The organism is Streptomyces ortus (genome assembly GCF_026341275.1).
GTDB lineage: Bacteria > Actinomycetota > Actinomycetes > Streptomycetales > Streptomycetaceae > Streptomyces > Streptomyces ortus.
Genome location: NZ_JAIFZO010000002.1, coordinates 7,401,951 through 7,514,292, shown reverse-complemented (window position 1 = coordinate 7,514,292; position 112,342 = coordinate 7,401,951). Strand labels below are relative to the sequence as shown.

At 71.4% G+C, this 112,342-nt stretch carries 106 protein-coding genes and 3 pseudogenes (2 of these 109 only partly in view); 54 read left to right on the top strand and 55 right to left on the bottom strand.

Features of this window, described 5'->3' with window-relative positions; all coding sequences use genetic code 11:
* The 4 genes in view from K3769_RS35885 to K3769_RS35870 are tightly spaced (at most 59 nt apart) and all read left to right on the top strand, a layout consistent with a single transcriptional unit that may run on beyond the window.
* A protein-coding gene (locus K3769_RS35885) for an ABC transporter substrate-binding protein (RefSeq protein ID WP_267030394.1) crosses the window boundary here: on the top strand, positions 1 to 843 show its 3' portion. It extends 474 nt beyond the left edge of the window; only the last 843 of its 1,317 coding nucleotides appear in the window; its start codon lies beyond the left edge, outside the window; its stop codon occupies positions 841 to 843.
* Between the two features lie 7 nt (positions 844 to 850).
* On the top strand, positions 851 to 1,840 hold the full coding sequence (locus K3769_RS35880) for a carbohydrate ABC transporter permease (RefSeq protein ID WP_267030393.1): 990 nt from the start codon (positions 851 to 853) through the stop codon (positions 1,838 to 1,840).
* 28 nt (positions 1,841 to 1,868) lie between these two features.
* Positions 1,869 to 2,708: a carbohydrate ABC transporter permease gene (locus K3769_RS35875; protein ID WP_267031687.1), complete on the top strand. Its 840-nt coding sequence runs from the start codon at positions 1,869 to 1,871 to the stop codon at positions 2,706 to 2,708.
* Between the two features lie 59 nt (positions 2,709 to 2,767).
* Positions 2,768 to 4,126, top strand: coding sequence for a GH1 family beta-glucosidase (locus K3769_RS35870; RefSeq protein ID WP_267030392.1), 1,359 nt, complete (start codon positions 2,768 to 2,770; stop codon positions 4,124 to 4,126).
* A 15-nt stretch (positions 4,127 to 4,141) separates the two neighbouring features.
* Here K3769_RS35870 and K3769_RS35865 read toward each other — a convergent pair whose 3' ends face one another.
* Positions 4,142 to 5,131: a phosphotransferase family protein gene (locus K3769_RS35865; protein ID WP_267030391.1), complete on the bottom strand. Its 990-nt coding sequence runs from the start codon at positions 5,129 to 5,131 to the stop codon at positions 4,142 to 4,144.
* Positions 5,132 to 5,281: 150 nt separating this feature from the next.
* Here K3769_RS35865 and K3769_RS35860 point away from each other — a divergent pair, with 150 nt between their 5' ends.
* From K3769_RS35860 to K3769_RS35845, 4 genes are all read left to right on the top strand, one after another.
* Complete coding sequence (locus K3769_RS35860; RefSeq protein ID WP_267030390.1) at positions 5,282 to 5,668, top strand: hypothetical protein; 387 nt, start codon at positions 5,282 to 5,284, stop codon at positions 5,666 to 5,668.
* A gap of 140 nt (positions 5,669 to 5,808) precedes the next feature.
* The gene (locus K3769_RS35855) at positions 5,809 to 6,303 is read left to right on the top strand and encodes an FBP domain-containing protein (RefSeq protein ID WP_267030389.1); all 495 of its coding nucleotides are present in this window, start codon (positions 5,809 to 5,811) and stop codon (positions 6,301 to 6,303) included.
* A 114-nt stretch (positions 6,304 to 6,417) separates the two neighbouring features.
* The gene (locus K3769_RS35850) at positions 6,418 to 7,674 is read left to right on the top strand and encodes an FUSC family protein (RefSeq protein ID WP_267030388.1); all 1,257 of its coding nucleotides are present in this window, start codon (positions 6,418 to 6,420) and stop codon (positions 7,672 to 7,674) included.
* A gap of 87 nt (positions 7,675 to 7,761) precedes the next feature.
* Positions 7,762 to 8,841, top strand: coding sequence for a hypothetical protein (locus tag K3769_RS35845; protein WP_267030387.1), 1,080 nt, complete (start codon positions 7,762 to 7,764; stop codon positions 8,839 to 8,841).
* 54 nt (positions 8,842 to 8,895) lie between these two features.
* On the opposite strand, the gene K3769_RS35840 is transcribed toward K3769_RS35845, so the two are convergent.
* The gene (locus tag K3769_RS35840) at positions 8,896 to 9,621 is read right to left on the bottom strand and encodes a DUF2470 domain-containing protein (RefSeq protein ID WP_267030386.1); all 726 of its coding nucleotides are present in this window, start codon (positions 9,619 to 9,621) and stop codon (positions 8,896 to 8,898) included.
* 98 nt (positions 9,622 to 9,719) lie between these two features.
* Positions 9,720 to 10,328 (bottom strand): TetR/AcrR family transcriptional regulator, encoded by a 609-nt coding sequence (locus K3769_RS35835; protein WP_267030385.1) that lies wholly within the window; start codon positions 10,326 to 10,328, stop codon positions 9,720 to 9,722.
* Between the two features lie 148 nt (positions 10,329 to 10,476).
* Here K3769_RS35835 and K3769_RS35830 point away from each other — a divergent pair, with 148 nt between their 5' ends.
* Positions 10,477 to 12,003: a cytochrome P450 gene (locus K3769_RS35830; RefSeq protein ID WP_267030384.1), complete on the top strand. Its 1,527-nt coding sequence runs from the start codon at positions 10,477 to 10,479 to the stop codon at positions 12,001 to 12,003.
* On the opposite strand, the gene K3769_RS35825 is transcribed toward K3769_RS35830, so the two are convergent.
* From K3769_RS35825 to K3769_RS35780, 10 genes are all read right to left on the bottom strand, one after another.
* Positions 11,971 to 12,810 carry a pentapeptide repeat-containing protein gene (locus tag K3769_RS35825; protein ID WP_267030383.1) on the bottom strand — a complete coding sequence of 280 codons (840 nt, stop codon included), beginning with the start codon at positions 12,808 to 12,810 and terminating at the stop codon, positions 11,971 to 11,973. The genes K3769_RS35830 and K3769_RS35825 overlap by 33 nt on opposite strands.
* 67 nt (positions 12,811 to 12,877) lie before the next feature.
* A complete protein-coding gene (locus tag K3769_RS35820; protein WP_267030382.1) occupies positions 12,878 to 13,654 on the bottom strand; it encodes an SDR family NAD(P)-dependent oxidoreductase in 777 nt (258 codons plus the stop codon).
* 80 nt (positions 13,655 to 13,734) lie between these two features.
* The gene (locus tag K3769_RS35815; RefSeq protein WP_267030381.1) at positions 13,735 to 15,036 is read right to left on the bottom strand and encodes an alpha/beta fold hydrolase; all 1,302 of its coding nucleotides are present in this window, start codon (positions 15,034 to 15,036) and stop codon (positions 13,735 to 13,737) included.
* A 135-nt stretch (positions 15,037 to 15,171) separates the two neighbouring features.
* A complete protein-coding gene (locus K3769_RS35810; protein ID WP_267030380.1) occupies positions 15,172 to 16,197 on the bottom strand; it encodes a LacI family DNA-binding transcriptional regulator in 1,026 nt (341 codons plus the stop codon).
* Positions 16,198 to 16,276: 79 nt separating this feature from the next.
* Positions 16,277 to 17,698, bottom strand: coding sequence for a BNR repeat-containing protein (locus K3769_RS35805; protein ID WP_267030379.1), 1,422 nt, complete (start codon positions 17,696 to 17,698; stop codon positions 16,277 to 16,279).
* Between the two features lie 94 nt (positions 17,699 to 17,792).
* Positions 17,793 to 18,113, bottom strand: coding sequence for an L-rhamnose mutarotase (locus tag K3769_RS35800; protein ID WP_267030378.1), 321 nt, complete (start codon positions 18,111 to 18,113; stop codon positions 17,793 to 17,795).
* 95 nt (positions 18,114 to 18,208) lie between these two features.
* The gene (gene rhaS, locus K3769_RS35795; protein WP_267030377.1) at positions 18,209 to 19,294 is read right to left on the bottom strand and encodes a rhamnose ABC transporter substrate-binding protein; all 1,086 of its coding nucleotides are present in this window, start codon (positions 19,292 to 19,294) and stop codon (positions 18,209 to 18,211) included.
* 58 nt (positions 19,295 to 19,352) lie between these two features.
* Positions 19,353 to 20,342, bottom strand: coding sequence for an ABC transporter permease (locus tag K3769_RS35790; protein ID WP_267030376.1), 990 nt, complete (start codon positions 20,340 to 20,342; stop codon positions 19,353 to 19,355).
* Positions 20,335 to 21,375: an ABC transporter permease gene (locus K3769_RS35785; protein WP_267030375.1), complete on the bottom strand. Its 1,041-nt coding sequence runs from the start codon at positions 21,373 to 21,375 to the stop codon at positions 20,335 to 20,337. Before K3769_RS35785 ends, K3769_RS35790 begins: the two co-directional genes overlap by 8 nt.
* Positions 21,372 to 22,889: a sugar ABC transporter ATP-binding protein gene (locus K3769_RS35780; protein ID WP_267030374.1), complete on the bottom strand. Its 1,518-nt coding sequence runs from the start codon at positions 22,887 to 22,889 to the stop codon at positions 21,372 to 21,374. Before K3769_RS35780 ends, K3769_RS35785 begins: the two co-directional genes overlap by 4 nt.
* 283 nt (positions 22,890 to 23,172) lie before the next feature.
* Here K3769_RS35780 and rhaI point away from each other — a divergent pair, with 283 nt between their 5' ends.
* The 7 genes from rhaI (at position 23,173) to K3769_RS35745 (ending at position 32,219) form a co-directional block, all read left to right on the top strand.
* Entirely contained in the window at positions 23,173 to 24,333 is a 1,161-nt protein-coding gene (rhaI, locus tag K3769_RS35775; protein WP_267030373.1) for an L-rhamnose isomerase, read from the top strand.
* Positions 24,334 to 24,520: 187 nt separating this feature from the next.
* Positions 24,521 to 26,572 carry a bifunctional aldolase/short-chain dehydrogenase gene (locus K3769_RS35770; RefSeq protein WP_267030372.1) on the top strand — a complete coding sequence of 684 codons (2,052 nt, stop codon included), beginning with the start codon at positions 24,521 to 24,523 and terminating at the stop codon, positions 26,570 to 26,572.
* 23 nt (positions 26,573 to 26,595) lie between these two features.
* Positions 26,596 to 28,032 carry a rhamnulokinase gene (locus K3769_RS35765; protein ID WP_267030371.1) on the top strand — a complete coding sequence of 479 codons (1,437 nt, stop codon included), beginning with the start codon at positions 26,596 to 26,598 and terminating at the stop codon, positions 28,030 to 28,032.
* 116 nt (positions 28,033 to 28,148) lie between these two features.
* A complete protein-coding gene (locus K3769_RS35760) occupies positions 28,149 to 28,901 on the top strand; it encodes a (Fe-S)-binding protein (protein WP_267030370.1) in 753 nt (250 codons plus the stop codon).
* Positions 28,902 to 28,921: 20 nt separating this feature from the next.
* Positions 28,922 to 30,397, top strand: coding sequence for a LutB/LldF family L-lactate oxidation iron-sulfur protein (locus K3769_RS35755; RefSeq protein WP_267031686.1), 1,476 nt, complete (start codon positions 28,922 to 28,924; stop codon positions 30,395 to 30,397).
* Positions 30,394 to 31,041: a LutC/YkgG family protein gene (locus K3769_RS35750; protein ID WP_267030369.1), complete on the top strand. Its 648-nt coding sequence runs from the start codon at positions 30,394 to 30,396 to the stop codon at positions 31,039 to 31,041. Before K3769_RS35755 ends, K3769_RS35750 begins: the two co-directional genes overlap by 4 nt.
* Positions 31,042 to 31,064: 23 nt before the next feature.
* Positions 31,065 to 32,219 (top strand): ABC transporter ATP-binding protein, encoded by a 1,155-nt coding sequence (locus tag K3769_RS35745; protein WP_267030368.1) that lies wholly within the window; start codon positions 31,065 to 31,067, stop codon positions 32,217 to 32,219.
* On the opposite strand, the gene K3769_RS35740 is transcribed toward K3769_RS35745, so the two are convergent.
* From K3769_RS35740 to K3769_RS35725, 4 genes are all read right to left on the bottom strand, one after another.
* Positions 32,186 to 33,250: a hypothetical protein gene (locus tag K3769_RS35740; RefSeq protein ID WP_267030367.1), complete on the bottom strand. Its 1,065-nt coding sequence runs from the start codon at positions 33,248 to 33,250 to the stop codon at positions 32,186 to 32,188. The genes K3769_RS35745 and K3769_RS35740 overlap by 34 nt on opposite strands.
* A gap of 78 nt (positions 33,251 to 33,328) precedes the next feature.
* Positions 33,329 to 34,288, bottom strand: coding sequence for an ABC transporter substrate-binding protein (locus K3769_RS35735; protein WP_372515106.1), 960 nt, complete (start codon positions 34,286 to 34,288; stop codon positions 33,329 to 33,331).
* On the bottom strand, positions 34,285 to 34,950 hold the full coding sequence (locus K3769_RS35730; RefSeq protein ID WP_267031684.1) for an ABC transporter permease: 666 nt from the start codon (positions 34,948 to 34,950) through the stop codon (positions 34,285 to 34,287). The genes K3769_RS35735 and K3769_RS35730 overlap by 4 nt, the downstream gene beginning before the upstream one ends.
* The gene (locus K3769_RS35725; protein WP_267030366.1) at positions 34,947 to 35,627 is read right to left on the bottom strand and encodes an ABC transporter permease; all 681 of its coding nucleotides are present in this window, start codon (positions 35,625 to 35,627) and stop codon (positions 34,947 to 34,949) included. The genes K3769_RS35730 and K3769_RS35725 overlap by 4 nt, the downstream gene beginning before the upstream one ends.
* A gap of 202 nt (positions 35,628 to 35,829) precedes the next feature.
* Between K3769_RS35725 and K3769_RS35720 the strand changes: the two genes are divergently transcribed.
* Positions 35,830 to 36,771 (top strand): lytic polysaccharide monooxygenase, encoded by a 942-nt coding sequence (locus K3769_RS35720; protein ID WP_267030365.1) that lies wholly within the window; start codon positions 35,830 to 35,832, stop codon positions 36,769 to 36,771.
* A gap of 112 nt (positions 36,772 to 36,883) precedes the next feature.
* Entirely contained in the window at positions 36,884 to 37,792 is a 909-nt protein-coding gene (locus tag K3769_RS35715) for a squalene/phytoene synthase family protein (protein ID WP_267030364.1), read from the top strand.
* A 75-nt stretch (positions 37,793 to 37,867) separates the two neighbouring features.
* Here the strand turns inward: K3769_RS35715 and K3769_RS35710 are convergent, their stop codons facing one another.
* A complete protein-coding gene (locus K3769_RS35710; protein ID WP_267031683.1) occupies positions 37,868 to 38,590 on the bottom strand; it encodes a dienelactone hydrolase family protein in 723 nt (240 codons plus the stop codon).
* A 249-nt stretch (positions 38,591 to 38,839) separates the two neighbouring features.
* Positions 38,840 to 41,152, bottom strand: coding sequence for a 2Fe-2S iron-sulfur cluster-binding protein (locus K3769_RS35705; protein WP_267030363.1), 2,313 nt, complete (start codon positions 41,150 to 41,152; stop codon positions 38,840 to 38,842).
* 66 nt (positions 41,153 to 41,218) lie between these two features.
* Here K3769_RS35705 and K3769_RS35700 point away from each other — a divergent pair, with 66 nt between their 5' ends.
* Positions 41,219 to 41,839 (top strand): TetR/AcrR family transcriptional regulator, encoded by a 621-nt coding sequence (locus K3769_RS35700; RefSeq protein ID WP_267030362.1) that lies wholly within the window; start codon positions 41,219 to 41,221, stop codon positions 41,837 to 41,839.
* 130 nt (positions 41,840 to 41,969) lie between these two features.
* Here the strand turns inward: K3769_RS35700 and K3769_RS35695 are convergent.
* Both K3769_RS35695 and K3769_RS35690 read right to left on the bottom strand, forming a co-directional pair.
* Positions 41,970 to 42,338, bottom strand: a pseudogene (locus K3769_RS35695) (GntR family transcriptional regulator); the annotation flags it as partial.
* Entirely contained in the window at positions 42,331 to 43,125 is a 795-nt protein-coding gene (locus K3769_RS35690) for a hypothetical protein (RefSeq protein ID WP_267030361.1), read from the bottom strand. The pseudogene K3769_RS35695 and the gene K3769_RS35690, both read right to left, overlap by 8 nt.
* A 266-nt stretch (positions 43,126 to 43,391) precedes the next feature.
* On the opposite strand from K3769_RS35690, the pseudogene K3769_RS35685 reads away from it, so the two are divergent.
* The 3 genes and pseudogenes from K3769_RS35685 to K3769_RS35675 form a co-directional block, all read left to right on the top strand.
* Positions 43,392 to 43,514, top strand: a pseudogene (locus K3769_RS35685) (response regulator transcription factor); the annotation flags it as partial.
* Positions 43,515 to 43,568: 54 nt separating this feature from the next.
* Positions 43,569 to 43,928 (top strand): annotated as a pseudogene (locus K3769_RS35680) (ATP-binding protein); the annotation flags it as partial.
* Positions 43,929 to 43,975: 47 nt separating this feature from the next.
* A complete protein-coding gene (locus K3769_RS35675) occupies positions 43,976 to 44,710 on the top strand; it encodes a DUF3159 domain-containing protein (RefSeq protein ID WP_372515105.1) in 735 nt (244 codons plus the stop codon).
* Between the two features lie 51 nt (positions 44,711 to 44,761).
* On the opposite strand, the gene K3769_RS35670 is transcribed toward K3769_RS35675, so the two are convergent.
* Positions 44,762 to 45,436 (bottom strand): TetR/AcrR family transcriptional regulator, encoded by a 675-nt coding sequence (locus K3769_RS35670; RefSeq protein WP_267030360.1) that lies wholly within the window; start codon positions 45,434 to 45,436, stop codon positions 44,762 to 44,764.
* A gap of 233 nt (positions 45,437 to 45,669) precedes the next feature.
* On the opposite strand from K3769_RS35670, the gene K3769_RS35665 reads away from it, so the two are divergent.
* Complete coding sequence (locus K3769_RS35665; RefSeq protein WP_267030359.1) at positions 45,670 to 46,635, top strand: S9 family peptidase; 966 nt, start codon at positions 45,670 to 45,672, stop codon at positions 46,633 to 46,635.
* 445 nt (positions 46,636 to 47,080) lie between these two features.
* Here the strand turns inward: K3769_RS35665 and K3769_RS35660 are convergent, their stop codons facing one another.
* Both K3769_RS35660 and K3769_RS35655 read right to left on the bottom strand, forming a co-directional pair.
* Positions 47,081 to 47,572: a hypothetical protein gene (locus K3769_RS35660; RefSeq protein WP_267030358.1), complete on the bottom strand. Its 492-nt coding sequence runs from the start codon at positions 47,570 to 47,572 to the stop codon at positions 47,081 to 47,083.
* A gap of 197 nt (positions 47,573 to 47,769) precedes the next feature.
* On the bottom strand, positions 47,770 to 48,813 hold the full coding sequence (locus K3769_RS35655) for a LacI family DNA-binding transcriptional regulator (protein ID WP_267030357.1): 1,044 nt from the start codon (positions 48,811 to 48,813) through the stop codon (positions 47,770 to 47,772).
* Positions 48,814 to 49,065: 252 nt separating this feature from the next.
* Here K3769_RS35655 and K3769_RS35650 point away from each other — a divergent pair, with 252 nt between their 5' ends.
* The 5 genes from K3769_RS35650 to K3769_RS35630 all read left to right on the top strand — a co-directional run bounded on the left by K3769_RS35650 (position 49,066) and on the right by K3769_RS35630 (position 54,540).
* Entirely contained in the window at positions 49,066 to 50,445 is a 1,380-nt protein-coding gene (locus tag K3769_RS35650; RefSeq protein ID WP_267030356.1) for an ABC transporter substrate-binding protein, read from the top strand.
* Positions 50,445 to 51,446: a carbohydrate ABC transporter permease gene (locus tag K3769_RS35645; RefSeq protein WP_267030355.1), complete on the top strand. Its 1,002-nt coding sequence runs from the start codon at positions 50,445 to 50,447 to the stop codon at positions 51,444 to 51,446. The genes K3769_RS35650 and K3769_RS35645 overlap by 1 nt, the downstream gene beginning before the upstream one ends.
* The gene (locus K3769_RS35640; RefSeq protein WP_267030354.1) at positions 51,446 to 52,270 is read left to right on the top strand and encodes a carbohydrate ABC transporter permease; all 825 of its coding nucleotides are present in this window, start codon (positions 51,446 to 51,448) and stop codon (positions 52,268 to 52,270) included. Before K3769_RS35645 ends, K3769_RS35640 begins: the two co-directional genes overlap by 1 nt.
* Positions 52,271 to 52,348: 78 nt before the next feature.
* Positions 52,349 to 53,329 (top strand): glycoside hydrolase family 68 protein, encoded by a 981-nt coding sequence (locus K3769_RS35635; RefSeq protein WP_267030353.1) that lies wholly within the window; start codon positions 52,349 to 52,351, stop codon positions 53,327 to 53,329.
* Entirely contained in the window at positions 53,326 to 54,540 is a 1,215-nt protein-coding gene (locus K3769_RS35630; protein ID WP_267030352.1) for a serine hydrolase domain-containing protein, read from the top strand. The genes K3769_RS35635 and K3769_RS35630 overlap by 4 nt, the downstream gene beginning before the upstream one ends.
* Before the next feature lie 20 nt (positions 54,541 to 54,560).
* Here K3769_RS35630 and K3769_RS35625 read toward each other — a convergent pair whose 3' ends face one another.
* Positions 54,561 to 55,526: a pirin family protein gene (locus tag K3769_RS35625; protein WP_267030351.1), complete on the bottom strand. Its 966-nt coding sequence runs from the start codon at positions 55,524 to 55,526 to the stop codon at positions 54,561 to 54,563.
* Positions 55,527 to 55,680: 154 nt separating this feature from the next.
* On the opposite strand from K3769_RS35625, the gene K3769_RS35620 reads away from it, so the two are divergent.
* On the top strand, positions 55,681 to 56,028 hold the full coding sequence (locus tag K3769_RS35620; protein WP_267030350.1) for a tetratricopeptide repeat protein: 348 nt from the start codon (positions 55,681 to 55,683) through the stop codon (positions 56,026 to 56,028).
* 54 nt (positions 56,029 to 56,082) lie between these two features.
* On the opposite strand, the gene K3769_RS35615 is transcribed toward K3769_RS35620, so the two are convergent.
* The gene (locus tag K3769_RS35615; protein WP_267030349.1) at positions 56,083 to 57,495 is read right to left on the bottom strand and encodes a PepSY-associated TM helix domain-containing protein; all 1,413 of its coding nucleotides are present in this window, start codon (positions 57,493 to 57,495) and stop codon (positions 56,083 to 56,085) included.
* A gap of 176 nt (positions 57,496 to 57,671) precedes the next feature.
* On the opposite strand from K3769_RS35615, the gene K3769_RS35610 reads away from it, so the two are divergent.
* Complete coding sequence (locus K3769_RS35610) at positions 57,672 to 58,313, top strand: peptide deformylase (protein ID WP_267030348.1); 642 nt, start codon at positions 57,672 to 57,674, stop codon at positions 58,311 to 58,313.
* A gap of 103 nt (positions 58,314 to 58,416) precedes the next feature.
* Here K3769_RS35610 and K3769_RS35605 read toward each other — a convergent pair whose 3' ends face one another.
* A complete protein-coding gene (locus K3769_RS35605) occupies positions 58,417 to 59,853 on the bottom strand; it encodes a dihydrolipoyl dehydrogenase family protein (RefSeq protein ID WP_267030347.1) in 1,437 nt (478 codons plus the stop codon).
* A 122-nt stretch (positions 59,854 to 59,975) separates the two neighbouring features.
* On the opposite strand from K3769_RS35605, the gene trxA reads away from it, so the two are divergent.
* Positions 59,976 to 60,362, top strand: a complete 387-nt coding sequence (gene trxA / locus K3769_RS35600) for a thioredoxin (protein ID WP_267030346.1) — start codon at positions 59,976 to 59,978, stop codon at positions 60,360 to 60,362.
* Between the two features lie 80 nt (positions 60,363 to 60,442).
* Here the strand turns inward: trxA and K3769_RS35595 are convergent, their stop codons facing one another.
* Both K3769_RS35595 and K3769_RS35590 read right to left on the bottom strand, forming a co-directional pair.
* Positions 60,443 to 61,477, bottom strand: coding sequence for a LacI family DNA-binding transcriptional regulator (locus K3769_RS35595; RefSeq protein WP_372515104.1), 1,035 nt, complete (start codon positions 61,475 to 61,477; stop codon positions 60,443 to 60,445).
* A gap of 156 nt (positions 61,478 to 61,633) precedes the next feature.
* Positions 61,634 to 62,296, bottom strand: a complete 663-nt coding sequence (locus K3769_RS35590) for a TetR/AcrR family transcriptional regulator (protein WP_267030344.1) — start codon at positions 62,294 to 62,296, stop codon at positions 61,634 to 61,636.
* Between the two features lie 118 nt (positions 62,297 to 62,414).
* On the opposite strand from K3769_RS35590, the gene K3769_RS35585 reads away from it, so the two are divergent.
* The 4 genes from K3769_RS35585 to K3769_RS35570 all read left to right on the top strand — a co-directional run bounded on the left by K3769_RS35585 (position 62,415) and on the right by K3769_RS35570 (position 65,645).
* Positions 62,415 to 62,978, top strand: a complete 564-nt coding sequence (locus K3769_RS35585; protein ID WP_267030343.1) for an NAD(P)H-dependent oxidoreductase — start codon at positions 62,415 to 62,417, stop codon at positions 62,976 to 62,978.
* Positions 62,979 to 63,111: 133 nt separating this feature from the next.
* The gene (locus K3769_RS35580) at positions 63,112 to 63,330 is read left to right on the top strand and encodes an NfeD C-terminal domain-containing protein (protein ID WP_267030342.1); all 219 of its coding nucleotides are present in this window, start codon (positions 63,112 to 63,114) and stop codon (positions 63,328 to 63,330) included.
* A 145-nt stretch (positions 63,331 to 63,475) separates the two neighbouring features.
* Positions 63,476 to 64,972: a flotillin family protein gene (locus K3769_RS35575; protein WP_267030341.1), complete on the top strand. Its 1,497-nt coding sequence runs from the start codon at positions 63,476 to 63,478 to the stop codon at positions 64,970 to 64,972.
* A gap of 226 nt (positions 64,973 to 65,198) precedes the next feature.
* The gene (locus K3769_RS35570; protein WP_267030340.1) at positions 65,199 to 65,645 is read left to right on the top strand and encodes a type II toxin-antitoxin system PemK/MazF family toxin; all 447 of its coding nucleotides are present in this window, start codon (positions 65,199 to 65,201) and stop codon (positions 65,643 to 65,645) included.
* Here K3769_RS35570 and K3769_RS35565 read toward each other — a convergent pair.
* Positions 65,630 to 66,466 carry a TIGR02452 family protein gene (locus K3769_RS35565; RefSeq protein WP_267030339.1) on the bottom strand — a complete coding sequence of 279 codons (837 nt, stop codon included), beginning with the start codon at positions 66,464 to 66,466 and terminating at the stop codon, positions 65,630 to 65,632. The genes K3769_RS35570 and K3769_RS35565 overlap by 16 nt on opposite strands.
* A gap of 256 nt (positions 66,467 to 66,722) precedes the next feature.
* Between K3769_RS35565 and egtA the strand changes: the two genes are divergently transcribed.
* From egtA to K3769_RS35540, 5 genes are all read left to right on the top strand, one after another.
* Positions 66,723 to 68,045 (top strand): ergothioneine biosynthesis glutamate--cysteine ligase EgtA, encoded by a 1,323-nt coding sequence (egtA, locus tag K3769_RS35560; protein WP_267030338.1) that lies wholly within the window; start codon positions 66,723 to 66,725, stop codon positions 68,043 to 68,045.
* A complete protein-coding gene (gene egtB / locus K3769_RS35555) occupies positions 68,042 to 69,388 on the top strand; it encodes an ergothioneine biosynthesis protein EgtB (protein ID WP_267030337.1) in 1,347 nt (448 codons plus the stop codon). The genes egtA and egtB overlap by 4 nt, the downstream gene beginning before the upstream one ends.
* Positions 69,388 to 70,224, top strand: coding sequence for an ergothioneine biosynthesis protein EgtC (egtC, locus tag K3769_RS35550; RefSeq protein WP_267030336.1), 837 nt, complete (start codon positions 69,388 to 69,390; stop codon positions 70,222 to 70,224). Before egtB ends, egtC begins: the two co-directional genes overlap by 1 nt.
* Complete coding sequence (gene egtD / locus K3769_RS35545; RefSeq protein WP_267030335.1) at positions 70,221 to 71,183, top strand: L-histidine N(alpha)-methyltransferase; 963 nt, start codon at positions 70,221 to 70,223, stop codon at positions 71,181 to 71,183. Before egtC ends, egtD begins: the two co-directional genes overlap by 4 nt.
* Positions 71,184 to 71,307: 124 nt before the next feature.
* Positions 71,308 to 71,523 (top strand): dodecin, encoded by a 216-nt coding sequence (locus K3769_RS35540; protein ID WP_107019416.1) that lies wholly within the window; start codon positions 71,308 to 71,310, stop codon positions 71,521 to 71,523.
* Positions 71,524 to 71,611: 88 nt separating this feature from the next.
* Here the strand turns inward: K3769_RS35540 and K3769_RS35535 are convergent, their stop codons facing one another.
* From K3769_RS35535 to K3769_RS35525, 3 genes are read right to left on the bottom strand one after another with little or no spacing between them, the layout of a single operon-like run.
* Complete coding sequence (locus K3769_RS35535) at positions 71,612 to 72,100, bottom strand: phosphatase domain-containing protein (protein WP_267030334.1); 489 nt, start codon at positions 72,098 to 72,100, stop codon at positions 71,612 to 71,614.
* 32 nt (positions 72,101 to 72,132) lie between these two features.
* On the bottom strand, positions 72,133 to 72,288 hold the full coding sequence (locus tag K3769_RS35530) for a hypothetical protein (RefSeq protein ID WP_267030333.1): 156 nt from the start codon (positions 72,286 to 72,288) through the stop codon (positions 72,133 to 72,135).
* Between the two features lie 58 nt (positions 72,289 to 72,346).
* Positions 72,347 to 73,423 carry a LacI family DNA-binding transcriptional regulator gene (locus K3769_RS35525; protein WP_267030332.1) on the bottom strand — a complete coding sequence of 359 codons (1,077 nt, stop codon included), beginning with the start codon at positions 73,421 to 73,423 and terminating at the stop codon, positions 72,347 to 72,349.
* Between the two features lie 141 nt (positions 73,424 to 73,564).
* Here K3769_RS35525 and K3769_RS35520 point away from each other — a divergent pair, with 141 nt between their 5' ends.
* The 3 genes from K3769_RS35520 to K3769_RS35510 are packed head-to-tail and all read left to right on the top strand — an operon-like array spanning position 73,565 to position 76,436.
* Positions 73,565 to 74,326 carry an SDR family oxidoreductase gene (locus K3769_RS35520; RefSeq protein ID WP_267030331.1) on the top strand — a complete coding sequence of 254 codons (762 nt, stop codon included), beginning with the start codon at positions 73,565 to 73,567 and terminating at the stop codon, positions 74,324 to 74,326.
* A 50-nt stretch (positions 74,327 to 74,376) separates the two neighbouring features.
* Positions 74,377 to 75,381: a Gfo/Idh/MocA family protein gene (locus K3769_RS35515; protein ID WP_267030330.1), complete on the top strand. Its 1,005-nt coding sequence runs from the start codon at positions 74,377 to 74,379 to the stop codon at positions 75,379 to 75,381.
* Positions 75,378 to 76,436, top strand: a complete 1,059-nt coding sequence (locus K3769_RS35510) for a Gfo/Idh/MocA family protein (protein WP_267030329.1) — start codon at positions 75,378 to 75,380, stop codon at positions 76,434 to 76,436. Before K3769_RS35515 ends, K3769_RS35510 begins: the two co-directional genes overlap by 4 nt.
* Before the next feature lie 22 nt (positions 76,437 to 76,458).
* Here the strand turns inward: K3769_RS35510 and K3769_RS35505 are convergent, their stop codons facing one another.
* On the bottom strand, positions 76,459 to 77,346 hold the full coding sequence (locus K3769_RS35505) for a sugar phosphate isomerase/epimerase family protein (RefSeq protein WP_267030328.1): 888 nt from the start codon (positions 77,344 to 77,346) through the stop codon (positions 76,459 to 76,461).
* Positions 77,347 to 77,534: 188 nt separating this feature from the next.
* Between K3769_RS35505 and K3769_RS35500 the strand changes: the two genes are divergently transcribed.
* Positions 77,535 to 78,551: an LLM class flavin-dependent oxidoreductase gene (locus K3769_RS35500; protein ID WP_267030327.1), complete on the top strand. Its 1,017-nt coding sequence runs from the start codon at positions 77,535 to 77,537 to the stop codon at positions 78,549 to 78,551.
* 57 nt (positions 78,552 to 78,608) lie between these two features.
* Positions 78,609 to 80,987 (top strand): excinuclease ABC subunit UvrA, encoded by a 2,379-nt coding sequence (locus K3769_RS35495; protein WP_267030326.1) that lies wholly within the window; start codon positions 78,609 to 78,611, stop codon positions 80,985 to 80,987.
* Here K3769_RS35495 and K3769_RS35490 read toward each other — a convergent pair.
* The 6 genes from K3769_RS35490 to K3769_RS35465 form a co-directional block, all read right to left on the bottom strand.
* Positions 80,975 to 82,495 carry an acyl-CoA synthetase gene (locus tag K3769_RS35490; RefSeq protein WP_267030325.1) on the bottom strand — a complete coding sequence of 507 codons (1,521 nt, stop codon included), beginning with the start codon at positions 82,493 to 82,495 and terminating at the stop codon, positions 80,975 to 80,977. The two genes, K3769_RS35495 and K3769_RS35490, sit on opposite strands and share 13 nt — an antisense overlap.
* A 33-nt stretch (positions 82,496 to 82,528) precedes the next feature.
* Positions 82,529 to 83,401 carry a lysophospholipid acyltransferase family protein gene (locus K3769_RS35485; protein WP_267031681.1) on the bottom strand — a complete coding sequence of 291 codons (873 nt, stop codon included), beginning with the start codon at positions 83,399 to 83,401 and terminating at the stop codon, positions 82,529 to 82,531.
* Positions 83,402 to 83,487: 86 nt separating this feature from the next.
* On the bottom strand, positions 83,488 to 84,258 hold the full coding sequence (locus K3769_RS35480; protein ID WP_267030324.1) for a GNAT family N-acetyltransferase: 771 nt from the start codon (positions 84,256 to 84,258) through the stop codon (positions 83,488 to 83,490).
* 176 nt (positions 84,259 to 84,434) lie between these two features.
* On the bottom strand, positions 84,435 to 85,184 hold the full coding sequence (locus tag K3769_RS35475) for a succinate dehydrogenase/fumarate reductase iron-sulfur subunit (protein ID WP_267030323.1): 750 nt from the start codon (positions 85,182 to 85,184) through the stop codon (positions 84,435 to 84,437).
* Positions 85,181 to 87,169: a fumarate reductase/succinate dehydrogenase flavoprotein subunit gene (locus tag K3769_RS35470; protein WP_267030322.1), complete on the bottom strand. Its 1,989-nt coding sequence runs from the start codon at positions 87,167 to 87,169 to the stop codon at positions 85,181 to 85,183. The genes K3769_RS35475 and K3769_RS35470 overlap by 4 nt, the downstream gene beginning before the upstream one ends.
* A 1-nt stretch (position 87,170) precedes the next feature.
* Positions 87,171 to 87,878: a succinate dehydrogenase gene (locus K3769_RS35465; RefSeq protein ID WP_267030321.1), complete on the bottom strand. Its 708-nt coding sequence runs from the start codon at positions 87,876 to 87,878 to the stop codon at positions 87,171 to 87,173.
* A gap of 94 nt (positions 87,879 to 87,972) precedes the next feature.
* On the opposite strand from K3769_RS35465, the gene K3769_RS35460 reads away from it, so the two are divergent.
* Positions 87,973 to 88,857: a LysR family transcriptional regulator gene (locus K3769_RS35460; protein WP_267030320.1), complete on the top strand. Its 885-nt coding sequence runs from the start codon at positions 87,973 to 87,975 to the stop codon at positions 88,855 to 88,857.
* A 398-nt stretch (positions 88,858 to 89,255) separates the two neighbouring features.
* On the opposite strand, the gene K3769_RS35455 is transcribed toward K3769_RS35460, so the two are convergent.
* From K3769_RS35455 to K3769_RS35445, 3 genes are all read right to left on the bottom strand, one after another.
* Positions 89,256 to 91,391 (bottom strand): putative bifunctional diguanylate cyclase/phosphodiesterase, encoded by a 2,136-nt coding sequence (locus tag K3769_RS35455; protein ID WP_267030319.1) that lies wholly within the window; start codon positions 91,389 to 91,391, stop codon positions 89,256 to 89,258.
* A complete protein-coding gene (locus tag K3769_RS35450) occupies positions 91,388 to 92,200 on the bottom strand; it encodes an SAM-dependent methyltransferase (RefSeq protein WP_267030318.1) in 813 nt (270 codons plus the stop codon). The genes K3769_RS35455 and K3769_RS35450 overlap by 4 nt, the downstream gene beginning before the upstream one ends.
* Before the next feature lie 303 nt (positions 92,201 to 92,503).
* A complete protein-coding gene (locus K3769_RS35445) occupies positions 92,504 to 93,481 on the bottom strand; it encodes an SCO0930 family lipoprotein (protein ID WP_267030317.1) in 978 nt (325 codons plus the stop codon).
* 738 nt (positions 93,482 to 94,219) lie between these two features.
* Here K3769_RS35445 and K3769_RS35440 point away from each other — a divergent pair.
* From K3769_RS35440 to K3769_RS35430, 3 genes are all read left to right on the top strand, one after another.
* Positions 94,220 to 94,348, top strand: a complete 129-nt coding sequence (locus tag K3769_RS35440) for a hypothetical protein (RefSeq protein WP_267030316.1) — start codon at positions 94,220 to 94,222, stop codon at positions 94,346 to 94,348.
* A gap of 31 nt (positions 94,349 to 94,379) precedes the next feature.
* Positions 94,380 to 95,144: a bestrophin-like domain gene (locus K3769_RS35435; protein ID WP_267030315.1), complete on the top strand. Its 765-nt coding sequence runs from the start codon at positions 94,380 to 94,382 to the stop codon at positions 95,142 to 95,144.
* 248 nt (positions 95,145 to 95,392) lie between these two features.
* Entirely contained in the window at positions 95,393 to 95,926 is a 534-nt protein-coding gene (locus K3769_RS35430; RefSeq protein WP_267030314.1) for a hypothetical protein, read from the top strand.
* Between the two features lie 108 nt (positions 95,927 to 96,034).
* Here K3769_RS35430 and K3769_RS35425 read toward each other — a convergent pair whose 3' ends face one another.
* On the bottom strand, positions 96,035 to 96,523 hold the full coding sequence (locus K3769_RS35425; RefSeq protein ID WP_267030313.1) for a hypothetical protein: 489 nt from the start codon (positions 96,521 to 96,523) through the stop codon (positions 96,035 to 96,037).
* Between the two features lie 333 nt (positions 96,524 to 96,856).
* On the opposite strand from K3769_RS35425, the gene K3769_RS35420 reads away from it, so the two are divergent.
* On the top strand, positions 96,857 to 97,519 hold the full coding sequence (locus tag K3769_RS35420) for a class F sortase (protein ID WP_267030312.1): 663 nt from the start codon (positions 96,857 to 96,859) through the stop codon (positions 97,517 to 97,519).
* A gap of 55 nt (positions 97,520 to 97,574) precedes the next feature.
* Here K3769_RS35420 and K3769_RS35415 read toward each other — a convergent pair whose 3' ends face one another.
* A complete protein-coding gene (locus K3769_RS35415) occupies positions 97,575 to 98,432 on the bottom strand; it encodes a polysaccharide deacetylase family protein (protein WP_267030311.1) in 858 nt (285 codons plus the stop codon).
* Positions 98,433 to 98,588: 156 nt separating this feature from the next.
* Between K3769_RS35415 and K3769_RS35410 the strand changes: the two genes are divergently transcribed.
* From K3769_RS35410 to K3769_RS35395, 4 genes are all read left to right on the top strand, one after another.
* Positions 98,589 to 99,050 carry a universal stress protein gene (locus tag K3769_RS35410; RefSeq protein WP_267030310.1) on the top strand — a complete coding sequence of 154 codons (462 nt, stop codon included), beginning with the start codon at positions 98,589 to 98,591 and terminating at the stop codon, positions 99,048 to 99,050.
* A 238-nt stretch (positions 99,051 to 99,288) separates the two neighbouring features.
* A complete protein-coding gene (locus tag K3769_RS35405; RefSeq protein WP_267030309.1) occupies positions 99,289 to 99,834 on the top strand; it encodes a sigma-70 family RNA polymerase sigma factor in 546 nt (181 codons plus the stop codon).
* 135 nt (positions 99,835 to 99,969) lie between these two features.
* On the top strand, positions 99,970 to 100,485 hold the full coding sequence (locus tag K3769_RS35400; RefSeq protein WP_267030308.1) for a hypothetical protein: 516 nt from the start codon (positions 99,970 to 99,972) through the stop codon (positions 100,483 to 100,485).
* Positions 100,486 to 100,763: 278 nt separating this feature from the next.
* Positions 100,764 to 101,420, top strand: a complete 657-nt coding sequence (locus K3769_RS35395; protein WP_267030307.1) for an anti-sigma factor family protein — start codon at positions 100,764 to 100,766, stop codon at positions 101,418 to 101,420.
* A 46-nt stretch (positions 101,421 to 101,466) separates the two neighbouring features.
* Here the strand turns inward: K3769_RS35395 and K3769_RS35390 are convergent, their stop codons facing one another.
* The 10 genes from K3769_RS35390 to K3769_RS35345 all read right to left on the bottom strand — a co-directional run.
* Positions 101,467 to 102,330, bottom strand: a complete 864-nt coding sequence (locus K3769_RS35390; RefSeq protein ID WP_267030306.1) for an Fpg/Nei family DNA glycosylase — start codon at positions 102,328 to 102,330, stop codon at positions 101,467 to 101,469.
* Positions 102,331 to 102,389: 59 nt separating this feature from the next.
* The gene (locus K3769_RS35385; RefSeq protein ID WP_267030305.1) at positions 102,390 to 104,471 is read right to left on the bottom strand and encodes a SpoIIE family protein phosphatase; all 2,082 of its coding nucleotides are present in this window, start codon (positions 104,469 to 104,471) and stop codon (positions 102,390 to 102,392) included.
* Between the two features lie 62 nt (positions 104,472 to 104,533).
* Positions 104,534 to 105,388 (bottom strand): amidohydrolase family protein, encoded by an 855-nt coding sequence (locus tag K3769_RS35380; RefSeq protein WP_267030304.1) that lies wholly within the window; start codon positions 105,386 to 105,388, stop codon positions 104,534 to 104,536.
* Positions 105,385 to 105,699, bottom strand: coding sequence for an L-rhamnose mutarotase (locus K3769_RS35375; protein ID WP_267030303.1), 315 nt, complete (start codon positions 105,697 to 105,699; stop codon positions 105,385 to 105,387). The genes K3769_RS35380 and K3769_RS35375 overlap by 4 nt, the downstream gene beginning before the upstream one ends.
* Positions 105,696 to 106,712: an aldo/keto reductase gene (locus K3769_RS35370; protein ID WP_267030302.1), complete on the bottom strand. Its 1,017-nt coding sequence runs from the start codon at positions 106,710 to 106,712 to the stop codon at positions 105,696 to 105,698. The genes K3769_RS35375 and K3769_RS35370 overlap by 4 nt, the downstream gene beginning before the upstream one ends.
* 5 nt (positions 106,713 to 106,717) lie before the next feature.
* Positions 106,718 to 107,473, bottom strand: a complete 756-nt coding sequence (locus K3769_RS35365; RefSeq protein ID WP_267030301.1) for an SDR family NAD(P)-dependent oxidoreductase — start codon at positions 107,471 to 107,473, stop codon at positions 106,718 to 106,720.
* Complete coding sequence (locus K3769_RS35360) at positions 107,470 to 108,867, bottom strand: L-fuconate dehydratase (protein WP_267030300.1); 1,398 nt, start codon at positions 108,865 to 108,867, stop codon at positions 107,470 to 107,472. Before K3769_RS35360 ends, K3769_RS35365 begins: the two co-directional genes overlap by 4 nt.
* A 66-nt stretch (positions 108,868 to 108,933) precedes the next feature.
* Positions 108,934 to 109,971, bottom strand: a complete 1,038-nt coding sequence (locus K3769_RS35355) for an ABC transporter permease (RefSeq protein WP_267030299.1) — start codon at positions 109,969 to 109,971, stop codon at positions 108,934 to 108,936.
* Positions 109,964 to 111,478: a sugar ABC transporter ATP-binding protein gene (locus K3769_RS35350; protein ID WP_267030298.1), complete on the bottom strand. Its 1,515-nt coding sequence runs from the start codon at positions 111,476 to 111,478 to the stop codon at positions 109,964 to 109,966. The genes K3769_RS35355 and K3769_RS35350 overlap by 8 nt, the downstream gene beginning before the upstream one ends.
* Positions 111,475 to 112,342 carry the 3' portion of a sugar ABC transporter substrate-binding protein gene (locus K3769_RS35345; protein ID WP_267030297.1) on the bottom strand. Its footprint extends 215 nt past the window's final position, so 868 of the gene's 1,083 nt are visible here — the last part of the coding sequence; its start codon lies off the right edge, out of view — the gene reads right to left on this strand; the stop codon is at positions 111,475 to 111,477. Before K3769_RS35345 ends, K3769_RS35350 begins: the two co-directional genes overlap by 4 nt.

The window sequence follows — 112,342 nt, the reverse complement described above, 5'->3', positions numbered from 1 at the left end:
GCGCTCTACTACAACAAGAAGATGTTCGAGGACGCGGGGATCTCCGGACCGCCCGCCACCTGGGACGACCTGGTCGCCGACGGGAAGAAGATCTCCAAGGACGACAAGTGGGCGCTGGGCGCCGAGGGCGCGAACCTCTCGGAGAACATCCATCACGTCTTCGTCCTCGCCAAGCAGCACGGCGCCGACTTCTTCGACGCCGACGGCAAGCCCGACTTCACCTCCGACGGGGCCGTGGCGGCGGTCAAGCAGTACGTCGACCTGATGGGCAAGGACAAGGTCGTCGCGCCCGGCAACGCCGAGTACGCGCAGAACCAGTCCCTCCAGGACTTCGCCAAGGACAAGACGGCGATGGTGCTGTGGCAGACGGCGGCTGCCACGCTCAAGGCCCACGGCATGAGCGACGACGAGTGGGGCGTCGCTCCGGTACCGGTCCAGTCCGGCACCCCGGGCGCCGGCAAGGACGTCAACTCGATGGTGGCGGGCATCAACATGGCCGTCTTCAAGAACACCGACAACATCGACGGCGCCCTGAAGTTCGTGAACTTCATGACGAGCGTGGACGAGCAGACGATCCTCAACAAGACCTACGGGTCCATCCCGCCGGTCAAGGCGGCCCAGCAGGACCCCGCGTTCAACACGCCCGCCCTGAAGGTCATCCGGGACACGCTCGCCACGAGCGCCGCCCCGCTGCCGCAGGTCGCGAACGAGTCGCAGTTCGAGACCGCGGTCGGCACGGCGGTCAAGGAGCTCTTCGCGGACGCGGCGGCCGGCCGGCCGGTGACCACGGCCTCGGTCAAGGAGAAGCTCGACGAGGCCCAGCAGCAGATGCCGAAGAAGTGAGCGCTCGATGACCGTGACCGCCGAGCCCGCGGTCGGTAAGGAAGCACCGCCCGGTGCGACGGGGCCCGCCCCGCGCCGCCGCACCGGGCGGGTACGCCGGATCGCCCTGCCGTATCTGCTCCTGCTGCCCGCCCTGCTGCTCGAACTCCTCGTCCATCTGGTGCCGATGGTGATCGGCATCGTCATGAGCTTCAAGGAGCTCACACAGTTCTACATCCGCGACTGGGGCTCCGCGCCCTGGGCGGGCTTCGACAACTACAGCCTGTCCGTGGACTTCGACGCGCCCATCGGCAAGGCGCTGCTCCACTCGTTCTTCGTCACCTGCGCGTTCACCGTGCTCTCCGTCGGCCTGTGCTGGCTGCTCGGCACGACGGCCGCGGTGTACATGCAGGAGAACTTCCGCGGCCGGGGCTTCCTGCGGGCCGTCTTCCTCGTCCCGTACGCGCTTCCGGTGTACGCGGCCGTCATCACCTGGGCCTTCATGTTCCAGCGGGACAACGGCCTGGTGAACCACGTGCTGCACGACCAGCTGGGCCTCACCGACAGCCCGTCCTTCTGGCTGATCGGCGACAACAGCTTCGTCGCGCTGCTCGTCGTGTCGGTGTGGAAGGGCTGGCCGTTCGCCTTCCTGATCGTGATGGCGGGCCTGCAGAACATTCCCAAGGAGCTGTACGAGGCGGCCTCGATCGACGGGGCCGGGATGCTCCAGCAGCTGCGCCGCATCACGCTGCCGTCGCTGCGCCCGGTCAACCAGGTGCTGGTCCTCGTGCTCTTCCTGTGGACGTTCAACGACTTCAACACGCCGTACGTGCTGTTCGGCAAGGCGGCCCCGGAGGCCGCCGATCTGATCTCGATCCACATCTACCAGTCGTCGTTCGTGACGTGGAACTTCGGGACGGGATCCGCGATGTCCGTGCTGCTTCTGCTGTTCCTGCTGGTCGTGACGGGCGTCTACCTCGTCCTGACCTCGCGCGGACGGAGGGCCGCCGATGTCTAGGACGTACCGGACCGCGCGGCGCTCACCGATGGCCGCGCCGCGGTCGTTCGTCTGGTCGCGCCGGATCTTCCTCACGCTGCTCACCGGGTTCGTCCTGCTGCCGGTGTACGTGATGCTGTCCAGCTCGCTGAAGCCGCTCCAGGACGTGTCGGGCGAGTTCCGCTGGCTGCCCAGCGGGCTGACGATCCGCCCGTACATCGACATCTGGTCGACGGTCCCGCTGGCGAAGTACTTCGTCAACTCGCTGATCGTGGCGGGCGCGGCGACGGTCCTCTCGGTGGCGATCGCGATCTTCGCCGCGTACGGGGTGAGCCGCTACCGCTTCCGCGGCAAGCGCCTGTTCACCGTGACCGTGCTGTCGACGCAGATGTTCCCCGGGATCCTGTTCCTGCTCCCGCTGTTCCTGATCTACGTGAACATCGGCAACGCCACGGGCATCGCGCTCTTCGGCTCGCGGCTCGGATTGATCCTCACCTATCTGACGTTCTCGCTGCCGTTCTCGATCTGGATGCTGATCGGGTACTTCGAGTCGGTGCCGCGCGACCTGGACGAGGCGGCGATGGTGGACGGCAACGGGCCGCTCGGCGCGCTCTTCAGGGTCGTCGTGCCCGCCGCCGTGCCCGGGATCGTCGCCGTCGCGGTGTACGCGTTCATGACGGCGTGGGGCGAGGTGCTGTTCGCGTCGGTGATGACCAACGACACCACCCGCACGCTCGCCGTCGGCCTCCAGGGCTACGCCACCCAGAACGACGTGTACTGGAACCAGGTCATGGCCGCCTCACTCGTGGTGAGCGTGCCGGTGGTCGCCGGGTTCCTGCTGCTGCAGCGCTATCTGGTCGCCGGACTCACCGCCGGGGCCGTCAAGTGACCACCGACCCGCCCGCCACTCGGCTCCCCCCGTTCCGAGCGCCTTCCGAGAGGACTTCTGTGACCATCGATCTCGCCGCACTCCCCCAGGACTTCGTGTGGGGCACGGCCACCTCGGCGTACCAGATCGAAGGTGCCGTGGCCGAGGACGGCCGTTCGCCCTCCATCTGGGACACCTTCTCGCACACACCGGGGAAGGTGGACGGCGACGACCACGGGGATGTCGCCTGCGACCACTACCACCGGTGGCGCGAGGACATCGCCCTGATGAAGGAGCTGGGCACCAACGCGTACCGGCTGTCGATCGCCTGGCCGCGGGTGGTGCCGGGCGGTGACGGACCGGCGAACGCGAAGGGGCTCGACTTCTACGACGCGCTGATCGACGGTCTGCTGGAGGCCGGCATCACGCCGTCGGTCACCCTGTACCACTGGGACCTTCCGCAGGTGCTCCAGGACCGGGGCGGCTGGACCGAGCGCGACACGGCGCACCATCTGGCGTCGTACGCGTCGGTGGTGGCCGAGCGCCTCGGCGACCGCGTCCAGCACTGGACGACTCTCAACGAGCCGCTGTGCTCGGCGTGGATCGGCCATCTGGAGGGCCGGATGGCCCCGGGCCTGACGGACCTCACCGCGGCGGTCCGGGCCTCCTACCACCTGCTCCTCGGCCACGGCCTCGCCACCCAGGCGATCCGCGCCGCGGCCCCCGGCGCCCAGGTCGGCATCGTCAACAACCTGTCCTACGTCGAGGCCGCCACCGAGCGCCCCGAGGACGTGGCGGCGGCCCGGCGCATGGACGGGCACACCAACCGCTGGTGGCTCGACCCGGTCCACGGCCGCGGCTTCCCGGCGGACATGCGCGAGGTGTACGGAGTCGAACTCCCGGAACGAGAGGGGGACTTGGCGACGATGGCCCAGCCGCTGGACTGGCTGGGGCTCAACTACTACTTCCCGTCCGTCATCGCGGACGACCCGACGGGCCCGGTCCCGTACGCCGCCGCCGTACGCCGTCACGACGTGCCGCGCACGGCCATGGACTGGGAGATCGACGCGGCCGGCATCGAAAGCCTGCTGCTGCGCCTCACGGACGAGTACGGCGCCCGGAAGCTGTACGTCACCGAGAACGGCTCCGCCTACCCGGACGTCGTACGCCCGGACGGCACGGTCGACGATCCCGAGCGCACCCTGTACCTCGAACAGCACCTGGCGGCCTGCGCCTCCGCGGCCCGCAAGGGGGCCCCGCTGGCGGGTTACTTCGCCTGGTCGCTGCTGGACAACTTCGAGTGGGCGTACGGCTACGACAAGCGGTTCGGGCTGGTCCACGTGGACTACCGGACGCAGCGGCGCACGGTGAAGGGGAGCGGGCGCCGGTACGCCGAGATCGTCCGCGAGCACGGGGGCGGGCAGCGCAAGGCCGCCTGACGCCCAGGTCCAGGCCTACCGGGTCAACTCGTCGACGGCCGTGCCGAGTTCCGGGGCCACCGTGTCCCGGAGCCAGGTGCCGTGCTCGTCCCCCATGCCTCGGGGGACCGTCTCGGTGAGCATGATCAGGTAGAGGTAGGAGCGGTAGAGGGCGAGACGGCGGCGGGCCGAGTCGGTGAACTCGGCCTGTACGTCTTCCTCCTGACGGACCGTCCGATAGCCCGCCAGAAAATCCCTGTCCTTCTCGATGTCGTCGAGCAGGGCCAGGGACACGAAGTCCGCCAGCGGGTCGCCCCAGAACATGCGCTCGCCGTCGATCAGCCCGCCGATCCGGGGCTCGCCGCTACCGGCTGGGCGTTCGACCAGGATGTTCCCCCGCCACAGGTCGAAGTGGACCAGCCGTGGCACGGTTACGTCGTCAAGGGCGCCGTACGCGGACGCGGCCGTCCGGGCCACCTCGTCCAGCGGGCGGGGCAGCCAGGCCCCGTACCGGCGGGCGTCGTCCAGGACGGCCGCGTACATGGCGGTGAAGGCGGTGCGCCAGTCGGCGGACAGCGGTCCGAGCGCACCGGACGGATACCCGAACCCGGGACCGGTCACCGCATGCAGCCGGGCCACCAGCTTTCCCAACTCCGCACGCAGAGAGGCCTGTTCGTCTGCCGTGAAACGGTCGTCCCACAGGTCGCCCGGGCAGGCGGTCATCAGCAGATGGCGGCCCGTGGGAGCGGACATGTCGAAGGAGACGCCCACCACGCGCGGCGCGGGCACGCCGACGGTGGCCGCCGCACGGTAGAACTCCGCCTCGGAGACGAGGAGTCCACGCTCGTGGCTCAGGCCGGGGACGTCCGGCGGGGGCGGGGTCTTCAGCACGTACCGGCTGCCGTCGGTGAGCAGCAGCTCCTCGACGGTGTTGTACGTGCCACCACTGAGCACCCGACACCGTTCGAGACGGCTCGCCGAAACCCCGACGGCCTCCAGAACGAGCCCAGCCTGCTCCCCCGACATACCGCTTCCCCTCTCCCCAGGCCAGCTTGTCAGGGGCGCGGGGAACGGCGCGGTCTTTCAGCTTTCTGGGGCGCGGGGAACGGCGCAGTCTTTTTGGGGGCGCGGGGAACGGCGCGACCCCCCAACAGCCGCACCGCATAAGCTCCCCGCATGGAACAGAGCGAGATCATCCTCCGAGCGATCGGCGTCCTGACCGAGACCCAGGAAATGGTGCGCAGGCTCAACGAGGACACCGAGGTCGACATCGACGCCGGCGAGGCCCAGCTCGGCAGGCTCGTGACGGAGGTCTTCCCCTCCGTGGAGGTCCCCGGCGACGCCACCCCCGCCGAGGCCGGCCAGGCGGTCGTCGACGCCCTGATGCCCGCCGCCATCTCCCTGGTCGGCGCCTTCGCCTTCCTGTTCTCGGAACTCGCCGACGTCCACGACACACAGCGCACCGAGATCAAGAGCACCGATCTGCTGCGCGCCCTCGCCCTGCGCCTGTCCAACACGGACCCGGACGCCGGCTCCGACCCGGACCTGGACGACGACGTCTAGGCCCTGTCCCGAGGCACCCCACAAAAACACATTGGCCCTCCCCGGATCGGCTACGTATCATAGGTCATAACCTAGTGATCCTAGGTTCAGCCTTCGCGCCCCACCAGGCCGCACCGCCCCGATCCGCCAGGAGACCCCCCATGAAGCCGCTTACGGAGCAGGACATCCGCAGTTCGTTCGTCAACTGCTCCAAAGGAGAGGCCAAGCGCCTGTTCGTACCGCACGATCTGGCGGACCGGCCGTGGGACCAGCTGGACTTCCTGGGCTGGCGCGACCCCGGGGCACTCGACCGCAGCTATCTGGTGACCGAGCGGTCGGGCGGCCCCGTCGGCGTGACCCTGCGCTTCCCCTCCCAGCAGCGCGGCTTCACGCACCGCAGCATGTGTTCGCTCTGCCTGACCACCCACCCGGGAAACGGCGTCTCGCTGATGACGGCGCGCAAGGTCGGCCCGGCCGGCCGCGAGGGCAACTCCGTCGGCGTCTACATCTGCGCCGACCTCGCCTGCTCCCTCTACGTACGCGGCAAGAAGCTGCCGGGACCCGGGGCGCGCTTCGAGGAGAGCCTCACCGTGGAGGAGCAGGTCGCTCGTATGAACGGCCAGGTGGCGGCCTTCCTGGACCGCCTCCACTCCTGATCCCCGCCGGATCCACCCCGGCGCACTGCTGACCGACCGGACGGTAGGCGGCCTCGGCGGAGCAACCCCCTCCGTTCGCGTTCGACGCGGCCGTCGAACGGGAAGTGGCCAAGGATGCGAGATGTACGTGAAGTGTGGGCCGCCGGCAGCGCCCAGGTGACGAAGTGGCGGCAGCAGCCCGTGATCGTCCAGACGGTCCGGGCGGCGGCGGCCGCGACCGTGGCCTACGTGGTCGCTCTGCGCTTCAGCCCCGAGGCCGCGCCGCTCACCGCTCCCCTGACCGCCCTCCTCGTCGTCCAGGTCACGCTCTACGCCACTCTCACCACCGGCATCCGCCGGGTGAACGCCGTGGTGGCCGGCGTCCTCGTCGCCATCGGTTTCAGCGCCCTGGTGGGGCTGACCTGGTGGAGCCTCGGCCTGCTCATCCTGGCCGCGCTGGCCGTCGGGCACCTGGTGCGGGTCAGCGAGTTCGTCCCCGAGGTGGCGATCAGCGCCATGCTCGTCCTCGGCGTCACCCGGATCGGCGACACGGCCTGGGCCCGGATCCTGGAGACGGTGATCGGTGCCGCGGTCGGCCTCGGCTGCAATCTGCTGTTCGCTCCCCCGGTGTGGGTCGGCGCCGCCGGTGAGTCCATCGAGGATCTGGCCCGCCGGATGCGACGGCTGATGCTGCGCGTCGGCGAGGAGGCGGCCGGCCGGCCGCAGGTGGCCGTCGCGGCCGAGAGCCTGCACGAGGCACGGCAGCTCGACCACGACATCGTCGACGTGGACGCGGCCCTCAAACAGGCCGAGGACAGCCTGCGGCTCAATCCGCGCGTCCGGGAGGGCCTGTTGCACCGGGTCGTCCTGCGCACCGGCCTCGACACGCTGGAGATCTGCACGGTGGTGCTGCGGGTGCTCACCCGTACCCTCACCGACCTCGCCAAGGAACGCACGCCCGAGCCGTCTTTCGAGGCGCACATCGGGGCGGTCTTCGAGCAACTGCTGTCCGAGGTCGGTGACGCCGTGGTCAGCTTCGCCGTGCTGGTCACCACCGACGTCAGCCGCAGCGCCGAGTCGGCGGAGGCCCGGCTCGCCCACGAACTCACCGCCGCGACGGCCACCCGCGACAAACTGGCCCAGCTCCTCCTGGAGGAGGTGCAGCGGGACGCGCACCAGTGGCAGCTGTACGGCGCCGTGGTCACCGAGGTCACCCGCATCCTCGACGAACTCGACATGGAACACCGCTCCCGCCGCCTGCTGGAGGAACTGGACCGCTGCACGCACGAACAGCGCGAGCGCATGCCCCGGCTGGACCGCCTCAACCGCCGCCTGCGCGGACTGCGCCGCTCACGACGGAACCGCAGGGCCCCCGCGGGTCGTACTACGTGACGTGGCGACGCCGCCGCGACAGGGTGATCCGCCCACGCGGCGGCACATGACGACACGTGACGACGAATGACGACAGAAGGAGCGCGGATGGCCGACGGCACCGTCCGGATCGACGGGAACTCACTGCTGCTGGCGGGCGGTGTGCGGGTCCGGTTCATCCGCACCCTGCGCCTGCCCGAGTCGGGCACGCACGCGCTGCCCCCCGGGCTCGGCGAGTTCCCGCTGCGCCGCGTGGAGGACTACCCGGACACGGTCCCCGCCGAGTGGCTGGCCCGCGGCGGAGTGATGCTGCCGGTCTACCTGCGCGAGGCGATGTGGCTGAGCTTCGGCGGTACGACGGAACCGGCGGCCCTCCAGGTGGGCGCGGGCAAGGTGTGTGCGGTGTCCGGCAAGCCGTGGAGCCCCCGGCCGGCCCGGGATCCGCAGAACTACGTCGTACTGCCCCGCCAGCCGTGGCTCGACGGCATCAACTCCGGGAAAGGCACGGTCCGTCAGTTCGTGGCGGTGCCGCTCGGGCTGGGCGCCACGGTCGAGGGCCAGGTGACCGGCGAGGAGGTCTGGGGCGGCGTACAGCTCCAGTCGTTCCCGCTGACCGGGTCCGCGCTGCACGCGTGGCGTGAGGAGCAGCGCAGGCTGGCGGAGGAGACGGCACGCAGGCAGGCCCAGCGGGCGCCGGGCGGCTACGGCGGCCCGGCTCCGATGGCCGCGCCCGCCGCGATGGCCGCACCCGGGGGCATGCCGCCGCAGCCGGGCGGTCCGGTGCCAGCGGCTCCGCCCCGCGCCTCGGGGGCGATGGGGCTCGGCGTGGGCGGTTCGATGCGCCAGGAGGTGTACCAGGACGACCGCCCGCTGTCGGACTGGTCGACCACCGCGTCCGGGCGGGTCTTCGTCCATCTGGTGACGCCGCCGGAGTGGCGGCGCATCACGGGTGAGGCTCCGCCGCCGTCGCCCGTCGACCGCGCGGCCTACACCCGGGCCGGGTTGCCCTGGTTCGACTACTACGACCAGGACGCCACGGATCTCGATCCCACGGACGAACTCGGCGCGGTCAAGCCGGTCGGTGACTGGCTCGGCGACGACCACACTCCGTGGCAGCCGCCGTCGCCGGGTCAGACCAAGCCGCTGGGCGACGCGCCGGGCAAGCCGGTCGGCGACGGGGACTGGTGATCCCGGCCCCGCGACCGGTGAGTCCGGCCCCGGTCGGCCGTGGGCGCCTGTCCGTCACCCCTCGCTCTCCGTGCGCTGCCGCTGCAGCGCACGGGGGCAGTTCGCGCCGCTCGCCTGCGTGAGCAGGACGTGCATGCGCTCGGTGAGCTGCCCGACGTCGTCCGCGGGACGGTGGAAGGGCAGTCGTACGTCGCCGTGGCCGCGGACGCGCTCGACGCGCAGCGTCAGCCCGTGCCGGTCGACGGCGAGCGGCTGCACCCGGACGGCACCGTGCAGACAGTCCGGTTCGACGAGCCGGGTCAGCCGCTCGACGGCGTCCGGGTGCGAGTCGGCGAGGTGGGTGAGCAGCTGCGCCTCCGCGAGGGCCAGCGGGTCGGGCTCGGCGGCGGCGTACTCGTCGAGGTCGACGACGACCGCCCCGCCGGGCTCGCGCAGCACGGCGCGGGTCGGACGGAACGTCAGGTGGTCGTCCTCGGGCGCGAACCAGCCCGCCATCCACAGGCGCGAGCGGATCCGGCTGCGTACCGGGACGGGCGCCACGTCGGCGAACTCCAGCACGGCGGACGGCTCTCCGCGGGGCGCGCAGATCGCGGCCGTGGTGAGCACGCTGTCGTCGGGCAGGTGCAGCAGTACCCGGCCGTCCCGCGCGACGGTGTGTACGCCGATGAACTCCTCCCGGCCGCCTTCCGCGGTCACCGCGCAGGACCATGCCGCGGCGAGCACCGAGCGGGCACGTTGTGCCGTGGCCGGTGCGGCCGTCCAGCTGTGACGGTCACCCATCCCAAACCCTCCCTTAGGTAAGCCTTGCCTAACCTATCGAAGATCGGGGTGTACGCCAACCACGCGGCGCCGTTCCCGGCACCTCGATGACGGCGGGTTCAGGGTCGGACGGCTCCGAGCAGGGCCCGCGCGCAGACGTCGCGCACCTGCTCCCGGGAGAGATCCGGCTCCTTGAGCCACTCCAGGCAGGCGGCGGCCATGAAGGCCAGCCAGCCCCGCACGGCGATCCGCAGGACCGGCAGGTCCTCCTCGGTCCAGGCGGTCTCCGGGTCGGCCGCCAACGCCTCCAGGATCTGACGCTGCTGGGCTGCCAGGGTCTCCCGGTACACCTTCCGGACGGCCTGGTCCCCCGCCGCCTCCGCGCGGTGGAAGGCGCGGAAGCCGTGCGCGTGCTTCTGGACGTACTCCAGGAAGGTGTCGAGCCCGGCGTCGATCTGCGTACGCAGGGGCACCCCGGGCACGGCGGCGGTGACCCGCAGCATGCGCCTGCTCTCCCGCTCCACGACGGCCGCGAAGAAGTCCCGCTTGGTCGGGAAGTAGTGGTAGAGCAACCCCCGTGACACCCCGGCGAGTTCGGCGACCTGCTCGATCCAGACGTCGTCGTACGGACTCTCCGAGAACAGGCGTGCCCCGACCGTGAGCAGTTCCTCCCGGCGCTCCTCGGTGCTGAGCCGACGACGCGTGCGCTCCCCCTCCTTGGCGGCCATGCCCGCACTTTACTCGGCCGGCCGACCTGCCCGAGGTACGCCCGTCGACTTACTTGACGTCGGTTCAACAGCGGGACCAGACTGGCCGACACTATTGAATCCGCGTACAACAGGCGCAACCGGCGGTCGGTACGAAGGAGAGGGCGCGATGGCGGGCACCAGGGAAACGGCTCTGCCGAAGGGGTTCCGCAGCGCGGAGCTGGGCTGGCCCGAGCTGCACCGCATCCCGCACCCGCCCTACCGGGTGCCGCTGATCGGCGACGCCGTCGGGACCAACCTCCGTACGCCGTTGCAGGATTCGCTGCGCGTCGGATGGGAGCTCGGACCGATCTTCCGGCGCAAGGGGTTCGGCAAGGAGATCGTCTTCGTCTGGGGCGCGGGGCTCACGGGCGAGCTGGCGGACGAGTCACGGTTCGCCAAGCACGTCGGCCTGGGGGTCGCCAACCTCCGCCCCGTCGCCGGGGACGGCCTGTTCACGGCGTACAACCACGAGCCCAACTGGCAGCTGGCGCACGACGTGCTGGCGCCCGGCTTCAGCCGCGAGGCCATGGAGGGCTACCACGCGATGATGCTCAGGGTGGCCGCCCGGCTCACCGACCGCTGGGACACCGAACAGGCCGCGGGACGGGCCGTCGACGTGCCCGGCGACATGACGAAGCTGACGCTGGAGACGATCGCCCGCACCGGCTTCGGCCATGACTTCGGCTCCTTCGAGCGCACCCGGCCGCACCCCTTCGTCACGGCCATGGTCGGCGCGCTGTCGTACGCGCAGCGCCTCAATGTCGTCCCCGCCCCGGTGGCGCCGGTGCTGATGCGCACGGCCACCCGCCGCAACCGCACCGACGTGGCGTACCTCAACCGCACGGTCGACGCCGTCGTGGAGAGGCGGCTGCACGGTCCGGCCGGCGACGGCGACCTCCTCGACCGGATGCTGGGGACCGCCCACCATGAGACCGGCGAGCGGCTCACCCCCGAGAACGTCCGCCGCCAGGTCATCACCTTCCTGATCGCCGGCCACGAGACGACCTCGGGCGCGCTCTCCTTCGCCCTGCACCACCTGGCCCAGCACCCGGACATCGCCGCCCGTGCCCGCGCCGAGGTGGACCGCGTCTGGGGAGACACCCCGGAACCGGCCTACGACCAGGTCGCCAGGCTCCGGTACGTGCGGCGCGTACTCGACGAGTCGCTGCGGCTGTGGCCGACGGCGCCCGCGTTCGCGCGCGAGGCCCGTGCGGACACGGTCCTGGGCGGTGTCCATCCGATGCGCCGGGGCGCGTGGGCGCTGGTCCTGATGCCGCTGCTGCACCGCGACCCCGACGCGTGGGGCCCGGACGCGGAGCGGTTCGACCCCGACCGCTTCGCCCCGGCCGCCGTACGGGCCCGGCCCGCCCACACCTTCAAGCCGTTCGGCACCGGCGCGCGGGCGTGCATCGGGCGGCAGTTCGCGCTGCACGAGGCGACTCTCGTCCTGGGTCTGCTCCTGCGCCGGTACGAGCTGCTGCCGGACCCCGCCTACCGGCTGCGGGTGGCGGAGCGGCTCACGCTGATGCCGGAGGGGCTGACGCTGCGGCTCGACCGCCGCTCCCCCGCCGCATCGGCCGCCGGGCCGGAGATTCCCGGGGCCCGGGAAGTCCCGTCGGCGTCACGGTGTCCAGTGACCGGGGCGGGTGAATGACGCCGGAAGCCGGGTGCCCGCGCCGCCCTTGGCTGCGTTGAGCTGCGGCTGGGTGAGGAAGAGGGCGTCGGTCAGGTCGGCGTCCGTGAGGTCCGCGTCGCGCAGGTCGGCGCCGATCAGATCCGCCGAACGCAGATCGGCGCCCGTGAGGTCGGCGGCAATCAGGTACGCGCCGCGGAGGTTGGCGCCCCGCAGATCGGCGCCCCTGAGCCGGGCCCCCATCAGGTCGGCGCCCCGGCGCTCCTTCTTCCTGCCCCGGCCGAGACCGGCGCGGGCCAGCTCGCTGGTGCGCAGCAGCAGGGCGTTGACGTCCTGGCGGACCTCCGTCACGTCCAGCCCGGCCAGTTCCTTCCGCTCCAGGCGGGTGAGCGCCTCGGTGCGGTCGAGCGCGCGGCGCAGTTCGGGGTGGACCGGGCGGGCGGCGGGCAGCTCCAGCGCCTGGGTGAGATACCAGAGCAGTTCCTGCAGTTGCCGCATCGCGTGGAACACGTCGAACATCAGCCGGGAGTGCTCGCGGTCCCCCGAGCGCCAGTCCTCGCCGCCGAAGGTGAGCTGCGAGACCTTCTGGCCCGCGCCGAAGCAGTCGTAGACCGTGCAGCCGTTGAAGCCCCGCTGCCGCAACTGGGTGTGGATGCCGCAGCCGAAGTCCGCCTGCAGATTCCGGCAGGGACTTCCGGCGGCCTTGTCGATCGCGAAGTCCGCCGAGGCGGCGAAGGGCAGCGCGACACAGCACAGCCCGAAGCACTGGGCGCAGTCGGCTGTCAGGTCGGTGCGGGCGGGGGCCGCGCCGCCGGGTTCGTCTCGCATGTCCCCCAGCGTACGCAGCGCACGCCGGTGATGATCACCGCACGGCCTCAGGAGACGGCACTGGCTCTCAGGACATGTCGCGGAGCATCCCCAGGTTGCTCACCAGCAGGCCACCGTCGACCGGCAGCGTCACGCCGGTGATCCAGGACGCGTCCGCCGAGGCCAGGAAGGCGACGGCGGACGCGATGTCGGCGGGCTCGCCGACACGCCCCAACGGGTAGTGGCCTGCGGCACGTTCGAGGACCTCCGCCCGGCCGTCCCAGGCGTGGGTGCGGATGGTGCCGGGCTCGACGAGATTCACCCGGACACCCCGCGGTGCCGATTCGACGGCGACGGTACGGGTCAGCGAGGCCAGTGCGGCCTTCGCCGCGCTGTAGGCGTGCGAGCCGAAGTGCCGCTCGGCGTTGACCGAACCGATGCTGACGATCGCCCCCCGTCCGCCCGCGGCCACCAGATGCGGCAGGGCCGCGCGGATACAGCGGTACGCGCCGTGCAGGGTGATCTCGAAGTCCTCGTACCAGGGGCCGTCCTCCTGCTCCTCGAAGGAGCCGGGGTCGGGGTGGCACGCGTAGGCGTTGTTGACCAGCACGTCCAGGCGGCCGAAGGAGTCCACCGCCGTGCCGACCGCCCCGTCGACGGCGGCGGGATCGGCCACGTCGCACGCGTACGACACGGCCGTACCGCCGCTGTCACGGATCGCGGCGGCGACCCGCTCGGCGCGTGCCTTGTCGCGGTCCGTGACCAGTACGGACGCGCCCTCCTCGGCGAAGCGGTGTGCCGTCGCCTCGCCGATGCCCTGGCCCGCGCCGGTGACCAGGACCGCGTGATCGTCGAATCTCGTCATGGGATCAGACTAGGGACGGGATGTGGGCCGCGGGCCGTACGGGGCCGCGCGCACGGTTCCCCGCGCCGCTCGCGGGACCTTCAGGCCTCGTCCCTCGCCAGGGACAGGAGGCGGTCCAGGACCCGTGGGCCGCCCGCCCGTACGCCGTCGTGCTCGAACTCGTTCGTGACGTACGTGCGCAGGCCGCGGATCGTGCGGGCCGTCTTCAGGGCGTGGTCCGTGTCGACGTACATGTCGTCGTGGTAGACGGCCGCGGCGACGGGGACCTCGTTGGCGGCGAGGCGGGCGGGGTCGTACAGGACGGGCCAGTCGGTGCGCTCGGCCAGCAGGTCCGCGGTCTCGCGCAGCGGGCGCAGGGCGGGATCGCAGTCGAAGGTCCAGGGGTGGACGGACTCGCCGGTGAACAGGACGGGGCCGTCGCCCGCGAGGCTCTTGGCGGCGTCGAACTGGGGGAAGTCGGCGCGCACCCGCTCGGCGGACCAGGCGGTGGGGCGCTCGCCCTGGCCGTAGCAGGCCTCGTGGACCAGCGCGTACAGGGGATGTCCGGCGTAGGAGAGGAGGGGCCTGACCTCTTCCTGGAAGGCGTCGGAGAGGGCCGTGCCCTGGGCGGTGCGGACGAAGGCGTTCTCCAGGAGGTAGTGCAGCCGGTGGCTGCCCTCGCCGCCGCCGAGGAGGATGCCGAGCGACTGGAAGGCCTCGACGGTGAGCCGGTAACCGCCGTCCAGAACGGGCTCGTTGAGCAGGACGTACTCGGCGATCCGCCGGGCCCGCTCGATGTCCTGGGGGTAACGCGCGTAGTGTGCGGCGACCTTGCGCTCGATACGGGGGTACGCGGCCCGGTAGACGTCGTCGGCGTGGCCGTCGAGGGTCGGGAGTCCGCCGGTGATCAGGGCCGTGCTGAGGCCCTCCGGCGCGGTGGAGAGGTAGTGGGTCGCGCAGAAGCCGCCGAAGCTCTGGCCGAGGACGGCCCAGGGGGCGCCGCCGGTGACGGCCGGGCGGATCGCCTCGCAGTCGCGAACGATGGAGTCGGCGCGGAACAGCGCGAGATAGTCGGCCTGTTCCCGGGGGCCGCCGCGCAGCGGGAGCGTCTGCCGGTTGGCGGGCGTGGAGCTGCCGGTGCCGCGCTGGTCGAGCAGCAGGACGCGGTAGTCCTCAAGCGCGCGGCCCAGCCAGGCCTGTCTGCCGATGAAGCGGTTGGCGCCGAAACCGGGCCCTCCCTGGAGATACACCAGCCAGGGCAGGTCCTGGTCCGTCCGGTCGCTCGCGACCACTTCACGGGCGTACAGCTCGATCGTCTCCCCGGTGGGGGCGTCGTGATCGAGGGGCACGGTGAAGCGGCGGTCGCTGAGGACGACACCGGGCTGACGGTAAGTGGCGCTCAAAAGGGGCTCCCGAGACGGACGGATTCCTGACCGCGAACCAGTTGAGCACAAGTTCTCCGGCGAGCCGAGACCGGGGGATCAAGAAATGCGTACTGACCAACCGCTCAGCAGCGTCGCCCGGGCCGGGACGCCCCCTCAGCGCGGTGGGAGGCTGGAGCGCCGCACCACCAGTTCCGGCTGGAGGACCACGCGCCGGTGCTGGTGCGCGCCGGGAGCCGCTTCGGCCTCGGTCTCCTCCAGGAGGAGTTCCGCAGCGAGCGCGCCCATGGTCACGGCGGGCTGGCGCACCGAGGTCAGCGGGACGGCCGCGGCGGCGGCGAACTCGATGTCGTCGTAGCCGACGATCGCGAGGTCGTCCGGGACGCTCACGCCGGCCGCGAACATCGCCTGCAGCACACCGAGGGCGAGCAGGTCGTTGGCGCAGAAGACGGCGGTCGGACGGTCGGCGAGGCCCAGCAGCCTGGCTCCCGCGTCGCGGCCGGCGGCCACGTCCAAGCGCTCGGTGGGCAGCTCGCGCAGGCACTCGGGGCCGAGTCCGGCCTCGGCGAGGGCGTTCAGGGCGCCCGTGCGGCGGTCGGTGACCTGGGTGAGTCCGGGCGGCCCGCTCACATACGCGATGGAGCGGTGGCCCGCGTCGATCAGGTGCCGTACGGCGAGTGCGCCGCCCGCGACGTCGTCGACGGAGACCGAGCACTCGGTGGTGCCCTCGGCCACGCGGTCGACGAGGACGAAGGGGATGCCGTGCCGGCGGAAGGCCTCTATGTTGCGGCCGGTCGCGTCGGCGGGGGTCAACAGGACGCCCCGGACGCGCTGTTCGGCGAAGAGCGACAGATAGTCGGCCTCCTCGCCGGCGCTCTGCGCGCTGTTGCAGACCATCACGCCGAGGCCGGTCTCGCGGGCCGCCCGCTCGGCGCCGCGCGCCACGTCCACGAAGAAGGGGTTGCCCATGTCCAGGACGAGCAGGCCCATGATCCGGCTGCGTCCGGCGCGCAGCTGCCTGGCCGACTCGCTGCGGACGTAGCCGAGCCGGTCGATGGCGGAGAGCACGCGGGCACGGGTCTCGGAGGCGACCGTGTCAGGGCGGTTGATGACGTTCGAGACCGTGCCGACGGAGACTCCGGCGACTCGGGCGACGTCCTTGATACCCACCGACTGGGCCATCAGGCGGTTACCTCCGGGGGAACGGGGAGTGGTGGGCACGCAGTCACATTACCCGCGTCCCCACCCGGAACGGACTCCCTCACGCGGGCAGTCCGAAGTCGACGACGCGCAGCGCCGAAGGCGTCGTGCCACTGGACCTGACCTGGTGAAGGACGGACAGTACGCCGTCCTGGGCGATCCGCGTCTCGTCGACGAGGACCTCACCGAAGGCGTCGAGTCCGGCGCCGTCGAACAGGGTCGTCCAGTCGGTGTGTCCGGAGGCGGCGGACGCGGCGGCGATACGGCCGAAGGGCAGGATCGCGTACGCGTTGTCGTACCTGTCGAGGACCAGCCGGGTGCGCTGGCTGGAGTTCAGGGCGAGGGGTATCTCGGTCTTGCGCCAGGTGCCGGTGGCGGTCCTGCGGACGTGGAAGGCGCGGCCGTTGGCCGTCCGGTCGGCGACATAGTTCGTGGTGCACTGACCGAAGCGGCCGGGGACGTAACTGATGATCGCGTGCGGGCGGCCAGCGGAGTCGGTGGCCTGGCTCTCCTGGTTCATCAGGGAGTGGTCCGGATCGAGGGCGTCGATCACCAGGCCGCCGTCGGTGACGGCGACCGTGTTCGAGGTGCCGGTGGTGCCGACCACCGTGCCGGCGTCGTTGCGCCAGGTACGGCCGCGGTCGTCCGAGTAGACGTATCCCGTGTCGTGGTTGGTGAGGCCGCCGCCGGCGCACATCACCGCGTTGTTCTGCTCGCGCCAGGTGAAGAAGGAGTGCAGCCGCCCGTCGCGGTCGTAGTCGATGCCGTGCAGGTACATGTTGCGGGCGGTGCTGCTGCCGTGCTCGCTGCTGTACGTGCCGGTGGAGGCGCTCCACTCGCCGAGGACCGTCCAGGACGTGCCGTTGTACTCGGCGAGGGCGTTGCGGCCGTTACCGGACACCCCCACGCGGTAGCTGAGCTGGAGCTTCCCCTCGGGCGTGGAGACGAACTGCGGATAGGTGAACTGCGAGGTGAGCGCGAGTCCGTCGAGCGTGGACTGCGGCGCGCCGAAGCGGCTCGCGGTCCAGGTCAGGCCGGCGGGGTTGTCCATGAGCCCGGCCACGGACTTCACGTAGGTGAAGCCGTCGCTGTGGGAGTCCATGTGGAGGTGGAGGCGGCCGTCGGTCCTGGACACACCCATGGAGATGACGTTGTGGGAGTCGTCGTAGCGCAGGGTGTGTCCGACCTTGACGGTCGACCAGGTGCTCGCGCCGAGCACGCGGCGGCCGATGACGGCGTTGCGGTCGGCGGTGTACCAGGCGGCGTACTGGTAGCCCCTGTGGGTGAGCAGGGCGTTCTTCTGGAACGAGTTGTTGTTGACCAGGCCGTCGTAGGAGACGAAGAAGATGGCCTGGCTGTCGAGCGTGCTGGTCCCGGCCCGGGTGAGCGAGGGGCCGGGGGCCGCCGCCCTGGCCGTTCCGGCGAGGGCGGGGGCCGCCGCGGTACCGAGCAGGGCGGTCGCGAGCAGGGTGCGTCTCTTCATGTCCGGGGCTCCGTGGCGTGTGGGGACGGGGAGGGGAACGAGCGGGGGAAGAGCACGGTTGACGGGGTCGGCGGGTCGGTGGGGCGGTGGGTCGTCAGGCGAGGTGGAAGACCTCGGTGAGCGGCTTCATGGCTTCGTCAGGGCGGGCGCCGTCCAGGGCTTCGAAGAACGGCGCCATCTCGGCCTGCCAGCGGGCGTTGACCCCGGTGGCCTCCATGCCCGCCCGCGCCGCCGCGAAGTCCTCGGTCTCCAGGTAGCCGACCAGCAGGCCGTCCTCGCGCAGGAAGAGCGAGTAGTTGTGCCAGCCGGTGGCCGAGAGCGCCTCCCGCATCTCGGGCCACACGGTGGTGTGTCTCTCGCGGTACTCGTCGAGCCGGTCCGCGCGGACCTTGAGCAGGAAACAGACACGCTGCATGACGTACCACTCCAGGTCGTGGGGGGAGAGTGCCGTGGCCGGGCCGCCCGTGACGCGGAGGGCGGCCCTGCTGTCGGCGCCGGTATCGGCCGGGATCAGAAGTCGAACTCGTCGATGTTCTTGGCGTTGAACACGGTCGGCTTGCCGAGGTTGATCACGCCGTCCTTGCCGATGGTGAACTCACCCATGTCGCCGGCCTTGAAGGTCTCGCCCTCCTTGCCGGTGATCTGGCCGGAGACCAGCGCGACGGAGGTACGGGCGGCCAGCTCGCCGAGCTTCGCCGGGTCCCACAGCTCGAACGCCTCGACGGTGCCGTTCTTGACGTACTTGCGCATGTCGTTCGGGGTGCCGAGGCCGGTCAGCTTGACCTTGCCCTTGTACTTGGAGCCCGACAGGTACTGGGCGGCGGCCTTGATGCCGACCGTGGTCGGGGAGATGATCCCCTTCAGCTTCGGGTACTCCTGGAGCAGGCCCTGGGTCTGCTGGAAGGACTGCTGGGCGTCGTCGTTGCCGTAGGCGGTCTTGACGAGCTTGATGTCCTTGTACTTCGGGTCCTTCAGCTCGTCCTTCATGAAGTCGATCCAGGTGTTCTGGTTCGTCGCGGTCTGCGCGGCGGACAGGATCGCGATCTCGCCCTTGTAGCCGATCTGCTCGGCGAGCAGCTGCACCTCGGTGCGGCCCAGGTCCTCGGCGCTGGCCTGCGAGACGAAGGCGTTGCGGCAGTCGGTCTTGGTGTCCGAGTCGTAGGTGACGACCTTGATGTCGTTCTTCATGGCCTGCTTGAGCGAGGTGCAGAGCGCGCCCGGGTCCTGCGCGGAGACGGCGATGGCGTCGACCTGCTGCTGGGTGAGCGTGTTGACGTAGGAGACCTGTCCCGCGGTGTCGGTGCCGCTGTTGGTGCCGACCTCCTTGTACTTCGAGCCCAGCTCGGTGAGGGCCTTCTCACCGCCCTTGTCGGAGGAGGTGAAGTACGGGTTGTTGACCTGCTTGGGCAGGAAGCCGACGGTCAGGCCCTTCTTGGTGGCCGCGTTCGGGTCGGCCTTGCCGGCCGCCGCGTTCGAGCCGCCCTCGTCCTTGACGTCGTCCTTGGAGGTCCCGCCACCGCAGGCGGTGAGGGCCAGGGCGAGGGAGGTGGTGGCCGCGAGAACCGCACAGGCCCGGCGGAGGGATGACTTGCGCATGAGGGGTCCTTTACAAAAGTGGTGAATACGATCGAGGGCGCCCCGAAGGGGGACGGGACTAACCTGTGGAACTCCGGGCCCGGCGCCCCGCCCGCGCGACGGAGACCTGCCGGGCGACCCGCGGCCCGAGCACGGACAGCACGAGCAGCACACCCGTGACGACGATCTGCGACTGCGCGGAGACGTCCTGAAGGCTCATCACGTTCTGCAGGGCGCCCAGCAGGAAGACACCGGCGATCGCGCCACCGAGCGTGCCCTTGCCGCCGTCGAAGTCGATCCCGCCGAGGAGCACGGCCGCGACGACGGAGAGTTCGAGCCCCGTGGCGTTGTCGTACCGCGCGCTGGCGTAGTGCAGCGCCCAGAAGATGCCGGTCAGCGAGGCCATCAGGCCGGTCACGGTGAACAGGATCAGCTTCTGCCGCTTGACGCGGATGCCGGCGAACCGTGCGGCCTCCTCGTTGGCGCCCACCGCGAACAGGGATCGTCCGAACGGGGTGGCGTGCAGCGCGACCACGGCGATCGCGAGCAGCACCAGGAAGGGCAGGAACGCGTACGGGATGAAGGTGTCCCCGAGGCGGCCGGCCGCGAAGTCCAGGTACTGGGTGGGGAAGTCGGTCACCGCGTCGGAGCCGAGCACGATCTGCGCGATGCCCCGGTAGGCGGCGAGCGTGCCGATGGTGACGGCGAGGGACGGCAGTCCCAGGCGGGTCACCAGGAGCCCGTTGATCAGTCCGCACACCACACCGAGGAGCAGACAGACCGGGATGATCGTCTCGATGGTCATGCCCTGGTTCCACAGGGCGCCCATCACGGCGCCGGACAGACCGGCCGTGGAGGCCACCGAGAGGTCGATCTCGCCGGACACCACGAGCATGGTCATCGGCAGGGCGATCAGCGCGATGGGCAGCGTGTTGCCGATGAGGAACGACAGGTTGAGCGCGTTGCCGAAGCCGTCCACGGTGGTGAAGGACAGCAGCAGGACGACGATGAGAAGGGCACCCACCACCGTGTCCCAGCGGACGGCGCGCGTGAGGGCGGAGTCAGCCATGGCGGGCGTTCCTCTTCTTCAGTGCGGTCGCCACGCGCAGGGCGACGATCCGGTCGACCGCGATGGCGAGGATGAGCAGGACGCCGTTGATGGCGAGCACCCAGACGGAGCTGACGCCGAGGGCGGGCAGCACGCTGTTGATGGAGGTGAGGAGCAGCGCGCCGAGGGCCGCCCCGTAGACGCTGCCGGAGCCGCCGGTGAAGACGACGCCGCCGACCACGACCGCGCTGACGACGGTGAGTTCGTAGCCGTTGCCGGTGCCGGAGTCGACGTTGCCGAACCGGGCGAGGTACAGGGCGCCGGCGAGGCCCGCGAGGGCTCCGCAGAAGGTGTACGCGGCGAGGATCCTCTTGCGTACGGGGATGCCGGCGAGGCGGGCGGCCTCCGGGTTGGAGCCGAGCGCGTACAGTTCCCGGCCGCTGCCGAAGTGCTTGAGGTAGTACGCCGTGGTGACCAGCACCGCCAGTGCGATCAGCGCCAGGTACGGCACGGCGGAGATGCCGCCGGAGCCGAAGTCGATGAAGCCGTCCGGCAGGCCGGCCGCGGTGATCTGCCGGGAGCCGACCCAGATGGAGTCGATGCCCCGGATGATGTAGAGCGTGCCGAGGGTGACGACGAGCGCGGGCACCTGACCGAGGCTGACGAGCAGTCCGTTGACCAGGCCGCAGCCGACGCCGAGCAGGACCGCGAGGACGATCGCGACGGCGGAGTTGCCGCCGCCCTCCAGATAGGTGCCGGCGGCGAAGGCACTGATGCCGAGCGTCGAGCCGACGGAGAGGTCGACGTTGCGGGTGATGACGACCAGCGACTGGCCGGTGGCGACCAGCACGAGGATGGTCGCGTTCAGCAGGAGGTCCTTGATGCCCTGCTCGGACAGGAAGTCGCTGTTGCCGATCTGGGTGATGACGATCATCACCAGGAAGACGACCAGGATGGCCAGTTCGCGCATCTTGAAGACGCGGTCCACCAGCCGGGTGCCGCTGGACCTGGGCACCTCGGGGGCGGGGGCGGTTTCGGGAGCGGTGACCGTCACGCGGCTGCCCTCCCGGTGGCTGCGGCCATCACGGTTTCCTCGGTGGCGTCGGTGCGTGCGATCTCGGCGGTGAGCCGGCCCTCGTGCATGACGAGGACCCGGTCGGCCATGCCGAGGATCTCGGGCAGGTCGGAGGAGATCATCAGGACGGCGACCCCGTCGGCGGCCAGTTGGCTGAGCAGCCGGTGGACCTCGGCCTTCGTACCGACGTCGATGCCGCGGGTGGGCTCGTCGACGATCAGCACCTTGGGGCCGGTGGCGAGCCACTTGGCGAGGACGACCTTCTGCTGGTTGCCGCCGGACAGGGTGTTGACGGTGTCGGCGATCCGGGCGTACTTCACCTGGAGCTTGACGGCCCAGTCGAGGGAGCGGCTGCGTTCGGCGCCGCGGTCCATCAGTCCGGCCCTGACGGTCTTGCGCAGTCCGGTGAGGCCGATGTTGCGCTCGATGGACATGTCCATCACCAGGCCCTGGGCGCGGCGGTCCTCGGGGACGAGGGCGAGACCCGCGGCCATGGCCGTGGAGGGCGCGCCGTTCGTCAGCTTCTTCCCGTCGAGCTCGACCTCTCCGGCGTCCCGGCGGTCGACGCCGAAGACGGCCCGGGCGACCTCCGTGCGCCCGGCGCCGACGAGTCCGGCGAGGCCGACGATCTCGCCGCGGCGGACGTCGAAGGAGACGTCGGTGAAGACACCCTCACGGGTCAGGCGGCGCACGCTGAGCGCGACCTCGCCGGCCCGGACGTCCTGCTTGGGGTAGAGCTCGTCGAGGTCGCGGCCGACCATACGGCGGACGAGGTCCTCCTCGGTCATGCCGTCGAGCGGTTCGCTGGAGATCAGCGCGCCGTCGCGCAGGGTCGTGACGCGCCGGCAGATCTGGAAGATCTCTTCCAGCCGGTGCGAGATGAACAGCACGGCCGAGCCCTGCTCCCGCAGTGCGCGGACCACGCCGAAGAGGCGGGCCACCTCGCTGCCGGTGAGGGCGGCGGTCGGCTCGTCCATGATCAGGACGCGGGCGTCGAAGGAGAGCGCCTTGGCGATCTCCACGATCTGCTGGTCCGCGATGGACAGGCCGCGCGCCGGGCGGTCGGGGTCGAGCTCGACGCCGAGCCTCTGCATGAGGGCCAGGGTCGCGGCGTGCGTGGCCTTGTGGTCGATGCGGCCGAGGGCCCGCCGGGGCTGGCGCCCCATGAAGATGTTCTCGGCGATCGACAGGTCGGGAAAGAGAGTGGGCTCCTGGTAGATCACCGCGATACCCGCGTCGCGGGCGTCGGCGGGACCGTGGAAGAGGGTGGGCTCGCCGTCCAGGAGCACCTGACCGGCGTCCGGTCGGTGCACGCCGGCGAGCGTCTTGATGAGGGTCGACTTGCCCGCGCCGTTCTCTCCGGCGAGTGCGTGCACTTCGCCGGGGAAGAGTTCCAGGGACACGTCCCGCAGGGCGCGTACGGCACCGAAGGACTTCGAGATGTCCTTGAGTGCCAGCACGGGGGCCGGATCCGCGTCGGACCGGTGGGTCATGAGGGCTCCTCAACGACGCGGGCGATGCGGCCTCACGACGTCGTGAAAGGTTTCAACTAGGTTGCCGGGACGTTAGACATGTAGCCCAGGTCACGTCAATGGGTACCGGCCGAAATTTTCGATAGCCAAAGGTCACAACCGAGTCACGGCAAGGCGTACGCGCCGGAGGGGTTGACAGCCCTTCAGGGGGCTCATAACTTCTGCCTTCTGAATCGTTTCAGAGCCATGGTGTTCAGAAGCCGTTCGGAACCGATGCCTCAACGGAAGTCACAGGAGCCCCGAAGTGACCGAGCTCGCCGCGGTGAAGGCCGCCCTCAAGACCCAGGCAGTAGAGACGCCGTCGTGGGCGTACGGGAACTCGGGAACCCGCTTCAAGGTGTTCGCGCAGCCAGGGGTCCCCCGCAATCCTTTCGAGAAGCTGGACGACGCGGCGAAGGTGCACGAGTTCACCGGGGCCGCGCCCACCGTGGCGATGCACATCCCCTGGGACCGGGTCGAGGACTACGCGGCGCTGGCGAAGCACGCCGAGGAGCGCGGACTGACCCTCGGCGCGATCAACTCCAACACCTTCCAGGACGACGACTACAAGCTGGGCAGCGTCTGCCACCCGGACGCAGCGGTGCGCCGCAAGGCGGTGGGCCATCTGCTCGAATGCGTGGACATCATGGACGCCACGGGTTCCAAGGACCTGAAGCTGTGGTTCGCGGACGGTACGAACTATCCCGGCCAGGACGACCTCCGGGAGCGCCAGGACCGGCTCTCCGAAGCTCTCGCGCAGGTGTACGAGCGTCTCGGTGACGACCAGCGGATGCTGCTGGAGTACAAGTTCTTCGAGCCGGCCTTCTACGCGACCGACGTGCCGGACTGGGGCACGGCGTACGCCCACTGCCTCAAGCTCGGCCCCAAGGCGCAGGTCGTCGTCGACACGGGCCACCACGCGCCCGGCACCAACATCGAGTTCATCGTCGCCACGCTGCTGCGGGAGGGGAAGCTCGGCGCGTTCGACTTCAACTCGCGCTTCTACGCGGACGACGACCTGATGGTGGGCGCGGCCGACCCCTTCCAGCTGTTCCGGATCATGTACGAGGTCATCCGGGGAGGCGGGTTCACGGCGGACGTGGCGTTCATGCTCGACCAGTGCCACAACATCGAGGCGAAGATCCCGGCGATCATCCGTTCCGTGATGAACGTGCAGGAGGCCACGGCGAAGGCGCTGCTCGTCGACCGGGACGCGCTGGCCACGGCGCAGCGGGCGGGGGACGTGCTCGCGTCCAACGCGGTGCTGATGGACGCGTACAACACGGATGTGCGTCCGCTGGTGGGCGAGGTCCGCGAGGAGTTGGGGCTCGACCCCGACCCGATCGCCGCGTACCACCGGTCCGGGTGGGCGGAGAAGATCGCGTCCGAGCGGGTCGGAGGGCAGCAGGCGGGGTGGGGGGCGTAAGCCTTCCAGCCTGCTGCGTAGGCCCTCCAGCCGTCTGCGCGGTGCGGTCCGCTCGCCGTCGGGCCTGAGGCCCGGGCCCGGCCGCCGGTGCGCTTCGGCCGGTCGCGCCCGGCGGGGCCGCACGTCGACAGCGTCCCGCGCCCCTGACGGGGCTTTCCCCTCTCTCCTCTTCTTAAGGAACCGGAACATGGCAACCCCTTCCCGTCCCCATCCCGAAGCCGCCGCTCTGCTCGGGCGGTCCAATCGGCTCGGGGCCGATCCCCGTAACACCAACTACGCGGGCGGGAACACGTCCGCGAAGGGGACCGAGACCGATCCCGTGACCGGCGGGGACGTCGAGTTGATGTGGGTCAAGGGGTCCGGGGGCGACCTGGGCACCCTGACCGAGGGCGGGCTCGCCGTGCTGCGGCTCGACCGGCTGCTCGCGCTGAAGGACGTGTACCCGGGCGTCGAGCGCGAGGACGAGATGGTCGCCGCCTTCGACTACTGCCTGCACGGGAAGGGCGGGGCGGCGCCGTCGATCGACACCGCCATGCACGGGCTGGTCGACGCGGCCCACGTCGATCATCTGCACCCCGACTCCGGGATCGCGCTCGCCTGCGCCGCCGACGGGGAGAAGCTGACCGCCGAGTGTTTCGGGGACAGTGTGGTGTGGGTGCCGTGGCGGCGGCCCGGTTTCCAGCTGGGGCTGGACATCGCGGCGGTCAAGGAGGCCAACCCGCGGGCCGTCGGCTGCGTCCTGGGCGGGCACGGCATCACCGCCTGGGGCGACACCGCCGAGGAGTGCGAGCGCAACTCCCTGCACATCATCCGTACCGCCGAGAAGTTCCTCGTCGAGCGCGGGAAGGCCGAGCCCTTCGGCCCGGTCCTCGACGGGTACGCCGCACTCGGCGGCGCCGAGCGGCGGGAGCGGGCCGCGGCCCTCGCCCCCGTCATCCGGGCGCTGGCCTCCCAGGACCGGCCCCAGGTCGGGCACTTCACCGACTCCGAGGTCGTCCTCGACTTCCTGGCGAGCGCCGAGCACCCCCGGCTCGCCGCCCTCGGCACCTCCTGCCCCGACCACTTCCTCCGTACGAAGGTCCGGCCGCTCGTCCTCGATCTGCCGCCGACCGCCGCGCTGGACGAGGCGATCGCGCGGCTGCAGGAGCTGCACACCGAGTACCGCGAGGAGTACGCCGCCTACTACCGGCGGCACGCCGACGCCGACTCCCCCGCCATGCGCGGCGCGGACCCGGCGATCGTGCTGATCCCCGGCGTCGGCATGTTCTCCTTCGGCAAGGACAAGCAGACCGCGCGCGTGGCGGGCGAGTTCTACGTCAACGCGATCAACGTGATGCGCGGCGCCGAGGCCGTCTCGACGTACGCGCCGATCGAGGAGTCGGAGAAGTTCCGCATCGAGTACTGGGCCCTGGAAGAGGCCAAGCTCCAGCGGATGCCGAAGGCCAAGCCGCTGGCCACCCGGGTCGCGCTCGTGACCGGCGCGGGCAGCGGGATCGGCAAGGCCATCGCCGAAAGGCTCGTCGCCGAGGGCGCCTGTGTCGTGATCGCGGACCTGAACGCGGAGAACGCGGCCGAGGTCGCCACCGCGCTCGGCGGCCCCGACAAGGCCGTCGCCGTCACCGTGGACGTGACCTCAGAGGAGCAGATCACCGAGGCCTTCAAGGCGGCGGTCCTCGCCTTCGGCGGTGTCGACCTCGTCGTGAACAACGCCGGCATCTCCATCTCCAAGCCGCTCCTGGAGACCACGGCGAAGGACTGGGACCTCCAGCACGACATCATGGCCCGCGGTTCCTTCCTCGTCTCGCGCGAGGCGGCGCGGGTGATGACCGCGCAGAAGCTGGGCGGCGACATCATCTACATCGCCTCCAAGAACGCCGTCTTCGCGGGCCCGAACAACATCGCCTACTCGGCGACCAAGGCGGATCAGGCCCACCAGGTCCGCCTCCTCGCCGCCGAACTGGGCGAGCACGGCATCCGCGTCAACGGCGTGAACCCCGACGGCGTCGTCCGCGGTTCGGGGATCTTCGCCGGCGGCTGGGGCGCCCAGCGCGCGGCCACCTACGGCATCGAGGAGGAGAAGCTCGGCGAGTTCTACGCCCAGCGGACCATCCTCAAGCGCGAGGTCCTGCCCGAGCACGTCGCGAACGCCGTCTTCGCCCTCACGGGCGGCGACCTCACGCACACCACCGGACTGCACGTCCCGGTCGACGCCGGCGTCGCCGCCGCGTTCCTGCGATGACGGACCTCACCCGGGGAGCGGCTGTGACGTCGTACGCCGCGGTCGACCTCGGCGCGTCCAGCGGACGCGTCATGGTCGGCCGCGTCGGCCCCGACTCGCTGGAGCTGACGGAGGCCCACCGCTTCCCGAACCGGCCGGTGCGTACGCCCGAGGGGCTGCGCTGGGACATCCTGTCCCTGTACGCCGGAGTCCTGGACGGGCTGCGCGCGGCGGGGCCCGTCGACTCGGTCGGCATCGACAGCTGGGCCGTGGACTACGGCCTGCTCGACGCCGACGGGGCGCTGCTCGGCAACCCGGTGCACTACCGCGACACCCGCACCCAGGGCGTCGCGGAGAAGGTGTGGGCCACCGTGCCCGCCGCCGAGCTGTACGCGGCCACCGGTCTCCAGTACGCCCCCTTCAACACGCTGTACCAGCTGGTGGCGGCCCGTTCGTCGGCCCAACTGGCTTACGCGAAGCGCCTGTTGCTCATCCCGGATCTGCTGACGTACTGGCTGACGGGCGAGGCCGGCACGGAGCTCACCAACGCCTCCACCACCCAGCTGATCGACCCGCGCACGGGTGACTGGTCGTACGACGTCGCGGCCCGCCTCGGTATCGACCTGGACCTCTTCGCACCGCTGCGGCGGCCCGGGGACCCGGCCGGTCTGCTGCGGCCCGGCGTCCTGGAGGAGACCGGGCTGACGGGTCCCGTCCCGGTGACGACCGTCGGCTCCCACGACACCGCCTCCGCCGTCGCGGCCGTCCCCGCGGTGGGCGAGCGGTTCGCGTACATCTGCACCGGGACCTGGTCGCTGGCGGGCCTGGAGCTGGAAGCGCCCGTCCTCACCGCGGCGAGCCGCGCGGCGAACTTCACCAACGAACTGGGCCTGGACGGCACGGTCCGCTATCTGCGGAACATCATGGGCCTGTGGCTGCTCCAGGAGTGCCTGCGGGAGTGGGGCGAACCCGACCTGGGCGCACTCCTGTCCGCCGCGGCCGAGGTGCCGGCGTTGCGGTCCGTCGTGGACGCGGGCGACGCGGAGTTCCTGGCCCCCGGCCGGATGCCGGCCCGGATCGCCGACGCCTGCCGCGCGTCTCGGCAGCCGGTGCCCCGGTCCCACGCCGAGATCACCCGGTGCATCCTCGACTCGCTCGCGCTCGCCCACCGCCGGGCGGTCTTCCAGGCACGGGAGCTGGCCGACCACCCGGTCGACGCCGTGCACATCGTCGGCGGCGGCGCCCGCAACGCCCTGCTGTGCCGTCTCACGGCCGACGCCTGCGGCCTCCCGGTGGTGGCGGGCCCGCCCGAAGCGGCGGCCCTCGGCAACGTCCTGGTCCAGGCCCGCGCCCACGGCCAGGTCGGCGACCGCACGGAGATGCGCGCGCTACTGGCCCGCACACAGCCCTTGACCCGCTACGAGCCACAGGGCGACACGGCGGCGTGGCAGGCGGCAGAAGCCCGGCTGAGCGGCCTGTGACAGGAAACCCGGCCCGGTCCGGGCGCCCCCGAAACCGCGTCCGGCGCCCCTCATTCCGGCAGGACCCCGCGCCGCGTACCGTGTACCCATCCGATGAATGACCTATAGGAGCCGCGATGCGTGTCGCCCTGTTCCTGACCTGTGTCAACGACACGCTCTATCCGGACACAGGCCGAGCCGTCGTGAAGCTGCTGACCAAACTGGGCGTCGACGTCGACTTCCCGATGGCGCAGACCTGCTGCGGACAGGCGCACTACAACACCGGATACCGCCACGAGGCCGAACCACTCGCGCGGCACTTCTCCGATGTGTTCGGCGGGTACGACGCGATCGTGACCCCCTCCGGTTCGTGCGGCGCGATGGTCCGCGAGCTGTACCCCCGGATGGGCGAGCGGGCCCGCGCGGAGGGCCGCGGCGACGGCCTCGCCACCGCCCTCGCGCCGGTCGTACCGAAGACGTACGAGCTGACCGAGTTCCTGGTGGACGTGCTCAAGGTGACCGACGTGGGCGCGTACTACCCGCACACGGTCACCTACCACCCCACCTGCCACGGCCTGCGCAGTCTCGGTCTGGGCGACCGGCCGCGCCGACTGCTCCAGGCCGTCAGGGGACTTGAGCTCAAGGAGCTGCCGGGCGCCGACGAGTGCTGCGGCTTCGGCGGCACCTTCGCCCTGAAGAACTCCGATGTCTCGGCGGCGATGGGCGCGGACAAGGTCCGCAACGCCGAGTCGACGGGCGCCGACGTACTGTGTGCCGCCGACAACTCCTGTCTCATGCACATCGGCGGCACCATGACCCGGCTCAGGACGGGCATGCGCCCGGTCCACATCGCGGAGATCCTGGCGAGCACGGAGGAGGAACGGGCATGAGCGGTGGCACCTATCTCGGTATGCCGGCCTTTCCCGAGGCCGCGCACGAGGCCGTCCACAACCAGACCCTGCGCGGCAATCTGCGGCACGCGACGCACACCATCCGCGCCAAGCGCGCGAACGCGGTCGCGGAGGTCTCCGACTGGGCCGAGCTGCGCGAGGCCGGCAAGCAGATCAAGGACCACACACTCCGTCATCTCGACCGCTATCTCGTGCAGTTGGAGGAGTCGGTCACGGCGGCGGGCGGCACCGTGCACTGGGCCGCCGACGCGGACGAGGCCAACCGCATCGTCACGTCCCTGGTGAAGGCGACCGGGGAGAGCGAGGTCGTCAAGGTCAAGTCGATGGCCACGCAGGAGATCGGGCTGAACGAAGCGCTCGAAGCCGAGGGCGTCAACGCCTACGAGACCGATCTCGCCGAGCTGATCGTGCAGTTGGGCAAGGACCGGCCCTCGCACATCCTCGTCCCGGCCATCCACCGCAACCGCGGCGAGATCCGCGAGATCTTCGCTAGGGAGATGAGCGAGTGGGGCCGCCCGGCACCCGAAGGCCTGACGGACACGCCCGCCGAACTGGCCGACGCGGCCCGTCTGCACCTGCGCGAGAAGTTCCTGCGCGCCAAGGTCGGCGTCTCCGGCGCCAACTTCATGGTCGCCGAGACCGGCACGCTGGTCGTGGTGGAGTCCGAGGGCAACGGCCGGATGTGCCTGACCCTGCCCGAGACGCTGATCTCGGTCGTCGGCATCGAGAAGATCGTGCCGACCTGGCAGGACCTGGAGGTCTTCCTGCAGACCCTCCCCCGCTCCTCGACGGCCGAGCGCATGAACCCGTACACCTCGATGTGGACCGGCACCACGGACGAGGACGGGCCGCGGGCCTTCCATCTGGTCCTCATCGACAACGGGCGCACCGACACCCTGGCCGACGAGGTGGGCCGCCAGGCGCTGCGCTGCATCCGCTGCTCGGCGTGCCTCAACGTCTGCCCGGTGTACGAGCGGGCGGGCGGCCACGCGTACGGCTCGGTCTACCCGGGCCCCATCGGCGCGATCCTCAGCCCCCAGCTGCGGGGCACCGAGAGCGAGATCGACGCCTCCCTGCCGTACGCGTCCTCGCTGTGCGGTGCCTGCTACGAGGTGTGCCCGGTGGCGATCGACATCCCGGAGGTGTTGGTGCATCTGCGGGAACGGGTCGTGCAGGGCGGTGCCGTGACCCGCGAGGGCGCCAAGGTCGTGCTCAAGCCCGCGAAGGGGCATGCCGCCGAGCGTGCGGCGATGCGCGCCGCCCGGTGGGCGTTCGGCCGTCCGGGCGTGCTGCGCACCGGCCAGCGGCTGGCGTCCCGGACCCGCCGCTTCCATCCGCGGACGCTGCCGGGCCCCGGCAGGGCGTGGAGCGAGACCCGGTCGCTGCCGGCCGTTCCGGCGGAGCCGTTCCGCGACTGGTGGCAGCGGACGAAGGGCGGACAGGAGACACGCGGCGGAAAGGACACCTCGAAGTGAGCAGCAGGGAGCTGATCCTGGCCCGGGTGCGGCGCGCGCTGGCCGATGTGCCACAGGACGACACGCCGTACGACCAGGCCTTCGCCCGCCCGTATCTGCGCGAGCACGGTCACCGGAGTGTCGCCGCGACGGTGGATCTGCTGGCCGGGAACCTGGCGGACTACCGGGCGCTCGTGCACCGCTGCACGGCCGGTGAGCTGGCCGGGACGATCGCCCGGCTGCTGGCGGAGCGGGGTTCGGCGGCGGTCTCCGTACCGGTGGGCCTCGACCCTGAGTGGCTCGCGGCCACCGAGGTCACCCGGGTGCCCGACTCCGCCGCGGACACCCCGGCCGAACTGGACCGGGTCGACAGCGTGGTCACGGCGTGTGCCGTCGCCATCGCCGAGACCGGCACCCTCGTGCTGGACGGGAGTCCGGATCAGGGCCGCCGCCGGATCACGCTCGTCCCGGACCACCACATCTGCGTCGTCCGCGTCCCGGACCAGGTCGTGTCCTCCGTGCCGCAGGGACTGGAACGCCTCGACCCGGCCCGCCCGCTGACCTGGATCTCCGGCCCGTCCGCCACCAGTGACATCGAACTCGACCGGGTCGAGGGGGTGCACGGTCCGCGCACCCTTGAGGTGGTGCTGGTGAGCGGGGAGTGACCGACGCGGTTAGCGTGAAAGGCATGATCCGGTTCGAACAGGTCACCAAGCGCTATCCGGACGGTACGACCGCGGTGGACGGGCTCTCCTTCGAGGTGTCCGAGGGCGAACTCGTCACGCTCGTGGGCCCGTCCGGCTGCGGCAAGACGACGACCATGATGATGGTCAACCGGCTCATCGAGCCGACCTCGGGCCGGATCCTCGTCGACGGCGAGGACATCGCGACGGTCGACCCGGTGCGGCTGCGCCGGCGGATCGGTTACGTCATCCAGCAGGTGGGCCTCTTCCCGCACCGGACGGTCCTCGACAACACGGCGACCGTGCCCACCCTCGTCGGCTGGAAGCGGGCGAAGGCGCGGGCCCGGGCCGCCGAGCTGCTGGACCTGGTGGGCCTCGACCCGAAGACGTTCGGCCCGCGCTATCCGGACCAGCTCTCGGGCGGACAGCGCCAGCGTGTCGGCGTGGCGCGGGCGCTGGCCGCCGACCCGCCCGTCCTGCTGATGGACGAGCCCTTCGGGGCGGTCGACCCGGTGGTGCGCGAGCAGTTGCAGGACGAGTTCCTGCAGATGCAGCGGGCCGTGCGCAAGACGGTGCTGCTGGTCACGCACGACATCGAGGAGGCCGTCCGGCTCGGCGACCGCATCGCCGTGTACGGGCAGGGCCGCATCGAGCAGTACGACACGCCCGGAGCGGTGCTGGGCACCCCGGCGACCCCGTACGTGGCGGGCTTCGTGGGCGCCGACCGGGGCCTGAAGCGGCTGTCGGTCACCGAGATCGAGCCCGACGACCTGGAGCAGCCGCCGGTCGTGCGCCTCGACGAGCCCGCCGACCGGGCGGCCGGCCGGCTCCGCGCGGAGGGCGCCCGCTGGGCGGTCGTCCTGAACGCGGGCGGCGATCTGCACGGCTGGGTGGGTGCGGAGGAGCTGGCCGGGGGCGGCACGGTGGCCGCCCTCGCCCATCGGATGAACTCCTGGGTCGCGGTGGGCGCCCCGCTCAAGCAGGCCTTCGGCGTGATGCTCCAGCACGACGCCGGCTGGGTGGCCGTGCTCGACGGGGCGCGCTTCCTCGGCGTCCTGACCCCGGCGAAGCTGCACGAGGCGCTGCGCCGCTCGGTGGACGCGGACGCGCTCGGGGTGCCGCGGGGTCAGGTGGACTTCGACTCGGTGGCGGACGCCTGAGCCCTGCTCCTCCGGCCGCTGTCCGCGCCGCCCGCCGCTTCCCTGGCTCCTGTGCCGTCCCCGCCCCCGGTGTCGTCCGCACTGCCTGTGCGGTCCGCGTCGCCTGTGTGATCCGCGCCGTCTGTGCGATCCGCGCCGTAGGAACGGGGCGAGCGGTTCAGCAGTCCGAAGGTCCATCGTTCGTTGAACCCCGACAGGAAGCCGATGGCACACCAGAACACCCAGAACGAGGTGTTCGCCCCCTCACCGCCACCGCAGATGTCGGCCGTGGCGACCGGTATCTCGATCACCTGGACGAACTCGGCGCTCAGCAGCAGGAACACGGCGATACCGAGGACCCAGCCGATGACGACGCGGTAGACGCCCTCGTGCCGCATGCTCCGCGACATCTGACCCGGCACGACGGCCGCGCTGTGTCCGTTGGCCTTGCGGCGGGTCAGTTCGTCCCCGCTGTTGCGCAGTCGCGCCAGCACGCTGAACACCGCGCCGAACGCCCCGGCGCCGCCGCTCAGGAAGACACCCATGAGCGTCCAGCGGTCGCTGCAGTTCAGAGTGATCCCCAGGTGCCCGAGCCACCCCCACGCACCCGCCATCAGCGGCAGGCTCAGCAGCACGAGACTGATCAGCAGGCCGCCGGCGAGGCCGACGTTGAGCCCGCGGCTGACGGCCACCGCCCTGTCCTGGCGGACCCTGGCCCTGATGCCGGCGATCTCCTTGTCCAGGTAGTCCTCCAGGCTGGAGCTGCGCGGCTTCTCGTCGAGCTGCGGAGAGCTGAGCGCACTGCGCAGCGTGTACTCCACGGTGGCCATCAGCGAGATCCTGGTCTCCCTCTCGAAGGCCCGCTGCGAGACCCCGTACAGCCGCTGCAGTTCCAGCTGCTGCTTCGGGAACGATCTGCCCAGCTTCTGGTAGTCCCCGCTCGATACGCAGTCGAGTTCGCTCAGCAGCACGGGCTTGTTGATCGTGGGCGCCCCCACCACCGTTTCCGATAATTTCTCCCGCCTCGTCGGGCGGTGTCCCCCGTTTTCCATGTAAGACGTGTACCGACGTGGGGGCCGTGCCGGAAGCCGTCGCGGCGCACCAGTACGGCCACAGTCGTCACGGTCCCGCTACGGGAGCAATCCGTTGTCCCGCAGATACGTCCGGGCCACGTCCTCGGGCAGCCGGCGCCAGCTGTCCACCTGTTGGTTCATGGCGGCCAGGTCGCGTGTCGTCAGTACGTCGTTGAGCTTGCCGAGAGCCGTGGCGACCCTCTTGCCGCCCGCCCGCGAGCGGTTGACCACCGGCACGATGTAGTCGGCGTTCTGGAGGTGTTTGTCGTCCGTGAGCAGGATCAGGCCGAAGTCGTCGAGGGTCGCGTCCGTCGTGGTGGTCAGCACCATCTGGTCCTGGCCGTTCTGCACGGCCCGTTTCGCCTGCGTAGTGCCGACGCCCTTGGGGTCCACGCCGGTGACGTCGATGCCGTACGTCTTCTTCAGTCCCGGTTCGCAGTAGGGCCGTTGTACGCACTCGTCGCCCGCCGCGAGCCGCACCCGCACGCCGGAGGCGCCCAGGTCGCTGAGTGTCCTGAGACCGTGTTCACGGGCGAAGGCCCGCGTGACGGCGAAGGCGTTCTGGTCGACGGCCCCGCCGGGGTCGAGGACCGTGAGCCCGCGGGGCGCGGCCAGCTTCCGCAGCGCGGCCATCGTGGCGTCCAGGTCGGGCGAGCCGACGGCGGGCGCGTCCGCCCCGTTGGTCTTGGCGTTCAGCCAGTCCGCGAAGGTCGCCGCGTACTCGGCGACGACGTCGATCCGGCCCGACTCCAGTGCCGGTTCGTACAGTTCGCGGTTGGCGACGGTGAGCGTCGACGTCGTGTAGCCCGCCTGCTTCAGCAGCAGTCCGTACATGGTGGCGAGCAGGTCGCTCTCGGTGAAGCCGGCCGATCCGATCGTCAGTTCCCTGCTGTCACCGGGCGGTGCGGTGACCTCGCCCCGCGTCTCCAGGGAGGGACCGGAGGAGCACCCGGCCGGCAGGAGCAGGAGGGCCAGGAAGAGGGGGAACAGGCCGGCGAGGGCCGCGCGCCGCCTCACCGGGTGCCCCGTCGGGGCAGCAGCCGCTCGGCCGCCTCGAAGACCGCTTCGACGAGCAGGGCGAAGACGGCCACGAGCACGGCCCCGGCGACGACCTGTGGCGTACTCGCCAGGTTGAAGCCGGCGGTGATGATCCGGCCGAGTCCGCCGCCGCCGGCCAGCGCGGCGATCGTGGCGGTGGCCACCAGCTGCACGGCCGCGATCCGCACCCCGCCCATGATCATCGGCAGGGCGAGCGGCGCCTCGACCCGCCACAGCAGCTGCCCGCCGGTCATCCCCATGCCGCGGGCCGCCCGTACGACGTCACGGTCGACCTCGCGCATCCCGACGTAGGCGTTGGTGAGCAGCGGCGGTACGGCGAACAGGACGAGCGCGACGACGGTGGGGCCCTCGCCCCGGTCGCCGAGGGGGGTGAGCAGCAGCAGGACCAGTACCGCGAAGGTGGGGACGGCCCGGCCGACGTTCGAGATGTTGACGGCCAGCGCGCCGCCCCGGCCGAGGTGGCCCAGCACGAGGGCGACCGGCAGCGCGATCAGACAGCTGATCACGAGGCAGACCACGGTCAGGACGAGATGCTGGCCGAGCCGGTGCCAGACGCCGTCGTCGCGGGCCCAGTGCGCGGAGTCGGTGAGCCAGTGCCAGGCGTCGGTGAGGGTGTTCATCCGCGCTTCGCTCTCGTCCAGGGGGTGATCAGCCACTGGATCCCGAGCAGCAGCAGATCGGCGGCGACCGCGATGACCACGCACAGCACGGACGCGGTGAGGACCTGGGCCTTGAAGTAGGTGTTCATGCCCGCGTAGATGAGGTTGCCGAGTCCTCCGAAGCCGACGATCGCGCCGACCGTGGCGAGGGAGACCGCCGAGACTGTGGCGATCCTGAGCCCCGCCATGGCGGCGGGCAGGGCGAGCGGCAGCTCTACCGTCAGCAGGAGCCGGACGGGCCCGTATCCCATGCCGCGGGCCGCCTGCCGGGTGTCCTCGGGTACGGCCCGGAGTCCGGCCAGGATGTTCCGTACGAGCAGGGTCAGCGAGTAGAGGACGAGTCCGGCGACGACGAGGGCCGCCGACAGTCCGTACACCGGCAGGAGAAGGGAGAACATCGCCAGCGACGGGATCGTGTAGAGGACGGTCGTGACGGCGAGCACCGGGCCGGCGGCCCAGCCCCAGCGGCGGGCCAGTACGGCCAGGGGCAGGGCGATCGCCAGGCCGATGAGGACGGAGAGCACGGTGAGCTGGAGGTGCTGGCCGACCGCGTCGAGGAGGATGTGGCGGCGGGTGCTCAGGTAGTCGCCGCAGATCCACTCGTTGCGCGCGAGGCAGTCGTCCGGGGGCGCGGTCACGGGTCCATTCCAGTGGGGCGGGCGGCGGGTGGCGCGCGTTGCTGAGCCGTACGGGGGGTGCCGGACGTGAGGGCCCGGACAAGGGATGCCCTGGGGACGGCGGTGTCCGTGGGAGGACCGTTGAACGCCCCTCGCGCCTCTCCCGTACTTCAGGGACAGCGGGCTTCCCCTGCCGCCCGCCGGCCCAGGAGGAATCCCGACCATGACGACCGCCGCACCCCGCACCGCCGCACTCGTCGTCCTCGCCGGGACGGCCCCGCTCCTGCTCGTGGTGGGGGCCGCCGGGCCCGCCGCCGCACACGGGGCGCCGACGGATCCGGTCAGCCGGGCGGTGGCCTGCTCCCCCGAGAGCGGTCAGCGGGCGCAGTCGGCGGCCTGCCGGGCCGCCACCGCCTCCGGCGTCGCCGTCTTCGACAATCTGCGGCTGGCGGGGGTGAACGGCCGGGACCGGCAGGTCGTCCCCGACGGCAAGCTGTGCAGCGGGGGCCTCGCCGCCTACCGGGGCCTGGACCTGGCGCGCGCCGACTGGCCCTCGACGCGGCTCACCGCCGGGGCGAGCATGACGCTCACCTACAGGTCGACGATCCCGCACACAGGAACGTTCAAGCTGTTCCTGACGAAGCCCGGCTACGACCCGGCGAAGCCGCTCAAGTGGTCCGACCTGCCGGACCGGCCGTTCGCGACGGCCACCGACCCGGCGCTGGTGAACGGCGCGTACCGGATCAAGGCCGAGCTGCCGGCCGACCGCACCGGACGCCATCTGCTGTACACGATCTGGCAGAACACGAGTACGCCGGACACCTACTACTCCTGCTCGGACGTGGTCTTCCCCGCCGCGAAGGACGCGGCCGGGTCCGGCGGTTCTGCCGGGTCCGCCGGGTCCGCGACGCGCAAGCCGGTCGCGTCGCCGTCGAAGTCCGTGGCGGAAAAGACCAGCGCCGCGCCCTCCCCGTCGAAGTCCCCGGCCGACGTGACCGGCACTCCCCCGCAGCCGTCCGAGACGGTGACCAGCGATCCCGGCGAGGCGGTCTCCTCCGCCACCTCCGGCGACGACCGGGCCCCCGCTCTGCCCCTCGTCGCGGGCGGCGCGGCGGGACTCCTGATCACGGCGGGCGCCGCGTACACCCTGCGCAGGCGCCGCTGACGCCCTGAGCTGCCGCCCCGCCCGCCCGGACCTGCCGTCCGCCGAAGATCGCGTGACTGGTAGCGTTGGTCGCTTGGGTGGTTGAGGACCGGCAGTCTCAGGAGAGCGGAACGTGCGGACCTGGCGGAGGAGTCTGGAAGCGGCCGAGGTGAACCACGGCGTGCTGCGTGACGACTACATGAAGGTCGCGCGGTTCATGCGGCGACGGGAGCCGGCCGGCTATCTGGCGGTGCGCCTGATGGTGCCCGCGGACCATCAGCCGCACGTCCTCGCCGGTTACGCGTTCGCCGCCTACACCGACGACATCTGCGACCGGGGCACGGTCGAGGAACGCACCCGGCGTTACGACGCGTGGAACAAGCAGGTGCGTACGGCGCTGGACTCGGGAAGCGCCGAGCACCCGCTGCTGCGCGCGTTCCTGCACACGGCGGCAGCCCGTGAGCTGCCGCTCCGGTGGGTCGACTCGTATCTGGACGGCGCGCGGATCGACCTCGACTTCCCCGGTTTCGCCACCGAGGCCGACTACCAGCGGTACGTGGAGCGGCTCACCTGGCCGTTCCTGATGATCACCTCGGGGCTGGCCCATCAGGGCGGCGGCAGCGCCGAGTTCGCCGACGCCTGCCGGCTGTTCGCCGACGCGGCCCAGCGGACGGACATCCTGACCGACCTGCACGAGGATCTGCGCGGCGGGCGCCTGTACCTGCCCGTCAGCGATCTCGACCGGTACGACATCACGCGCGAGGACCTGGAGCGGGGCCGCGACCTGCCCGGGGTACGGGCGCTGGTCGCGGCCACCGCCCGCACCGCGCGCGGCACGCTCCGGGAGGCGGGCGTGCTGCTCGACCACTGCTCGGACGAACACCGGCGGCTGATGCGTTTCATCCTGGACCTGCACCACCAGCGCCTGGAATCGGTGACGGCCCGAGGCGCCACCGTCACCCGCCGCCCGGTGCGCGACCGCCCGGTGGCGTGCCTGCGCCTCCTGACCCGCCGCCGCCCCGCAGCCGTCGCCGCTTTCTAGCTCCGCGGCAGGCGAGGTTCGCCCGCCGCGGAGCGGTGTACCGGCCGGGCACCGCGGCGCGGCGTCCGGCCGGCCTCACTTCAGGTGTCGGTCGAAGAACCGGCCCGCGTCCTCCGCCTCGAACCACGGGGTGCCGGTGTGGCCGCCCATGTTGGCGTGCAGTGTCTTCTGCCGGGTGCCGAAGGTGTCGAACAGGTCCAGGGCACGCTGCCGGGGGTTCCCCTCGTCGTCCCACTGCAGCAGGAGCAGCACAGGGGCGGTGACCTGCCGGGCCTCCTCGCGCTGGGCGTGGGGCACGTACCCCCCGGCGAAGAAGCCGGCGGCGGCGATACGGGGTTCGGAGACCGCCAGCCGGATGCCGAGGGCGGTCCACCCCGAGTATCCGACCGGGCCGCCGATCCCGGGCAGCGAGAGCAGGGCGTCCAGGGTGGTCCGCCACTCCGGGGCCGCCTTCTCGACCAGCGGGCCCACGAGGGACTCGAGGATCTCGTCGACCGGCTCGCCGGCCCGCATCGCCCGCCGGAGGTCGGCGCGGGTCTGTTCTTCGGCGGCGGAACGGGGCCGGTCACCGCACCCGGCGGCGTCGATGGACGCCACCGCGTAGCCGCGCCCCGCGGCGTGCCGGGCCCGGGCCACCAAGCGGGCGTCCCTCTTGGGCAGGCCGTTGTTGTGGGCGATCAGGATCAGCGGGGCCGGGGTGGCGGACGCAGGCGTCCACAGGGTGCCGGGGATCTCGCCGAGGGTGAATTCACGTACGAGGACGCCGTCGTCGAGGCGCTGCTCGGACGTGAGTTGCATGTTCGTGTTCGGGGTGTGGGTGTCCGTGCTGTGCACGGTCGTGTCGGGCATGGTCCGGCCTTTCGGGAGTGCTGCTGAACGGCGCTCCCGGGCGACCTATCGCCCGACCGTGACCCCGGAGGAGAGCACCCACGTCGACAGTGATGTCACGGGTACCACCTCCTCGTTCTCTCGCACGGCCTCCGGGAAAGTAGCAGGGGCCGTGCCGGGCCGCCAACGGTTTTTCGGTCAGGCGCCCGCCGCCCCTGGTCAGGATCGGTCGGGGACCGCCTGGTCGGCGATGTCGAGCGTCACCTTCGAGAGGGGGCAGCCGACGCAGGTCAGCACGTAACCCGCGGCTTTCTGCTCGGGGGTGAGGCAGGTGTGTTCGGGTTGCGTGACCTCTCCGCCGCGGATCCGTGCCACACACTCGCCGCAGTTGCCGACCGTGCAGGAGTACGGCATACGCAGTCCCGCGGCGAGACCGGCGTCGAGCAACGTCTGGCCCGGCTCGACCACGGTGGTTCCGACGAGGCTCCCCTCCTCCTCGACTCTCAGCTCCTGGGGCGCCGCGACAGCGGGAGCGCCCACGCCACCGGTGAAGCGTTCCTGATGCATGCGTCCGTCCGGCACGCCGAGGTGCCGCAGGACGTCCTGGACGGTGTCCATCAGCGCTTCGGGGCCGCAGACATAGTGGTGGGCGCCGTCGGACAGGGACAGGCCGGTCACCCACCGGCGGACGCCTTCGGGGTCGAGCCGGCCGTCGCGACGGGTGAGGACGTGGGTGACCGTCAGCCGGTCCGGACGGTCCTTCTCCATACGGGTCAACTCGTCGCCGAAGATGATGTCCTCGGGGCTCCGACTGCTGTAGAGCAGATGGATCCTCCCCGCCGCCGCAGGATCGGACAGACGGGTTCGGATCATGCTCATCATGGGGGTGATGCCGCTGCCCGCCGCGATGAGCACCAGCTCTTCGGGTGCCTGCGCCGGGATGTGGAAGGTGCCGGAGGGGCCGCGTACCGCGAGGTGGTCCCCTGGACGCAGGCCGCGGTGGGCGTGAGTGGAGAAGCGCCCGCCCGCCACGTGCTTGATCGTGAGTTCCAGGTGTGTCGCCCCGGGCACCGAGGAGGCCGAGTAGGCACGCCGTACCGGCCGGCCGTCCACGTCCCAGACCAGCGTGAAGAACTGGCCGGGCTGGAAGTCGAACCGCTCGGCCCGACCGGCCGCGTCCTCAAGGACCAGGGTGCGTGCGGTGGATGTCTCCTGGCGTATCTCGCGGACACGCACAGGCCGCAAGGGGGCCTGAACCGAAGCGACTTGAGTGGTTTGGTCGAAGGCGTCACCTTGCCGAGCGGCCATGGGGGCGCGCACATCGTCGTACCCCTCCTTGCGCAGTCCGGCGACATAGGCCCTGTCGGCGACCTTTCGCAGGAGCCGGGTCACCCCGGGAAGGGAGGCGACGGCCTTGAGCAGCCACGTCCATCTGCCGCCGGATTCGGCCGAGTTGGCAGCCAGGTGGGCGCCGCCCAGGGCCATCATGTCGGGTGTGCGGTCCTGGCCGGTCCGTCCGTCGGGCGTCCACAGCCGCGCACCGGACACCGCGTCGTTGGCGCTCACCTCGGCGTACTCCACGTCGATGAGGAGTGCGAGATGCGGGGGCACCCCGCGCAGGGCCAGCGGCGCCAGCAGTGCGGGGTCGTCGGTGATCGCGCCCCGCCCGTGGACGTGCAGCACGCCGCTGCGGCCGGGGACGAGCGCGGCGAGGGAGAGCCGGTCGTCCTGGAGCAGGTTGTGCAGGGTGTCGGCGCGCTTGTTCCCCCTGCGGTCGGCGAGGACCAGGGTGCGGCCGTCCAGGACGCGTGCGACGGCCTGCCGATCGCCGCGCGGGCTGGTGTCACCGCCGTGGTCGCAGTCCCAGGTGGAGAGGGCCAGGAAGGGTGAGGCGGCCAGGAAGTCGCTCACGCCGGGGCCGGTCAGCGGGCCCTCGCCCGGTACCGGCTCGGCCGCCCGGAAGGGAGCGGGCGGCTCCCACAGGCCGGAGCGGATGACGGCCTGCGCGCAGTGCACGTACGCCTCGGTGATGTCCACGGCCGTCTCCCCGCCCTTGAGTGCGGACGCGGTGCCGTTGACGCGCAGCACCTCGCCCACCCCGGGCAGCAGGAAGAACAGCGAGACCGGACCGCGTGCGACGGCCGGCCCGGGAACGGCGAAGGAGAACCGCTTCACGGAGTGGACGCGTGCGAACCCCGGCGTCCCGCCGACGAAGGTGGTCCGGGCGGTTCCGTCGGCGGCCCGGTACCCGAAGGCGGCGACCGGGCTGTGGGCCAGGACGTCGCGGCAGCCCGCGTCGAGGACGCTGATCTGCTTGCGCATGATGATCGCGGCCGGGCGGCCGACGACCTCCTCGACCTCCTCGACGGAGGAGAGCCGGCGCGGGGAGTCCGGGCGCGGGGAGTCCGGGCGGGAGGTGTCCGGCCGGGAGGTGTCCGGCCGCAGGGGGGACCCGTCACGCCGCTCCGGCCGGGGCGGTTGGCCTCCGGGACGCGTGCCGCTTGCTTGGTCTCTGTCGTTTGCCCAGGTCATGGCAGTATTCTGAGCAAAAGCTCACGTCTTGGCTACTCGCTTTTCGCTGCCCGGAAGGACCGCCGGATGCCCTCCGACGAACACCGTCTCACCCCACGTCGCACGCCTCGGCAGGTGCGCGCCGAGCTCACCCGTGAGCGCATCCTCAACGCCGCTGCTCACGTTTTCACCGAGTACGGCTATGCCGCGGGCACCACCAACCGCATCGCCGAACACGCCCGCGTGTCCATCGGCTCGCTGTACCAGTACTTCCCGAACAAGGACGCCATCCTGGCCAAGCTGCTGGTCCGTCACATCGACCGCGGGGGCTGGACGGGAGCCGACGAGCTGGAGCTGACCCCGGGCAGTCTGAAGGAGACGGTGCTGGCCCTGGTCCGCGACGCGATCGACCACCATCGTGACGACCCGCAACTCCTGCGGATGATGATCGAACAGGCGCCGGTCTCCGGCGAACTGATCGAAGCGATGGACCGGCACGGCACGGCGCGGGTGCGGCAGATACGCGATGTGCTCGCCCGGCATCCGGACGTCCGGGTGGATGACCTCGACATGGCCGCGGAACTCGTCGTGGGAACGGTGGAGATGAACACCCACCAACTCATGGCGAGCCCGCACCCGGTCCAGGTCGAGAGGCTGGAGCGGGAGCTGGCCGCCATGATCACTCGCTATCTGCGGGGTGACCAGTAGCTCTCGCGGCGGTCGCGGGAACCGCACCCGCATCTGCATCTGCATCTGCATCCGGTTTCGGCCCCGGCCCCGGCGCCGTCCTCGGCTTCGCCTTGGGTTGTGGCTTTGCCTTCGGCTTCGGCGTGATCTCCAGGGCATCGCGGACGGCGGTCAGGATGTTCTCCGCGTCGGCTCCCAGGGTCCGGGCGGCCGAGGTGAAGTCCCGTGCCAGGACGGTGAGTCGGTCGGCGTCGTGCGCGTGCGCGTCCGGCGGGAGCGGTGCGACCCTGGTGCCCGCGCCACGGCGGGTGCGGATCAGCGCGGCGGCCTCCAGTTCACGGTAGGCGCGGGCCACCGTGCCCGGCGCCAGCCCGAGGTCGGTGGCGAGCTGGCGCACGGTCGGCAGCCGCTCGCCCTCGGCCAGCCGGCCGGTGCGGATCAGCGCGGCCAACTGGGCGCGGATCTGCTCGTACGGCGGTACCTGGCTGGTGGTGTCGACGCGGACGGCGGCATCACTCATCGTCGAAAGCCCCTTCGGCGGCGGCTTCGTCGCCGACCGCCCTGGGCGCCACCACCGTGGCCAGCGACCATCCGAAGCAGAACATGCCCAGCAGGCCCAGGGGGCAGATCGCCACGACGGTGGCGGCGCCCAGCGGCCCCGCGCAGGCCATGTCCGTGAGCGCGACGAGGAGCATCAGCACCACGAGCAGCAGCTGACTGGAGACCAGCAGCCCCCAGGCTCCGGTGATCGCCCACGCGCGGTCGCGGCGCTGCTGTTCGTCGCCGGTGCCGTCGGCGATGCGGCGCAGGGCCCAGACACACACGGGGGTCGCCACCGCGAGCGCGGCGAACATCGGGCCGCTGTAGTAGAGGCCGGGCCAGGGGCCGAGCGAGGTACGGATCCCGCCGCAGGTGACGTCGATGACGCTGCCCGGTCTGTCGGGCCGGTCGACGACGGAGGAGGCCGTGACCGCGCCGATCACCAGCAGGGCCACGAGGAAGCCCGCCTGCAGAAGGAGGAGCGGCGCCATACGGGGCGGTACCTGGTCCCGGATCCGACGCGGGGCGAGACTCGCGGTGCGTACCGTCTCCTGGGGAGGCAGGGTGAGGGCGTCGCCGAGCAGGACACCGCCCACCGCGCACAGGCCGAAGGCGGTGATGGCGAACACCAGGGGCAGTGCGACGTCGCCGTCGGCCATCGTGACCAGATGGTGTGCGGCCACGATCCCGATGGCCAGACCGGACCAACGGGCGTAGTGGTCGGCGTGGTCGAGGATCCGGGTCTGCAGCGGGACGGTGTCGAGCATCTGGAGATCCCCCGAATTATCTTGTACCAAGCGATGGGTACAAGATGGCCTCTGCCGGAGTGTTGTGTCAAACACTCGGTACAAAAGACCGAGGCGTCGGCCACGAGGCTGTCGCCTGCGAGGTGAACCGATACGAGGGGCCGGGACGGCCGAACGCGCCCGGACCGGTGCGACGAGCGGTGCGTGAGCCGGCTTCGTCGGCGTGCGCGGACCTTGCCGAGCGGGGGCTGGTCCAACCTGATCGGACGATCAGGAAGGCGGCCCGACACCTGGTGGAAGCGCGCGTGAGCGCCCTGCGCAAGAAGGTGGACGCCGCGTTCCACCGGCAGTCCCTGCAGACCGTACGGGGCAGCGGCCACCGGCTGGTGGACGACCGTGAACACGCCTGAGCCGCGCCGCCGCCGGCGACCGCGTTCGGTACGGGCCGTCGCGGCCCTGGCCGTCGCCTCGACACCCGCACCCCCGAGGCCGACCCCGAAACCGTCGACCTGACAGCCCTCGCCTCCCGACTCACCGAGCAATCCCCCCTCACCGGACGCGGGTTGACCCTCACCTGCGACACCACCGACCCCACCCCCGCACACGAGCACTTCGTCCGCCTCGACGACGCCCGCTCCCGCGACCAGGGCGGCACCGGCCTGGGCCTCGCCATCGCCCGCGACCTGGCCCACCAGCACCGAGGCACCCTCACTCTCACGCCCCGAACCCTCGGCGCGTGCTTCCGACTTCGCCTCCCCCAAGCCCTCACCCCTGCCGAGAGACAACGCACCGCACCACAGGCGTGCAAGGGAAAAATGCGTTGACCCTAACGTCACTTAATGACACACTGGCGCTAAGTGACAGTCATTTAGTGACAACGCGAGTGGTGCCAGTGGGTACCACCCCAGACCGCGCGGGCACCTTTCGCAAGGCCGCCCGGCAGAAGGACCAGGTGAACCCCGTGCAGGCTCATACCCCGCAACAGTCCGAGCGACCGTCGGCACTGGAACAGGCCGGAGGTACACGAGGAATGGTGTATTCGGCGCTGCCGGCGCTGGCGTTCGTAGCCGCGAACGCGATGGGCGGGCTGGCGGTCGGCATCATGGTGGCGCTCGGCGTGGCCGTGATCATCGGCGTCGAGCGCGTGTTGCGCAAGGAGTCGGTGTCCCCGGCGCTGGGCGGCGTATTCGGTGTGGCGATCGCGGCCGGCGTGGCCTGGTGGACGGGGTCGGCGAAGGACTACTTCCTGCTGGGCATCTGGCTGAGCCTGGCCGGTGCGGTGCTCTTCCTGGGGTCGGTGGCCGTGCGGCGGCCCCTGGCCGGGGTGATCTGGAACTCGATGACGGGCAAGGGCCAGGCGTGGCGCGAGGAGCCTCGCTCGCGGTTCTACTTCGACATCGCGACGGTGACGCTGGCACTGATCTTCGCGGCCCGGTTCGCGGTCCAGCAGTACCTGTACACCCAGGACGAGGTCGGTTCGCTGGGCGTCGCCAAGATCCTCATGGGCTATCCGCTGCTGGCGGTGGGGCTCCTCGTGACGGCCTGGGCGGTCCGCGCCTCCGACCGCCGCCTGCGTGCCCTCGGGCTGATCGAGACCAAGCAGTGAGGTCCGTACGGCGCGGGCGTTGCCGTCGGCCTTTCCCCCGGCGGCAACGCCTCAGGGCGTGCCGCGGGTGACCGGATCCCCGACCGCGCCCCCCGTGGCCCGGCGGACCGCCCGGGCGATCCGTTCGGGAGTGCCCCGGAAATCCTCCGGGCTCGCGCCGTCCAGCAGGCCCGCCCCGATGCGTTCGTTCAGCACCCGCAGCGCCGCACCCGCGGCCGCCGCGTGCAACCGCATCTCGACGTCGTCCGGTTCGCCCCCGAGGCGCTTCGCGATGATCCCGGCCATCTGCCGCTCCACCTGATCACAGGCCATCAGCCAGGCCGTCCGGATGGCCGGCTCGCTGTCACCGAGGCGGATCATCCTGATGCCGAGCGCGATGTCCTCCCGCTCCACCGGGCCGGCCTCGCGGCCGTGCCGCAGCGCCTCGGCGCGGAAGTGGTCCTCCAGGGAGAGCCCGCGCGGCCAACTGCGCAGGGTGGCCAGCTCCCAGTCGACGCTGCTCATGACGATCGGCTCCGCGCAGCTCTCCTTGCTGCGGAAGTGGCGCCAGATGGTCCGGGTGGAGAGGCCGACGGCCGCGGCGATCTGGTCACCGCTCGTCGCCTCCAGACCCTGGGTCCAGAACAGGCGGGAAGCCTCGCGCGAGACCTCCAGGCGAACCCGGCGCCTGCGCTCGGCGCTCATCCCGCCCCGCCCCCGCCCGGTCGTCCCCTCGGCTCCCGCCATATCCGCTCTCCTGCCGGTCCTTCGGGGCCGAGCGAGATCATCCGTCCCGAACGGAGACCCGCCGCACCCTCGGCCCGATATTCACTAAGTGACAGAATGCTATCAAGTGACATCCAGGGAGGGCTTCAGCCGTTGAGTACGGTCGGCCCGCCTCCCCCGGTACGAACCCGCGCCGCGAACCGCGTACCACGGTGGCCGCGGTGACCACCGTGGCCACGGAAGGAGCTCGTCCCGTGCCCGCCGACCGACCCGACGTCCCGCACCTGAACGTCGAGGACCTGCTCGACTCCCCCGACCGCGCCGGCGCCGTCATCTCACCCGACGGCCCGAAGTTCGCCTACCTGGCTCCCTGGCGTGACCGGCTCAACGTCTGGATCCAGGATCTCGACGGCGAGGGAGAGGCGCGATGCGTCACCACCGACTCCCGGCGCAGCGTCCTGCGCCACCACTGGACCGACGACCCGCGCCGGCTGCTGTACGCACAGGACGGCGACGGGGACGAGAACTACCACCTCCACCGCGTCGACCTCGACCCCCCGGACAACGACGCCGTCGACCTCACCCCCTTCCCCTGCGCCCGGGTCCTCCAGGTGAACCACCGGGGCTCCACCGGATACGGCAAGAGCTTCCTCAAGGCCGGTATCGGCGAACTCGCCGGCGCGATGCACGACGACCTGGTCGACGCCGTCGGCTGGGCCGTGGAGCGGGGCTACGCGGACCCGGCGCGCGTCGCCGTCTTCGGCGGCTCCTACGGCGGGTACGCGGCTCTCGTCGGAGTCTCCTTCACTCCCGGCCTCTTCGCCGCCGCCGTCGACTTCTGCGGCCCCTCCAACCTGGTGACCGCCCTGCGGAACGTGCCGGACTTCGCCAAGCCGTACCTCACCAACAACTGGCACCTGTATGCGGGCGATCCCGACGACCCCGCCCAGGAAGCCGACCTCCGGGCCCGCTCACCGCTCAGCCGGGTGGCCGACATCCGCACCCCACTGCTGGTCGTCCAGGGCGCCAACGACGCCCGCGTGCGCAGGTCGGAGTCCGACCAGATCGTCGAGGCGCTCCGGAACCGCGGCGTGGATGTCGAGTACCTGGTCAAGGACGACGAAGGGCACAGCTTCGCCAACCCGGAGAACACCATCGACATGTACCGCGCGGCCGACCGCTTCCTGGCCCGTCACCTCCGGGACGACGAGCACAGGTGACCGGCGGCACCCCGTCACACCAGGAGGCCGCCAATTCCCGGCCCTCCAGGTTTTCGTACCGGTCGTCGAGTTCCGAGACCAGGGTATCGACCGTCGCCATTTCTTTTTCGGTCAAAGCGATTTCGCGCAGGTGCGATGTGCAATACCTTCCTCAAGCCGAATACGCTGACGTCCGATCGGACGAGGAATGCGGATTTCCGGACGCACCTCGCCGTTCGTCCGCCGGGCAGGCGGGCCCCGGCCGGCTCTTCGAGGAGTGACAACGGCCTCGCGGCCCAGATGGTTCACTCGGAGAGCCTTTTCCGTACGTCCCCTGCCGTCGAGGACATCGAGGGCGTCCAGGGCGTCCAGGGCGTCCAGGTGAACGCGTCGAACAGACCATCAGGTCGCGCGGGAAGCTCCCGCCGCGGCCACCCTCACGCATCGGGCCGCGGCGGGAGGCCCGTCAGCAGTTCTCGACCGACCGGCAGATCAGGAAGGACACGGCCTCCATACGCTTGTTCTGCCCGGTGGTGCCTATCCCGTTGGTCTCACCGTCGACCCCGCAGTACCAGATCGGGTTCCAACCCACGCCCTGCACATAGGAGTTGCCGCACATCGTCCCCGTCTGCACAGCGAAGACCAACGCTTCGAGCCGCAGCCCCGAACCCGCTGAGCCGAGCGTGATGCGAGTGCCGGACGCGGCGCACTTCTCGGACCCCCACCCACTGCCCTGCCGATAGCCGGTGACACAGAGACTGCTCCCGGCGACCGCCATCTGCACGGCCTCGATCGCGCGCCCTCCTCCGGCCGCGCCGACCGACACGGACTGGCCGGCGTTCGCACACTGCTCTGCCGTCCAACCGGAGCCCGTCACGTACACCTTGGCGCAGACCCGGTTCGCCGCCGCCTCGGTACCCGCCGATGCCGAGGAAGTCATGGCCAAGGCCAATGCCATGGCCGCCCCACCGACTGCCAGAATGCGTCCGACCCCGCTGATTATTCGCGTCACGAGCAGTCCACTCCATCGATCCGGACAAACGATATTCGGGGACCACTATGACGGACGCGCTATCGGACGGACAGGTCGGTTCGATCTTTATTCTTGAAAACGGAAATCCGACCGCCCGCACCCCGAAGGCGACGAGCGGGAGTTCAGTCACGTGCGGGAGCGGGCGGGTGGGGCCGGATCGATGTCCGCTCGATCACCGGCATGGGAATCAGACGGCCGCCGGACGGTGTGCCGGTACCGAGGAGGATCTCGACCGAGGCACGGCCCATGGCTTCGTGCGGCAGTCCGACGGTGGTGAGGCCGGGGCGGAGGTAGGAGGCGAGTTCGTCGTTGTCGAACGAGACGACCGAGATGTCCTGCGGGACGCTCAGTCCACGGTCGGCCAGGGCCTGGTACGCGCCGAACGCGAGGCGGTCGTTCATGCACAGCAGGGCCCGGATGTCGCTGCGGCGTTCGAGGAGGGCGCGTGTGACGTCGTAGCCCTGGTGCGGCTCCCAGTCCCAGCATGATTCCTCGGCGGCGAACCGCAGCCCTCGTCGGGCCATCTCCGCACGGATGCCGGAGATCCGCTGCTCGACGGTGGTGGACCGGAAGAGCCCCGCCTCGGCTTCGGCGTTGTGCCCGATGAGGGCGATCCCCTCGCGATGGCCGGCATCGGCGAGGAGACCGACCGCCGAGGCGCCGCCGGTGAGTTCGTCGGGGAGCACCGAGACGGGATGCTTCTTGTTCGTGGCGTTGAGCATGACCACGCGCGTGCTCGTCGGGATCTCGGGCACGAACAGCTCCCGGGCGCGCATGACGGCGAAGATGATGCCGTCCACCTGCCGGTCCAGTACGGCACCGATCGCCTCCGACTCGCGTGCCGGATCGCCGCCGGTCTCCAGGACGAGCATGACGTGCCCGGCCCGCTGGGCGGCGTCCAGTGCTCCGCGGATCAGGCCGCTCGCGAAGCGGGTGGTGGCGACCACGTCGGAGATGAACCCGATGGTGAGGGTCTTGTCGGTGCGCAGGCTGCGTGCCGCGACGTTCGGCCGGTAGCCGAGTTCGGTGGCCGCCTCGTGGACCCGGGCATGCGCGTCGGCGGAGAGCCGGGAATCGGGCCTGCCGTTCAGGATCATCGATGCGGCGGTCGGGGACAGTCCGGCACGGCGGGCGACATCGGCGAGCGTGACGCGCTTGGGCGGCATGGCTTCCTTTCGTGCGGCGCGACGGGGCGGGTGCGTGCCGGTGCCAAGACAAGCACAACGCCCTGACCGTTGAGAACTGCTTCTTGACAGGGGGCATCCGGCATCCCAGTATGAGCAGCGCTAAATGCTTTTAGCACGTAGTTTAGCCCGTTTGTCGGGGGCTGATGGCATTCCCCCGCGGCGGCAGCGGCACCCGCCTGTGGTGCGCAGGATCACCTTCCACGGAGCACGCTCGGACAACGGAGTCTGTACATGGCACACACGTCGATCCGCCCCGCCGGGAACCGCAGAGCCGCACCACCCGCACGCCGGAGGCCGGCCGTCACGGCCGCGGCCGTGCTGAGCGGGCTCGTCCTGGCCGGGTGCGCGCCGGGATCCCCGGAAGCCAGCCCGACCGCGTCGGGCAAGGTGAGCCTGAAGCTCCCGTCCGACAAGATCACGATCAAGATCCAGGACGAAGCGGGCTTCCCCGTCACCGACGACCTGGCCGACGAGTTCACGAAGCAGCACCCGAATGTCACCTTCAAGGTCGTCCGTGACAGCTTCGCCAACCTCACCGCCAACGCGCCGCGCCTGCTGGCCAGTGCCGACGCCCCCGACCTCATTCGGCTGCCCACCATCGGGGACACCGTCAAGGACGGCCTCCTGACCAACCTCGACCCGTACTTCAAGGGCTACGGGTGGGACAAGTTCTCCGCCGGCCAGCTGGCCGCGTCCCGGATGAGTGCCGAGGGAGTCCGAGGCGAGGGCCCGCTCTACCAGATGGGCCTCGGCTACAGCGTCACGGGCATCTACGTGAACCAGAAGTACGCCAAGCAACTGGGCCTCTCCGGGGCGCCGTCGACCATCGCGGAGCTGGAGCGGTGGATGGCCAGGGCGAAGGCCGCCAAGATCCTTCCCGTGCAGATCGGTATGCAGGACGGCGTGGGCACGTTCGCACTCCAGGCGCTGATCAACCAGTACGGCGACAAGGCCGACCTGGTGGACTGGATGTTCAACAAGCCCGGCGCCACCTTCGACACCGCCGCCAGCCTCAAGGGCGCCACGACGTTCAAGAAGTGGGCCGACGCGGGGTACTTCCCGTCCGACGTGAACGCGATCAACTACACGACGATGGTGTCCAACTTCCACGCCGGCAAGGGCCTGTTGATGTTCGACGGGAACTGGGACGCCGCGAAGACCGACAAGGCGATGGGGCAGGGCGCCGCCCGGTTCGTCCTGGCACCCCCGGCCGCCGCCGACGGCCCGTACGTGGCGATGGGCGCCGCGAACTCCTTCGCCATCCCCGCCAAGGCGAAGCACGCCGACGCAACGGCCTTCTTCCTGAACTGGATCCACACCGATCCCAAGGCCCGTCAGATCGTGGTCGACGTCACGGGCGCCTCCCCGGGGGGCGACCCCTCCAAGGCGCTGCCGAAGGTGAAGGACGGTTCGCTGACCGCGCAGGCCCTGGCGGCGTCGGCGAAGGTCGCCTCCGATGACGGATTCGTCGACTTCATGGCCAACACCACGGCGGGCATCTATGCGGGCGCCTTCCAGCCGGACGAGCAGAAGCTGCTGACCCGGCGCATGGAACCCAAGGCGTTCGTGACGGCGATCCAGGAGTACTACGCCAAGGAGCTGGCGGGCTGATGACCAACGATGTCCGCACGCATGAGAACCCCAAGCCGACCGCGGCGGCACTGCGGCGACCCGACGAGGGCGCTCATGCTGCGGGCGTCGGCACCTCCGCCCGGCGCCGCGGCCGTCCCTCCGTGCAGCGGTCGGCCCGGCATCGGCTGGCCATCGGCTGGCTGTTCGTCCTGCCGGCGCTGGCGTTCTTCGGCACCTTCGTGATCTACCCGTTGATCACGGCCGTGCAGTACTCGTTCTACCGCTGGAACGGCATCGGCGCCTCCACATGGGTCGGCGTCGACAACTACGTGCGGGTCTTCACCGATCCGGAACTGCTGATCTCGATCGTCAACGCGCTGATCCTCATCGTCTTCTTCACGGTGATCCCGGTCGCCTCCGGCCTGGCCCTGGCGACCTTGATCCGCACGATGCGGCCCGGCCCCTTCGCCACCGTCGCCCGCACGGTGCTGTTCCTTCCGCAGATCATCCCGCTGGTCGCCGCCGGTATCGCCTGGTCGTGGATGTACGCGCAGACGGGCACGGTCAACACCCTTCTCGACTCCGTCGGTCTGGGCTTCCTCGCCCGGTCCTGGCTGGCGGGCTTCGGGACCGCCCTGCCCGCCGTCGGCCTCATCGGCTCCTGGGTACTGACCGGCCTGTGCACCATCCTGCTGCTCACCGGCATCGGGAAGATCGACACTTCCCTGTACGAGGCGGCCCGGCTGGACGGGGCGGGCTGGTGGCGGGAGTTCGTGACCGTCACCCTTCCCGGACTGCGGCAGGAGATCGCGGTGCTGGTCACCATCACCGTCATCGCCGCGCTGAGCAGCTTCGACATCATCTACACCACCACCAAGGGCGGTCCGGGAACCAGCACGCTCGTGCCCGGCATCTCGATCTTCCGGCTCGCCTTCACCCAGAGCGAAGTCGGCCTGGCGTCCGCCTTCGGGATCATCCTCCTCGCACTCGTCCTCCTGGCGGTGCTGCCCATTCAACTGCTGGCAAGGGAACGAGACTGATGGTCGTCAACAAGACGGAAGCGGTCATCGGACGCGTCGTCCTCGTCGTCGTGCTGATCCTCACCCTGCTGCCGCTCGCCGGCATGCTCTCCGGCGCCCTGCAGCCCGCAGACCGCATCCCGGACGGGTTCTCCTGGCCCAGCGATCCCCAGTGGGGCAACTTCGCCGTCGCCTTCCGGACCGCGCACGTGTGGGAACTGCTCGGCTCCAGCACCCTGATCGTCCTGGGGGTCGTCCCGCTCAGCCTGCTCCTGTCGACGCTGGCCGGCTACGCCCTGGGCAACCTGCGCATCGCCGGCGGGCGGGTTGTCTTCGTCCTGCTGTTGCTGGGACTGACCATCCCCTTCGAAGCGATCATCATCCCGATCTACTACGAGATCAGCTCCATGGGACTGCTCAACACCCAGTGGGCGGTGATCCTTCCGCTGATCGGGCTGTACATGCCTTTCAGCGTCGTCTGGATGCGCGCGCACTTCGTCGGCGTACCCACCGAACTCTCCGAGGCGGCCCGCATCGACGGTGCGAGCGTCTTCCAGGAGATCCGCCGTGTCCAGATCCCGTTGGCCATGCCGGCCCTCTCCTCGCTGGCCATCCTGCTGTTCCTGTGGACCTGGAACCAGTTCCTGCTGCCGCTGGTCCTGGTCGACGATCCCGACAAGCGCACCATGGCCGGGGCCCTGGGAGCGTTCCAGGGGCAGTACATCAACCAGCTCCCCCTGCTGTTCGCGGGTGCGCTGATCATCATGCTGCCGACGATCGTGATCTACGTCATCTTCCAGCGCCAGTTCATCAAGGCGCTTCTCCAGGGCGCGGTCAAGGGCTGAAACCCCTCTCCTCCTCTGCTGGCCCCTCAGGTCCGGCGTCCTCGCGACGCCCGCCGCACCCACCACAAGGACGTCTGCATGACATTTCAGCTCGACCACGCCTGGGTGTGGGACTTCTGGTTCGCCGATGACGGCGACACCTTCCACCTGTTCTACCTCCACGCCCCCAAGAGCCTGGGGGATCCGGAGCTGCGGCACCGCCACGCCCGGATCGGGCACGCCACCTCCGTCGACCTGATCGACTGGCAGGACCACGGACCGGTCTTCACCGCCGGAGAACCCGGGGCCTTCGACGAGACCGCCACCTGGACGGGCAGCGTGCTGCGCGGACCCGACGGCGGCTGGCGGATGTTCTACACCGGGACCCGCTTCCTCGACTCCGGCGCCAACATCGAAACCATCGGTGTCGCCACCTCCCCGGACCTGCACACCTGGACGAAGCAGCCCGGACCGGTCGCCGAGGCGGACGGCCGCTGGTACGAGAAACTGGGGAGTTCGAGCTGGCCCGAGGAGGCCTGGCGCGATCCCTGGGTGTTCCCGGATCCGGCCGGGGACGGCTGGCACATGCTCCTCACGGCCCGGGCCGACCACGGGGCCATCGACGACCGGGGCGTGATCGGGCACGCGACATCACCCGATCTTCAGGTGTGGACCGTCCGCCCGCCCCTCAGCCGGGTCGGCGCCGGCTTCGCCCACCTGGAAGTCCCCCAGATCGCCACCGTCGACGGCCACCGCGTACTGCTGCTGTCCTGCGACACCCCACGGCTGTCCGCCGCACGGCGTGAAGCCGGCCAGGTCGGAGGCGTCTGGAGCGTTCCGGCCCCCACGGCCCTCGGCCCCTATCCGGTCGAGGACGCCACGCTGGTCATCGAGGAGTCCCGCTACAGCGGGCGCCTCGTCGAAGACCGGACCGGCCGGAGCGTGCTGCTCGCCTTCGACAACTCCACCACCGAGGACGGCTTCGCGGGCTCGATTTCCGACCCCCTCCCCGTGGCCTGGTCGGCGGAGCGGCACGGCATCGTCCCGCTGGCCCTGCAGAGCGAAGGCACCCAGACATGAGCATCCGCATCGAGGGCACCACCACCCCGGACTTCGCGTCCCTCGCCGATGTCTTCTCCGCGGCCTTCACCGGCCACGACGCCATGGGCGCGGCGCTCTGTGTCCGGGCGGGCGGTGAGACTGTCGTCGATCTGTGGGGCGGAACCGCCGACCCGCGCGACGGCACGCCGTGGACGAAGGACACCACGAGCGTCATCTTCTCCTGCACCAAGGGCCTCGTCTCGATCCTCGCCGCGCGCCTCGTGCAGGACGGCCTACTCGACCACCGGGCCCCCGTCGCCGCCTACTGGCCCGAGTTCGCCGCCGAGGGCAAGGGAGGGATCACGGTCGCCGATCTCCTCGCCCACCGGTCAGGACTTCCGGCGCCCCGCGACCTCCTGAACGTCGAGGACGTCATCGACTGGGACACCGTCACAGGCCGCCTGGCAGCCCAACGCCCCCTGTGGGCCGCCGGCCAGGGCCACGCGTACCACGCCCTGACCCATGGCTGGCTCGTCGGTGAGGTCATCCGCCGCGTCACCGGCAAGACGGTCGGCCAGTACTTCGACGAACTCGTCGCCGCCCCGCTGCGGGCCGACGCGTGGATCGGCCTGCCCCCCGAAGCCGCGCACCGGGTCGCCCACATGCGGGCCGGATCCAGCCTCACCGCACTCGTCGCGCAACAGGCGGCGGCACGCGTGGCCGGCGAAGTCGACTGGGCCGAGCGTGCCATGACCCTCGGCCACGCCTTCCCGCCGGAACTCGTCGACGCCACAGGCGGCTTCAACGACCCCCGCGTCCAGGCGGCGGAGGTGCCGGGAGCGGGCGGCATCGCGTCAGCCCGCGCACTGGCCTCGATCTGGTCGTCCACCGTGGTGGAGACCGACGGAGTACGACTGCTGGACGTCGGTACGGTCACCGACGCCATCCGGCCGCAGACCGAGGGCACCCCGCTCTTCGGCGGACAACCCCCCTTCCCGCGCTGGGGCATGGGATTCCAACTCCCCTCCCTGGCACGCGAGTTCGTAGGCCCCGCCTCCTTCGGGCACGACGGGGCGGGCGGACAGGTCGCCTTCGCCGACGCGACGCACCAGGTCGGATTCGCGTTTCTGACCAACCTCATGGAAGCGGGTGCCGACCACCGCGCCACCGCGATCGTGGACGAACTCCGCCGCATCCTCCGCCAAGCGGCCCATGGGGACCATGAGGACCTTGAGGACAGGCGCCGGTAGGCGGACGACGACCGCGCCGCTCAGCGCACCCGTCCCCGCGCCTTCAGCGGTCCGGGCGGCAGGTCCGGCGCCGCGAGTGGGCCGCCGTCGTAACCCTTCACCTCGCCGAAGCGCGAGCTCTCCATCCAGTCCGAACGGGCCTGTGCGATGTCCTGGTGGGACCGTCCGATGAAGTTCCACCACATGACCAGCTCCTCCTCGAACGGCTCGCCGCCCAGGAGCATCAGGCCGGCGTCCGACTCGGCCCGCAGGGGCAGTTCGGTGCGGCCGCAGCCGAGGTAGAGCATGGAGCCGGGCAGCAGCGGTACGCCGTCCACGTGGGCCTCCCCCGACATGGACAGCACGGCGTACTCGAAGTCCGGCTCCAGCGGCAGGCGTACGTCCGCGCCCCGGGCGAGGGCCAGATCGGCGCCCACGATCGGCGTGTACGTCGTGCCGGGCGAGGCGGCGCCGTCGACTCCGCCCAGGATGACCGTGGCCTGGAGGCCGGGTGCCGTGACGACGGGCAGCCCGCCGTGGTGTTCGAAACGCGGGTCGGTGTGCCGGTCGCTGTCGGGCAGCGCCACCCACAACTGCGCGCCGTGCAGGAAGCGGGCGTGGGACTTGGGGCTCTCCTCGGAGTGGCTGATGGCCCGCCCGGAGGTCATCAGGCCCAGTTCACGCGGGCGGATCGTCTGCAGGCTGCCCGTGGAGTCGCGGTGCAGCACCTCGCCCTCGTGCAGCCAGCTGACGGTCTGCAGGCCCATGTGCGGATGCGGCGGAACCTGCATCCCGGGCTCTTCGGCGATGTCGTCGGGACCGTAGTGATCGACGAAGCACCAGGCGCCCACCATGCGCCGGCCCAGGTTGGGCAGCAGCCGCCGGACCTCGCTGGACTCGCCGAGCTTGACCCGGCGGGGGCTGAGGAGTTCACGTACCGGCTCCGCCGCCACGAAACCCCGGCCGCCGCACAGGGCGGGAACGGCCTCGCGATCAAGATTGCTCATGGCCCACAACCTAGCCCCGTGGAGGACCGCCCGTCATGCCGTCCACCGCCGGGCAGGACGCGTACGAGCCCCGGACCGGCCACGAATAGGTCGTGGAATATTCAACCAACCCCGTCGGTTCTGCCCGTCGAAGGAAACAGAGGAGGTCACGGACGTGGACACGACCTACTACGACCACGGGACGACCGCGGAGCGCTGGGAGCGCGCCCGGATGTTCTTCGACGCCAAGGACTACGCCGCCTCGGCGCGCGTTCTCGACAGTCTGGTCGAGGAGGTGCCGCAGGAGACGGGTCCCCGCCTGCTGCTGGCCCGGGCGTACTACCACTCGGCGCAGCTGAGCCGGGCGGAGGCCGAGCTGCGCGTCCTCGTCGAGCGTGACCCCGTGGAGCACTACGCCCGGCTCATGCTCGGCCGGACGCTCCAGCGCCAGGGCCGCGACGACGAGGCCGGGCCGCACCTGCGGCTCGCCTCGGCGCTCGCGGGAGATTTCGACTCCCTGTGAGCGGAGGGTGAACGGAGGGCCCCCGGGCTGCCAACGGCGGCCCGGGGGCCCTCGCTACGTGGCGGTCCCCTTCGGGGTGCCGTACGTGCGTCTGCCCCGCCGGTAGGCGATCTCGCCCAGGATCACGTCCACCGCGATGAAGGCGGCCAGCGAGATGCCGAGGAGGGGCACGAAGTACCCGAGGACGGCGATGCCCGCCATCAATGGGACGAGGATGTGCGCGGGCACCTGCTGCCAGGCGCCGCGCGGGACGGGCCGGCCGAAGGCCGAGGCTCGGCCCCGCTGCCACCACATGCGGTAGCCCCACAGGATCAGCAGGATGAGGCTGAGGGCGAGGGCCATCAGCACCAACTGGTTGACGATGCCGAAGAGGACGCCGGTGTGCGCGTCGATCCCCCAGCGGGTGAGCTTCGCCAGCACCGGGTAGTCGGCGAACCGTACGGTGTCGGTCACCTCGCCGGTCGCCGGGTCGACCGCGACCGCGTCCTGCTTGGTGGGCCAACTGCGCTGCACCTGGCTGACCTTGTAGGCCGACTCGGCGTCCGCGGGCGGCACGATCTCCACCGGGTCGCCCAGGCCCTTCGCCCGCGCGGCGGCCAGCACCTTGTCGAGGCCGACGCCGTGCTCGACGCCGCCCTCGGCCGACCCCGAGCCGTGGCCGGCGTGTTCGCCCCCGACGGCGGCCGACACCGACGGGGTCGCCTGGCGCAGCGAGGTGCGCAGTTCGTCGATGTTCGCTCCGGCGTACGTCGACCAGGTCAGACCCGTCGCCGAGAGGAAGATGAAGCCGACCGCGGCCCAGACGCCGACCGAACCGTGCAGACCGAGGGTGCGCCGGCGCCCGCTGGTGCCGCGTATCCTCCGCTGCGTACGACGGCGGCCGAACCAGAGGACGAGGCCGCCGCCGGCGATCACCCACAGCCAGCTGGCGGCGAGTTCGCTGTAGAGGCGGCCGTCGTCACCGAGCTTCAGATTCGCGTGGAACTCGTCGATCCAGGTGCGCAGCGGCAGGGCGCCGGTGGACCCGTACTGTTCGAGCGCGCCGCGCACCTCGGCGGTGTACGGGTCGACGAACACCGCGAGGGTGTGGGTCTCACCGATGCCGGAGACGCCGGACAGCATCACCCTGGTCGTCGCGTCGTCCTCGGGCGAGGGGCGTACCGCGGAGACCGTTCCCTCCGGGTGGGCCTTGCGGGCGGCGGCGACCTGCTCGGAGATCGGCAGTTTCCCGTCGCCGACCGGGACGGTCATCTCGTGCGAGTAGAGGATCCTCTCGGCCTGGAACGACGCCGCGTAGAGGAATCCGGTCGTGGCGGCGACCAGCAGGAACGGGGCGACGAGCACTCCGGCGTAGAAGTGCAGCCGCAGCACCAGCGGGCGCAGTGGCGCCCAGCCGCCGCGTCTGGGCGGGTCGGGGGTGGTGGACGGCGGGGACTCGTCCGTCTCGGGCGCGGGAGCGATGGACATCGGCTGGCTTCTCCGGTCGGGCAGGGGACGACGGGGCCGTACTCGGCCGTTGCGGTGCAGTAGTCGGTGGGCGGGCCCGTCGAGTTCCCGGAGATTTCTGTGGCGTGGGTCACACACCTGTTCGTGCGCCGGGGAGCCGCCTCGCACGCCGGGATTCCGCTTGGCATGCTGGCGCGATGGCATCATCCAGTGACCTCACGCCCCTGCGCGACCGCGTGGAGGAACTCCTCTCCCGTACGGGCCCGTTGCCGATCGTCGCCGCCGGTGACCCCGTACTGCGCGGTGCGGCCGAGCCGTTCGACGGCCAGCTGGATCCCGCACTCCTGGCCCGCTTCGTCGCCGCCCTGCGCGACACCATGCACGCGGCCCCGGGGGTCGGGCTGGCCGCGCCCCAGGTGGGCATCCCGTTGCGGATCGCGGTGATCGAGGACCCGGCGCCCGTCCCGGACGAGATCCGCGAGGTACGCGGCCGGGTGCCGCTGCCCTTCCGGGTCCTGGTCAACCCGGTGTACGAGCCCGTGGGCACCGAACGTGCCGCGTTCTTCGAGGGCTGTCTGAGTGTGCCGGGCTGGCAGGCGGTGGTGGCGAGGCCCGCCCGGGTACGGCTCCTGGCGCGGGACGAGCACGGCGGGGCGGTGGACGAGGAGTTCACGGGCTGGCCGGCCCGGATCGTCCAGCACGAGACGGACCACCTCGACGGCACGCTCTACCTCGACCGCGCCGAACCGCGCTCGCTGTCCTCCAACGAGGCGATGGCGCGGTGGTGGGCCCAGCCGACTCCGTCGCAGGCGGCGAAGGGGCTGGGCTTCGACCTCTAGGGACCACTAGGGACCACTAGGGACCACTAGGGACCACTAGGGACCACTAGGGAATCTGGGGACCACCAGGAACCCCTAATGGCCAACTAGGTCTGGCCAGGGGTTACTTGCTGTCGCGGTACGCCTCCAGCAGCCGCAGCCACACCTCGCTGACCGTCGGGTAGGACGGGACCGCGTGCCACAGCCGGTTCACCGGGACCTCTCCGACGACCGCGATCGTGGCGGAGTGGACCAGCTCGCCGACGCCGGGGCCGACGAAGGTGACGCCGCGCAGGGTCTCGCTGTCCAGGTCGACGATCATCCGGGCCCGGCCGCGGTAGCCGTCGGCGTACAGGCCGGCGCCTGCGACCGTGGAGAGGTCGACGTCGACCGCCCTGACGCGGTGGCCCGCCTGCTCGGCCTCGGCGAGGGAGAGGCCCACGGAGCCCGCCTCCGGGTCGGTGAAGACGACCTGGGGGACGGCGGCGAGGTCGGCGGTCGCGGAGTGCGCGCCCCAGGTGTCGGTCTCCAGGAGCGGCACGCCGGCCGCCCGCGCGGCGATGGCGGCGCCCGCGATCCGGGCCTGGTACTTGCCCTGGTGGGTGAGCAGGGCGCGGTGGTTGACGTCACCGACCCCGTACAGCCAGTCCGTGCCGGTGACCCGGAGGCTGTCGTCGACCTCCAGCCAGGAACCGGGGGTGAGGCCGACCGTCTCCAGGCCGACGTCGTCGGTGCGAGGGGCGCGTCCGGTGGCGAAGAGGATCTCGTCGGCCTCGATGCGGTCGCCCGTGGAGGTGGTGACGACGACCGTGCCGCCCTCCCGTGTCACCGACTCGACGGAGGCGCCGGTGCGCACGTCCGCGCCCGCCTCGCCGAGCGCCTCGGCGATCAGCTCGCCGGCGAAGGGCTCCATGCGGGGCAGCAGGCCCTTGCCGCGGACGAGGAGCGTGACCTGGGAGCCGAGGGCCTGCCAGGCGGTGGCCATCTCCACGCCGACGACTCCGCCGCCGACGACGACGAGGCGGCCCGGGACGGCCTGAGCACTGGTGGCCTCGCGGCTGGTCCAGGGCTTGACCTCGGCGATCCCCGGCAGGTCCGGCAGTACGGCCCGGGTGCCGGTGCTGACGGCCACGGCATGCCGGGCCGTCAGGACGTGCCGTTCCCCGTCGGGGCCCTCGACCGTGACCCGGCGCGGCCCGTCGAGCCGGCCGTGTCCCCGGTAGAGGTCGACTCCGACGCCCTCCAGCCACTGGACCTGGCCGTCGTCCTTCCAGTTCGAGGTGTAGTAGTCGCGGTGGGCGAGGACCGCCGAGGCGTCGAGAGGGCCTTGCACGGCCTGGCTCAGGCCGGGCACCTTGCGGGCGTCCGCGCGGGCGATCGCCGGGCGCAGCAGGGCCTTGCTGGGCATACAGGCCCAGTACGAGCACTCGCCGCCGACCAGTTCGCTCTCCACGATCGCGGCGGAGAGGCCTGCCGCGCGGGCGCGGTCGGCGACGTTCTCCCCCACGGGTCCGGCCCCTAGCACCACGACGTCGTACACGTTGGTTTCCGTTTCCGTCATGGGGTCAGTCTGGTGGTTGGTGTGGGCCGTGGCCACACGGGTAGGCGCGCGGAATACGGCGCCGGTCGGTGCCGTTGTGCAGGACGGCCACGCACCGACCCCGGGAAGAGGGAATCAACGCCATGACCAGCACCGTGGAGCTCACCAAGGAGAACTTCGACCAGACGGTCACGGACAACGAATTCGTCCTGATCGACTTCTGGGCGTCCTGGTGCGGCCCGTGCCGGCAGTTCGCCCCGGTCTACGAGAAGGCGGCGGAGGCCAATTCCGACCTGGTGTTCGCCAAGGTGGACACGGAGGCGCAGCCGGAACTGGCGGCGGCCTTCGACATCCAGTCGATCCCGACGCTGATGATCATCCGCGATCAGGTGGCGATCTTCGCCCAGCCGGGTGCGCTGCCCGAGGCCGCCCTGGAGGACGTCATCGGCCAGGCCCGCAAGCTCGACATGGACGAGGTCCGCAAGTCGGTCGCGGAACAGCAGGCGCAGCAGGGACAGCAGGCCGAGTAACGGCGACACGCCGGCCCGCCCGGGGCAGAACGCCCCGGGCGGGCCGGCGCCCGTACGACCGCCCGTCCGTCCGTCCGCCGTCAGCTCGACTCGCGGTGGACGACCTCCGCCCCCAGCACCGCATGCGCCTCCGGCTCCCCCGCGGGCTCCCGTACCGCACGGTCGACCAGTTCGGCCAGCTCTCGCCCGGACGGCAGCCGGAGGTGGACCGTGCTCAGCCGCGGTCGCAGGAGCCGTCCCAGCATCAGGTCGTCCGCGCCGACGACGGCCGTCTCGCCGGGTATGCCGATCCCCTCGTCCTGCAGCGCGCGCATCAGCAGCATCGCGAACTCGTCGTTGTACGCGAAGACGGCGTCCAGGCCGAGGGAGCGCCAGCGCCCCGCGAGATCGGCCGCGGCCTTCTCGTCGAAGGCGAGCGGCACCTCGGTCAGCGTGGCGTCCGTACCGGCCAGGGCCTGCCGTACGCCTTCGAGGCGGGGTCTGGAGAAGATCTCCAGACCTCGGTCCTCGGGCACCAGCACCCCGACGCGGCGGTAGCCCCGGGCCAGCAGGTGCACGCCGACGCTGCGGCCGACCTCCTGGTGGTCCATGAGGAGCGCGTGGGCGCCCTCGACGCGTTCGGGACCGATGGTGACCACGGCCCGGGCGCCGGAACGCTTCAGCACGGACACGCCGCGCGGCCCGAGGCCCCCGCCGGGCGCCAGTACGGCGACCGGCCGCAGCTCGGCCCACGCGCGGGCCGCCTCGTCACCCCGCAGGCGCAGTCCCCCGTACTGCACGACGGTGTATTCGAGGCGGCTGAGCGCCCACTGGAGTTCGTTGAAGAACTGGCTGTAGAGCGGGCCCACGGGCACGTCCGGCGCGGGCATCAGGACCATGCGGCTGTGCCCGGCGCGCAGACTGCGGGCCGCGGCGTGCGGCACGTACCCGAGTTCCTCGGCCGCCCGGTGGACACGGCGGCGGGTGGGCTCGCTGATCCGTACGGCGCTGGTGTTGTTCAGGACGTAGGAGACGGTCGCGCGTGACACGCCCGCCAGACGGGCCACGTCGGCACTCGTCGGCACGGAGCGCTGCGCGGGCTGCGGAGGGGCGGATGTCTTCGGTATCTGCACCATGAGGTACGGCATCCTTGCAGAAGCCCCGCGCGGGCCCGGGGCCGGGGGCGACCCAAGTCGCTTTCCGCTCAGGGCAGTTCCGGCGCGTCGGGAGTGCGACGCGGTACGCGTCAGGGGTGCGGCGCGGTACGGGTCACCTGTTCGGTTCGGTACGGGTCAGGTATTCGGCTCCGTACGCGTCACGCGTGCGACCAGGTCGTTCCAGCCCGCTTCCAGGCGCTCCAGCGGCATCCCGCACTCCTTGGTCAGGTGGTGGATCAGCGCGGGGTCCAGGTACCCCATCAGCGTCTGGGCGAGGAGGGCGCAGTCGGCGTCCGGCGCCGCCTGCCGCAGCAGCAGGGTGACGTGGCCGGTCAGGAACCGCTGGGGCGGGAACGAGAAGCGGCGGGCCGGTTCCGGCTGGGCGGCCAGCTGCAGATCCAGCTGCTCGGCCGACTGGCGCAGGACGGCACCCCCGAACGCTCTCAGCCGTTCGACCGGCGGCGCGCCGGGGCCCAGCGGGGGCGGTCCGCTGAGGAAGGCGGCCTGGAGCTGCTTGGCGGAGTGGTCCAGGAGCGCCATGAGCAGGCCGGTGCGGTCGCCGAAGCGGCGGAAGACGGTTCCCTTGCCGACCTCGGCTGCCACGGCCACCGCCTCCATCGTGACGCCGGCCGCGCCGTGCTCCGCGACCAGGCGGGTGGCCGCCTCCAGCAGCCGGGCGCGGTTGCGGGCCGCGTCGGCACGCAGGCAGGGCTCATCCTCGCCGGAGGTGAGCTCCAGCAGAACGGGCTCGTCGAGGGACTCCTGAGACTTGGGGAGGGGCGGCAAGGAGGCGGACATGAAGACAGCGTAACGCCGGGGGAAGAAAACTGGACCGCGGTCCGTTTGACTGGTAGAACTTTAAACGGACCCCGGTCCGGATCGTAACGGCAATGTTTCATCGTCCTTGGAGCCCCCCATGACTGTTCGTATCCTCGCGCTCGTCGGCAGCCTTCGCGCCGGCTCGCACAACCGCCAGCTCGCCGAGGCCGCCGTCAAGCTCGCGCCCGAGGGCGCGGAGGTCGACCTGTTCGAGGGCCTGGCCGACATCCCCTTCTACAACGAGGACATCGACGTCGAGGGCGACGTCCCGGCCGCCGCCGCCCGGTTGCGCGAGGCCGCGGGCGGCGCCGACGCCATCCTGCTCTTCTCGCCCGAGTACAACGGCACCATCCCGGCCGTCCTGAAGAACGCCATCGACTGGCTGTCCCGCCCGTTCGGTGCGAGTGCCCTCAAGGACAAGCCCCTGGCCGTGGTCGGCACCGCCTACGGCCAGTACGGCGGCGTCTGGGCGCAGGACGAGGCCCGCAAGGCCGCCGGTATCGCCGGCGCCAAGGTCCTCGAGGACATCAAGCTCTCCATCGCGGGCTCGGTCGTCCGCTTCGCCGAGACGCACCCCTCCGACGACGCCGAGGTCGCCGCCCAGCTGACCGAGGTCATCGGCCGGATCCACGGCGAGGCCACCGCGCCCGTCGCCGCCTGACCGGCACACCCGCACGGCTCCTGGTGACGCGTGGCCATCGCCGCGCGTCACACGTCGTTCGCGGTACGCGGTGCCGGGACGGAGTTCGGTCCGCACCCCGGTCCATGGTCCGTGGGCACGTAGGCTTGGCGGCATGGACGACGCGTCGATGGTGGGGCTCATGGGGCGGGTCACCGGCACGGTGGGGCCCGGTCTCGTCGGCGAGGTGATCGTCCGGGTGCGCGGCGGCGCCGAGCACTTCCTCGCGTACGCCGCTTCCTCGAAGGACCGTATCGAGTCGGGCACGGTGGTCATGGTGGTGGAGTACCTGCCGCCGCGCACGGTGTACGTGTCGCCCGCGTACGGCAGTTGAAGCCCGCGCGGACGCTTTGACCATGTGAGCGTGTAGTACGTATCAAAGGTGTCCCAAGGCCGCGTCGGGCTCTGTACCCACGGGTCCGCGCGGGCGCACACTCCCTTCGTTCGGTGCCGACAGGGCACCAGGCAACAGGGGGCGAATGCCGATGATCGTCGGCGTCGTGGCGGGGGCAGCGGTCCTCGCGCTCGTATTCATCGTCGTGGTCTTCAAGCTCATGTGGCGGGTCGCGGAGCCCAACGAAGCGCTGATCATCTCCGGTTCGAAGCATCGCATGGAGGGCCTTGAGGAGGGCATGGGCTTCCGGATCGTCACCGGACGGGGCACGCTCGTGCTGCCGGGCGTCCAGGCGGTGCGCAAACTCTCGCTCGACCTCAACGAGACCGAACTGTCCGTGGACTGCGTGACCCACCAGGGCATCCCGCTCAAGGTGCGGGGCGTCGTCATCTTCAAGGTGGGCGACGACTTCGTGTCGATCGCCAACGCGGGGCGCCGCTTCCTGGACCAGCAGAAGCTGATGTCGGAGCGGGTGCACAACGTGTTCGCCGGTCATCTGCGGTCCATCGTCGGCGGGTTGACCGTCGAGGACATGATCCGCGACCGCGACAAGCTCACCGGGCAGACCCGGGCCGCGTGCGGTACGGAGATGGAGAAGCTGGGGCTGATCGTCGACTCGCTGCAGATCCACGAGATCGAGGACCCGACCGGGTACATCAAGAACCTGGCCATGCCGCACGCGGCGGCCGTCCAGCGGGACGCCCGGATCGCGCAGGCCGAGGCCAACCGGCTGGCCACCGAGGCCGAACAGCAGGCCGCCGCGCGGATGGCGGAGGCGACCCGGGACAGCGAGATCCTGCAGGCCGGGTACCAGGCGGAGCGCGACAACGCCGCGGCCACGTCGCGGCAGGCCGGACCGCTCGCCGAGGCGCAGGCCCGCCAGGAGGTCGTGGTCCAGGAGACGCGTGTCGCCGAACTGAAGGCGCACCGGCGCGAGCAGCAGCTCCAGGCGGACGTCCGCAAGCCCGCGGATGCGAAGGCGTACGAGAAGCGCACGCTGGCCGAGGCGGAGCGCGATGTGCGGATCTCCGCGGCGCAGGCCAAGGCGAAGGAGACGGAGCTGGCCGCCGCGGCGGAGGCGACGCGGGTCACGACGGCCGCGAGCGCCGAGGCCGAGGCGACGAAGGCGCGGGGCGCCGCCGCCGCTACGGCGACCAGGGCCACGGGTGAGGCGGAGGCCGCCGCCGCGCAGGCCAGGGGGATCGCGATCGCCGAGTCCACGCGGGCGAAGGGGCTCGCGGAGGCGGCGGCCATCGCGGCGCGGGCCGCCGCACTGGCCGAGAACCAGGAGGCCGTGGTCGCGCAGCAACTCGCGGAGAACTGGCCGGAGATCGTGAAGGCGGGCGCGGGGGCCTTCGGGAACGTCGAGCACATGGTGCTGCTGAACGGGGCCGAGGGGATGTCGGACATGTTCACCAAGGCGCTGACCATGGGTGGGACCGGGCTCGGGCTTGCCCGGCAGTTGCTCGCGTCCATGAACGCGGACGGGCGGGTGAAGGGTGGGGGTTCGCCCGTGAACGGGGCCACCTCGGGGGGTGCGGGCAGTTCCTCCAAGAGGGTGCCCCTGGACGGGGAGTCGTAGGGAGGGGAGTTGGGGGGTGCGGGCGGCTGGCGCAGGGGTGCGCCCTTCCCCGCGCCCCTTGAGGCAAGGGTGCGGGTCCGCTGGCGCCGGAGTGCGCCGTTCCCCGCGCCCCCAAAAACAGGAGTTGCGCCGTTCCCCGCGCCCCCAAAAACAGCAGTTGCGCCGTTCCCCGCGCCCCTGAACCCCTCGCCTGAAAGTGCGCGAGCGGGGCGGGTTAACGTTCGGTGTGACTGCTTCTGCCGAGCGTGATGTTCCTGGGCGATTCGGGCCCTCCGCCACCGTCGAGGCCGATCCGCGGCGGGTCGGGGTCGTGCGGACCGAGTACTCCCCCGCGCACGACGGCGACCCGGACCCGGGCGAGATCGTGTGGACGTGGGTGCCCTATGAGGAGAACGACGGGCGCGGCAAGGACCGGCCCGTACTGGTGGTCGCCCGCGAGGGCGCCGACACGTTCCTCGCCGTGCGGTTGTCGAGCAAGGGGCACCACGGCGACCGGGAGTGGGTGCCGATCGGCAGCGGGCCCTGGGACCGGTCGGGGCGCGACTCGTGGGTGGCCGTGGACCGGGTGCTGCGGCTGCACGAGAAGGGGATGCGCCGGGAGGCGTGCGCGCTGGACCGGATGCGGTTCAACCTGGTGGTGCACCGGCTGCGGGAGCGCTACAGCTGGCGCTGAACGGACCTGAACGCCTGCTCGAAGGCGCCCCGCACCACGGCTCCCCTCGTACGGTCGAGGACGCCGAACACCACGTGCTCGAAGGTGCCGGCGAAGCGTCCGCCGTCCCCGAGGAGCGTGGCGAAGGTGCTCGCCACCCGCGCCGGGTCGTTCCGGAAGACTCCGCAGCCCCACGCGCCCAGCACCAGCCGGCGGTAGCCGTGCGCCTCGGCCGTCTCCAGCACCCGCTCGGCGCGGGAGGCGAGGGCGCGCGGCAGCTCGGCCACGCGCTCCGGCATGGTGCGTCTGATCACTCCCGCGTTGGGGGCGGCGGCCGTGAGGAATCCGGCGGTGAACGGCTCGTCGAGGAGCGTTCCCCGGTCGTCGCGGAAGACCGGGACGGCCGGTGAGTGGATCACCCGGTCGGTGTAGAAGGCGTCGTGGTGGGTCCGGTGGTGGTCGTAGAACGCGCGGACCTCCACCACGCACGTGTAGAGCGCGGAGGCCCGGCACAGGGCCTCCTCCTGGGCCTGGGCGCCGTTCAGACAGCCCCCGCCGGGATTGCGTGCCGAGGAGAAGTTCAGCACCGCGGCCGGACCGGTCAGTCGGCGGGCCGCCGCCAGGCTGCTCTCGCCCGTGACCTCGAAGAACGTGTCCGCGACGGCGGCACGACCGGTGGCACGCGCGGTCCGCAGCGGCTCCGGTCCGTACATGCGGGTGCCCGCGCGGGCGGCGGCCACCGCCGCGGCGATCGACACCTCACGCCCACCGGACGCGCGGTACGAACCCGCCGCGACGATCTCCTCCGTGTGCCGTGCGATCGCGCGCAGCCGTGCGCTCATGGCGCCACCCCTGTAGGCGCCGTGCTCGCGCCCCGCGCGATCCCCCTGTTACCCCCGTCGCATCCCCCGTCGTGCTCATGAACGCATGGTGAGCGATCCTGGTAGGGCGCCGCAACAGAGTTTCACGCACCCAAAAGCGGTGATACGCACCCTTGTGCGAATCGCCTCAAGGGTCTTGGGTGGGACGAGCGTCTGTCGGGCCGGCCCATCCGAAGCCGGCCCGACGGCATGGATGGAATCTCAGGAGGATCCCGACATGTCCGATTCGGTGAGTGACTGTACGGAGCCCCGGCGCTCCACCGTCACCGAGGCCGAAGTGGAGGCACTGGTCCGCGGCATATGCTTCAAGACCGGACCGCCCCGCTTCCTCGGTGTGGAACTCGAATGGCTCGTCCACGAGCCGCGCTCCCCGCGGCTCCCCGTACCACCAGAACGTCGCGAAGCGGCCTACGCCGCAGTGCGGGCCCTGCCCCTGAGTTCGACGGTCACCGTCGAACCGGGCGGACAGCTGGAACTCAGCTCCGCACCCGCCGCCTCCCTGACGGAGTGCATCGCAGCCGTATCCGCCGACCTCGACGCCGTACGCGCGGTACTGCGCGAGGCGGGTCTCGCCCTCTGTGGACTGGGCCAGGACCCGTGGCACGAACCCACCCGCTTCCTCCATGAGCCGCGGTACGACGCCATGGAGATCTGCCTCGACCGTGCCGGCCCGGAAGGCCGCGCCATGATGTGTTCCTCCGCCTCCGTGCAGGTCTGCCTGGACGCCGGGTACGAGGAACCGGGACCGCTCGGTCTCGGGCGCCGCTGGTGGCTGGCCCACCAACTGGGCGCGGTCCTGGTGGGCGCGTTCGCCAACTCCCCGATGGCCCGGGGCCGACCCACGGGCTGGCGCTCCACCCGGCAGTCCCTGTGGGCCGCCATGGATCCGGGCCGCACCGGTGCTCCGCCGCTCGACGGCGACCCGCGGGCCGCCTGGGCACGGCACGTCCTGGACGCTCCGGTGATGTGCGTCCGCGCGCCCAGCGGTCCCTGGGACGTACCGGAGGGGCTGAGTTTCCGGGAGTGGACCCGGTCCGACGCACCACCGGGCCGGGAAGACCTGGACTACCACCAGACGACCCTGTTCCCGCCGGTGCGTCCGCGCGGGCACCTGGAGCTGCGCATGATCGACGCGCAGCCGGGCGACGACGGCTGGATCGTGCCGCTGGCCGTGACGGCGGCGCTGTTCGACGACCCGGAAGCCGCCGAGACCGCCTACCGGACGGTGAAACCGCTCGCCGAACGGACCGGCTCGCTGCCCGCTCCGACCAACCCGCTGTGGACGACCGCCGCCCGCTCGGGCCTGGCCGATCCCGAGCTGCGGGAGGCGGCGGTGACCTGTTTCGCGGCAGCCGCCGAAGCGCTGCCCAGGATCGGGGCGAGCACCGAGGTGCAGCGGGCGGTCGCGGAGTTCACCGAGCGCTACGTCGCCCGGGGCCGGTGCCCCGCCGACGACCTGCTCGGCACGGAACACGGCACAGCACACGGCACAGAGAACAGCACAGAACACCTGCTCAGCGGGAAGGACTTCCGCCCATGACCGACCCCGGTAACGGCACCACGTTCGACGACCCGGAGACGCTCAGGAAGCGTGCGCTGGCGGCGCTGCTCACGGCCCGCGAGCGCACGGCGCTGCTGACCTCCTGTGTCGAGGACCCCGAACTGACCGCGCAGCACTCGCCGTTGATGTCCCCGCTGGTGTGGGACCTCGCGCACATCGGCAACCAGGAGGAGCTGTGGCTGCTGCGGACGGTCGGCGGCCGTGACGCGCTGCGGCCCGACATCGACGGCCTGTACGACGCGTTCGAGCACCCGCGCGCCGAGCGGCCCTCGCTTCCGCTGCTGCCGCCCGCCGAGGCCCGCACCTACGCGGCCGAGGTACGCGGCCGGGCGCTCGACATCCTGGAGAGCACCGCCTTCGAGGGTACGGGCGCCCGGCTGACCGAGGCCGGGTTCGCCTTCGGCATGATCGCCCAGCACGAACAGCAGCACGACGAGACCATGCTGATCACCCATCAGCTCCGCAAGGGGCCGGTGGCGTTGACGGCCCCGGACCCGATGCCCGTACCCGCGTTCACCGGACCGTCCGAAGTGCTGGTGCCGGGTGGCCCGTTCACGATGGGCACGTCCACCGAGCCGTGGGCGCTGGACAACGAACGGCCGGCGCACGCACGTCTGGTGCCGCCGTTCTTCATCGACACCACCCCGGTGACGAACGAGGCGTACCAGGCGTTCATCGCGGACGGCGGCTACACCGACCCGCGCTGGTGGGCGCCCGAGGGCTGGGCCCACATCCGGGAACACTCCATCGAGGCGCCGCTGTTCTGGCGCCGCGACGGCGGGCAGTGGCTGCGGCAGCGCTTCGGCGCCACCGAGGTCGTACCGGCCGACGAGCCCGTTCTGCACGTCAGCTGGTACGAGGCCGACGCGTACGCGCGCTGGGCGGGGCGGCGCCTGCCCAGCGAGGCCGAATGGGAGAAGGCGGCCCGGCACGACCCGGAGACGGGCCGCTCCACGCGTTATCCGTGGGGCGACGCCGACCCCACGCCCGAGCACGCCAACCTCGGCCAGCGCCATCTGCGCCCGGCGCCGGCCGGCAGCTATCCGGAGGGCCAGTCGCCCCTCGGCGTACGACAGTTGATCGGTGACGTGTGGGAGTGGACGTCCAGCGATCTGCTCCCCTATCCGGGCTTCCACGCCTTCCCGTACAGGGAGTACTCGGAGGTGTTCTTCGGGTCGGAGCACAAGGTGCTGCGCGGCGGCTCGTTCGCCGTGGACGCGGTGGCGTGCCGGGGGACGTTCCGCAACTGGGACTATCCGGTCAGGCGGCAGATCTTCTCCGGGTTCCGTACCGCCCGGGACGCCCGTCCGGACAGCGCCTGATGTGCCGTCACCTGGCATACCTGGGGCCCGAGGAGCCGCTGGGCCGGCTCCTCGTGGACCCGGCCCACGGCCTGTACCGCCAGTCGTGGGCGCCCCGGCGCCAGCGGCACGGGACGGTCAACGCCGACGGGTTCGGCGTCGGCTGGTACGCCGAGGGCGATCCGGTGCCCGGCCGCTACCGGCGCACCGGGCCGATCTGGGGCGACCGGTCGTTCGCCGACCTGTCTCGGGTGGTGCGCTCCGGCGCGCTGCTCGCGGCGGTGCGGGACGCGACCCTGGCGGGGGCGGACGGGGAGGCCGCGGCGGCGCCGTTCGCCGCGGGCACCTGGCTGTTCAGCCACAACGGGGCGATCGCCGGCTGGCCGCGTTCGCTGGCCCCACTGGCCCGGACGCTGCCCGCCGAGGACCTGCTGTCGATGGAGGCGCGCTGCGACTCGGCACTCGTCTGGGCGCTGGTCCTGAACCGGCTGCGCGGCGGGGACGAGGAGGGGCAGGCCCTCGCCGACACGGTTCTCGACGTGGCGGCGGCGGCCCCCGGCTCCCGCCTCAACCTGCTGCTCACCAACGGCGAGGTGATCGCCGCGACCGCCTGGGGCGACACGCTCTGGTATCTGACCGAACCCGGCCGGCGCACCGTCGTGGCGTCCGAGCCGTACGACGACGATCCGCACTGGCGGGAGGTGCCGGACCGCACGCTGCTCGCGGCGAGCCGCACGGACGTGCTGCTCACCCCGCTCAAGGACATCGACGCACCCATGGCACCCGCACCCGACACGTCCGTACCGAGCGCATCCGTTCCGAGCGCATCCGTTCCGAGCAAGGAGCCCCGTACGTGAGTCCGTTCCTGGTCACCCGCACGCTGCCCGAGGACGCCACGGACGCCGCCCTGCGGGCCGACGTCCTGCACGGTCTGACCCGCGCTCCGAAGACGCTCCCGCCCAAGTGGTTCTACGACGCGGTGGGCAGCGAGCTCTTCGAGGAGATCACCGCGCTGCCCGAGTACTACCCCACGCGCGCCGAGCGGGAGATCCTCGCCGCCCGGGCGCCCGATATCGCCGCGGCGACCGGCGCGCGCACTCTCGTCGAGCTGGGCTCGGGCTCGTCGGAGAAGACCCGGCACCTGCTCGACGCGCTGCCCGCGCTGCACACGTACGTGCCGGTGGACGTGAGCGGGAGCGCGCTCACGCAGGCCGGTGAGGCGCTGGCCGCCGAACGCCCCTCGCTCGACGTGCACGCCCTGATAGCCGACTTCACCGCCGGTCTCACGCTGCCCGGGACGCCCGGCCCGCGGCTCGTCGCGTTCCTGGGCGGCACGCTCGGCAATCTGCTGCCCGCCGAACGCGCCTCGTTCCTGGCGTCCGTACGGTCCCTGCTGTCGCCCGGCGACGCCCTGCTCCTCGGCACCGACCTGGTGAAGGAGGAGTCGGTGCTCGTCAGCGCCTACGACGACGCGGCGGGGGTGACGGCCGCGTTCAACAAGAACGTGCTGAGCGTCGTCAACCGCGAGCTGGGCGCGGACTTCGATCCCGACGGGTTCGCCCATGTCGCCCGCTGGAACGCCGAGGAGGAGTGGATCGAGATGCGGCTGCGCGCCCTGAAGGCCGTGACCGTGAAGATCCCGGCGCTCGACATCGCGGTGGAGTTCGCCGAGGGCGAGGAGATGCGCACCGAGGTGTCGGCGAAGTTCCGCGAGGCGGGCGTACGCGCGGAACTGGCCGCGACCGGACTCGAACTCACCCACTGGTGGACGGACGCCGAGGGGAGGTTCGCGCTGTCGCTGAGCACGGTCCGGTGAGCCGCACCGGTCCGGAGCCCGCCGGAACACGTGTCCACCGGGCTCCCATCTCGCGGTCCCCCGTCTCCTGGGGCACCGTGGAACGACCCGTGGCACATGGGCCACGGCGGAGAGGAGCACCCGCATGTCCGACCACACCTACCGGGTCACCGAGATCGTCGGAACCTCGCACGAGGGCATCGACCAGGCGATCCGCAACGGCGTCTCCCGGGCCTCGCAGACCCTGCGCAACCTCGACTGGTTCGAGGTGACGCAGGTGCGCGGGCAGATCGAGAACGGGCAGGTCAAGCACTACCAGGTCGGCCTGAAGGTCGGCTTCCGCCTGGAGGACTCGGCCTGACGGCCGCCCCTGGCAGGCCCGTGACCAGCACGTGCGCCGGCCCCTCCCGACGCGTTCGGGAGGGGCCGCTGCCGTCCGGCTTCGCCCGTCAGGTGCGGCCCTGCCGTTCCTGCGCGTCCCTCAGCGCCGCCGACGCGGCGGCCCAGCGGGCCCGTACGACGCGGAACCCGGCCCGTTCGGCGTCCGCGCACACCAGCTCGTCGTCGTCCACGAGCACCCTGATCTCGCGGTCGCGGGCCAGCTCGCGCAGGATCTGCAGCTTGGTGCGCCGGGCGGGCCTGCGGTCGTCGTCGCGCCGCATCCGCACGCGGCCCTCGGGCAGGCCCTGGGCGGCGATCCAGGCCACCGTGTCCTCGCGGCAGCGCTCGGGCCGCCCGGTCAGGTAGAGGACCTCGCACTCCTCGGCGTGTTCCAGGGCCAGTGCCACGCCCTCGGCCAGCGGCGGATCGTGCTTCGCCGCGGCGAAGAAGGCGTCCCAGTCGCGCGGCTTCCGCTCCAGGTACCGCTGCCGGTGCGCGGTGTCGGCGAGCGTGCCGTCGAGGTCGAAGACGGCGAGTGGCGTGCTGTTGTTCGTCACGGCGGCCACCCTAGAACGCCGCCCGCCTCCGTTCAGGACGCGGTCGCGTCCCGCCACAGGGTCCACGCGAGGCCGAAGCCGGCCAGCGCGATCGCGATCCGCAGCGGCGCCTCGGGCAGCCGCCGTACGACCGCCGGCCCCGTCGCCGGCCCCGTCCAGGCGCACTCGACGTTCCATACTAGAGACACTGTCTGCATATACAGACAGCGGGTCGCTTTGCCGCCACCCCTGAGGGAAGGCCCGCCGCTACCGCTGGGACGCGCCCCCGGCCGGGTGGAAGGGTGCGGAGGGTGTGAGAGGGACGCCCGGCGGCATGTTGTACGGCGTGACCACCTGGATCGCCGAGGGCAGGAAGGGGCCCTCGTCGGGCAGCGCCTTGTGGGCGCGCATGATGGTCTGGCAGGCGCGCCGCATGTCCTGGCGCAGGTCGTGGTGGAGCACGGCGGACAGCCGGCGTTCGCGCAGGAATCCGGTGTTGTCGTGATCCAGGTCGTGGGCGATGAACACCGCGCACTCCCGCCCGAGGACGCGGAACGCGTCGAGGGTCGCCGCGTTGCCGCCCCCGGCCGAGTACACGGCGATGACCTCCTCGTCCCGCTTGAGCGCGTCCAGGACGAGGTCCCGCTGCGTGGCGTCCAGACCGTCGCTGTCGGTGACCTCCACCAGCGACCGGCCGGGCTGCGCGCTGCGCATCGCACTGCGGAAGCCCATCTCCCGCTCCTCCTCGCCCCTGAAGGAACCCCGGCTGATCGTGGCGAGCACGTTGCCGGGCCGGTCGCCGAGCCACTGGCCGATGAGATAGGCCGCGGTGGCGCCCGCCGCCCGGTTGTCGATCCCCACGTACGCCATGCGCGCGCTGCCGGGCAGGTCGCTCACCAGCGTGACGACGGGGATGCCCGCCGCGACCAGCCGGCTGACGGCGGCGACGATCTCCGGCAGGTCGGGGGCCTTCAGGATCACTCCCTGCGAGCCGCGCTTTGCGATCTTGTCCAGGGTGGCGACCAGGTCGGAGGCGGGACAGGTCTCCCGGAAGTGGAAGCGCGAGCGCACCACGGCGGGGTGCAGGGACGGCAGTTCCGCCTCCAGGGCGTCGCGGACGGCCGTGGAGAACCGCTCAGGCGTCTGCATCACGATGTCGATCATGAAGGTACGGCCGCCGATGCGTACCTGGGTCCGCTGGCGGTCCAGATCCTTGATGGCCTGGCGCACCTCCATGACGGTGCTCTCACGTACACCGCCGCGGTCGTTGAGGACACGGTCGACCGTGGCTTCGCTCAGACCGGCCTGACGGGCGATCTCTCTGATCGGATAGGGATGTCGCACGGCGGGGCCCCCGTGGGCGAATGACGGACTTTTGATGGGTCTCTGCGGATTGTATGACGGGCTCCGGTTCCCGAGACTGGCAGAAGCGCCGCCGGAGCCGAAGCCCGCGCCGAGGCCGAGCCGAAGGAGAGCAACGCATCCATGGGACTTCTTGAGGACAAGGTCGTCCTCGTCAACGGCGGCAGCCAGGGCGTCGGCGCGGGGGTCGTCCGGGCGGCCCTGCGCGAGGGCGCGACCGTCGTCTTCACCGGACGCCGGGCGGAGGTCGGCGGGAAACTCGCCGCGGACACCGGCGCCCGCTTCGTACGCGCCGACCTGGCGGACCCGGCGCAGGCCCGCGGCGGCGTCGACCGGACCGTGGACGCGTACGGGCGTATCGACTGCCTGGTCAACGCGGCGGGGCTCACCTCGCGCGGGTCGCTCCTGGACACCACGCCGGAGCTGTTCGACGCGCACATGGCGATCAACCTGCGGGCGCCGTTCTTCGCGATGCAGGCCGCGGTCGCCGACATGACGGCCCGCGAGGCGCCGGGCACGATCGTGAACATCGGCTCGAACTGCGCGCACGGCGGCCCGCCGCACCTGGCCCCGTACTCCACGGCGAAGGCCGGTCTGGCGGGGCTGACCCGCAACGCGGCGCACGCGCACCGCTGGGACCGGATCCGGATCAACGGCCTGAACATCGGCTGGACGGACACCGAGGGCGAGGACGCCACCCAGCGCGCCTTCCACGGGGCGGGCGACGACTGGCTGGAGAAGGCCGCCGCCGCCCAGCCGATGGGCAGGCTCGGACAGGTCGACGAGATCGCCGACTTCGTCGTACTCCTGCTCTCCGACCGCAGCGGTGTGGTGACCGGCTCGGTCATCGACTGGGACCAGAACGTCTTCGGCGGGCTCGACTGAACCACCCACCCCGCGGGCTGCGGCCCCGGGTTTGAAGGAGCAAGATTCGCATGCGTATTGGCATCATGGGGCTGGGCCGGATCGGCGCGTTCCACGCGGAGACCCTGGCCGGACTCGAAGCGGTCGACTCGCTCGTCGTCACCGACCCGGTCGCCGCGGCGGCCTCCTCGGCGGCGGAGCGGTTCGGGGCGACGGCCGTGGACTCCCCCGACGCGGTGTTCGCCGCCGGAGTCGACGGAGTCGTGATCGCCGCCGCGACCGACGCCCACCCCGAACTCCTCCTCGCCGCCGTCAAGGCCGGCATCCCGGTCTTCTGCGAGAAGCCGGTGGCCCGCGGCGTCGAGGAGAGCCTCGAAGTGCTGCGCGCGGTGGAGGCCGGCGGGGTCGAGGTGCACATCGGCTACAACCGGCGCTTCGACGCGGGCTGTGTCGCCGCGCGCCGGGCCGTGGTGAGCGGCGAACTCGGCGCGCTGCACACCGTGCGGTCCACCACCCTGGACCCCGCGCCGCCGCCCGCCGCGTACGTGGCCGTCTCCGGCGGCATCTTCCGCGACTGCGGCGTGCACGACTTCGACATCGTGCGCTGGGTCACCGGCCGCGAGGTCGTCGAGGTGTACGCGACCGGCGGCAACCGGGGCGCTGACTTCATCGCGGCGGCGGGCGACGTCGACACCGCCTCGGCGCTGCTCACCTTCGACGACGGCACGATCGGCGTCATCTCCAACTCCCGTCACAACGCCCGGGGTTACGACGTCCGCCTGGAGGTGCACGGTATGCTGGACAGCATCGCCGTGGGTCTTGAGGACAAGCTGCCGCTGCGGTCGGTCGAGCCGGGAGCCACCTTCCCCGCCGGTCCCCCGCACCACTTCTTCATGGACCGCTTCGCCGCCGCCTACCGCGCCGAACTGACCGCGTTCACCGAGGTCGTGGCGGGCTCCCGGCCCTCCCCGTGCACCGTGGCCGACGCCCTCGAAGCGAGCTGGATCGCCGAGGCCTGCACGCTGTCGCTGCGCGAGCACCGGCCCGTACGAGTGGAAGAGGTGCGCACGGTATGACGGAGGAACCCCTGCGGATCGGTGTGCTGGGCGCGGCCCGCATCGCCGAGCTGTCGATCGCCGGACCGGCCCGGGTGACCGGCCACCGCCTCGTGGCGGTGGCCGCCCGCGACCGGTCCCGCGCCGAGGCCTTCGCCGCCGAGCACGACGTCGAACGGGTCCTGGACTCGTACGCCGACGTCGTCGACGACCCGGCGGTCGAAGTCGTCTACAACCCTCTCGCCAACGGTCTGCACGCGCCCTGGAACCTCGCGGCGCTCGCCGCGGGCAAGCATGTGCTCACGGAGAAGCCCTCCGCGAGCAACGCCGAGGAGGCCGTCGAGGTCCGGGACGCCGTCGTGAAGGCGGGCAAGGTCTTCATGGAGGGCTTCCACTATCTCTTCCACCCGGTCACCCGGCGCCTGCACGAGCTGCTGGAGAGCGGGGAGCTGGGCGAACTGCGGCACGTGGAGACCACGATGGTCATGCCCGCGCCGCCGGACACCGACCCGCGCTGGTCGCTGCCGCTGGCGGGCGGCGCCCTGATGGACCTGGGCTGCTACAGCCTGCACGCCCAGCGGATGCTCGCACCCTGGGCGGGCGGCACCCCCCGGCTCGTCGGGGCACGCGGCGGCGAGCGAGGCGGGGCGGGGGCACCCGCGGACGGAGTCCTGGGGAGGGCGGGCGCGCCCGCGGTCGACGAATGGCTGGACGCCGACCTGGAGTTCCCGGGCGGCGCCACCGGCAGTGCCCGCTGCCACATGGCGCACGACGGCTGGGAGATGAGCTGCCGGATCGTGGGTTCGCACGGTGAGGCCACGGCGGTGAACTTCGTCCAGCCGCACCTCGACGACCGGGTCCGGGTCCGCACGGCCTCGGGCGAGCACGTGGAGATGCTCGGCCGCCGGTCCTCTTACACCTATCAGCTCGAAGCCTTCGCGGCGCATCTGCGCAGGGGCGCGCCGCTGCGCCTGGACGCCGACGACGCGCTCGCCACGATGCGCCTCATCGACGACTGCTACCGGAGTGCCGGCCTCCCGCTCAGGCCGCGGACGGTCCTGCCGGCCCCGGCCTGAGCGGTCCCGCTTCGGCGCTGCGTCAGCGGGGTGCGTCGCGCAGCACCGAACGCAGGAACTCCGCGCTGCTCCACACGTCGTCCACGGGCCCCTTGCCGACGGGCTCGTCGGTGAGGATGGTGTCCTGCTCCAGGACGTACCAGCCGTCGTAGCCGCGGGCCCCGAGGTGGCTCACGATGGCCCGGACGTCCACGTCACCGGCGCCCAGTGGCCGGTACATGCCGTCCCGGACGGCGTCCGTGTAGCTGAGGCGGCCCGACCGGACCTTGGCGGCGAGGGCGGCGTCCACGTCCTTCATATGGGTGTGGGCGATCCGCTCGGGGGCCTGCCGGGTCAGCTCGGCGGGGTCCGTACCGCCGATGAGCAGGTGGCCGGTGTCGAGGCAGAGCGAGATCGCGGAGTGCTCCAGCACCCGCTGGACCTCCTCGCCGTTCTCGACCATCGTGCCGACGTGCGGGTGCAGTACCGCCTGTACGCCCCGTTCGGCGGCCAGCGCGGTCAGCCGGTCCAGGTTGGACAGCAGCAGCTTCCAGCCGTCGGCGTCCAGCTGGGGCCTGGAGTCGTACCCGTCCTGTCCCGTGACGGCCGACAGGACGAGGACGTCGGCCCCGGACGCGGCATAGCTCTCCAGGAGCGTGTCGACCTCGGGCAGCGGATCGTGCCCGGGTACGTGCAGCAGCAGCGGGGTGAAGCCGCCGACCGCCTGCAGGTCGTGGTGGGCCAGGACCTGCGCCATCGCCGTCGGCTCGCCGGGCAGAAAGCCCTCGGGTCCGAACTCGGTGGCGGCCAGACCGACCTCGCGCATCTCCTTGAGCACGCGCTCGGGTGTCAACTGGTAGCCCCAGTCGGGGACTTCGCACACACCCCACGAGATGGGCGCACCGGCGATCCGGGGGATTCGAGTGTCCATGGCGCAACGTTATGTGCATCCCGGCGGAAAAATGAAGGGGTGGGTCCATCAAGCAGTGCCCCTCAAGTCCATCTTTTTCCCGTCATTCCCGAGCCGGTTCCGGCCCGCGCGGAAGAAATCGGCGGGACGGCTGTTGAAACGGAGGACGGGCCACGGCCCCTGCCCGCATTCCTTCCACCGGAGAAGTCATGGCACACCAGCAGGATCACCGGACGCGCTTCTCCGTCCTGGACCGCTCGCGCACCCGGGAGGGCCACGGCGCCCCCGAGGCGCTGCGCGACACCGTGCGGCTGGCGCGGGAGCTGGAAGGGCTCGGCTACCACCGGATCTGGGTCTCGGAACATCACGGCGTGCCGGGGGTGGCAGGGTCCGCGCCGACGGTCCTGGCCGCCGCGGTCGCCGCCGCCACCGACTCGATCCGGGTGGGCACGGGCGGGGTCATGCTGCCCAACCACCAGCCCCTGGTGGTGGCGGAACAGTTCGGCGTCCTGGAGTCCCTGTTCCCCGGCCGCATCGACATGGGACTCGGCCGTTCCGTGGGGTTCACGGACGGCGTGCGCAGGGCCCTGGGCCGGGACAAGGACGTGGCGGACGACTTCGCCCGGCAGCTCGACGAGCTGCTGGGCTGGTTCCGCGGCACGTCCCCGACCGGGGTGCGCGCACGCCCGGCCGAGGGCCTGACCGTGCCGCCGTTCGTGCTGGCCATGGGCGAGGGCGCGACGATCGCCGCCCGGGCCGGGCTGCCCATGGTGATCGGCGACCTCAGGAACCGCGAGAAGATGCGCCGGGGCATCGACCACTACCGCGAGACGTTCCGGCCCTCCGTGTGGGCGTCGGAGCCGTACGTCGTCATCTCCGGCACGGTCGCGGTCGCCCGGACCCCGGAGGAGGCGCGGCGCCTGCTGCTGCCGGAGGCCTGGTCGATGGCGTACTCGCGCACCCACGGTACGTTCCCGCCGCTGCCGTCCGCCGAACGGGTCGAGTCGCTGACGCCGACGATGACGGAGAAGGAGCGGGGCTTCTACGAGGCCGGTCTCGCCGGTCAGCTCGCCGGCACCGAGGAGCAGGTCGCCCATGAGCTGGCGACGATGATCAAGGAGACCTCGGCGGACGAGGTGCTGGTCACGACCAGTACGTACGACCGGGAGGGGCTGGTGGACTCGTTCCGGCGGCTGGCGCGGGTTGCGGGGCTCGGGCCCGGGTGAGTGGTCCACTGGCCCCCGGCACACCCTTCCTTCCGTTCCTTCCGTAGGAGTCACCCCATGCACAGCCCTCACGACCCGTACGTCCGTGTGCGGGGTGCCCGTGAGCACAATCTGCGGGGCGTCGACGTCGACATTCCGCGGGACGTGCTGGTGGTGTTCACGGGGGTGTCCGGGTCCGGGAAGTCGTCGCTCGCCTTCGGGACGATCTACGCGGAGGCCCAGCGGCGGTACTTCGAGTCGGTGGCCCCGTACGCGCGGCGGCTGATCCATCAGGTGGGGGCGCCGAAGGTCGGCGACATCAGTGGACTGCCGCCCGCGGTGTCGCTCCAGCAGCGGCGGTCGACGCCCACCTCACGCTCGTCGGTGGGTACGGTCACCAACCTCTCGAACTCGCTGCGGATGCTGTTCTCCCGCGCGGGCCACTATCCGCCGGGTGCCGAACGGCTCGACTCGGACTCCTTCTCGCCGAACACCGCCGCCGGGGCCTGCCCCGAGTGCCACGGGCTCGGGCAGGTGCACCGTACGACCGAGGAGCTGCTGGTCCCCGATCCGGCGCTGTCGATCCGCGAGGGCGCGATCGCCGCGTGGCCGGGCGCCTGGCAGGGCAAGAACCTCCGCGACGTCCTCGACGCGCTGGGCTACGACGTCGACCGGCCGTGGCGCGACCTGCCCGCCGAGCAGCGCGAGTGGATCCTCTTCACGGACGAGCAGCCGGTCGTGACGGTCCATCCGGTACGGGACGCCGGGCGCATCCAACGCCCTTACCAGGGCACGTACATGAGCGCACGACGCTATGTCCTGAAGACGTTCTCGGACTCCAGGAGCCAGACGCTGCGGGCCAAGGCGGAGCGGTTCCTCGCCGCGGCGCCCTGTCCGCTGTGCGGCGGCAGCCGGCTGCGGCCCGAGGCGCTCGCGGTGACCTTCGCGGGCCGGACCATCGCGGAACTGGCCGCGCTGCCGCTCGTCGAACTGGCCGACTCCCTCGCGGGCCACGGCGGTTCGGAGACCGCGCGCGTCCTCACGCAGGACCTGCTCGCCCGTATCTCCCCCGTCACCGAACTGGGCCTCGGCTATCTCAGCCTCGCCCGTGCCACCCCGACCCTGTCGGCGGGCGAGCTGCAACGGCTGCGCCTGGCCACGCAGTTGCGCTCCGGCCTCTTCGGAGTGGTGTACGTCCTGGACGAACCGTCCGCCGGACTGCACCCGGCGGACACCGAGGCCCTGCTCACGGTCCTGGCCCGGCTGAAGGCCGCCGGCAACTCGGTGTTCGTCGTGGAGCACAGCCTCGACGTCGTGCGCGGCGCCGACTGGCTCGTCGACGTGGGTCCGAAGGCGGGCGAGCACGGCGGACTGGTGCTGCACAGCGGACCGGTGGCAGATCTTGAGCGCGTCGCCGGATCCGCCACGGCCCGGTTCCTCTTCGACCGCTCCCCCGCCCCGGTACGCGACGTCCGGTCCGCACGGCGCTGGTTGAAGGTCGGTCCGGTGAACCGCCACAACCTGCGCGGCACGACCGCCGAGTTCCCGCTCGGCGTCCTCACGGCGGTCACCGGTGTCTCCGGGTCGGGCAAGTCCACGCTCGTCGGGGAGATCACCGGGGAACTGCCGGGCGTGGGGCGGCTGGTGAGCGTCGACCAGAAGCCCATCGGCCGTACGCCCCGCTCGAACCTGGCCACGTACACCGGTCTCTTCGACGTCGTGCGCAAGGTCTTCGCCGGGACGGCGGAGGCCGCCGATCGCGGGTACGGGGTCGGCCGGTTCTCGTTCAACGTCCCGGGCGGGCGCTGCGAGACCTGCCAGGGCGAGGGGTTCGTCAGCGTCGAGCTGCTCTTCCTGCCGAGCACCTACGCCCCGTGCCCGGACTGCGGCGGGGCCCGCTACAACCCCGAGACGCTCGAAGTGACGTACCGGGAGAGGAACATCGCGCAGGTCCTTGACCTGACGGTCGAGGCAGCCGCCGGCTTCTTCGCGGATACCCCGGCCGTGGCCCGCAGCCTCGCCACGCTCCTCGACGTCGGCCTCGGCTATCTGCGGCTCGGCCAGCCCGCGACCGAGCTGTCCGGCGGCGAGGCGCAGCGCATCAAACTGGCGAGCGAGCTCCAGCGCGTACGCCGGGGTCATACGCTCTACCTCCTCGACGAGCCGACGACCGGTCTGCACCCCGCCGATGTCGAGGTGCTGATGCGGCAGTTGCACGGCCTGGTCGACGGCGGTCACAGCGTCGTGGTCGTGGAGCACGACATGGCGGTCGTGGCGGGCGCCGACTGGGTGATCGACCTCGGCCCCGGCGGCGGCGAGGCGGGCGGACGGATCGTGGCGGCGGGACCTCCGGCGGAGGTCGCGCGGGCCACGGGGGGCGCCACGGCCGCCTACCTCGCGCGTGCGCTGCCCCGCGGCGGCACAGCCCCCGACGGGCTTGGCGCTCAGTCCCAGTAGGCCTCGCGCAGCCTGGACTTGGCCAGTTTGCCGGTGGGGGTACGCGGCAACGCGTCCGTGAAGTCCACGCTGCGGGGCGCCTTGTAGTGGGCGATGCGGTCGCGGACGAAGTCGAGCAGTTCGCGGGCGAGGCGCGGGCCGGGGGTCGCGTCGGGGGCGGGCTGGACGACGGCCTTGACCGCCTCGCCCATCTCCGGGTCCGGTACGCCGATGACCGCCACGTCGGCGACCTGGGGGTGGAGGGTGAGGCAGTCCTCGATCTCCTGCGGGTAGATGTTCACGCCGCCGGAGATGATGGTGAACGCCCTGCGGTCGGTCAGGAAGAGACAGCCGTCCTCGTCGACGTGCCCGATGTCCCCCGTGGTCGTCCAGTTGGGGTGGTCGGGATGCTGTGCCTGGCGGGTGCGGGCCTCGTCGTTGTGGTAGCGGAAGGGGAGTTCGTCGCGCTCGAAGTACACGGTCCCCGTCTCGCCGGCGGGCAGTACCTTGCCGTCGTCGTCGCAGATCCGCAGTTCGCCCAGGAAGCCGCCGCGGCCCACGGTGCCGGGCTTGCGCAGCCACTCCTCGGGGCCGACGAAGGTGATCCCGTTGGCCTCGGTCGCGGAGTAGTACTCGTACAGGACGGGCCCCCACCAGTCCATCATCCGGCGTTTGACCTCGACGGGGCAGGGCGCGGCGGCGTGGACGGCGACCCGCATCGACGACACGTCGTACGCGCCGCGCACCTCGTCCGGCAGCTTCAGCATCCGTACGAACATGGTGGGCACCCACTGGCTGTGCGTGACCCGGTGGTGCTCGATCGCCGCCAACGCGCGGCGCGGGTCGAAGGAGTCGAGGGAGTTCATGAGGACGACCGTGCCGCCCGTCGCGGTCACCACGAAGCTGAAACGCAGGGGCGCCGCGTGGTACAGCGGGGCCGGGCAGAGGTAGACGGTGTCCTCGCCGAAGCCGTACATGGGCTGGAAGAGCAGTTGGTACATGCTCGTCTCCTCGCGGACGTCCCCCTCGGGGAGCGTCGGCGCGATGCCCTTGGGCAGGCCTGTGGTGCCGGAGGAGTAGAGCATGTCGACGCCCCGGGGCTGGTGGGCCGGGGGTTCGGGTGAGGCGTCGGCGAGGGCACGCTCGTACGAGCCGTCGTCGAAGTTCAGATGCAGTGCCGTGTCCGGGGCCGACTCCCGGACAAGGCGGCCGAGTTCGGTGAGCGGCGCCGAGACGATGAGCGCCCTCGCCCCGCAGTCGCGGACGATGTAGGCGGCCTCGTCGGCGGTCAGGTGGTGGTTGACCACGGTCAGGTAGAGGCCGGAGCGGAGCGCGGCCCAGTAGACCTCCAGGACGCGCGGGTCGTTGTCGGCGAGGAGTGCCAGATGGTCGCCCGCGCGCAGCCCGGCGGACCGCAGATGGTCGGCGAGCCGCAGGGAGCGCTCCTCCAGTTGGCCGTAGGTGAGGGCACGGCCGCCCTCGGCGGTGACGACGGCCGTCCTGGCGGGGTCGTACGCTCCGGGGTACATGCGGGGACGGTACCCCGGAGTGGTGACGGTCCGTCAGAGGTGTGCGTGCGCTTCCGTGTTCGGTCGAGCGGCGCGGGTGTGCGGATGCACGGCAGGGATGGAGCGGGTGGGGGCCGGGTGGCCGGCGGCCAGGTGGGTGGTGGCCGTTTCGGCGGCCCGGGCCAGTGCCCGCCGGTCGGGGGCGGAGCCCGGCGGGAGCACCGGCCCGACCCGCACCTCGGCCACGAGGTGGCGGGCCGACACGACCCGCCACACCGAGGTGAGCAGCGAGTCACTGCCCACGAACGCGGGTGCGGTGCTCAGCGCGCCCCCGTCGCGCCGGTACCGCAGGCGCACCGGCTGGACGGCGGCGTCCGCGTCGAGGGCGGCCTGGAAGACGGCCCGGCGGAAGCTGCCCCGCGCCCGGCCGCACCAGGTGCTCCCCTCGGGGAAGACCGCCACCGCTCCGCCGTCGCGCAGGGACCGCGCGATGCTCCCGACCATCTCGGGCAGCGCGCGCAGTCGGTCGCGCTCGATGAACAGCGCGCCGCTGCTCGCGGTGAGCGCCCCGGCCAGGGGCCACCGCCGGATCTCCGCCTTGGCGAGCATCCGGGCGGGCCGGACGGCCGCGAGCAGCGGGATGTCGAGCCAGGAGATGTGGTTGGCCACCAGTAGCAGGCCGCCGGTGGGCGGGGCGGCGCCGGTGGTGCGCAGCCGCACGCCCGCGGCGCGCACGATCGTCCGGCACCACCATCTGATGAGCCGGTCGCGGGGGCCGGCGGGAACCCGCGCGACGACCGGGATCAGCGCGATTCCGGTGGCCACGACGACGAGCAGCGACACCACCCGCAGCACGGCACGCGGCCCGCCCCCGACCACCCGCCCGGACTCCACACAGGCCCCCGGCGTACAGGGGGCACTGGGCAGCCAGGCGCTCGCCGGAGCGCCGTCGGCGGGAGCGGCGCCCCCACGTACCCCGCCGACCGGGCGGAGGGTGGCGGGGCCGTAAGCGCTCACGCGGGCACGAGGGAGAGGAAGTGCCGCAGATAGCGCGGGTCGACCCGGCGCATCGACAGCAGCACGTACAGGTCGGCGACGCCGAAGTCCGGGTCGTGGGCCGGCTCCGCGCAGACCCAGGCGCCCAGGCGCAGATAGCCGCGCAGGAGTGGGGGCAGTTCGGCGCGGCCCGCCCGGGCGACGCCCTCGGGGTTCCAGGGCCGCAGCGGCCGTACGCGGTACTCCTCGGGCGCGAGGTGCTTGCCCCGCACCCGGTCCCAGGTGCCCGCCGCGAGGGCCCCGCCGTCGGCGAGCGGGAGGGAGCAGCAGCCCGCCAGCCACTCGTGGCCGCCGTCGACCATGTAACGGGCGATCCCGGCCCAGATCAGGCCGATGACGGCGCCGTCGCGGTGGTCGGGGTGGACGCAGGAGCGGCCGACCTCGACCAGACCGGGGCGGATCGCGGCCAGGGGGCCGAGGTCGAACTCGCTCTCCGAGTAGAGCCGTCCGGCGACCGCGGCACGCTCCGGCGGCAGCAGCCGGTAGGTTCCGACGGCCTGGCCGGTCGTGGTGTCGCGTACGAGCAGGTGGTCGCAGTACACGTCGAAGGCGTCGATGTCGAGCCCCGGCTGCGGGGTGGTGAGCAGGGCGCCCAGCTCGCCTGCGAAGACGTCGTGGCGCAGTCGCTGTGCGTCCCGGACGTCGGACTCGTCGCGGGCGAGGGTGACGGTGTAGCGGGCGGGTGCCGTCGGCGGCGGGGGGCTGTCGAGCGTGGAAACGCCGGTCATGGCTCTCTCCTGGTCACAGGCCGGATGCGGCGGAGCGGCGCGGCGGACCCGGGTGTGCGGGTCCGTGCGCTCCTGTTCTTCCGACACCGGCTGACCGCCGAGTAACCCGCGGAGAGAGCCCGAGTGTGAGCTTGCTGAATGCCAGGGGCGCCGCCCCCTGTCCCCCTTGGCGGCCCCTACCGCCTGGGGGCCTTCCTACTGGCCCGCAGCCACTCCTTGTTCATCCCGGTGATGGAGAACAGCGGGATTCCCTTGGGGCAGGCCGTCGCGCACTCCCCCGCGAGCGTGCACCCCCCGAACCCCTCCTGGTCCATCTGCGCGACCATGTCCAGCACCCGTGTCTCCCGCTCGGGAGCGCCCTGCGGCAGCACGTTCAGATGGTTCACCTTCGCCGAGGTGAACAGCATCGCGGCGCCGTTCGGGCAGGCCGCCACACACGCCCCGCACCCGATGCACTCGGCGTGCTCGAACGCGAAGTCGGCGTCCGGCTTGGGTACCGGTGTGGCGTGCGCCTCCGGCGCGGCACCGGTCGGCGCGGTCACGTACCCGCCGGCCTGGATGATCCGGTCGAACGCGGACCGGTCGACCACGAGGTCCTTGACGACCGGGAACGCGGAGGCGCGCCACGGCTCGATGTCGATCGTGTCCCCGTCGTGGAAGGACCGCATGTGCAGCTGGCAGGTGGTGGTGCGCTCGGGTCCGTGCGCGTCACCGTTGATGACGAGCGAGCAGGCGCCGCAGATGCCCTCGCGGCAGTCGTGGTCGAAGGCGACGGGATCCTCGCCGGCGAGGATGAGCTCCTCATTGAGGGTGTCGAGCATCTCCAGGAAGGACATGTCGGCCGAGATGCCGTCGACCTGGTAGGTGGACATCGCTCCGTCGGCGTCGGCGTTCCGCTGCCGCCAGACGCGCAGGGTGAGCTTCATGCGTAGCTCCGCTGGGTGGGGTGGACGTACTCGAAGACGAGGTCTTCCTTGTGCAGGACCGGGGCAGAGCCCGCACTTGTGAACTCCCAGGCGGCGGCGTAGGAGAACTCCTCGTCGCGGCGGGCCGCCTCGCCGTCGGGGGTCTGGGACTCCTCCCGGAAGTGCCCGCCGCAGGACTCCTCGCGGTGCAGCGCGTCCAGGCACATCAGCTCGGCCAGCTCCAGGTAGTCGACGATCCGGTTGGCCTTCTCCAGGGACTGGTTGAACTCCTCGCCGCGGCCCGGCACCTTGATCCGCCGCCAGAACTCCTCCCGGATCTGCGGGATGCGCTCAAGCGCCTTGCGCAGCCCCGTCTCGGTGCGCGCCATGCCGCAGAACTCCCACATCAGCTCGCCCAGTTCACGGTGGAAGGAGTCGGGGGTGCGGTCCCCGTCCACGGCCAGCAGCAGCCGCAGCCGGTCCTCGGTGTCGGCCAGCACCTCCTGCACGACCGGGTGTTCGTCGTCGACCGCCTCATGGTGCGGGTTGCGGGCGAGATAGTCGTTGATGGTCGACGGGAGGACGAAGTAGCCGTCGGCGAGCCCTTGCATCAGCGCGGACGCGCCCAGCCGGTTCGCCCCGTGGTCGGAGAAGTTGGCCTCGCCGACGGCGAACAGCCCGGGCACGGTGGTCTGCAGGTCGTAGTCGACCCACAGGCCGCCCATCGTGTAGTGCACGGCCGGATAGATCCGCATCGGCACGCTGTACGGATCCTCGGCGGTGATCCGGGCGTACATGTCGAAGAGGTTGCCGTACCTGGCCTCCACGGCCTTGCGCCCCATCCGCGCGATGGCGTCGGCGAAGTCGAGGTAGACGCCCTGCCCGCCGGGACCGACCCCGCGGCCCTCGTCGCACACGTTCTTGGCGGCCCGCGAGGCGATGTCGCGCGGTACGAGGTTGCCGAACGCCGGGTAGATGCGCTCCAGGTAGTAGTCGCGCTCGTGCTCGGGAATCTCGTTGGCCGGGCGGTCGTCACCCTTGGCCTTCGGCACCCAGATGCGCCCGTCGTTGCGCAGCGACTCGCTCATCAGGGTCAGCTTCGACTGATGGTCACCGGTGCGCGGGATGCAGGTGGGATGGATCTGCGTGAAGCACGGGTTGGCGAAGTACGCGCCGCGGCGGTGGGCCCGCCAGATCGCGGTGGCGTTGGAGTTCATGGCGTTGGTCGACAGGTAGAAGACGTTGCCGTAGCCGCCGGTGGCGAGGACGACGGCGTCCGCGTAGTACGTGTCGATGCTGCCGGTGATCAGATCGCGGGCCACGATGCCGCGGGCCCGGCCGTCGACCACGATGACGTCGAGCATCTCGGTGCGCGGGTGCATCTCGACGTTCCCGGCCGCGATCTGCCTGCTGAGGGCCTGGTAGGCGCCGAGGAGCAGCTGCTGTCCCGTCTGCCCGCGGGCGTAGAACGTCCGGGACACCTGCACCCCGCCGAACGACCGGGTGTCCAGCAGTCCGCCGTACTCCCGCGCGAACGGCACGCCCTGGGCGACGCACTGGTCGATGATCTCCACCGAGATCTGCGCGAGGCGGTGCACGTTCGACTCCCGGGCGCGGAAGTCACCGCCCTTGACGGTGTCGTAGAACAGCCGGTGCACCGAGTCGCCGTCGTTGCGGTAGTTCTTCGCGGCGTTGATCCCGCCCTGCGCGGCGATCGAGTGGGCCCGGCGCGGCGAGTCCTGGTAGCAGAACTGCACGACGTGGTAGCCCTGTTCGGCGAGCGTGGCGCCGGCCGCGCCGCCGGCGAGCCCGGTACCGACGACGATCACGGTGTGCTTGCGGCGGTTGGCGGGGTTCACCAGCTTGGCCTCGAAGCGGCGGGTGTCCCAGCGCTGGTTCACCGGCCCTTTCGGCGCCTTGGTGTCGACGACGGGGTCCCCGGTCGTGTACTCGGCGAACGTCCGGTACGCGGCGGATCCGGAGTTCATGTCGGCTTCAGGGGTCATGTCAGCTCACCACTCCGGTCATCACGCCCACGGGTACGGCGACGAAGCCCGCCGTGAGCACCACGGCGAGCACGTCGGCGATGGTCTTGAAGGCTCGGTCGCGGGTACGGCTGCCCACGCCCAGGGTCTGTGCGGCGCTCCAGAAGCCGTGCCGGACGTGCAGGCCGAGCGCGAGGACGGCGACGATGTAGATGACGTTGCCGTACCAGGTGGAGAAGGTGTCGATCACGTTCTGGTACGGGTGTCCGTGCTGGAAGCCGTTCGCGTGCACGGTGCCGGTGGTCAGGTCCAGGATGTGCCAGACGATGAACAGGCCGAGGATGATCCCGCCCCAGCGCATGGTGCGGGTGGCGTAACTGGCCCGGGGCTTCTTGTGCGCGTACTTGGTGGGGCGCGCGCGGATGTCGCGGCGGCTGAGCTGGTACGCGGACACGGCGTGCGCGACGACGGCGACGACCAGGACGACGCGGACGATCCACAGGGCCCACTCGTAGTGCAGGAAGGGCTCGCCGAGGGTGCGCAGCCAGTGGGCGTAGTGGTCGAACTCGCCCTCCCCGAAGAAGATCTTGAGGTTGCCGAGCATGTGGACGGCCAGGTACCCCAGCATGATCAGGCCGCTGACGGCCATCACGGTCTTCTTGCCGACGGACGAGTCCCACATGGTGCGCGTCATGGACGGTTTTCGTTCCGTCCGCGTTGCCAGAGCCATGTGATCGACGTTACGGCCGGGGTGATCGATCGGTCCAAGACATGGTCCGGCTCGTTTCCATAGACTGCGCCTATCGTGGACGTACGATGGGGGCATGCAGTTCCAGCAGCTCCAGTACTTCGTGGCCGTCGCCGAGACCCGGCACTTCACCCGGGCCGCCGACGTGGTGCATGTGGCCCAGCCGTCGCTCTCCCAGCAGATCAAGGCGCTGGAGCGGGAGTTGGGGGCCGATCTCTTCCTGCGGGCGCGGGGGAACATCACGCTCACGGACGCCGGGGAGGCGCTGCTGCCGCTGGCCCGGCGCATCCTGGCGGACGCGGAGACTGCTCGGCACGAGGTGCAGGAGCTGGCGCAGCTGCGCAGCGGGCGGGTGCGGCTGGGGGCGACGCCGAGTCTGTGCACGGGGCTGCTGCCGGACGTGCTGCGCGCCTTCCACGACCGCTATCCCGGGATCAGGCTGCTGATCGAGGAGGGGGGCTCGCACGACCTCGTACGGGAGCTGGCGCGCGGGGCGCTGGACCTGGCCCTCGTCGTCCTCCCTCTCCCCACCCCCTCACCGGCGCTGACCACGGTGGAGGTGTTGCGGGAGGACCTGGTGGTGGTGTCCTCGCCCGACGCGCCGGCGCCGGGGGGCGGGCGGCGGGCCGTCGGGGTCCCCGACCTGGAGGGGGAACGGCTGGTGATGTTCCGGCACGGGTACGACCTGCGGGAGCTGACCGTCGCCGCGTGCCGCTCCGCGGGGTTCGACCCGGATTTCGCGGTGGAGGGCGGGGAGATGGACGCGGTGCTGGGGTTTGTGCGGGCGGGGCTGGGGGTGGCCGTGGTGCCGCGGATGGTGGCGGTGCGGTCGGGGGCGGGGTTGCGGGTGACGCCGCTGGCGCGGCCCGGGCTGGCCCGGACGATCGCGCTGGCCCACCGCAGTGACGTGGCGCCGCCGCGGGCGGCACGAGAACTGCAGCGGATGCTGCTGGAACGGTGAACGGTGAACGGGGATTCGGCGGGGGCGCGCGCACCGCATTGCGCCGTTCCCCGCGCCCCCGAGCAGGTGGAGGCACGTTTCAAAGGTGCAGCCGCACCACGGCTGAGCGCGCAGTTCCCCGCGCCCCTGGGTGGGAAAGGGTGCCCCGCGCTGTCAAGTCGGGCGTGCTGTGGCTGAGTGCGCCGTTCCCCGCGCCCCTGAAGGGGCGCCCCTTCAGGGGCGCGGGGAACTGCGCGGCCCACCACAGCGCACCCGCACCTGCCGACAGCCCGTCACCATCACCACCCAGGGGCGCGGGGAACTGCGCGCTCAGCCACGACGTGCCCGCACGTTCCAATCGGCCTGCCCCTTCCCCCCCCAGGGGCGCGGGGAACTGCGCAACAGGCGGGGGGCCGTGGTCAGCCTGTGGCGTCGATCAGGGCCAGGTCGTGGAGGCGGTCCGGTGGGCCGGGGCGGGCGTAGTACCAGCCCTGTGCCGTGTCACAGCCGAGCAGCCGCAACTGCTCCGCCTGCGCCCCCGTCTCCACCCCCTCCACCGTGACCGCGAGGTCCAGGCTGTGGGCCAGCGACACGATCCCCTCGACGATCTTGAGGTCGACCGGGTCGGCGGGGAACTGCTGCATGCCCTGCGTGAAGGACCGGTCGAGCTTCAGGATGCTCACCGGCAGCCGCCGCAGATTGGCCAGGTTCGAGTACCCCGTACCGAAGTCGTCGAGCGCGATGTCGACACCCATCTCGGCCAGCCGCCGCAACGGCTTCAGCAAGTCGTCGTCCGCCCCGATCAGCGCGGACTCGGTGACCTCCAGGCACAGCGAGTCCGGTTCGAGACCGACCCGCTCCAGGATGTCCACCGTGTCGGAGACGAGCCCCGGATGGGTCAGCTGGCACGGCGACAGATTGACGTTGATCCGCAGCGGCCCGGCGCCGGAGTGACGTTCCTGCCACTCCCGCGCCTGCCGCACCGACTGCTCCAGGACCCACCGGCCCAGCGGCACGATCAGCCCGGTGTGCTCGGCGAGCGGGATGAACCGGTCGGGCCCGAGCACGCCGTGCTGCGGATGCAGCCACCGCACCAGCGCCTCGGCCCCGTGCACACTGCCGTCCCCGAGATGCACGAGCGGCTGGTACTCGATGAAGAACTCGCCCCGGTCCAGCGCCGCCGGCAGCGCCGTGGTGAGCCCGTGCCGGGTGATCGCGCGGGCGTCCGCCTCCGCGTCGGCCAGCTCGTAGCGGTTGCCGCCCGCCGACTTGGCCCGGTACATCGTGATGTCCGCGCTGCGCAGCACCTCCGCCGGGCCGCGCTCCCCCGCCGGCCCCTCGACGATGCCGATGCTGCCGCGCACGGTGAGTTCACGGCCGTCGATGCGCACCGGCGTGATCAGCGCGTTCATGATGCGGTCGGCGAGCGCGTCGACCTCGCTCTCGGTGTCGGGCCCGGTGGTCAGCGCCACGAACTCGTCGCCGCCGAGCCGGGCCACCATCTCGCCGGGCGCGGTCGCGCAGGACTGCAGCCGGTCGGCGACCTCGACGAGCAGCCGGTCGCCCGCCGCGTGCCCGAGGCTGTCGTTGATGGTCTTGAAGCCGTCGAGGTCGAGGTAGCAGAGCCCGAAGCGCTGGCCGTCGCCCGCCGCGAGGGCCTTGTCGAGCCGTTCGAAGAACAGCGTGCGGTTGGGCAGCCCGGTGAGCGCGTCGTGCGTGGCCTCGTACCGCAGCCGGAGGTTGAGCAGCCTGCGCTCGGTGGTGTCCTCCATGAGGGCGAGCTGGTACTGCGGCCGGCCGTCCGCGTCACGCAGCAGCGAGACGGTGAGGTTGGTCCACAGGACCGTTCCGTCGGGCCGGTAGAAGGCCTTCTCGACGTGGTAGTGCTCGCGGTCGCCGCGCACCAGCTCCTCGTAGAGCCGCCAGACCTGGGCACCGTCCTCGGGGTGGGTCCACTCCATGACGTTGCGTCCGCGCATCAGCTGCTCGGTCCCGCCGAACATCCGCAGCAGGGCGTTGTTCACCTGCAGGATGTTGCCGTCGAGGTCCGCGACGCCGATGCCTATGGCCGCGCCCTCGAAGACCGCGCGGAAGCGCGCCTCGGTCGCGTGCAGCGCGTCCGCGACGATGCCCTGGGCCTGGAGGGCGGCGCGTGCGATGGTCTCCTGCTCGGCCAGCGTCCGCTCGCGCAGCGCCCGCGCGAATCCGGCCGCCATGGCGTGCTGCAGTCGCGCGGAGCGGGCGCGCAGGGCGTCCTGCGCGCCGTCCCCGCCGCAGTAGAGGACCAGATAGGCGTCGACGCAGTCGAGGGTGGCGCTGAGCGCTTCGGGCTCCGTGCAGTGCGCCCCGATGAGGGCCGCTCCGACGGCCTGTCCCTCGGCCGCCTCGAACGTCCTGGCCCGCAGCGCCTCGCTGAGCCGCCTGGCGAGCGGCACGAGACGCTGCTCGAACTCCGGGCGGGTCAGCGACGTGGCGGTCACCGGGAAGACGGCCCGGCTCCAGATCGTCGCGAACCTGCGCAGTCTGTCCTCCGGCCCGTCCGGCTCCGCGGTCACGCCGTGCGCCCCACGCCCGCGAAACCCGAGTAGGAATATGGATCCTCGTCCTCGGACGCCGGGTCGGGCCGCCAGTTCGGCATCGGCACCAGTCCGGGTTCCACCATGTCGTACCCCTCGAAGAACCGCGCGATGTCCTCGCGCGAGCGCATGATCAGCGGGTTTCGGATGTCCCTGTAGACGTCGACGGCGCCCCCGGCCCGCTCCGGGGGGAGCGGGATTCCCTCGTAGGAGGCGTGCGTGACGACGAGCAGGCTGCCGGGCGCGAGGGCGTCCCTCAGCTCGGCCACGGCATCGTACGGGTCGTCCTCGTCCTCCACGAAGTGCAGTATGGCAACGAGAAGGAGCGCGACTGGCCGATTCAGATCTATCAGGCGCCGCAGACGCGGACTCGCCAGGATCTCGCGGGGCTTGCGGAGGTCGGCGGTGATGACGTCCGCGTCCTCGTTTCCGGCCAGGACGGCCTCGCTGTGCGCGACGGCCACCGGATCGTGGTCGACGTAGACGACGCGGGCGCCGGGACGGGCGCTCTGGGCCACCTCGTGGACGTTGCCGAAGGTGGGGATGCCGGAGCCGATGTCCAGGAACTGGTCGATACCCCCGGCGGCCGCGAAACGCACCGCGCGGCGCAGGAACGCCCGGTTCGCCTGCATGACCTTGGGCAGTCCCGGCATGAACTCCATGGCCCTGCGCGCGGCTTCCCTGTCGACCTCGAAGTTGTGCGATCCGCCCAGGTAGTAGTCGTAGATGCGGCTCACACTGGGCACCGAGATGTCGATGCCGCGCGGGGCCCAGGCGGGACGGTCCATCTATGTCTCCAAGGCGTAGACGATCCGGTGTTCGAGCTGAGGCTACTGATCGTCCGCCAATGGAGCGAGTGGAAACGGAAATTGACCGTCCGTTCAAGGCCACTGCCTCGGGCACGTGCCGAAGGGAAGGCCCAGTGAAATCACCCCGAAGCATTCCAAAGAGATCGGCGGACCCGCGCGTTCGGATGTGAAAAAACCGTTTCGCTCCCTCCGTTCGGTACGGAGGGAGCGAAACGGTGATGCTGCCCGTGTGACGCGATTCCCGTCGGCGCGATTCCCACCGCCGCGACGACCGCGGTGCGGCTACTTCGGCTTGCCGAGCGGCTTGCCCTCGGGGGAGATGGCGTACCAGGTGCCGCCGACGCCCTGTCCGTTGGTGTCGCCGGGCTTCTTGTCACCCGCGAAGGTGTAGAGCGGCCAGCAGTCGATGCTCTGCTGCTTGAGCCCGTCCGGACGGTTGTTGATGACGTAGCCGCGCTTGCCGTCGTTCTTGTTGTCGATGCCCTTGGTGTCGGCCGCGTCCACGGGCTCGACGACCGGCCACTTCTCCAGGCAGGCGCCGATGCAGTTCGACTTCATCGGCCACGGGACGTCCTTCTCGAACCGGTAGACCGTCATACCGTTCTTGTCGATGACGACCTCGCCGAGCTCCGGGTCGTTACGCGTCGACAGACCGGGCAGGTCGGCGGCCTCCGCCGTGCCGCCCCCGCCGCCGGCGGACGCCTTCTTGCCCGTGGGGGCCGAGGCGTACCAGGTGCCGCCCACACCCTGGCCCTTGACGTCACCGGCCTTGGTGTCCTTCGCGAACCGGTACTGCGGCCAGCCGTCGATGGTCAGCTGCTTCGTACCGTCGGGACGGGTGACCTCGCCCAGCAGAGCCTTGTCGATACCCACCGGGGCCGCGGCACCCGAGGACGGGACCGGGGGCCAGGCCGTGGCGCAGTCGCCCTCACAGGTCGACTTCGGCGGCTCCGCCGTGTCCTTGTCGAAGCGGTACAGCGTCATGCCCGCGCTGTCCGTGACCACCTCGCCGAGCTTGTCGGTGTCCGAAACGGCAAGCTGACCGGCGCTCTGGGCGACGGCGCCCTGCCCGTCCGCGGCGGCGGCGCCCGTCTCGGTCGCCGACGCTCCCGCCGAACCGTAGCCGCCCGCCGCGGGCGCCGCGCCCACGTTCTGGCTGCCGGTGGAATCGTCCGCCTTTTCCTGACCGCACGCCGTCGTCAGCACCAGCACTGCCGCAGCTGACGCTACGAGTGAGGCGCTCCGCCAGGAGGTCTTCATTGGTAACTCCCGCTGTTTGCATAGGTGTTGCGGCACTGCTCAGCACCGCGTATGGCCCTAGGTACGGGCGGGGGTGCGGTGAGTGTTCAAAGTGGGCGCACATTTCTTTCTGATAACGCCCGGGAGTCGGGTGCCACACGGGTCCCGGAACGTCTCCGGTGCCATTCGGAAACGGTCCGAGGCCCCTTTGTCCCTCCTTCGAGGCAATTAGGGCGCCAGTACCGCATATACGGGTCCACGGGGGCCGATGATCGCGATCGTGCCTGGACCAAAAAGAACCAAGCGGCCGCTACGACTCGTTCTCGGCATACGGCTGGTGGCGCTGCTCACCCTGACGTGGGTCGCGGGCGGCGCACCGGCCCCCGCGACCGCCGACGCCTGCGCGTACGCCTCCTCGGGCCCCGGCGGACCTCGGCGGTGTCGGTCGCGGGCACCTGCCCGACCCCGACGCCACCCCCGCCGCCCCCGCCCTCGACCCCGTGTCCGACGACCCCTGCGCCCAGCCCGCCGCCGAAACCCCCTCCCCCGCCGAAACCGCCGCCGAAGCCGACGCCCGCCCCGACACCACCGCCGAAATCCCCGGCCCCGCCCCCGCCGCGACCCGCGCCCGCCGCACCGGTCGTCGTACCGCCCGCTCCCGTGCCGTCCCGGCCGGCCCCCGCCACGCCACGCCCGGCGCCTCCGTCGCCACGCCCGACACCGCCCCCCAGCGCGCGGCCCGGCCCCTCGGCGACCCCGGTGAGCTATCCGCCGTACCGCGTCAGGGCGCGCAAGGCCCCGCCGCGCGGCGGCCCGTCCCTGGTGTCACTCACCCTGCTCATCACCGCGCCCGCCGTGCTCGCCGCCGCCGCGCTGCGCCCGCGCTGACCCGCGACCGCACTGACCCCTGGAGGAATCCTTGTCGGAATGGCTTGTTCTCGCCCTCGCGATGGCCGCCGCGGCCGTCGTCGTCCTCGTCGTCACCTTCGTACGGCACCGCACCGTTTCCGAGGACGACGATCCGTCCGACACCCCGGACGTCATCGAGTACATGACGATGATGATCGGCGTGGTGTACGCCATCGTGCTCGGCCTCGCCATCGCCGGGGTCTGGGAGGCGCGGGGCGTCGCCGAGGACCACGTACAGACGGAGGCGCAGGCACTGCACGAGATCAACGAGCGGGTGCGCGTCTATCCGCCGGACGTCCGCGACCGCATCCGCGCGGACGTCGACGCCTATGTCGATCACGTCGTCACCACCGAGTGGAAGACCATGTCCGAGCACGGCCACGTCACCGGGCGGGGGACCGAACTGCTGAACCGGGTCCGCCAGGACGTCACCGACTACGAGCCGAGGACGGACTTCGAGGCCCAGGCCTACCAGCCGCTGCTCGACCAGGTGACCGCGGCGGACACCGCGCGCACCGCCCGCGCCGATTCGACGGCGCCGACCATGCCGGGCGTCGTGTGGTTCGGGCTGATCACCGGGGCCGTGGTGACGGTCGGGCTGATCTTCGCCCTGCAGATCCGCCGTACGCCGCGCGAGGTGATCCTGGCGGGCCTGTTCGCCTCGCTGATCGCCTTCCTGCTCTTCCTGATCTGGGACTTCGACGCGCCCTACAGCCGCGGGATCACGGCGACCGCCGACCCGTTCCTCGCGCACTTCCCGGGCGCCGGGAAGTGACCTCGCGCGACGGCCGCGACTGAGAGACCCGCACCGGGCGCCCGTCCCCGCGCCGGGGCGGGCGCCACGCCGTGTCCGTCCCCCCGGTGCGGGTACGGGTTCCCCGGTTCGGCCCACACGATTGCCCCATTCGCGCGACTGCGATCGCGCCCGCGCCCGCACCTTCCTAGCGTTTCGGTCATCGAGGTGCATGTACGGCGCAGCGGAAACGGTCCGCGGGCTGCTCCTCGGGACCCGGAGGACTCACCATGCGCGCGATACGCGTCGCCTCGGCCGCACTGCTGGGCATGACCGCACTGACCCTCGCCATGCCCGTCGCCGTCGCCGAGGGCGACGGGGACCATGAGCCGGACCGCAACATCACCTCGTTCGGCTTCGACGTCTCGCCGTCGACGATCGCCGCGGGCGGCCGGGTGTCGCTGTCGGTCGACGGCTGCGAGAAGGAGGCGAAGGTCAGTTCCGGCGTCTTCGACACGGTGTCGATCCACAAGGGCCAGTCCCGTGCCTCGGCCACCGTCGACTGGGACGCCAAGCCGGGCGCGGTGTACGAGGTGACGTTCCAGTGCGGGCACGAATCCGGCCACACGGACCTCACCATCGCGGGCGGACGCCCGGACGACCCGACGCATCCCCCCGCCCACCGGGGCGTCAAGGCGGGCGTCGGCGGCACCGCGGGCGGCTTCGACCTCGGCCAGATCGGCATCGGGGCCGCGCTCATCGCCGGCTCGGTCGGCGCGGCGTACCACTGGTCGCGCCGGCGCACCGCCGAACAGGACGGCTGACGCACCGGACGGCCCTTCGCCCCGGAACCTCTGCGGGTCCGGGGCGAAGGGCCGTTCATGTGCGTGCCGGTCTCCGAGGGGAGGAGTCCGGCCGGTGGGGGCCGCGGTTCAGATCCTGCTCTCGGCGCGGCGGCGCATCCAGAAGACCCCGCCGCCGACGAGCGCGAGGCCGACCAGCGTGCCGCCGATCGCCATGTCGGTCGGTGTGGCGCCGTCGGAGCTGCTGCCGCCGAGACCACCGCGGACACCGCCGATGACGGTGAACGCGGCGGACTTCGTCAGCGCGGGCTTGCCCTCGCAGTGGACCCTGATGTCGTACGCGCCCGGGGTCGCCGAGCTGTTGACGGTCGCCGTTCCCTTCGACGTCTCGCTGTGGTTCCTGATCGGCGAGAGATCGGCCTGCGAGAAGGCCCTGGACGTCATGGTCCCGCCCTGCGGGCACCCGTCGACGGTCACGGTCAGTTGTCCGCCCCGGGCGATGGCGCTGGGCATGGCGACGATATTGCTGGAGCTGTCCCAGGCGACGGCCTGGGTGGCGGTGAGTCCGAGGGCGGCGACCGCTGTCGCAGAGACCGCCAGGGCACGTGTGCTGAGCATGTGTTCCTCCGCGGAAGGCGCCCCGGGGAACGTCCCCGGGTCGATCGGCGAGAGAACGCCTCCCAGACAGACACTCAGTTGTCGTGCACAGGGCCGCATTTCGGGAATGGTCCGTCCTGGTGAGAGGACACGCCGCGGAAAAGGAACACAATTGGATATTGCCGCAGGTCACGGACCGTCAGAAATTTCCTCGCGACCGCGACTCGGATGGCGCACGGCGGTCCTGTCCACCACCCGTTCGCCTTTCTCCCGTCGCCCCGTTCGCGGGCTGCGTCTAGCGTTCTGGTATGCGCTACGGACGTGGGCGACGGCCGCGTCGAGAGGGGTTTGCGAATGTCCGTGTCCGAACTGGCCGAAGAGGAGGAGCGCCCGAGGAAGCGCGCTCCCTGGGGTGTCATAGCGCTTGTTCTGCTGACCGGCCTCGCCCTGATTCGCAATGGCTCGGGAGAGTTCGACGTGGGGCCGCCGCAGCCCGCGACGGCCGCCGCCGCGGACAGTGCCGGTACGGCCAGGTCGCGGCCGGGCACCCCGGCTCCGCTGCCGTTCTCCGTGGCGGACCGCGTCAGGATTCCGGCGATCCAGGTCGACGCCCCCACGGTGCCGGTGGGTCTCGACATGGACGGCTGGGTGGACGCGCCACCGCCGGAGGACCCGAACCTCGCGGGGTGGTTCTCGGGTGCGGTCTCCCCCGGCGAGAAGGGCACGGCCGTCGTCGTGGGCCATGTCGACAACCGGCAGGGGCCCGCCGTCTTCTACGGTCTCGGGGCGCTGAAAAAGGGAAACCGCGTGGAGGTCAGGCGCAGGGACGGAAAGACCGCCGTATTCGAGATCTACGGTATCGAGGTCTTCGAGAAGAACAATTTCCCCGGCGACCGCGTCTACGGGAACACCGGTAATCCGGAATTGCGTGTCATCACCTGCGGAGGCGGTTTCTCCAAGCAGAACGGCTACGACGGGAACGTCGTCGCGTTCGCCCGCCTGGTCGAGGTCCGCTGACCGCCGCCCGGCCGGGTGGGCGAAGAGCCCGCCCGGCCGGTGCCCGTCCCAGGCCCTAAGCGAGCTGCCGCCGGGGCACGGTGAGGTGGTACCCCGAGTCCAGCAGCCGCGGGAGGTAGTCGCGCAGCGCCCGCACGCTCTGTGAGCGGTTGCCGCCCGCGTCGTGCCCGAGGACCACGACGCCCGCCCCCGCCCCCTTCATGACCCGGCGCTCGATGGTCCTGGCGCCCGGTGTGGTCCAGTCGAGGGTGTCGACGGTCCAGGCGAGCGGCTCCATGCCGAGGTCGGCGCCGATCTCGAAGACGGCGCGGTTCCAGGCCCCGTACGGCGCGCGGAACCAGCCGGGCCGCTCGCCGTACGCCTCCTCGATGACCTCGCAGGTGCGTTCCATCTGGGAGCGGATCGCGGATCTGCCGAGCCGGGTCAGGAGCGGGTGGGACCAGGTGTGGTTGCCCACGATGTGCCCCTCGTCCGACATCCGGCGCAGCAGGTCCTTGTTGTCGGCGGCCATCTCGCCGCACACGAAGAACATGGCGCGCACGTCGTGGGCCTTGAGGGTGCGCAGGATGCCGGGGGTCCAGCGGGGGTCGGGGCCGTCGTCGAAGCTCAGCACCATGCTGTGCTCCCGGTCCGACATCCGCAGGAACGGCTCGTGCCGTACGAGGGTGCGGGCGGGGGTGCCGCGGGCCGGTCCGTATCCGGCGATGGGCTGGAGCCGGTAGGCGGAGGGTTTGCGGACCGCTCTGTTCGCCTGGGCCCCGGCGGCGGGCTCGGCCGGCGCGGCGGAGGACCGGGCCGGTGGGTCCGCCCCGGCGCCGAGCAGCTGTACCGCGCCGGCCGCGCCCGCCGCTCCGAGGGCGGCGGCACCGGCGAGCAAGGTCCGGCGTCTTGAGAGGAACTGATCCTTATTCATGACTGATCACTCGCCCGGAGGTGGTGTTCCCGAGCACCCGGCCACCGGTGCGGTCGTATGAAAACACCCGTTGGGAGCATCCGGCGGGCGGTCCGACACCGGCGGGCGGGGGTCCCGGGCGGCGGCCGGCCGCGCCTGTTCCGATAGCCTCGGGCCGTGACGGAACACCACTCCCACCAGTTCGAACGTGGCACTGACGGGCCCAAGGTCATCCTGGCCGGCGTCGACGGCTCCGAGTCCTCGCTGCGGGCGGCCTCCTACGCCGCGGGGCTGGCGCGGCGGCAGCGGGCTCTGCTCACGCTGGTGTACGTACAGCCGGTGATGGCGGGAGGCGCGGCGCTCGGGGTACCGGTCGCCGAGACGACCGACCAGATCGCCGAGGAGCTGGTCCGGGACATCCAGGAAGCGGCCGAGCAGGTCAAGGGCATATTCGATGTGCGCTGGGAGTTCCACACCTTCCGCGGCGACCCGTACAACGGGCTCGTCTCGGCGGCCGAGCAGCTGAAGGCGGACGCCGTCGTGGTGGGCGCGTCGGAGCAGGCGGGTCACCGGATCGTCGGTTCCGTCGCGATCCGGCTGGTGAAGGCGGGCCGCTGGCCGGTGACGGTGGTGCCGTAGACCGGTGGCGGTGTGCGCGGGCCAGCGGCCGGCGTGCCGTGGCCCGGTGGCGGTCGCGGTGCAGACCGGTGGTGGTCGTGGCGTGAGGCCGCACCGTCGAGGACGGGACACATCCGGAGGCGGAGCCTTCCGTCCCGGTTGACCGTTCGTCGTACCATTCGCCGACGGGTTCGACCGTCTGCCGACGCACCGTGTCCTGGCCCTGTCCCGGCGCGACGCCCTGCGCTGGCATACGGCCATGACGGCCGCCATCACCATGACCAGCAGGACGACCGCCGAGCACGAGCTGGCCGAATTGCAGCGGGAGCACGGAGCACCGCTCTACGCCCTGATGCTCAGGCTCTCCGACGGAGACCGCCAGCGCGCCGAGGATCTGGTGCAGGAGACGTTCGTCCGCGCCTGGCAGCATCCCGAGGCGCTGCGCGCCGACCACTTCGATTCCGTTCGGCCCTGGCTGCTGACCGTGGGGCGGCGCCTGGCCATCGACGCGCGGCGGGCCCGGCAGGCACGGCCCGCGGAGGTCGGGGACGCCGTGCTGGAGAGCGCGCGGGTCGCGGCGGATCACGCGGAGCGCTCCGTGGCGACCCTCGATGTACGGGAGGCTGTGAAGACTCTCACTCCCGAACACCGTGAAGTCCTGGTGCAGGTGTATTTCCGCGGGGCCAGCGTGGCGGAGGCCGCCGCCGCCCTGGGTATTCCGGCCGGTACCGTGAAATCCCGCGCGTACTACGCGCTGCGCGCCCTGCGCCGGGTTCTTCCGGGATATGCGGCCGACCTGCGGTGAAACCGCGGGTTGGGTCAAGCCTCCGTAAAGCGCCTTGCTGAGGATCATGGTTGAGCAATCAGCTGTCCTCATCCGTGTTCCCCGATGGGGCCCGGGTTCGGGCGACGCGCACGCACCGGAGGAAGGCAGGAAGGGATGCTGCACAGAGGTCAAGAGAGCACGGACGGCACGGGCGGCGGTGAACTCACCGTCCCCATGGCGTGGTTGTACGCGGAGTACATCGCCGACGAACTGCTGCGGACCGGCGACCTGATGCCGCCCACGTCCTTCGAGTTCAGAGCCGGGCGCGACGCGCTGGCCCTGACCATCTTCCTGTCCGACACCAGTGGCGAGCTCTCCGGCATCCGGGTGGTGACCCAGCTGGAGACCTGGCTGTCGCTGACGGCGTACGACCAGCCGTGGCAGGACTGGGTGGGCGAGCGCATGGCGGGACTCGCGGCCGAGGCCGCCGAGGCGGGCTGTCCGTCCCCCGACCTGGATCTGGCGATCGCCGCCTGGCGCTGGCTGGAGGAGACCGAGCTGCTCGCGCCCGACCTGGACGCCGTACCGGGCGGCGGCCCCGTCATCGGCGAGGACGACGGTCCCAAGGTCTGGACCCCGGCCTGGCGGCTGGGGCTGCCGCTCGGACATCTGGCGATCCATCTTTTCTGATTTTCCTACTGATCCGAGATCCAATCCCAGGACCAACCACACGACCACCCCCGACCGATTCCCCGACCGACCCCCTGGCCGATCCCCCGACGGAGCCCCCGGCCGGCTCCCCCGACCAGTTTTTCTCGAACCTCGACCAATCCGCGGGCCCGACCGCTCCGAATCTCCAGGTTGCATTCCGGACGGGGCTTGAGTGATTCGGCGGTCCCCTGCGTACCGGTGGGCAAGTAGCTACTCCCCGCACACCCCCACCCATCGGCACGGCATGAGGATTTGGTATGAGGTCGCTGGAACGCCACCGCGACGTCGGCGCATACGCGCTAGGCGTGCTGGACGAGGCGGATGCCTTCCGCTTCGAGGACCACCTCATGGAGTGTCCCCAGTGTGCGGTTCAGATACATGAACTGTCCGCGACGACACGGTCGTTGCGGGCGTACGCGGAAGCGACGCCACGCTCGGTGAACCCCATGACCCAGGCGGGGCCGGGCCTGTTGGACCGGCTCCTGGACGATGTCGTCACGGCGCGCAGGAGCGGGCGCAGGCGCTGGCTCTTCGCCGTCGCCGCGGCCGTGGTGTTCGCCGTCGGCGGGCCCGCGGTCGCGGTCTTCAGCGGGGACGAGGACTCCGGCGGCAGGACGGTCGCCGCGACCGATCCGGGGACCGGCGTATGGGCCGAGGTCACCACCCAGGACCGGGCCTACGGCAGCGAGGTGGACGCGAGGATCAAGAACGCCTCCGCCGAGCAGCACTGCGAACTCGTCGCCGTCGGTCTCGACGACTCGGAGCAGGTCATCCTGAGCTGGACCGTGCCCAAGGGGGCCTCGGCGCCCTCCGACGGCATGCGGGGCGCCGCCGCGATGCACGCCGCGGACATCGCCCGGTACGTGGTGCGCACGACGGACGGAAAGCATCTCGTGACGATCGAGGCACCCTGAGCGCCGGCCGTTCCAGGAACTGCAGGAACTGCAGGAACTGCAGGAATCACTTGAGGAACTTGCTCGTCCTGCGGTCCGCGAGAGGCTTGCCGCCCGTCTGGCAGGTGGGGCAGTACTGCAGCGACGAGTCGCTGAAGGAGACCTCGCGGACGGTGTCCCCGCAGACCGGACAGGGCTCGCCGGTCCGTCCGTGGACGCGCAGACCGCTCTTCTTCTCGGCCTTGAGCCGGCCGGCGGCCACCCCGCGGGAACGCTCCACGGCTTCCCTGAGGGTGGTCCGCAGCGCCTCGTACAGCCGCCGGGTCTCCTGCGGGGTCAGCGACGAGGCCAGCTTGAACGGCGACATCTTCGCGACGTGCAGGATCTCGTCGCTGTAGGCGTTGCCCACCCCCGCGATCAGGCTCTGGTCGCGCAGGGCGCCCTTCAGCTGTCTGCGCTCGCCCGCCAGGAGCGCGGCGAAGCGGGCCTCGTCGAAGTCGTCGGCCAGCGGGTCCGGGCCGAGGCGGGCCACCCCGGGCACCTGCGCGGGATCCTGTACGACGTACACCGCCAGCCGCTTCTGCGTGCCCGCCTCGGTGAGGTCGAAGCCCTCGCCGGTCTCCAGGGCGACGCGCAGGGCGAGCGGGCCCTTGCCGGGGCGGGGCGGCCCGTCGGGCAGCCGGTCCTTCCAGTGGAGCCAGCCGGCCCGGGCCAGATGCGTGACGAAGTGCGGGCCGCCCGCGGTCTCCAGGTCCAGGAACTTGCCGTGCCGGCGCACGGCCGTCACCTCGCGGCCCTCCAGGGCGCCGGGCGGCGGGTCGTAGGTCTTCAGCACACTGATCGCGACGGGCAGCACGCGGATGATCTCGTGACCGACCAGGTGTTCGGCCAGGAAGTCCTTCAACGCTTCGACCTCGGGCAGTTCCGGCATAGGTCCCAGGGTGCCACCGACGCACCGCAAGGGGCGCGGGGAACCACCCGCCCGCCTCCTCACTCCCGGTCGGGCACCAGGAACTCGCACCACACGCACTTGCCGCCGCCCCGGGCCTCCACGCCCCACACGTCCGCGAGGCGGTCCACCAGCAGGAGGCCCCGGCCGGAGACCCCGGACTCCCCCGCCTCCCGGCGCCGGGGAAGCGCGCTGGACGCGTCCTCCACCTCGACGCGGATCCGGCGGTCCGGACCGGTGAGGGCGCGCAGCGTCACGACGGCGGCGCCCTCGGTGTGCATGAGGGCGTTGGTGATCAGCTCGTCGGCGACCAGCTCGATCTCGTCCGCGCGCTCCCGGGCGCCCCAGGCCCGTACCGCCGCGCGGACCATGTGCCGGGCCTCGGTGAGCGCCTCCGGGTCCCCGGGCCCCACGTGCTGCCGGACCCGCCCGCCGGAGCGCCGCGCGTCCCGGCCGCCCACCCGGCGGAGCAGCAGCAGCGCCACGTCGTCCTCGCCGCCGCGTTCCTCCGCGACGTCGATGAGCCGGTCGACCAGGTCGTGGACGTCGTCGGGTCCCGCGGCGACCAGCGCGCGCACCGTCCGCATACCGTCGTCGAGGTCGATGCCCGGCTGTTCGACCAGTCCGTCGGTGCACAGGAGCAGCGTCTGGCCGGGATCGAGTTCGAAGGTGTCGACCGGGTAGTCGAGCCGCCCGAACTCGGCGGAGAGGCCGAGGGGCAGGCCCCCCGCCACGGCGAGCCGGTGGCAGCCGCCGTCCGGGTCGCGGACCAGCGGGTCGATGTGGCCGGCCCGGACGACCTGGACCACTCCGGTGTCCAGGTCGGCCTCCGCGTACAGGCAGGTCGCGAAGCGTTCGGTGTCGAGTTCGTGCAGGAAGACGGAGGCGCGGGCCATGACGGTCGCGGGGGTGTGGCCCTCGGCCGCGTAGGCGCGCAGGACGATCCGCAGCTGGCCCATGACGGCCGCCGCGTGCGTGTCGTGCCCCTGGACGTCACCGATGACGGCTCCGACCCGGCCGCCGGGCAGCGGGATCACGTCGTACCAGTCGCCGCCGATCTCACGGCCGAGGGAGCCGGAGCGGTAGCGCACGGCGACGTCGGCGCCGGGGACGCGCGGGATGGTGCGCGGCAGCATGGCCTGCTGGAGGCCCTGGGCGAGGTCCTTCTCCCGCTCGTAGAACATGGCGCGCCGCAGGCTCTGCGCGATGCTGCTGCCGAGGGCGACCAGGACGTTGCGGTCCTCGGCGGAGAAGCCGTGCCGGTCGCTGTAGAGCAGCCCCATGGCTCCGATGGGCCTGGCCTGGGCGATGAGGGGCAGATAGGCCGCCGAGGTGATGGCGAGTCCGGTGATGTGCGGCCACAGCAGCGGGTAGAGCCGGGCGAACTCCTCCGGCGACTCGATGAAGCGCGGGGTGAGGGTGCGCACGACCTCGCTCATCGGGTACTGCTCGTCGATGCCGGTGACCAGGGTGCCGGGTACGAAGCTGCCCTCGGGGCCCTCCGCGACCAGCCGGATGCGGCCGGCCTCGACGAGGCCCATGACGAGGCTGGTGGCGCCCAGGTGGGTGACGCCCTGGTTGTTCTTCAGGACGTCGATGACGTCCTGGACCGTGCGGGCGTGGGCGAGGGCCGCCGTGGTGAGCTGGACGACGTTCGTCTGCCGGCGGCGGGCCTCGATGTCCAGGGCGGCCCTCTCGCGGCGGTCCTGGGCCTCGCTCAGCTCCCGGGTGGCGTCACGGATGATGCCGATGATGCGGCGGGGCCGGCCGGTCGCGTCGCGCTGGATGTAGCCCTGGGTGTGGGTCCAGCGCAGGGTGCCGTCCCGGCGGCGGACACGGAAGTACGCCCCGTAGTTCTCGCTGCCGTCCTTGAGGGACTGGGAGACGTGCGTGTCCAGGCGGTGGGCCTCGTCCGGCGGCACGCGCGACGCCAGGTCGCGCGGACGGTCGGCGTACTCCTCGGGGAGCACGTCGAAGATCTCGTGGGCCAGGGCGTCCATCCGCATGAGGCCGGTGTCCAGGTCCCAGTCGAAGCTGCCCATGCGGTTGAGCGCCAGGATCGGATCCGACCGGGCGGGCCAGTCGTGCGGGAGCGACAGAGCGCTCTCACCCCGATCCACCATGAGCCCACCTTGTCAGGGTTTACCCGAATCCTCGACCCGACGGGGCCTGGATCCCGGGCTGCTCACAGTGTGTAGACGCGGGACGCGGTGCCCGTGAAGATCTCCTCCCGCTCGCTCTCGTCGAACTTCCCGGTCAGCTGATGGGCGAGGTCCACGACGTCGGCGTACGAGGCCGCGAGCGTGCACACCGGCCAGTCGGAGCCGAACATGAGCCGGCCGGGGCCGAAGGCTTCGAGCACCGTGTCCGCGTAGGGAGCCAGGTCCTTTACCGACCAGTCCCGCGGATCCGCCTCCGTGACCATCCCGGAGAGCTTGCAGACCGTGTTGGGCAGCGCGGCGAGGGCCCGCACATCGGTGGCCCAGGGCTCCGGCTCCCCCGTGCCGATGGGCGGCTTGCCCAGGTGGTCGAGCACGAAGGTGAGGCCGGGGTGCCGCTCCGCCGCCCGTGCGCAGGCGGGCAGTTGGTGGGGCAGGACGACGAGGTCGTAGGCCAGGCCGGCGTCCGCGACCGCCGTCAGTCCGCGGCGTACGTCCTCGCGCAGCAGCCAGCGCGGGTCCGGTTCGCCCTGGACCTGGTGCCGGATGCCCTTGAGGTGACGGCCGCCCGGCAGCTCCCGCAGCCGGGCCAGTTCGTCCGCGACGTCGGGACGGGTGAGGTCGGTCCAGCCGACGACCGCGCCGATCAGCTCGCTGCTCTCCGCGAGCGCCAGGAACTCGGGGGTCTCCTGCGCCACCGTCACCGTCTGCACCAGGACCGTCCGGGCGACTCCGGCGGCGCGGGCCTGCGGAGCCAGCTCCTCGGCCGTGAAGTTCCGCCGCAGCGGCGCCAGTTCGGGACCCACGAGCCAGTCCTGGTCCCGTACGGACAGGTCCCACACGTGATGGTGGGCGTCCACGATCCCCGTGCGGGCGCTCACGGCAGCTCCCAGACGACCGGCAGGCCGGCCTCCGAGCCCTCCGCCGAGTAGTCGTGCACCACGTCCAGCAGTTGGGCCATCCGGGCCTGCCAGGCGATGTTGATCGGCAGTTGCTCCAGTGCGGCGAGCAGCCGCGCGTAGTCCTCGCACTCCAGGAGGTGGAAGAGGTCGGGGCCGCTGCGCCAGATGGTCCAGGACGTGGCGCCCGCGGCGCGGATCGCGTCCGTGAGTTCCGTGGGCACCTCGCGGTGGGCGGCCTCGTACGCGTCGACGCGGTCGAGGCGGACCTTGGTGTGCAGGGCGACTCTCATGACGGCTCCTCGGACGGGACCGGCGACGGGACCGGCGCTTCGGGGGGCAACAGACCCGTCTCCCGCAGCTCCTGCCAGAGGCTCGCGGGCACGTCCGCCGTGAACTGCCGGGCGCAGTCGGATACTTCGTGGGGCGAGCGGGCGCCGACGAGGACGGCGGCGACCGCCGGGTGGGCGGCGCAGAAGGCCAGGGCCGCCGCCCGCAGGGTGGTGCCGTGCCGGTCGGCCGCCGCCTTGAGTGCCAGCGCCCGGTCCAGCAGCTCGGGCGGCGCGGCCCGGTAGTCGTACCTCGCCCCGGCATTCGGGTCGGCCAGCAGGCCGGAGTTGAAGGCGCCGCCGATGACGACGGACGTGCCGCGTTCCCGGGCGGCCGGCAGCAGGTCGGCGAGCGCCCGCTGGTCGAGCAGCGTGTAGCGGCCGGCGCAGAGCACCACGTCGACATCGGTGTCGCGGACGAAGCGGGTGAGCATCGCGACCTGGTTCATGCCCGCGCCGATCGCGCCCACCACGCCCTCCGAGCGCAGCTTCTCCAGCGCCGGATACCCCTCGTGGAAGGCCTCCTCGGCATGGTCGTCCGGGTCGTGGAGGTAGACGACGTCCACCCGGTCGAGGCCGAGCCGCTCCAGACTGGCGTCGAGGGTGCGGCGTACGCCGTCCGCGCTGAAGTCCCACACCCGGCGGTGCGTGGCCGGCACCGCGAACCCGTTGGCCAGGTCGTCGCCGCCCGCGTCGGTGGGCTCCAGACGGCGGCCCACCTTGGTCGAGACGGTGTACGCCGACCGGGGGCGTCCGCGCAGGGCGGCGCCGAGGCGTCGTTCGGCGTGGCCGATGCCGTAGTGGGGTGCGGTGTCGAAGTAGCGGATGCCCGCGTCCCAGGCGGCGTCCACGGTCGCGTGCGCCTGCTCCTCGGAGACCTCGCTGTAGAGGCCGGCTATCCCGGCCGTGCCGAGGGCCAGCGCGGTGACCTCGACGGAGCCGCGGCCGAGCGCATGGGTGCGCAGGTGCGTCCGCATGCCGGTCACCGGCCCGCCGGGCGCAGCCGCAGCCCGTGCATACCGCCGTCGACCGCGAGGGCGGTACCGGTGGTGGCGCCCGACAGCGGGCTCGCCAGGTAGGCGATGGCGCCCGCGACTTCGTCGGCCGAGACGAGGCGTCCGGTGGGCTGGCGGGCCTCCAGCGCGGCCCGCTCGGCGGCCGGGTCGGGCGCGGCGTCCAGGAGGCGGCCGACCCACGGGGTGTCGGCCGTGCCGGGGTTCACGCAGTTGACGCGGATGCCCTCACGGACGTGGTCGGCGGCCATGGCGAGGGTCAGCGACAGGACCGCGCCCTTGGACGCGGAGTACAGGGCGCGCTGCGGCAGGCCCGCGGTGGCGGCGATGGAGCAGGTGTTGACGACGGCGGCGTGCGCCGACTTCCGCAGGTGCGGCAGGGCGGCCCTGGCCGTGCGGACCATACCGACGACGTTGACGTCCAGGACGCGGTGCCAGGCCTCGTCGTCGTTGTCCTCGACGGTGCCCTGGGCGCCGATGCCCGCGTTGTTGACCAGCACGTCCAGGCCGCCGAGGTCGGCGATCGCGGCGGCGACGGCCCGGCGTACGGACTCGTCGTCGGCGACGTCGGCCCGGTAGCCGAGCAGGGGTTTGCGCACACCCTCCGGGTCCAGGTCGAGTACGGCGACCTGGGCGCCCCGGGCGGCGAGGAGTTCCGCGGTCGCCCGGCCGATCCCGGAGGCGCCGCCCGTCACCAGCGCCTTGAGACCCTCGAAGTCACTCATGCCGCCTGCTCCTTGTGCTTCCGCGCCTGCTGTTGCTCCCGCTCGGTCCGCTGCCGTTCGAGGTCGGCGGCCCAGAACGTGCCGCCGGGGAAGGTGAACTCGGCGATGGACTCCGGCCGCATGGTCGCCGAGAAGCCGGGCAGGGTGGGTGCCATGTAGCGACCCTCTCCGATCACCACCGGGTCGAGGAAGTGGTCGTGCAGATGGTCGACGTACTCGATCACGCGGTTCTCGGTCGTCCCCGAGAGCGCCACGTAGTCGAACATCGAGAAGTGCTGGACCAGTTCGCACAGTCCGACACCGCCCGCGTGCGGGCAGACCGGGACGGCGAACCTGGCCGCCAGCAGCAGGATCGCGAGGTTCTCGTTGACGCCGCCGACCCGGGCCGCGTCGATCTGCAGGACGTCGATCGCGCCCGCCTGGAGCAGCTGCTTGAAGACGATCCGGTTCTGTACGTGCTCTCCGGTGGCGACCTTGACCGGTGCGACGGCCTTGCGGACGGCGGCGTGCCCGAGGATGTCGTCGGGGCTGGTGGGCTCCTCGATCCAGTACGGGTCGAACTCGGCCAGCGCGTTGGTCCACTCGACGGCCTCGTCGACGTTCCACCGCTGGTTGGCGTCGATGGCGATCCGGATGTCGGGCCCGACGACGGCCCGCGCCACCCGGCAGCGGCGTACGTCGTCGGCGAGGTCCGCGCCGACCTTCAGCTTGATCTGGGTGAACCCGTCGGCGACGGCCTGGCGGGCCAGCCGGGTGAGCTTCTCGTCGGAGTAGCCCAGCCAGCCGGGCGAGGTGGTGTAGCCGGGGAAGCCGTGTTCCTTGAGCAGCGCGGTACGTTCCGCGGAACCCTCCCTGCCCCGGCGCAGCAGCCCGAGCGCGTCCTCGGGGGTGAGGACGTCCGCGATGTACCGGAAGTCCACCTGGGCGACGAGCCATTCGGGGGTGGCGTCGGCGAGGAGCTGCCACAGGGGTTTGCCGGCCCGCTTGGCGGCGAGGTCCCAGACGGCGTTGACGACGGCGCCGATCGCCATGTGCATCACGCCCTTCTCGGGCCCGAGCCAGCGCAGTTGGCTGTCGCCCGTGAGGTCGCGGGCGAGCGATCCCGGGTCCGCGCACAGCTCGTCGACCGGCCGTCCGAGGATGTGCGGGCGCAGGGCCTCGATCGCGGCGACCTGGACGTCGTTGCCGCGCCCGATGGTGAAGGTGAACCCGTGCCCCTCAGGACCGTCGGCGGCGTCGCCATCGGTGTCGTCACCGGTCCGCAGGACGACGTACGCCGCCGAGTAGTCGGGATCCGGATTCATGGCGTCGGACCCGTCGAGCTCACGCGAGGTGGGAAAGCGGATGTCGTAGGTGTCGACCGCGGTGACGCGGGAGGCGGCGGGTGAGGACACGGAGGTGCCTTTCGTTCAGGGACAGGGGGCGGACACGACGGACCCGCAGGTGTACACCACGTACGTCTAGTCCTGGGCCCGGCCGGTGGTCACGCGAGCGATCATGAGGGCGACCAGGATGATCCCCCCGTAGATCGCCTGGATCCAGAAGGACGGCACCTGCGCGAGGGTCAACAGGTTCTGCACCACCCCAAGAAGGAGAACGCCCGTAAGGGCCCCGAACATCGTGCCCTTGCCACCGTCGAGGCTGATCCCCCCGATCACCGCCGCCGCGAACACCGTGAAGATCATGTTCTGGCCCTGGTTGGCGTTGATCGCGCCGACGTAGCCGGTCTGCATCAGCCCGCCGACCGCGGCCAGCGTCCCCGCGACGACGAACACGCCGAGCATGACGCGCTCGACCCGGATCCCGGCCGCGCGCGCCGCGTCCGGGTTGCCGCCGATCGCGTACAGGGCCCGTCCCCAGCGGTGGTACTTGAGGACGAATCCGGCGACCGCGAACGCCACCGCCGCCAGCCACACCGAGATCGGCACGGTCAGGAAGGTGGTGGTGGCCAGCGTGTAGAAGGCGTCGGGCATCCCGAACAGCGTCTTGCCCTCGGTCGCGCCGACGAGCAGACCGCGCAGGATGATCAGCATCGCGAGCGTCACGATGAAGGCGTTGAGCTTGAGTTTCACGACGAGGAAGCCGTTGAACCCGCCGATGAGCGCGCCGACGGCGAGGATCGCGAGCAGGGCGACTCCGGCGGGCAGCTCCGTGCCCCAGCCGGACTGCGCGGCGGGCAGCAGCAACAGCGCGCCGACGGCGGGCGCGATGCCGACGACGGACTCCAGGGACAGGTCGAACTTGCCGGTGATGAGCACCAGCGACTCGGCGAGCACGACCATCGCGAGGGCCGCCGAGGCGCCCAGGACGGAGATCAGGTTCTGCTCGGTGAGGAAGGCGTCGTTGACGAACGCGCCGAGCACCAGCAGCAGCAACAGGGCCGGTACGAGCGCCAGTTCGCGTGCCCTGCGCAGGAGTACGGCCTTGGCGTCGGCCTTGCTCTTCAGCGGGCGCGGGGAGGTGGGGGCCGAGGCCGACGGGGCCTTCGTGTCAGCCATGGTGGTCCACTCCTTCGATGGAGGCGATCAGTTCGTGGTCGCGCCAGCCCGCCGCGTGCTCGGCGACGACCCGGCCGTGGAAGAGGACGAGGACGCGGTCGCAGCGGCGCAGGTCGTCGAGTTCGTCGGAGACGACGAGGACGGCGGTGCCGTCGTCGCGGGCCGAGTCCATCCGCGAGAGCAGGGATTCCTTGGACTTCACGTCGACGCCCGCGGTGGGGTTGATCAGGACCAGCAGCCGGGGGTCGGAGGCGAGCGCCCGGGCCATGACGACCTTCTGGGCGTTGCCGCCGGAGAGGTCGGACACGGGCTGGTCGGGTCCCTCCGTCTGGATGCCGAGGCGTTCGATCAGCTCGCCGGCGAAGCCGCGCCGACGCTCGGTGCCGACGAATCCGTACCGCCCGAGCCGGTCCAGGACGGTCAGGGTGGCGTTGTCGCCGACGGTCATCCCGAAGACGAGTCCCTGTCCGTGCCGGTCGCGCGGCACGCAACCGACACCGGCCCGCAGGGCGGCCGTCACATCGCCGAACGGCAGGTGCCTGCCGTCCAGTCGGGCGGTGCCGGCGGTCGGCGAGTGCAGCCCCGTGAAGGACTCGGCCAGCTCGATCTTCCCGCTGCCGCTGGATCCGGCGAGGCCGACGACCTCCCCGCCGCGCACGCTCAGATCGACGCTGTCGTACGCGTCCGACGTCAGGCCGTGTGCTTCGAGGACGACGGGCGCGTCGGAGTCCACGTCCCCCCGGGCGGCCTTCTCCTGAACGGCGGCGATGGACTCCCCCGCCATGGCCTCGACCAGGGCGGCCTTCGGCAGGTCCGCGACCGGCGCGGTGGTGATCCAGCGGGCGTCCCGCAGGACGGTCACGGTCTGGCAGACCTCGTACACCTCCTGGAGGTGGTGCGAGATGAACAGGAAGGTGACGCCGGACTCCTGGAGCGCGCGCATCCGCGTGAAGAGGCGTTCGATCTCGCGGTTGTCGAGCTGGGCGGTCGGTTCGTCGAGGACGATGAACCGCGCGCCGAAGCTCAACGCCCGGGCGATCTCCACCATTTGGCGGTCCTCGACCTTGAGGTCGGCGGTCCGCGCCTCCGGGTCGACCCGTACGTCCCAGGTGTCGAGGACCTCGGCGGCCTCGCTCCTCAGCCGGCGCCAGCTGATGAAGCCGCCGCGGCCGGTCGGCTGCCGGTTGATGAAGAGGTTCTCGGCGACCGTCAACTCCGGGACGACGGTGGGCTTCTGGTAGACGCAGGCCACCTTGCGCCGCCAGGCGTCGCGGTCGGTCAGCGCGGGCGCGGGCCCGCCGTCGAAGCGGACCGTGCCCTCGTCGGGTGCCTGGAGGCCGGTGAGGACGTTGACGAGGGTGGACTTGCCCGCGCCGTTGCGGCCGACGAGCGCGTGGGACTCGCCCGCGCGCACGGTCAGTCGTCCGTCGGCGAGGGCGACCGTGGGGCCGTACCGCTTGGTGATGCCCCGCGCCTCAACGAGTGGAGTACCCGGCTGAGTACTCATTTGACGGTGTTGCCCCACAGCTCGGGGTCGTCGACGTTGTCCTTGGTCACCAGCGGCGCGGGCAGCTGGTCCTCAAGGATGCCGCCGGACAGCTCGACGATCTCCGAGTCGTGGTCGGTGGGACCCGGCTCGAAGGTCTTCCCCTCCATCGCCGCCTTGATGTAGTACATGCCGTACTTGGCGTAGAGGTCGGCCGGCTGCGAGACCGTGGCGTCGATCTGGCCCTTGCGGATCGCGGCGTACTCCTGCGGGATGCCGTCGTTCGAGACGATCGAGATGTGGCCCTTCTCGCCGGCCTTCTTCAGCAGTCCCTTGGACTTGAGGGTCTGCAGCGTGGGCGCGAGGTACACGCCGCCCGCCTGCATGTAGATGCCCTTGAGGTCGGGGTTGGCGTTCAGGAGGGTGTCCAGCTTCGAGGCCGCCGTGTCGGACTCCCACTTGGCGGGGATCTCCAGGACCTTCAGCTTCGGGAACTTCTTCCTGACGCAGGTCCGGAAGGCCTCGGAGCGGTCGCGGCCGTTGACCGAGGCGAGGTCGCCCATGATCTGCACGACCTTGCCCGAGGGGATCTGCTTGCCGAGGTACTCGCAGGCCTTCTCCCCGTACGCCACGTTGTCGGCGCGGACGACCATCGCGACCTTGCCCTTCTCGGGCGCCACGTCGACGGCGACCACGGGCACGCCCTTGCGTTCGGCCTGGTCGAGCCCGGCGGAGATCGCGGCGCTGTCCAGGGGGGCCACGACGAGGCCCTTCACACCCTGGTTGAGCTGGTTGTTGATGTCGGTGATCTGCTGCGAGGGGTCACTGTTGGAGTTGACGGTCTTGAGGGCGTCCACGCCCTCGGACTTCGCCATCTTCGGCACG

Coding starts and splice junctions, on each gene's coding strand:
- K3769_RS35730 (WP_267031684.1), bottom strand. CDS start 34,950: ATGAACACCCTCACCGACGCCTGGCACTGGCTCACCGACTCCGCGCAC.
- K3769_RS35615 (WP_267030349.1), bottom strand. CDS start 57,495: ATGTCCATCGCTCCCGCGCCCGAGACGGACGAGTCCCCGCCGTCCACC.
- K3769_RS35720 (WP_267030365.1), top strand. CDS start 35,830: ATGACGACCGCCGCACCCCGCACCGCCGCACTCGTCGTCCTCGCCGGG.
- K3769_RS35370 (WP_267030302.1), bottom strand. CDS start 106,712: ATGCGGACGCACCTGCGCACCCATGCGCTCGGCCGCGGCTCCGTCGAG.
- K3769_RS35590 (WP_267030344.1), bottom strand. CDS start 62,296: ATGTCCGCCTCCTTGCCGCCCCTCCCCAAGTCTCAGGAGTCCCTCGAC.
- K3769_RS35630 (WP_267030352.1), top strand. CDS start 53,326: ATGAGCATCCGCATCGAGGGCACCACCACCCCGGACTTCGCGTCCCTC.
- K3769_RS35830 (WP_267030384.1), top strand. CDS start 10,477: ATGGCGGGCACCAGGGAAACGGCTCTGCCGAAGGGGTTCCGCAGCGCG.
- K3769_RS35640 (WP_267030354.1), top strand. CDS start 51,446: ATGGTCGTCAACAAGACGGAAGCGGTCATCGGACGCGTCGTCCTCGTC.
- K3769_RS35820 (WP_267030382.1), bottom strand. CDS start 13,654: ATGACGAGATTCGACGATCACGCGGTCCTGGTCACCGGCGCGGGCCAG.
- K3769_RS35855 (WP_267030389.1), top strand. CDS start 5,809: ATGAAGCCGCTTACGGAGCAGGACATCCGCAGTTCGTTCGTCAACTGC.
- K3769_RS35705 (WP_267030363.1), bottom strand. CDS start 41,152: ATGACCTGGGCAAACGACAGAGACCAAGCAAGCGGCACGCGTCCCGGA.
- K3769_RS35670 (WP_267030360.1), bottom strand. CDS start 45,436: ATGGCGGGAGCCGAGGGGACGACCGGGCGGGGGCGGGGCGGGATGAGC.
- K3769_RS35875 (WP_267031687.1), top strand. CDS start 1,869: ATGGCCGCGCCGCGGTCGTTCGTCTGGTCGCGCCGGATCTTCCTCACG.
- K3769_RS35565 (WP_267030339.1), bottom strand. CDS start 66,466: ATGAGCGCACGGCTGCGCGCGATCGCACGGCACACGGAGGAGATCGTC.
- K3769_RS35825 (WP_267030383.1), bottom strand. CDS start 12,810: ATGCGAGACGAACCCGGCGGCGCGGCCCCCGCCCGCACCGACCTGACA.
- K3769_RS35755 (WP_267031686.1), top strand. CDS start 28,922: ATGCCGGCCTTTCCCGAGGCCGCGCACGAGGCCGTCCACAACCAGACC.
- K3769_RS35515 (WP_267030330.1), top strand. CDS start 74,377: ATGCGTATTGGCATCATGGGGCTGGGCCGGATCGGCGCGTTCCACGCG.
- K3769_RS35780 (WP_267030374.1), bottom strand. CDS start 22,889: ATGACCCACCGGTCCGACGCGGATCCGGCCCCCGTGCTGGCACTCAAG.
- K3769_RS35475 (WP_267030323.1), bottom strand. CDS start 85,184: ATGAAGCTCACCCTGCGCGTCTGGCGGCAGCGGAACGCCGACGCCGAC.
- K3769_RS35865 (WP_267030391.1), bottom strand. CDS start 5,131: ATGTCGGGGGAGCAGGCTGGGCTCGTTCTGGAGGCCGTCGGGGTTTCG.
- K3769_RS35415 (WP_267030311.1), bottom strand. CDS start 98,432: ATGAATAAGGATCAGTTCCTCTCAAGACGCCGGACCTTGCTCGCCGGT.
- K3769_RS35860 (WP_267030390.1), top strand. CDS start 5,282: ATGGAACAGAGCGAGATCATCCTCCGAGCGATCGGCGTCCTGACCGAG.
- trxA (WP_267030346.1), top strand. CDS start 59,976: ATGACCAGCACCGTGGAGCTCACCAAGGAGAACTTCGACCAGACGGTC.
- K3769_RS35745 (WP_267030368.1), top strand. CDS start 31,065: ATGATCCGGTTCGAACAGGTCACCAAGCGCTATCCGGACGGTACGACC.
- K3769_RS35710 (WP_267031683.1), bottom strand. CDS start 38,590: ATGCAACTCACGTCCGAGCAGCGCCTCGACGACGGCGTCCTCGTACGT.
- K3769_RS35610 (WP_267030348.1), top strand. CDS start 57,672: ATGGCATCATCCAGTGACCTCACGCCCCTGCGCGACCGCGTGGAGGAA.
- K3769_RS35655 (WP_267030357.1), bottom strand. CDS start 48,813: ATGCCGCCCAAGCGCGTCACGCTCGCCGATGTCGCCCGCCGTGCCGGA.
- K3769_RS35645 (WP_267030355.1), top strand. CDS start 50,445: ATGACCAACGATGTCCGCACGCATGAGAACCCCAAGCCGACCGCGGCG.
- K3769_RS35790 (WP_267030376.1), bottom strand. CDS start 20,342: ATGGCTGACTCCGCCCTCACGCGCGCCGTCCGCTGGGACACGGTGGTG.
- K3769_RS35520 (WP_267030331.1), top strand. CDS start 73,565: ATGGGACTTCTTGAGGACAAGGTCGTCCTCGTCAACGGCGGCAGCCAG.
- K3769_RS35450 (WP_267030318.1), bottom strand. CDS start 92,200: ATGGACCGTCCCGCCTGGGCCCCGCGCGGCATCGACATCTCGGTGCCC.
- egtC (WP_267030336.1), top strand. CDS start 69,388: ATGTGCCGTCACCTGGCATACCTGGGGCCCGAGGAGCCGCTGGGCCGG.
- K3769_RS35880 (WP_267030393.1), top strand. CDS start 851: ATGACCGTGACCGCCGAGCCCGCGGTCGGTAAGGAAGCACCGCCCGGT.
- K3769_RS35430 (WP_267030314.1), top strand. CDS start 95,393: ATGCGCGCGATACGCGTCGCCTCGGCCGCACTGCTGGGCATGACCGCA.
- K3769_RS35470 (WP_267030322.1), bottom strand. CDS start 87,169: ATGACCCCTGAAGCCGACATGAACTCCGGATCCGCCGCGTACCGGACG.
- egtB (WP_267030337.1), top strand. CDS start 68,042: ATGACCGACCCCGGTAACGGCACCACGTTCGACGACCCGGAGACGCTC.
- K3769_RS35595 (WP_372515104.1), bottom strand. CDS start 61,477: ATGGTGCAGATACCGAAGACATCCGCCCCTCCGCAGCCCGCGCAGCGC.
- K3769_RS35390 (WP_267030306.1), bottom strand. CDS start 102,330: ATGCCGGAACTGCCCGAGGTCGAAGCGTTGAAGGACTTCCTGGCCGAA.
- K3769_RS35400 (WP_267030308.1), top strand. CDS start 99,970: ATGCTGCACAGAGGTCAAGAGAGCACGGACGGCACGGGCGGCGGTGAA.
- K3769_RS35425 (WP_267030313.1), bottom strand. CDS start 96,523: ATGCTCAGCACACGTGCCCTGGCGGTCTCTGCGACAGCGGTCGCCGCC.
- K3769_RS35375 (WP_267030303.1), bottom strand. CDS start 105,699: ATGAGAGTCGCCCTGCACACCAAGGTCCGCCTCGACCGCGTCGACGCG.
- K3769_RS35810 (WP_267030380.1), bottom strand. CDS start 16,197: ATGGCCCAGTCGGTGGGTATCAAGGACGTCGCCCGAGTCGCCGGAGTC.
- K3769_RS35350 (WP_267030298.1), bottom strand. CDS start 111,478: ATGAGTACTCAGCCGGGTACTCCACTCGTTGAGGCGCGGGGCATCACC.
- K3769_RS35660 (WP_267030358.1), bottom strand. CDS start 47,572: ATGGCATTGGCCTTGGCCATGACTTCCTCGGCATCGGCGGGTACCGAG.
- K3769_RS35395 (WP_267030307.1), top strand. CDS start 100,764: ATGAGGTCGCTGGAACGCCACCGCGACGTCGGCGCATACGCGCTAGGC.
- K3769_RS35845 (WP_267030387.1), top strand. CDS start 7,762: ATGGCCGACGGCACCGTCCGGATCGACGGGAACTCACTGCTGCTGGCG.
- K3769_RS35690 (WP_267030361.1), bottom strand. CDS start 43,125: ATGCTCGACACCGTCCCGCTGCAGACCCGGATCCTCGACCACGCCGAC.
- K3769_RS35760 (WP_267030370.1), top strand. CDS start 28,149: ATGCGTGTCGCCCTGTTCCTGACCTGTGTCAACGACACGCTCTATCCG.
- K3769_RS35420 (WP_267030312.1), top strand. CDS start 96,857: ATGTCCGTGTCCGAACTGGCCGAAGAGGAGGAGCGCCCGAGGAAGCGC.
- K3769_RS35805 (WP_267030379.1), bottom strand. CDS start 17,698: ATGAAGAGACGCACCCTGCTCGCGACCGCCCTGCTCGGTACCGCGGCG.
- K3769_RS35580 (WP_267030342.1), top strand. CDS start 63,112: ATGGACGACGCGTCGATGGTGGGGCTCATGGGGCGGGTCACCGGCACG.
- K3769_RS35365 (WP_267030301.1), bottom strand. CDS start 107,473: ATGAGTGACTTCGAGGGTCTCAAGGCGCTGGTGACGGGCGGCGCCTCC.
- K3769_RS35625 (WP_267030351.1), bottom strand. CDS start 55,526: ATGAGCAATCTTGATCGCGAGGCCGTTCCCGCCCTGTGCGGCGGCCGG.
- K3769_RS35500 (WP_267030327.1), top strand. CDS start 77,535: ATGGCACACCAGCAGGATCACCGGACGCGCTTCTCCGTCCTGGACCGC.
- K3769_RS35850 (WP_267030388.1), top strand. CDS start 6,418: ATGCGAGATGTACGTGAAGTGTGGGCCGCCGGCAGCGCCCAGGTGACG.
- K3769_RS35355 (WP_267030299.1), bottom strand. CDS start 109,971: ATGGCTGACACGAAGGCCCCGTCGGCCTCGGCCCCCACCTCCCCGCGC.
- K3769_RS35770 (WP_267030372.1), top strand. CDS start 24,521: ATGGCAACCCCTTCCCGTCCCCATCCCGAAGCCGCCGCTCTGCTCGGG.
- K3769_RS35650 (WP_267030356.1), top strand. CDS start 49,066: ATGGCACACACGTCGATCCGCCCCGCCGGGAACCGCAGAGCCGCACCA.
- K3769_RS35505 (WP_267030328.1), bottom strand. CDS start 77,346: ATGGACACTCGAATCCCCCGGATCGCCGGTGCGCCCATCTCGTGGGGT.
- K3769_RS35445 (WP_267030317.1), bottom strand. CDS start 93,481: ATGAAGACCTCCTGGCGGAGCGCCTCACTCGTAGCGTCAGCTGCGGCA.
- K3769_RS35490 (WP_267030325.1), bottom strand. CDS start 82,495: ATGTACCCCGGAGCGTACGACCCCGCCAGGACGGCCGTCGTCACCGCC.
- K3769_RS35575 (WP_267030341.1), top strand. CDS start 63,476: ATGCCGATGATCGTCGGCGTCGTGGCGGGGGCAGCGGTCCTCGCGCTC.
- K3769_RS35605 (WP_267030347.1), bottom strand. CDS start 59,853: ATGACGGAAACGGAAACCAACGTGTACGACGTCGTGGTGCTAGGGGCC.
- K3769_RS35540 (WP_107019416.1), top strand. CDS start 71,308: ATGTCCGACCACACCTACCGGGTCACCGAGATCGTCGGAACCTCGCAC.
- K3769_RS35585 (WP_267030343.1), top strand. CDS start 62,415: ATGACTGTTCGTATCCTCGCGCTCGTCGGCAGCCTTCGCGCCGGCTCG.
- K3769_RS35460 (WP_267030320.1), top strand. CDS start 87,973: ATGCAGTTCCAGCAGCTCCAGTACTTCGTGGCCGTCGCCGAGACCCGG.
- K3769_RS35480 (WP_267030324.1), bottom strand. CDS start 84,258: ATGACCGGCGTTTCCACGCTCGACAGCCCCCCGCCGCCGACGGCACCC.
- K3769_RS35385 (WP_267030305.1), bottom strand. CDS start 104,471: ATGGTGGATCGGGGTGAGAGCGCTCTGTCGCTCCCGCACGACTGGCCC.
- K3769_RS35495 (WP_267030326.1), top strand. CDS start 78,609: ATGCACAGCCCTCACGACCCGTACGTCCGTGTGCGGGGTGCCCGTGAG.
- K3769_RS35635 (WP_267030353.1), top strand. CDS start 52,349: ATGACATTTCAGCTCGACCACGCCTGGGTGTGGGACTTCTGGTTCGCC.
- K3769_RS35800 (WP_267030378.1), bottom strand. CDS start 18,113: ATGCAGCGTGTCTGTTTCCTGCTCAAGGTCCGCGCGGACCGGCTCGAC.
- K3769_RS35465 (WP_267030321.1), bottom strand. CDS start 87,878: ATGGCTCTGGCAACGCGGACGGAACGAAAACCGTCCATGACGCGCACC.
- K3769_RS35700 (WP_267030362.1), top strand. CDS start 41,219: ATGCCCTCCGACGAACACCGTCTCACCCCACGTCGCACGCCTCGGCAG.
- K3769_RS35510 (WP_267030329.1), top strand. CDS start 75,378: ATGACGGAGGAACCCCTGCGGATCGGTGTGCTGGGCGCGGCCCGCATC.
- K3769_RS35405 (WP_267030309.1), top strand. CDS start 99,289: ATGACGGCCGCCATCACCATGACCAGCAGGACGACCGCCGAGCACGAG.
- K3769_RS35740 (WP_267030367.1), bottom strand. CDS start 33,250: ATGGAAAACGGGGGACACCGCCCGACGAGGCGGGAGAAATTATCGGAA.
- rhaS (WP_267030377.1), bottom strand. CDS start 19,294: ATGCGCAAGTCATCCCTCCGCCGGGCCTGTGCGGTTCTCGCGGCCACC.
- K3769_RS35840 (WP_267030386.1), bottom strand. CDS start 9,621: ATGGGTGACCGTCACAGCTGGACGGCCGCACCGGCCACGGCACAACGT.
- egtA (WP_267030338.1), top strand. CDS start 66,723: ATGTCCGATTCGGTGAGTGACTGTACGGAGCCCCGGCGCTCCACCGTC.
- K3769_RS35835 (WP_267030385.1), bottom strand. CDS start 10,328: ATGGCCGCCAAGGAGGGGGAGCGCACGCGTCGTCGGCTCAGCACCGAG.